This window comes from Erythrobacter ramosus, from assembly GCF_009828055.1.
In the GTDB taxonomy this organism is placed as follows: domain Bacteria; phylum Pseudomonadota; class Alphaproteobacteria; order Sphingomonadales; family Sphingomonadaceae; genus Erythrobacter; species Erythrobacter ramosus.
Genome location: NZ_WTYB01000004.1, coordinates 1 through 115343, shown reverse-complemented (window position 1 = coordinate 115343; position 115343 = coordinate 1). Strand labels below are relative to the sequence as shown.

At 64.5% G+C, this 115343-nt stretch carries 103 protein-coding genes (1 of these 103 running past the window's edge); 53 read left to right on the top strand and 50 right to left on the bottom strand.

What is annotated here, in order from left to right; genetic code table 11:
• The 5 genes from GRI59_RS14520 to GRI59_RS14500 form a co-directional block, all read right to left on the bottom strand.
• Positions 1-2194: the 5' portion of a VirB4 family type IV secretion/conjugal transfer ATPase gene (locus tag GRI59_RS14520; RefSeq protein ID WP_160761963.1), read on the bottom strand. 248 nt of this gene lie to the left of the window's left edge; 2194 of the gene's 2442 nt are visible here — the first part of the coding sequence; the start codon lies at positions 2192-2194; the stop codon falls past the left edge of the window.
• A gap of 12 nt (positions 2195-2206) precedes the next feature.
• Complete coding sequence (locus GRI59_RS14515; protein WP_160761962.1) at positions 2207-2491, bottom strand: VirB3 family type IV secretion system protein; 285 nt, start codon at positions 2489-2491, stop codon at positions 2207-2209.
• Positions 2492-2497: 6 nt separating this feature from the next.
• Positions 2498-2809: a TrbC/VirB2 family type IV secretion system protein gene (locus GRI59_RS14510; protein ID WP_183363748.1), complete on the bottom strand. Its 312-nt coding sequence runs from the start codon at positions 2807-2809 to the stop codon at positions 2498-2500.
• A 38-nt stretch (positions 2810-2847) separates the two neighbouring features.
• Entirely contained in the window at positions 2848-3486 is a 639-nt protein-coding gene (locus tag GRI59_RS14505) for a lytic transglycosylase domain-containing protein (RefSeq protein WP_237440865.1), read from the bottom strand.
• Between the two features lie 195 nt (positions 3487-3681).
• Positions 3682-4080: a tetratricopeptide repeat protein gene (locus tag GRI59_RS14500; protein ID WP_160761960.1), complete on the bottom strand. Its 399-nt coding sequence runs from the start codon at positions 4078-4080 to the stop codon at positions 3682-3684.
• A 320-nt stretch (positions 4081-4400) separates the two neighbouring features.
• Between GRI59_RS14500 and GRI59_RS14495 the strand changes: the two genes are divergently transcribed.
• Both GRI59_RS14495 and GRI59_RS14490 read left to right on the top strand, forming a co-directional pair.
• Positions 4401-5966: a hypothetical protein gene (locus tag GRI59_RS14495; protein WP_160761959.1), complete on the top strand. Its 1566-nt coding sequence runs from the start codon at positions 4401-4403 to the stop codon at positions 5964-5966.
• A 98-nt stretch (positions 5967-6064) separates the two neighbouring features.
• Positions 6065-8785 carry a TonB-dependent receptor domain-containing protein gene (locus GRI59_RS14490; protein WP_160761958.1) on the top strand — a complete coding sequence of 907 codons (2721 nt, stop codon included), beginning with the start codon at positions 6065-6067 and terminating at the stop codon, positions 8783-8785.
• A 77-nt stretch (positions 8786-8862) separates the two neighbouring features.
• Here the strand turns inward: GRI59_RS14490 and GRI59_RS14485 are convergent, their stop codons facing one another.
• The 4 genes from GRI59_RS14485 to GRI59_RS14470 all read right to left on the bottom strand — a co-directional run bounded on the left by GRI59_RS14485 (position 8863) and on the right by GRI59_RS14470 (position 12830).
• The gene (locus GRI59_RS14485) at positions 8863-9537 is read right to left on the bottom strand and encodes a response regulator transcription factor (protein ID WP_160761957.1); all 675 of its coding nucleotides are present in this window, start codon (positions 9535-9537) and stop codon (positions 8863-8865) included.
• Between the two features lie 91 nt (positions 9538-9628).
• Positions 9629-10654: an aldo/keto reductase gene (locus GRI59_RS14480; RefSeq protein WP_160761956.1), complete on the bottom strand. Its 1026-nt coding sequence runs from the start codon at positions 10652-10654 to the stop codon at positions 9629-9631.
• A gap of 279 nt (positions 10655-10933) precedes the next feature.
• Positions 10934-11674, bottom strand: a complete 741-nt coding sequence (locus GRI59_RS14475) for an SDR family NAD(P)-dependent oxidoreductase (protein WP_160761955.1) — start codon at positions 11672-11674, stop codon at positions 10934-10936.
• 13 nt (positions 11675-11687) lie between these two features.
• Positions 11688-12830, bottom strand: coding sequence for an acyl-CoA dehydrogenase family protein (locus tag GRI59_RS14470; RefSeq protein ID WP_160761954.1), 1143 nt, complete (start codon positions 12828-12830; stop codon positions 11688-11690).
• A gap of 134 nt (positions 12831-12964) precedes the next feature.
• Between GRI59_RS14470 and GRI59_RS14465 the strand changes: the two genes are divergently transcribed.
• Entirely contained in the window at positions 12965-13351 is a 387-nt protein-coding gene (locus tag GRI59_RS14465; protein ID WP_160761953.1) for a hypothetical protein, read from the top strand.
• A gap of 229 nt (positions 13352-13580) precedes the next feature.
• Here the strand turns inward: GRI59_RS14465 and GRI59_RS14460 are convergent, their stop codons facing one another.
• The 3 genes from GRI59_RS14460 to GRI59_RS14450 form a co-directional block, all read right to left on the bottom strand.
• Positions 13581-14396 carry a ferredoxin--NADP reductase gene (locus GRI59_RS14460; RefSeq protein ID WP_160761952.1) on the bottom strand — a complete coding sequence of 272 codons (816 nt, stop codon included), beginning with the start codon at positions 14394-14396 and terminating at the stop codon, positions 13581-13583.
• Between the two features lie 157 nt (positions 14397-14553).
• Positions 14554-15597: a Fe(3+) ABC transporter substrate-binding protein gene (locus GRI59_RS14455; protein ID WP_160761951.1), complete on the bottom strand. Its 1044-nt coding sequence runs from the start codon at positions 15595-15597 to the stop codon at positions 14554-14556.
• Between the two features lie 64 nt (positions 15598-15661).
• Complete coding sequence (locus tag GRI59_RS14450) at positions 15662-16681, bottom strand: ABC transporter ATP-binding protein (protein ID WP_202391037.1); 1020 nt, start codon at positions 16679-16681, stop codon at positions 15662-15664.
• A gap of 101 nt (positions 16682-16782) precedes the next feature.
• On the opposite strand from GRI59_RS14450, the gene GRI59_RS14445 reads away from it, so the two are divergent.
• The 6 genes from GRI59_RS14445 (at position 16783) to GRI59_RS14420 (ending at position 23384) form a co-directional block, all read left to right on the top strand.
• Entirely contained in the window at positions 16783-18381 is a 1599-nt protein-coding gene (locus GRI59_RS14445; RefSeq protein WP_337190287.1) for an ABC transporter permease, read from the top strand.
• 67 nt (positions 18382-18448) lie between these two features.
• The gene (gene bchI, locus GRI59_RS14440) at positions 18449-19450 is read left to right on the top strand and encodes a magnesium chelatase ATPase subunit I (RefSeq protein ID WP_160761949.1); all 1002 of its coding nucleotides are present in this window, start codon (positions 18449-18451) and stop codon (positions 19448-19450) included.
• The gene (locus GRI59_RS14435) at positions 19447-21135 is read left to right on the top strand and encodes a magnesium chelatase subunit D (protein ID WP_160761948.1); all 1689 of its coding nucleotides are present in this window, start codon (positions 19447-19449) and stop codon (positions 21133-21135) included. Before bchI ends, GRI59_RS14435 begins: the two co-directional genes overlap by 4 nt.
• Positions 21132-22022: an alpha/beta fold hydrolase BchO gene (gene bchO / locus GRI59_RS14430; protein WP_160761947.1), complete on the top strand. Its 891-nt coding sequence runs from the start codon at positions 21132-21134 to the stop codon at positions 22020-22022. Before GRI59_RS14435 ends, bchO begins: the two co-directional genes overlap by 4 nt.
• Positions 22015-22182 carry a hypothetical protein gene (locus GRI59_RS14425; RefSeq protein WP_160761946.1) on the top strand — a complete coding sequence of 56 codons (168 nt, stop codon included), beginning with the start codon at positions 22015-22017 and terminating at the stop codon, positions 22180-22182. The genes bchO and GRI59_RS14425 overlap by 8 nt, the downstream gene beginning before the upstream one ends.
• Positions 22183-22439: 257 nt before the next feature.
• Positions 22440-23384, top strand: coding sequence for a phosphatase PAP2 family protein (locus tag GRI59_RS14420; RefSeq protein ID WP_160761945.1), 945 nt, complete (start codon positions 22440-22442; stop codon positions 23382-23384).
• A gap of 14 nt (positions 23385-23398) precedes the next feature.
• On the opposite strand, the gene GRI59_RS14415 is transcribed toward GRI59_RS14420, so the two are convergent.
• Together GRI59_RS14415 and crtD are read right to left on the bottom strand one after the other, a co-directional pair.
• Positions 23399-24214, bottom strand: coding sequence for a hydroxyneurosporene dehydrogenase (locus GRI59_RS14415; protein WP_160761944.1), 816 nt, complete (start codon positions 24212-24214; stop codon positions 23399-23401).
• A gap of 23 nt (positions 24215-24237) precedes the next feature.
• Positions 24238-25800 (bottom strand): 1-hydroxycarotenoid 3,4-desaturase CrtD, encoded by a 1563-nt coding sequence (gene crtD, locus GRI59_RS14410; RefSeq protein WP_160761943.1) that lies wholly within the window; start codon positions 25798-25800, stop codon positions 24238-24240.
• A gap of 94 nt (positions 25801-25894) precedes the next feature.
• Between crtD and GRI59_RS14405 the strand changes: the two genes are divergently transcribed.
• The 9 genes from GRI59_RS14405 (at position 25895) to pufM (ending at position 34600) form a co-directional block, all read left to right on the top strand.
• A complete protein-coding gene (locus tag GRI59_RS14405; protein ID WP_160761942.1) occupies positions 25895-27019 on the top strand; it encodes a methyltransferase in 1125 nt (374 codons plus the stop codon).
• A gap of 124 nt (positions 27020-27143) precedes the next feature.
• Positions 27144-28091 (top strand): chlorophyll synthesis pathway protein BchC, encoded by a 948-nt coding sequence (bchC, locus tag GRI59_RS14400; protein WP_160761941.1) that lies wholly within the window; start codon positions 27144-27146, stop codon positions 28089-28091.
• A complete protein-coding gene (locus GRI59_RS14395; RefSeq protein ID WP_202391036.1) occupies positions 28085-29095 on the top strand; it encodes a chlorophyllide a reductase iron protein subunit X in 1011 nt (336 codons plus the stop codon). The genes bchC and GRI59_RS14395 overlap by 7 nt, the downstream gene beginning before the upstream one ends.
• A 4-nt stretch (positions 29096-29099) precedes the next feature.
• Entirely contained in the window at positions 29100-30650 is a 1551-nt protein-coding gene (gene bchY, locus GRI59_RS14390; protein ID WP_160761939.1) for a chlorophyllide a reductase subunit Y, read from the top strand.
• Positions 30647-32107: a chlorophyllide a reductase subunit Z gene (gene bchZ / locus GRI59_RS14385; RefSeq protein ID WP_160761938.1), complete on the top strand. Its 1461-nt coding sequence runs from the start codon at positions 30647-30649 to the stop codon at positions 32105-32107. Before bchY ends, bchZ begins: the two co-directional genes overlap by 4 nt.
• Before the next feature lie 171 nt (positions 32108-32278).
• Positions 32279-32419: a light-harvesting antenna LH1, beta subunit gene (pufB, locus tag GRI59_RS14380; RefSeq protein WP_160761937.1), complete on the top strand. Its 141-nt coding sequence runs from the start codon at positions 32279-32281 to the stop codon at positions 32417-32419.
• 76 nt (positions 32420-32495) lie between these two features.
• The gene (gene pufA, locus GRI59_RS14375; protein WP_160761936.1) at positions 32496-32690 is read left to right on the top strand and encodes a light-harvesting antenna LH1, alpha subunit; all 195 of its coding nucleotides are present in this window, start codon (positions 32496-32498) and stop codon (positions 32688-32690) included.
• A gap of 99 nt (positions 32691-32789) precedes the next feature.
• Positions 32790-33614, top strand: a complete 825-nt coding sequence (pufL, locus tag GRI59_RS14370; RefSeq protein WP_160761935.1) for a photosynthetic reaction center subunit L — start codon at positions 32790-32792, stop codon at positions 33612-33614.
• A gap of 14 nt (positions 33615-33628) precedes the next feature.
• On the top strand, positions 33629-34600 hold the full coding sequence (pufM, locus tag GRI59_RS14365) for a photosynthetic reaction center subunit M (RefSeq protein WP_160761934.1): 972 nt from the start codon (positions 33629-33631) through the stop codon (positions 34598-34600).
• A gap of 160 nt (positions 34601-34760) precedes the next feature.
• Here the strand turns inward: pufM and GRI59_RS14360 are convergent, their stop codons facing one another.
• From GRI59_RS14360 to GRI59_RS14330, 7 genes are all read right to left on the bottom strand, one after another.
• On the bottom strand, positions 34761-35042 hold the full coding sequence (locus GRI59_RS14360; protein WP_160761933.1) for a hypothetical protein: 282 nt from the start codon (positions 35040-35042) through the stop codon (positions 34761-34763).
• Positions 35043-35073: 31 nt separating this feature from the next.
• Positions 35074-35547 carry a TspO/MBR family protein gene (locus GRI59_RS14355; protein WP_337190286.1) on the bottom strand — a complete coding sequence of 158 codons (474 nt, stop codon included), beginning with the start codon at positions 35545-35547 and terminating at the stop codon, positions 35074-35076.
• Positions 35548-35611: 64 nt separating this feature from the next.
• The gene (locus GRI59_RS14350) at positions 35612-36805 is read right to left on the bottom strand and encodes a geranylgeranyl diphosphate reductase (protein WP_160761932.1); all 1194 of its coding nucleotides are present in this window, start codon (positions 36803-36805) and stop codon (positions 35612-35614) included.
• Positions 36802-38160 (bottom strand): BCD family MFS transporter, encoded by a 1359-nt coding sequence (locus GRI59_RS14345; protein ID WP_160761931.1) that lies wholly within the window; start codon positions 38158-38160, stop codon positions 36802-36804. The genes GRI59_RS14350 and GRI59_RS14345 overlap by 4 nt, the downstream gene beginning before the upstream one ends.
• Positions 38160-39098, bottom strand: a complete 939-nt coding sequence (chlG, locus tag GRI59_RS14340) for a chlorophyll synthase ChlG (RefSeq protein WP_160761930.1) — start codon at positions 39096-39098, stop codon at positions 38160-38162. The genes GRI59_RS14345 and chlG overlap by 1 nt, the downstream gene beginning before the upstream one ends.
• Positions 39099-39380: 282 nt before the next feature.
• On the bottom strand, positions 39381-40802 hold the full coding sequence (gene ppsR / locus GRI59_RS14335) for a transcriptional regulator PpsR (RefSeq protein WP_160761929.1): 1422 nt from the start codon (positions 40800-40802) through the stop codon (positions 39381-39383).
• Positions 40803-40814: 12 nt separating this feature from the next.
• Positions 40815-41711 carry a cobalamin B12-binding domain-containing protein gene (locus GRI59_RS14330; protein ID WP_237440864.1) on the bottom strand — a complete coding sequence of 299 codons (897 nt, stop codon included), beginning with the start codon at positions 41709-41711 and terminating at the stop codon, positions 40815-40817.
• 241 nt (positions 41712-41952) lie between these two features.
• Between GRI59_RS14330 and bchF the strand changes: the two genes are divergently transcribed.
• From bchF to hemA, 14 genes are all read left to right on the top strand, one after another.
• Positions 41953-42501 (top strand): 2-vinyl bacteriochlorophyllide hydratase, encoded by a 549-nt coding sequence (gene bchF, locus GRI59_RS14325; protein ID WP_160761928.1) that lies wholly within the window; start codon positions 41953-41955, stop codon positions 42499-42501.
• Positions 42498-43811 (top strand): ferredoxin:protochlorophyllide reductase (ATP-dependent) subunit N, encoded by a 1314-nt coding sequence (locus GRI59_RS14320; protein WP_202391035.1) that lies wholly within the window; start codon positions 42498-42500, stop codon positions 43809-43811. Before bchF ends, GRI59_RS14320 begins: the two co-directional genes overlap by 4 nt.
• A 3-nt stretch (positions 43812-43814) precedes the next feature.
• A complete protein-coding gene (gene bchB, locus GRI59_RS14315) occupies positions 43815-45386 on the top strand; it encodes a ferredoxin:protochlorophyllide reductase (ATP-dependent) subunit B (RefSeq protein WP_160761927.1) in 1572 nt (523 codons plus the stop codon).
• Positions 45376-49017 carry a magnesium chelatase subunit H gene (locus GRI59_RS14310; protein WP_160761926.1) on the top strand — a complete coding sequence of 1214 codons (3642 nt, stop codon included), beginning with the start codon at positions 45376-45378 and terminating at the stop codon, positions 49015-49017. Before bchB ends, GRI59_RS14310 begins: the two co-directional genes overlap by 11 nt.
• Positions 49018-49036: 19 nt before the next feature.
• On the top strand, positions 49037-49933 hold the full coding sequence (gene bchL / locus GRI59_RS14305; protein WP_160761925.1) for a ferredoxin:protochlorophyllide reductase (ATP-dependent) iron-sulfur ATP-binding protein: 897 nt from the start codon (positions 49037-49039) through the stop codon (positions 49931-49933).
• A complete protein-coding gene (gene bchM / locus GRI59_RS14300; protein ID WP_160761924.1) occupies positions 49933-50637 on the top strand; it encodes a magnesium protoporphyrin IX methyltransferase in 705 nt (234 codons plus the stop codon). Before bchL ends, bchM begins: the two co-directional genes overlap by 1 nt.
• Positions 50634-52073 (top strand): BCD family MFS transporter, encoded by a 1440-nt coding sequence (locus GRI59_RS14295; RefSeq protein WP_160761923.1) that lies wholly within the window; start codon positions 50634-50636, stop codon positions 52071-52073. The genes bchM and GRI59_RS14295 overlap by 4 nt, the downstream gene beginning before the upstream one ends.
• A gap of 73 nt (positions 52074-52146) precedes the next feature.
• Complete coding sequence (puhA, locus tag GRI59_RS14290; protein ID WP_160761922.1) at positions 52147-52953, top strand: photosynthetic reaction center subunit H; 807 nt, start codon at positions 52147-52149, stop codon at positions 52951-52953.
• Positions 52944-53723: a photosynthetic complex putative assembly protein PuhB gene (puhB, locus tag GRI59_RS14285; protein ID WP_160761921.1), complete on the top strand. Its 780-nt coding sequence runs from the start codon at positions 52944-52946 to the stop codon at positions 53721-53723. Before puhA ends, puhB begins: the two co-directional genes overlap by 10 nt.
• Positions 53720-54208, top strand: coding sequence for a photosynthetic complex assembly protein PuhC (gene puhC, locus GRI59_RS14280; RefSeq protein ID WP_160761920.1), 489 nt, complete (start codon positions 53720-53722; stop codon positions 54206-54208). Before puhB ends, puhC begins: the two co-directional genes overlap by 4 nt.
• Positions 54205-54510 carry a hypothetical protein gene (locus GRI59_RS14275; RefSeq protein ID WP_160761919.1) on the top strand — a complete coding sequence of 102 codons (306 nt, stop codon included), beginning with the start codon at positions 54205-54207 and terminating at the stop codon, positions 54508-54510. Before puhC ends, GRI59_RS14275 begins: the two co-directional genes overlap by 4 nt.
• Entirely contained in the window at positions 54507-55568 is a 1062-nt protein-coding gene (gene acsF, locus GRI59_RS14270; protein ID WP_160761918.1) for a magnesium-protoporphyrin IX monomethyl ester (oxidative) cyclase, read from the top strand. The genes GRI59_RS14275 and acsF overlap by 4 nt, the downstream gene beginning before the upstream one ends.
• Entirely contained in the window at positions 55562-56356 is a 795-nt protein-coding gene (gene puhE / locus GRI59_RS14265; protein ID WP_160761917.1) for a putative photosynthetic complex assembly protein PuhE, read from the top strand. The genes acsF and puhE overlap by 7 nt, the downstream gene beginning before the upstream one ends.
• Before the next feature lie 31 nt (positions 56357-56387).
• Complete coding sequence (gene hemA / locus GRI59_RS14260; RefSeq protein WP_160762036.1) at positions 56388-57608, top strand: 5-aminolevulinate synthase; 1221 nt, start codon at positions 56388-56390, stop codon at positions 57606-57608.
• Between the two features lie 387 nt (positions 57609-57995).
• Here the strand turns inward: hemA and GRI59_RS14255 are convergent, their stop codons facing one another.
• The 5 genes from GRI59_RS14255 to GRI59_RS14235 form a co-directional block, all read right to left on the bottom strand.
• Positions 57996-59225 carry a pyridoxal phosphate-dependent decarboxylase family protein gene (locus tag GRI59_RS14255; protein WP_160761916.1) on the bottom strand — a complete coding sequence of 410 codons (1230 nt, stop codon included), beginning with the start codon at positions 59223-59225 and terminating at the stop codon, positions 57996-57998.
• Positions 59226-59404: 179 nt separating this feature from the next.
• The gene (locus GRI59_RS14250) at positions 59405-59932 is read right to left on the bottom strand and encodes a DUF2239 family protein (RefSeq protein ID WP_160761915.1); all 528 of its coding nucleotides are present in this window, start codon (positions 59930-59932) and stop codon (positions 59405-59407) included.
• Positions 59933-60099: 167 nt separating this feature from the next.
• Positions 60100-62172, bottom strand: coding sequence for a glycoside hydrolase family 97 protein (locus GRI59_RS14245; RefSeq protein ID WP_160761914.1), 2073 nt, complete (start codon positions 62170-62172; stop codon positions 60100-60102).
• 28 nt (positions 62173-62200) lie between these two features.
• Positions 62201-63568, bottom strand: coding sequence for an alpha-amylase family glycosyl hydrolase (locus GRI59_RS14240; protein ID WP_183363750.1), 1368 nt, complete (start codon positions 63566-63568; stop codon positions 62201-62203).
• Complete coding sequence (locus tag GRI59_RS14235; RefSeq protein ID WP_160761913.1) at positions 63565-65145, bottom strand: MFS transporter; 1581 nt, start codon at positions 65143-65145, stop codon at positions 63565-63567. Before GRI59_RS14235 ends, GRI59_RS14240 begins: the two co-directional genes overlap by 4 nt.
• A 312-nt stretch (positions 65146-65457) precedes the next feature.
• Here GRI59_RS14235 and GRI59_RS14230 point away from each other — a divergent pair, with 312 nt between their 5' ends.
• The 4 genes from GRI59_RS14230 to GRI59_RS14215 are packed head-to-tail and all read left to right on the top strand — an operon-like array spanning position 65458 to position 71542.
• Positions 65458-67296: an alpha-amylase family glycosyl hydrolase gene (locus GRI59_RS14230; protein ID WP_160761912.1), complete on the top strand. Its 1839-nt coding sequence runs from the start codon at positions 65458-65460 to the stop codon at positions 67294-67296.
• On the top strand, positions 67296-68978 hold the full coding sequence (locus GRI59_RS14225) for an alpha-amylase family glycosyl hydrolase (RefSeq protein ID WP_160761911.1): 1683 nt from the start codon (positions 67296-67298) through the stop codon (positions 68976-68978). Before GRI59_RS14230 ends, GRI59_RS14225 begins: the two co-directional genes overlap by 1 nt.
• Positions 68979-68984: 6 nt before the next feature.
• A complete protein-coding gene (locus tag GRI59_RS14220; RefSeq protein WP_160761910.1) occupies positions 68985-70016 on the top strand; it encodes a LacI family DNA-binding transcriptional regulator in 1032 nt (343 codons plus the stop codon).
• A complete protein-coding gene (locus GRI59_RS14215) occupies positions 70013-71542 on the top strand; it encodes a tryptophan halogenase family protein (RefSeq protein ID WP_160761909.1) in 1530 nt (509 codons plus the stop codon). Before GRI59_RS14220 ends, GRI59_RS14215 begins: the two co-directional genes overlap by 4 nt.
• Positions 71543-71704: 162 nt before the next feature.
• Here the strand turns inward: GRI59_RS14215 and GRI59_RS14210 are convergent, their stop codons facing one another.
• Positions 71705-74491 (bottom strand): TonB-dependent receptor, encoded by a 2787-nt coding sequence (locus GRI59_RS14210; RefSeq protein ID WP_160761908.1) that lies wholly within the window; start codon positions 74489-74491, stop codon positions 71705-71707.
• A gap of 337 nt (positions 74492-74828) precedes the next feature.
• On the opposite strand from GRI59_RS14210, the gene GRI59_RS14205 reads away from it, so the two are divergent.
• Both GRI59_RS14205 and GRI59_RS14200 read left to right on the top strand, forming a co-directional pair.
• Positions 74829-75599, top strand: coding sequence for a DUF6445 family protein (locus GRI59_RS14205; protein WP_337190285.1), 771 nt, complete (start codon positions 74829-74831; stop codon positions 75597-75599).
• A 20-nt stretch (positions 75600-75619) separates the two neighbouring features.
• Positions 75620-77146, top strand: a complete 1527-nt coding sequence (locus GRI59_RS14200) for a tryptophan halogenase family protein (protein WP_160761906.1) — start codon at positions 75620-75622, stop codon at positions 77144-77146.
• Positions 77147-77249: 103 nt separating this feature from the next.
• On the opposite strand, the gene GRI59_RS14195 is transcribed toward GRI59_RS14200, so the two are convergent.
• Positions 77250-77759 (bottom strand): c-type cytochrome, encoded by a 510-nt coding sequence (locus GRI59_RS14195; RefSeq protein ID WP_237440863.1) that lies wholly within the window; start codon positions 77757-77759, stop codon positions 77250-77252.
• A gap of 203 nt (positions 77760-77962) precedes the next feature.
• Between GRI59_RS14195 and GRI59_RS14190 the strand changes: the two genes are divergently transcribed.
• On the top strand, positions 77963-78775 hold the full coding sequence (locus GRI59_RS14190; protein ID WP_160761905.1) for a DUF1499 domain-containing protein: 813 nt from the start codon (positions 77963-77965) through the stop codon (positions 78773-78775).
• Here the strand turns inward: GRI59_RS14190 and GRI59_RS14185 are convergent.
• The 4 genes from GRI59_RS14185 to GRI59_RS14170 all read right to left on the bottom strand — a co-directional run bounded on the left by GRI59_RS14185 (position 78772) and on the right by GRI59_RS14170 (position 84087).
• Positions 78772-79377: a CDP-alcohol phosphatidyltransferase family protein gene (locus GRI59_RS14185; protein WP_160761904.1), complete on the bottom strand. Its 606-nt coding sequence runs from the start codon at positions 79375-79377 to the stop codon at positions 78772-78774. The two genes, GRI59_RS14190 and GRI59_RS14185, sit on opposite strands and share 4 nt — an antisense overlap.
• Positions 79378-79498: 121 nt before the next feature.
• A complete protein-coding gene (locus GRI59_RS14180; protein ID WP_160761903.1) occupies positions 79499-80770 on the bottom strand; it encodes a nucleoside transporter C-terminal domain-containing protein in 1272 nt (423 codons plus the stop codon).
• A gap of 6 nt (positions 80771-80776) precedes the next feature.
• Positions 80777-82918, bottom strand: coding sequence for an FAD-dependent oxidoreductase (locus GRI59_RS14175; RefSeq protein ID WP_160761902.1), 2142 nt, complete (start codon positions 82916-82918; stop codon positions 80777-80779).
• Between the two features lie 41 nt (positions 82919-82959).
• A complete protein-coding gene (locus GRI59_RS14170) occupies positions 82960-84087 on the bottom strand; it encodes an FAD-dependent oxidoreductase (RefSeq protein WP_160761901.1) in 1128 nt (375 codons plus the stop codon).
• A gap of 268 nt (positions 84088-84355) precedes the next feature.
• Here GRI59_RS14170 and GRI59_RS14165 point away from each other — a divergent pair, with 268 nt between their 5' ends.
• Genes GRI59_RS14165 through GRI59_RS14155 form a run of 3 tightly spaced genes read left to right on the top strand, consistent with a single transcriptional unit; the run spans position 84356 to position 88637 of the window.
• Positions 84356-86101: an ABC transporter transmembrane domain-containing protein gene (locus GRI59_RS14165; RefSeq protein WP_160761900.1), complete on the top strand. Its 1746-nt coding sequence runs from the start codon at positions 84356-84358 to the stop codon at positions 86099-86101.
• Positions 86102-86103: 2 nt separating this feature from the next.
• Entirely contained in the window at positions 86104-87135 is a 1032-nt protein-coding gene (locus GRI59_RS14160; protein ID WP_183363751.1) for an HlyD family secretion protein, read from the top strand.
• 2 nt (positions 87136-87137) lie between these two features.
• The gene (locus tag GRI59_RS14155) at positions 87138-88637 is read left to right on the top strand and encodes a TolC family protein (RefSeq protein ID WP_237440862.1); all 1500 of its coding nucleotides are present in this window, start codon (positions 87138-87140) and stop codon (positions 88635-88637) included.
• Between the two features lie 35 nt (positions 88638-88672).
• Here the strand turns inward: GRI59_RS14155 and GRI59_RS14150 are convergent, their stop codons facing one another.
• From GRI59_RS14150 to rpsU, 8 genes are all read right to left on the bottom strand, one after another.
• A complete protein-coding gene (locus GRI59_RS14150) occupies positions 88673-89128 on the bottom strand; it encodes a tRNA (cytidine(34)-2'-O)-methyltransferase (RefSeq protein ID WP_160761898.1) in 456 nt (151 codons plus the stop codon).
• Complete coding sequence (locus GRI59_RS14145) at positions 89125-89886, bottom strand: alpha/beta fold hydrolase (protein ID WP_160761897.1); 762 nt, start codon at positions 89884-89886, stop codon at positions 89125-89127. Before GRI59_RS14145 ends, GRI59_RS14150 begins: the two co-directional genes overlap by 4 nt.
• Positions 89887-89903: 17 nt before the next feature.
• Positions 89904-91400 (bottom strand): Asp-tRNA(Asn)/Glu-tRNA(Gln) amidotransferase subunit GatB, encoded by a 1497-nt coding sequence (gene gatB / locus GRI59_RS14140; protein WP_160761896.1) that lies wholly within the window; start codon positions 91398-91400, stop codon positions 89904-89906.
• A gap of 109 nt (positions 91401-91509) precedes the next feature.
• A complete protein-coding gene (locus tag GRI59_RS14135) occupies positions 91510-91665 on the bottom strand; it encodes a glutamyl-tRNA amidotransferase (RefSeq protein ID WP_337190284.1) in 156 nt (51 codons plus the stop codon).
• Positions 91662-93143 carry an Asp-tRNA(Asn)/Glu-tRNA(Gln) amidotransferase subunit GatA gene (gene gatA, locus GRI59_RS14130; RefSeq protein ID WP_160761894.1) on the bottom strand — a complete coding sequence of 494 codons (1482 nt, stop codon included), beginning with the start codon at positions 93141-93143 and terminating at the stop codon, positions 91662-91664. The genes GRI59_RS14135 and gatA overlap by 4 nt, the downstream gene beginning before the upstream one ends.
• 104 nt (positions 93144-93247) lie before the next feature.
• Positions 93248-93550, bottom strand: coding sequence for an Asp-tRNA(Asn)/Glu-tRNA(Gln) amidotransferase subunit GatC (gene gatC, locus GRI59_RS14125; protein ID WP_160761893.1), 303 nt, complete (start codon positions 93548-93550; stop codon positions 93248-93250).
• Between the two features lie 14 nt (positions 93551-93564).
• Entirely contained in the window at positions 93565-94179 is a 615-nt protein-coding gene (locus GRI59_RS14120; protein ID WP_160761892.1) for an FKBP-type peptidyl-prolyl cis-trans isomerase, read from the bottom strand.
• 137 nt (positions 94180-94316) lie between these two features.
• A complete protein-coding gene (gene rpsU / locus GRI59_RS14115; protein ID WP_067402220.1) occupies positions 94317-94523 on the bottom strand; it encodes a 30S ribosomal protein S21 in 207 nt (68 codons plus the stop codon).
• Between the two features lie 263 nt (positions 94524-94786).
• On the opposite strand from rpsU, the gene crcB reads away from it, so the two are divergent.
• Genes crcB through GRI59_RS14085 form a run of 6 tightly spaced genes read left to right on the top strand, consistent with a single transcriptional unit; the run spans position 94787 to position 98651 of the window.
• Positions 94787-95176, top strand: coding sequence for a fluoride efflux transporter CrcB (crcB, locus tag GRI59_RS14110; RefSeq protein ID WP_160762032.1), 390 nt, complete (start codon positions 94787-94789; stop codon positions 95174-95176).
• Positions 95173-96450 (top strand): RluA family pseudouridine synthase, encoded by a 1278-nt coding sequence (locus GRI59_RS14105; protein WP_160761891.1) that lies wholly within the window; start codon positions 95173-95175, stop codon positions 96448-96450. Before crcB ends, GRI59_RS14105 begins: the two co-directional genes overlap by 4 nt.
• Positions 96450-97049 (top strand): FMN-binding negative transcriptional regulator, encoded by a 600-nt coding sequence (locus GRI59_RS14100; RefSeq protein ID WP_160761890.1) that lies wholly within the window; start codon positions 96450-96452, stop codon positions 97047-97049. Before GRI59_RS14105 ends, GRI59_RS14100 begins: the two co-directional genes overlap by 1 nt.
• Complete coding sequence (locus GRI59_RS14095; protein WP_183363753.1) at positions 97046-97714, top strand: HAD-IA family hydrolase; 669 nt, start codon at positions 97046-97048, stop codon at positions 97712-97714. The genes GRI59_RS14100 and GRI59_RS14095 overlap by 4 nt, the downstream gene beginning before the upstream one ends.
• On the top strand, positions 97711-97950 hold the full coding sequence (locus GRI59_RS14090; protein ID WP_160761889.1) for a hypothetical protein: 240 nt from the start codon (positions 97711-97713) through the stop codon (positions 97948-97950). Before GRI59_RS14095 ends, GRI59_RS14090 begins: the two co-directional genes overlap by 4 nt.
• Positions 97950-98651 carry an ATP12 family chaperone protein gene (locus GRI59_RS14085; protein WP_160762030.1) on the top strand — a complete coding sequence of 234 codons (702 nt, stop codon included), beginning with the start codon at positions 97950-97952 and terminating at the stop codon, positions 98649-98651. Before GRI59_RS14090 ends, GRI59_RS14085 begins: the two co-directional genes overlap by 1 nt.
• A gap of 1 nt (position 98652) precedes the next feature.
• Here GRI59_RS14085 and GRI59_RS14080 read toward each other — a convergent pair whose 3' ends face one another.
• The 4 genes from GRI59_RS14080 to GRI59_RS14065 are packed head-to-tail and all read right to left on the bottom strand — an operon-like array spanning position 98653 to position 102198.
• Positions 98653-99258, bottom strand: coding sequence for an ABC-type transport auxiliary lipoprotein family protein (locus tag GRI59_RS14080; protein WP_337190283.1), 606 nt, complete (start codon positions 99256-99258; stop codon positions 98653-98655).
• 16 nt (positions 99259-99274) lie between these two features.
• Entirely contained in the window at positions 99275-100225 is a 951-nt protein-coding gene (locus GRI59_RS14075; protein WP_160761887.1) for an MlaD family protein, read from the bottom strand.
• A 50-nt stretch (positions 100226-100275) separates the two neighbouring features.
• Entirely contained in the window at positions 100276-101082 is an 807-nt protein-coding gene (locus tag GRI59_RS14070) for an ABC transporter ATP-binding protein (RefSeq protein WP_160761886.1), read from the bottom strand.
• Positions 101083-101085: 3 nt separating this feature from the next.
• Positions 101086-102198, bottom strand: coding sequence for an ABC transporter permease (locus GRI59_RS14065; protein ID WP_160761885.1), 1113 nt, complete (start codon positions 102196-102198; stop codon positions 101086-101088).
• 111 nt (positions 102199-102309) lie between these two features.
• Between GRI59_RS14065 and GRI59_RS14060 the strand changes: the two genes are divergently transcribed.
• Positions 102310-105207: a valine--tRNA ligase gene (locus GRI59_RS14060; RefSeq protein ID WP_160761884.1), complete on the top strand. Its 2898-nt coding sequence runs from the start codon at positions 102310-102312 to the stop codon at positions 105205-105207.
• Position 105208: 1 nt separating this feature from the next.
• Positions 105209-105943: a radical SAM protein gene (locus GRI59_RS14055; RefSeq protein ID WP_160761883.1), complete on the top strand. Its 735-nt coding sequence runs from the start codon at positions 105209-105211 to the stop codon at positions 105941-105943.
• Positions 105944-106060: 117 nt separating this feature from the next.
• On the opposite strand, the gene GRI59_RS14050 is transcribed toward GRI59_RS14055, so the two are convergent.
• The 6 genes from GRI59_RS14050 to GRI59_RS14025 all read right to left on the bottom strand — a co-directional run bounded on the left by GRI59_RS14050 (position 106061) and on the right by GRI59_RS14025 (position 112801).
• The gene (locus GRI59_RS14050; RefSeq protein WP_160761882.1) at positions 106061-107755 is read right to left on the bottom strand and encodes an ATP-binding protein; all 1695 of its coding nucleotides are present in this window, start codon (positions 107753-107755) and stop codon (positions 106061-106063) included.
• Positions 107756-107857: 102 nt separating this feature from the next.
• Positions 107858-108616: a TIGR02186 family protein gene (locus tag GRI59_RS14045; RefSeq protein ID WP_160762029.1), complete on the bottom strand. Its 759-nt coding sequence runs from the start codon at positions 108614-108616 to the stop codon at positions 107858-107860.
• A 16-nt stretch (positions 108617-108632) separates the two neighbouring features.
• A complete protein-coding gene (locus GRI59_RS14040) occupies positions 108633-109550 on the bottom strand; it encodes a sulfite exporter TauE/SafE family protein (protein ID WP_160761881.1) in 918 nt (305 codons plus the stop codon).
• A gap of 109 nt (positions 109551-109659) precedes the next feature.
• Positions 109660-110811 carry a hypothetical protein gene (locus tag GRI59_RS14035; protein ID WP_160761880.1) on the bottom strand — a complete coding sequence of 384 codons (1152 nt, stop codon included), beginning with the start codon at positions 110809-110811 and terminating at the stop codon, positions 109660-109662.
• Entirely contained in the window at positions 110808-112241 is a 1434-nt protein-coding gene (locus GRI59_RS14030; protein ID WP_160761879.1) for a glycosyl transferase family protein, read from the bottom strand. Before GRI59_RS14030 ends, GRI59_RS14035 begins: the two co-directional genes overlap by 4 nt.
• A 122-nt stretch (positions 112242-112363) precedes the next feature.
• A complete protein-coding gene (locus tag GRI59_RS14025) occupies positions 112364-112801 on the bottom strand; it encodes a VOC family protein (RefSeq protein ID WP_160761878.1) in 438 nt (145 codons plus the stop codon).
• Positions 112802-113037: 236 nt separating this feature from the next.
• On the opposite strand from GRI59_RS14025, the gene GRI59_RS14020 reads away from it, so the two are divergent.
• From GRI59_RS14020 to GRI59_RS14010, 3 genes are all read left to right on the top strand, one after another.
• The gene (locus tag GRI59_RS14020) at positions 113038-113745 is read left to right on the top strand and encodes an SIMPL domain-containing protein (RefSeq protein ID WP_237440869.1); all 708 of its coding nucleotides are present in this window, start codon (positions 113038-113040) and stop codon (positions 113743-113745) included.
• Between the two features lie 186 nt (positions 113746-113931).
• Positions 113932-114738 carry a metallophosphoesterase gene (locus GRI59_RS14015; RefSeq protein WP_183363755.1) on the top strand — a complete coding sequence of 269 codons (807 nt, stop codon included), beginning with the start codon at positions 113932-113934 and terminating at the stop codon, positions 114736-114738.
• Positions 114739-114792: 54 nt separating this feature from the next.
• Positions 114793-115343, top strand: a 551-nt coding sequence (locus tag GRI59_RS14010) for a nucleotide sugar dehydrogenase (RefSeq protein ID WP_160761876.1), incomplete at its 3' end; no start/stop codon positions are given.

The following is a 115343-nucleotide window of genomic DNA, read 5'->3' as shown; positions in this document are numbered from 1 at the left end:
GCAGCGAGCGGATCAGGGCGAATTCGTGATCGGTCAGGCCGAAGCCGTCACAGTAATCCTCAGGGCGAGCGCGCGAGTTCGGCATGAACACCATCGTCGCAGTCTGCTCGACCAGCGCGGTGGAAATCCGGCTGTCGAGCGCATCGCGCGCCGACTGCGTCGCAAACCCGACCAGCGCGTTGCGTTTGCGCAAGGTCTTGAGCCAATCACGGATGCGCGCGGCGAAGACCTCGTCGTCCAGCGCCTTCCAGCCTTCATCGATCAGGATCATGGTCGGCTGCCCGTCCAGCCGCTCATCGATGCGGTGGAACAGATACATCATCGTCGGCGTGCGCAGGCGCGGGTTTTCGAGCAGCGCGGTCATGTCGAAGCCGAGCACACGCTCGCTCAGGTCGAGCCGGTCCCGTTCATTATCGAACAGCCAAGCGTGCTCGCCGCCATCCCCGCTCGGCGAGCCGATCCAGGCCGCCAGCCGGTCGGCCAGATCGCCCGGCGTCGGGCGGCGGGCGCCAGCCAGCAATTCCTTGAAGTGGCGCAGTCGGCGCAGGCTCGGGTCATTGCCATAGGTCGCATCGACTGCGGCGCTGATGGTGGAGTCTTCCTCCGGCCCCTCGGCATTGAGCAGCACGGCGAGCCAATCCCGCAGGAAGGCGCGGTTGGCGGGGCTATCAGGGAGCGACAGCGGGTTGAACCCGGTGGGATCGCCCGGCGCAATGCGGCTGTACCGCCCGCCGATCCCGCGAATGAACAGCTCCGCCCCGCGATCCTTGTCGAACAGGATGGTGCGGGGGCGGAACTTCTGCGCCTGCGCGGCGAGGAAATTCATCACCACGGTCTTCCCCGAACCCGACGGGCCGATGACGCTGAAATTTCCCAGATCGCCGTGGTGGAAGTTGAAGAAGAACGGCGTGGCGCTGGTGGTTTCCAGCAGCGTCACCGCATCGCCCCAGTGGTTGCCGCTCGCCTGCCCCAGCGCAAAACCGTGGAAGCTGCCGAAGCCCGCCATATTGGCTGAGGAGATCAACGCGCGGCGGACGATGTATTCCTCGTTGCCGGGGAACTGCGCCCAGAAGGCGGGCTCGAGATTGGTGTCCTCGCGTACTGCGATCGCGCCGGTGTCGGCCAGCGCAGCGGCGCAGGACGCCATGGCGTCATCGAGGCGGGGGAGCGTCGTCTCGCGCACCAGCACAGTCAAGTGATGATCGCCAAAGCCCACCGCCCCATTGCCCAGCGCGTCACGCGCGGCCAGCATGTCGGCCCGTTCGGCAGCGGCCTCTTCGTCCACAGAGCGCGAGCGGCGCAAGGCAAGGTCGATGCGTTCCTTGGCAGTGGTGCGCTCGTTGGGGGCGTAGCTTTCGGTCACCACCATCTCGAACGGCAGGCGCAGGAGGTTGTCGAGCAGGCCGGGCGAGGTCGCCTCGGGGTAGTCCTTCAGCCCGAGGATCGCGGCGAAATCGGGGGCGGCGCTCCCGCGCAACTCCATCGCATCAAGCCCGAAGCTGGCGCGGCGATAGGGGAGCATGTGGCCGATGTCGGTTTCCGGCGAAGGCCGGCGCACCGGGCGCATCTCGCCATTGTAGAGCGCCGAGAGCAGCTCCAGCATTTCGGAGTTGGTGCCATCGCTGCTGCTCGGCGACTGGTAATCGCCCAGCACCGCCGCGCCGTAATTCTGGAGCGAGGCGACGAGGCCGGTGATCGCGGCCTTGAGGCTGCGGACGTCCTTGGGATCGGCCTCAGGCTCGTCCTGGCCCTGCCGGGAGAAGAACTTGGAGACGCGCTCCGGGAGACCGGTCTTGCCGCGCGCGGGGCGGCGGATCAGGGTGACGAACTGGTCATTGATGAACAGCGATCCGCCCGCCAGCCGCTGCTTCCAGCGCGCATCGATATGGCGCGACAGGGCGTCGGGAAATTCAGCCTCCAGCTCCACTTCCACCCGGCGGCGAATGACATGGTGATACATTACGAACCGCGCATCGAGCGTGCTCCGCAGCATCACCTCACGCGTGGCGGCGTGAGCGTTCAGGGCGTCAGAATCCTCGGTTTCGAATAGCAGGCCGGGCACCTGAATCGCGCTCATCACCGCGCCATCGCGCAGCAGCACGGTGTTCTCGTCGACGAGGCGCGCATAGGGCAGGCGGTCGCCGACGCGGGCTTCCTTCGCGCTCCACGCGGCGGCTCCGATCCATTTCACCATGAGATGGCGTCCTTAAGGCGCATAGGAATTGCATCCCCAGCGCTTGAAATTGGGCACGCGCGGGCACTTCGAAACCTTGGTGATCCACAGGTCGAAAACGCGCGGTTCGCGCAGCGAAGCGAAATAGCCGATGACGTGCATCACCATCGGCACCGGCAGAATCCACCAGCTTTTAAGGATCAGGAAGGCGATCGTCGTCACCATCAGGTTGATGATGAAAAAGTTCATCGTCACACCCGCAAACATCTGCGGCCGGGTGAGCGCGCGGTGCACCGGGTTGCGGATGAGCTCGCTCACGGACGCTTACCCCGCGGCCGACTGGATGCCGGCGACGATGGTGGTCGCGCCGAACAAGATGAACACGCCGATGATCACCGTCGCGCCGAAGCGCCAGTTCATCCGGCCGGTTAGCATCATGAAGCCGATTGCGGCCACCGCCATCACCGCAATTGTGGTCGCCACAGTGCCGAGCAACGTGCCTTGCAACCACAGCAGCGCATTGTTGATCGGGCCGGAGCCGGCCGGATCGGCAGTTTGCGCAAAGGCGACGCTCGGCGTGAGCACCAGTGCGAGGGCAGCAGCAAAACGGGCAGGAAGGCGGAACAGCGACATCATTTCTCGGTCATTCTTTCATATGGTTTGAACGCCGCCGGTCACTGGCCGGCGATGCGCGAATGGTTGGCGAGCCGCCCCATGATGGCGGCAACATATTGCTTTGTCTCACGGATATTGGGGATACCCCCGGCGCGTTCGACCCGGCCCGGCCCGGCGTTATAGGCCGCGAGCGCCTTTTCCAGATCGCCGTCAAACCGGTCGAGCTGTTCGCGCAGATACCGTGCCCCGCCTTCAAGATTGGCGAAGGGATCGCGCGGGTTCACTCCGAGATAGCGCGCGGTGCCCGGCATCAGCTGGGCGAGCCCCTGTGCGCCGACGGGCGAGACCGCGTTCTCGTTCCAGCGGCTCTCCTGCCAAACCAGCGCTTCAAGCAGGCTCGGCGACAGGTCGAACCGGGCGGCGAGTTCGAGGATCTTGGCGTGATAGCGGAGCGGAATCCCGGCGGCATGGCGCATAGGATCGGCGATGGCGTGTTCGGGGATCGACGGAGCCTCGGCAAAGTCGACGTCTGCTGCGCTGAGCGGCACGGAAGGCGCGGCCTCGGGATCGACCGCAGCAGGCGTGGCGAAAGATTGGCCCGCAAGCGGCCCTGCCACCCAGCGCGCGCCGTCAGCACCCAGTTCGAGCACGTCTGCCTGCGCCTGGGTGGCAAGCCCGAGTGCAGCAGTACCAATCATGACGCGGCAAGCCGCGGCGAGAATCATGTCTCGGCCCTCCAGAATGTCTCCCTTTGTCTATCCTAAATGACACGCAGGTGACAGTCTTGCGAAAGCCCCGCTGCCAGCCTCCGGTGCGGACAGCAAACCGGGCGAGCTGCTCCCCCGCAGCCCGCCCGTTTGCGGCCTCAGTGCGACCCGAGGGCCGCGTCGCAATCAGTCGCGAAGGGTCAACTGTTCGCCGCGCATCGCGGGCGCACGGAACTCGCCGCGCTCGAGCATCTTGATCGCCTTGCGGGCCAGGCGGCGCGAATCGGTGGCGGTGCCATCGGCGGTGTCGAGTTCGACCACCTCGTGACAGGCCAGCGCCGCTTCAAACGCGCCCCGTGCCTTCACATCGTCCCCCGCCAGCGCATAGGCGATACCAAGATTGATCAGCACAGCGGCGTCATGCGGATCGGCCGCGCTCGCTTTCTGGAGCGTCGCCAGCGCGTGTTCCGCACGGCCGGCGGCGAGCGGCTGCACCGCCAGTTCGGGATCCTTGAGATGAGCGGCAGGGGCCCCTGCCAGCGGGGTCGCAGCAAACAGCGCGAGTGCGAAAGCGGTAAAGGACATCGGCATGGCTCCTGTGTGGACGACGCAGAAGATGACTCACTTGCAGTGCCGATGCAACAAAACTGAAACATTGTAATTTATTTGTAATTTAAGCCACCATATCTCTGATTTTGCGTGTTTTTAATGTTACGATCTTGCGCGCCGTATCCAGCCGCCCTTCGCGCGGCTTTGTCATCTTTGTCTTTCTTCGGTCATAATCGCTCAACTGACACACGTCTGTCATGATGCAAGAATTCTGTCATGCCCGCCCCCTAGCGAGCCCCCAGCGCAACAAACTTCGCGCCTAACTCGATTCTCGGCTCAAGAGGGGACCGCTCGCTGTGAAAAACTTTCAACGCACTCTGATCATGGGTTGCAGCCTGGTCGCTCTGGCTGGTTGCGGCGCTGATGAAATCGTCTCGCCGGGCACCAGCGGCGACATCATCATCAACAACCCCGCCCCGACGCCCACCCCGACTCCGACGCCGACCCCGACTCAGGCGCTCGTCACACCGGCGGCTGGCTGCCCGACCATCACCACGGCTGGCGGCCTGACCGATGCTGGCACGCTGTCCGGCCCGACCGGCACCTACCGCGTCTGCCAGCTGCCTGCCCGCTTCACCAGTTCGGACACGCTCCGCTTCATCCGCGGCCTTGTCTATCAGATCCCCGGCCGCGTCGAAGTCGGCGCTGACCGCGGCTTTGCTAGCACCGGCACCACGGTCACGCTGACGGTTGAACCGGGCGTGGTCTTGTTCGGCCAGCAAGATTCCTACCTTGTCGTGAACCGCGGAAACGCAATCCAGTCGAACGGCACCGCTGATCGCCCGATTATCTGGACCAGCCGCGATAACATTCAGGGCCTCGCCAGCGACAATGATCAGCAGCAGTGGGGCGGCGTCGTGCTGCTCGGCCGCGCGCCGATTTCGGATTGCTCGACCGGCGTGTTCAACACCGCCGCCAACCCGACGGCCAACGCGACCTGCGAAGGCCGATTGGAAGGCGCAGCGGTTGCCACCCCGTTCGGCGGCGCTAACGCAGCCGACAGTTCGGGCTCATTCCGGTTCAACCAGATCCGCTTCTCGGGCTTCGAACTCGCGCCGAACAACGAGCTTCAGTCGCTCACCACCGGCGGCGCAGGCTCGGGCACGGTGATCGAGAACCTCGTCTCGTTCAACAGTTCGGATGACGGGGTCGAATTCTTCGGCGGCGGCTTCAACGCCCGCAACTTTGCGATCATCGGCGCGTCGGACGACTCGCTCGATGTCGACACCGGCGCGATCGTCAACCTCGACACCGTGATCGCGGTGCAGCGTTCGACCACGGGTGACCGCGCGATCGAACTCGACTCGCCCAACGTCGCTGACCGTACGCCGTCGAATGCGATCCCGCAGACCCGCTTCCAGGTGAACAACTTCACCTTCGTGATGCGTGACGGCGCGCCGCAGGTTGTCCAAGCGCGCGGCGGTGCGGCGCTCGGCCTCACCAACGGCGTTATCAATGCTGGCACCAACCACTGCTTCCAGATCGACGAGCCCACCACGCTCGCTGCGATCATCGGCGTGGATTCGGTGGTGGGCGATTGCCCGGCGACTGATCCGATCCGCGGCGGCGGCGGCAACACCAATGCCGATGTGGCGGCCCGCATCAATGCTGGCACGAACAACAACCTCGCCTTCGCGATCACGCTCACCAACGGCGTGGTCAACGGCACCGGCGAAACCGGGCGGACGGCCTTCAACGCCAACAGCCGTTTGACCTTCTTCCCGACCCGCACCTTCGTGGGCGCGATCCAGAACGGCGCGGCGCTGACCACCATCTTCGGCAACTGGACCTGCAACTCGTCGATCCAGAACTTCGGCAGCGCCACTGGCAACTGCACTTCGCTGCCGGTCTACCCGGCCTAAGCGGCGAAAATGACACGTTCGGGGGAGACGCAGCTTCATCGCCGCGCCTCCCCCATTTTCACATACAGACTGACCATTTCATGAGGGGGTCCTCACCTATGTCGACCGGCACGCGCCTGGCAGGGCTGCTGCTTCTCACCACGTCGCTCACCTTGCCGTCTGTTCTGCACGCGCAGGATGTGCCGCAAGAAGAGGAAGCGGCGCAGGACCCGCTCACCGAAGAGGTGGAGGGCGAGCCTCCGGCTGAGGATTTGCAAGAAACCGATATCTCGGTTCCGGGCGGCGGGATTATTGTCACCGGACGGCGCAACCGCGATCCGGCGCGTAACTCAGGCCAGGTGCTCAGCGTGCTGAGCGAGGCCGATATCGCCCGTACTGGCGAAGGCGACATCGCCGGCGCGCTGGCGCGGGTGAGCGGCCTGTCGCTGGTCGGCAATGGCCGCGTCTTTGTGCGCGGTCTGGGCGATCGTTACTCGCTCGCGCTGCTGAACGGCCTGCCGCTCCCCAGCCCCGAGCCTTTGAGCCGCGTCGTCCCGCTCGACATCTTCCCGACCAGCGTGATCGCGTCGAGCCTCGTGCAGAAGACCTATTCGGCCAACTTCCCGGGCGAGTTCGGCGGCGGTGTGATCAACCTCACCACCAAAGCGATCCCGACCGAGGACTTCCTCACCATCGGCTTTACGGGTAGCGGCGATACCGAGACGACCTTCCAGAACGGCCTGACCTATTTCGGCAGCCGCTGGGACACCTTCGGCTTCGACAACGGCAACCGCGATTTCCCGACCGCACTGCAAGGCCTGATCGCCAGCGGCACCCGCATCAACGATGCGCCAATCGACGTGCAGCGCCAGCTGGCCGGGCAGATCATGCCGCTCAATCTCGTCACGCTGCAAAAGAATGACGAGCTGCCGATCAACTTCAGCGCCAACATCACCGGCGGCGCGTCGTTCGAGGTGGGTGATGGCAACTACCTCGGCCTGATCGCGACCGCCGGGATCACCAACACCTGGCGCAATCGCAATGTTACCAGCCAGCAGTTCGGCGATGCCGAAGCGGGCCAGATCCTGTTCGATTCGCGCAACTTCATCACCGATAACAAGGTGCTGGTGAACGGCCTCATCGGCATCGGGCTTGACATCGGCGAGCACACCATCCGCTGGACCAACCTTTATATCCGCGACACCCTCAAGACCGCGCGGCTGGCGACCGGCACTGACAGCTTCACTGACGTTGCTCGCCCGTTCGACTTCCAGACCCAGCAGACCGGCTGGTTCGAACGCCAGCTGATGGATTCGCAGATCGTTGCCGAATTCAACTTCGACGCCTTCGAGCTCGATTTGCGCGGCGGCTATGCCCGCACGGACCGCGAGGCACCCTACAACGCCATCGTCCCTTACATCCGCACCAACATCCCCGGCGATCCGTTCGGTGACAAATTCGTGGTCGATGTCGGCGCGCAGGTCGGCGGGACCGAGCGAATTCAGGTCGGTTTCGAAGACCTCACCGAAGAACTGTGGTTCGGCGGTGCGGACGTGACCTTCGAAGTCTCCGACACCCTGTCGCTGACCGCGGGCTATGCCTATTCGGACACCACCCGCCGCTCGCTGTCCTTCATCATCCGCCCGCTGCTCGGCTCCTCGGCGGAACTCAACACCGCGCTGCGAGCCTTGGGCCTGCGCCGTCCGGGTGACATCATCAACGGGGCGGTGCTGGCGGAATTCCCCGATGGCACGCCGTTCTTCAACGTCACCGTGTCCGATCCGACGCCCTTCCCGGTGTTCAATGCGGCGCTGACGACCCATGCAGGCTACGGTCTGGCGCGCTTCCGCCCGACCGATCGTGTGAATATCGAGGCGGGCGTGCGTTATGAAGACGGGCTTCAGGTCGCGGCACCCGATCTCACCTTCGGCGGCGGCAATCTTGCCAATCCGACGCGGATCGCCAACGACTATTTCCTGCCGTCTGCCACAATCACCTGGGAAGCGATCGACGATCTCCAGCTGCGGCTCTCAGCCTCGCAGACCATCGCCCGCCCGCAGTTCCGCGAGTTGGTCGAACAGACCTATTTCGATCCCGAGAGCAACCGCCGTTTCCGCGGCAACCCGTTCCTGCAGGACAGCGAGCTGATCAACGTCGAAGCGCGCGCCGAATATTACATGGGCGGCCCGAAGAAGGTAAGCCTCGCCGGGTTCTACAAGAAGATCGACAACCCGATCGAGAACTTCCTGATCACCGCGCCGGGCATCATCGAGACGAGCTATGCCAATGCTCCCTCAGCCGAGCTTTACGGGGCCGAGCTCGATGCCTCATACGGCATTGATCTGGCCGATTGGGGCGGGTTCTTCGAAACCAAGCAGTTCCTGATCATTGCCAACTACACCTACACCCAGTCGACCATTTCGGTGGGCGCGACCGATCTGGCCCCGATCCCCGGCGCAACCGGCCAGCTGGCAAGCCAGCTGTTCGATGATGGCTCGCCGCTGGTCGGCCAGTCCGATCACGTCGCCAACCTGTCGCTCGGCATCGAGGACCTCGACAAGGTCCAGCAGTTCACCGTGTTGTTCAACTATGCGAGCGAACGTGTGACCCTGCGCGGTGGGGCACTGCCCGATGTGGTGGAAGACCCGGGCCTGACGGTCGACGTCGTGGCGCGGTCGGAGATCAAGCTGGGCGGTTTGCCGCTCGAATTGTCGCTGGAGGCACGCAACATCTTCGGGCGCGACAATTTCGAGTTCCAGGAAGTGAACGGCAACCGCGCCGAGCTGAACACCTTCGACGTGGGCACCAGCTTCGCCATCGGGGTGAAGGCGGAGTTCTGATGATCGGGTAGAGGCTTCGGCCTCTACCACACCCGTCACCCCGTGCTTCACACGGGGTGACGAGGCAATTTCCATCCTCACCCCAAATCGAACACATACCCCAGCGACCGCACCGTGCGCAGCGGGTTGCCGCCTCCGGCCGATTTGATCGCGCGCCGCAGCCGGCCGATCCAGACATCCACCGTCCGCTCGTCAATCGGCGGTTCGCGCTTGCCGAGGCCGCTGATCAGGTCCTCACGGGTCAGAACCCGATTTGGGTTTTCGGCGAGGAAGCGCAGCAGGCGAAACTCGTTGGGCCGCAGCACGATGGGCGTCTCGTCCCAGCGCGCCTGAAGCGCCGCCATGTCGATCGTCAGCGCGCCGAGTTCGAACCGCCGGGTGGCATTGCGCTCCGCCCCGCGCGATTGCAGTGCCAGCACCCGGTCTAGCACCGCGGTTCGCGTCAAAGGCCCGATCACATAATCATCCGCTCCGGCTCGCAGTGCGCGGCGGCGATCCTCGGCATCGTCTTCTTCCAGCACCATCGTCACATGCGCATCAGCCGTCCGCGAATCGGCGCGCAGGCGGCGGCACAGCTCCAGCCCGGCCAGTTCGGGCATGACCCAGTCGACAAAGGCCCACATCGGCCCCTCAACCAGCCGCCGCGGGCCTTCCGGGCCGAGCCGGTCGAAAGTGAAACGCCGCTGATCATGGACGAAATCCTCCAGGCTTTCGCCCAGTTCGCCTGTCAGGAAGATATTGACGACATCCATGTTCTGTCAGCCCCGGTTTGATACCGGAGTGGCGCAGGTGTGTGACGCGTTTGTGACTGGATTTCAGTTGTATGTAACAATCGCTCCGCAATCACCCGCCGAGCACAGAAACCTTGTCCATTGCGGGCATCGGCATCCCCATCCCGGTCGGGAACTTGGGCCGATAGGGCGCTTCGAGCGCCGCGATGTCCTCCGCCGACAGCACGATATCGAGCGCGGCTACCGCGTCGGCAATATGCTGCGGCTTGGTCGCGCCGATAATCGGGGCGGCGACTTGCGGCTTGGTGAAATGCCACGCCAATCCAAGGCTCGCCATCGGCAGGCCGCGCCGGGCGGCGAGATCGGCGAGCGCGTCGATCACCGCGCGATCCGCCGCATCCTCCGCCTTGTAGAGCGCCTTGCCGACCACGTCGGTCTCGCTGCGTACCGTGGTTTCACCGAAAGGCCGGGTCAGCCGCCCACGCGCGAGCGGGCTCCACGGGATCACGCCGACACCCTGATCGGCACACAGCGGCAACATCTCGCGCTCCTCCTCGCGGTAGAGCAGGTTGAGCTGGTTCTGCATGGAAATGAACCGCGTCCAGCCATTCGCCCGTGCCACCTCCTGCGCCTTGGCGAACTGCCACGCATACATCGAGGACGCGCCGATATAGCGCGCCTTGCCCGCCTTCACGATGTCGTGCAGCGCCTCCATCGTCTCCGCGATGGGGGTCACATCGTCCCAGCGGTGGATCTGGAACAGATCGACGTAATCCATTCCCAGGCGCGTCAGAGAGTCGTCGATCGCCGCGAAGAGCGCCTTGCGCGACAGCCCGCCGCAATTGGGCGCATTGCGCCACACCCCAAAGGCCTTGGTGGCGACCACGATCTCGTCACGCCGCGCCATTTCCTTGAGGAGCTTGCCGGTGATCTCCTCGGAGGTGCCGCCCGAATAGATATTGGCCGTGTCGAAGAAGTTGATCCCTGCCTCCAGCGCCTCGCGGAAGAACGGGCGTGCGGCATCTTCGCCCAGCAGCCAGTCGCCGTGCCAGCCTTTGGAGGTATCGCCATAGGACATGCAGCCAAGGCACAGGCGCGAGACGGTGAGGCCGGATTTGCCAAGGCGGGTGAATTGCATGGTTTACCTCTGAATGGCGAATTGTGAAATATTGTTGCCGTCAAAGTTGACGAAGTTGACAGGGTGTCAAGCGGCAGATTTTCTTTCAAAACATTGATTATATTGGTATATTAGGCCAGAAATCGAAGTTGACAGATTGGCATAACAGCCCCCCCCCTGCTTCCCGCTGTGACTTTGACCGTAGTGCAATCTCCACGACCCTGCACCCGGCCGCTGCGTGTAGGAAAGAGGCCATACCGAATTGCCCGTGCTGATAACGTCGCGGCCAGCTTTTGCGCATCAGCCCAGCGTCAGCCCCCCGTCCACCACCAGCGTTTGCCCGGTGATGTAGGCGCTCAAGGGCGAGGCGAGGAACAGCGCGGCGCCCGCCATGTCCTCGGGCGTGCCCATGCGGCGCAGCGGGATCGCCTTGAGGCTGGCTTCGAGGCGCTCGGGGTTGTCGGTGGTCACGCTCGTCAGCTTGGTCGGCACCAGCCCCGGCGCGATGCCGTTGACCCGGATGCCATCCCGCGCCCAGGCCTCGCCCAGCGTCTTGGTCAGGCTAGCCGCGCCCGCCTTGGAGGCGGCATAGGCGGGCGTGCCGATGGTCGATTTGAACGCGGCGACGCTGGAGATTATGATAATCGCGCCCTTGGCGGTAGCCAGCGCCGGGTGGAAGGCGCGTGCGGCGTCCATCACCGAGTTGAGATTGATATCGACCACCGCATCCCAGCCCGCGCGGGTGAACTCCTGCCGCCCGTAACGCACGGTGCCTTGGGAGAGGACGAGCACATGGACCGGGCCCAATTCTGCCGCCAGCCGGTCAGCCGCATCGCGATCCGTCAGATCGAGCTGGCGGTAATCGAGCCCCGTGAAATCAGCGTCCTCGGCTTCAAGGTAGTCGCCGAAATCGGGCCGCGTCCCGGTGACCGTGACGCTCGCGCCCCGCCCCCGGAACCCGTGGGCAATGCCGTTCCCGATCCCGCTCGACCCGCCGATGACGAGGACGCGCTTGCCGGTAAAGTCGAGGGGGTCGGTCATGTCAGATACTCCCTCAGATCGAGCGCGAGATCACTTCCTTCATGATCTCATTCGTCCCGCCAAAAATCCGCGTCACGCGCGCGTCGCGCCACAGGCGGGCGATGGCGTATTCGTTCATGTAGCCTGCACCGCCGTGGAGTTGCAGCGACGCGTCGCACAGTTCCCATTGCAGGTCGGTGTGCCACAGCTTGGCCGCGCTCGCCTCGGCCGTGGTGAGCTCGCCTGCGAGATGCTTCTTGATCGCCCAGTCGAGATGCGCCCAGCCCACCTGCAGCTTGGCCTTGAGGTCGGCGAGGGTGAACTTGGTGTTCTGGAATTCGAACACGGTCTTGCCGAAAGCCTTGCGGTCCTTGGTGAATGTCACCGCCTCGTCGAACGCCCGCTGCGCTGCCGCCTGCGCGCCGACCGCGATGCCGAGGCGTTCCTGCGGCAGCTCCTCCATCAAGTGCACAAACCCCATGCCCTCCGCGCCGAGGATATTGGTCATCGGCACGCGGCAATCGTTGAAGAACAGCTCAGAGGTATCGGCAGCGTGCTGGCCGATCTTGTCGAGATTGCGCCCGCGCTCGAAGCCGGGGGTGTCGGCGTCGACCAGCACGAGGCTGATGCCCTTCGATCCCAGCTCGGGATCGGTCTTGGCCACCACGATCACGCAATCGGCGTTCTGGCCATTGGTGATGTAGGTTTTCGAGCCGTTGATGACGAGGTGGTTGCCGTCCTTCTTGGCGGTGGTGCGAATGCCCTGAAGGTCGGAGCCCGCGCCCGGCTCGGTCATGGCGATCGCGGTGATGATGTCGCCGCTGACCATGCCGGGGAGGTACTTGGCGCGCTGTTCGTCGTTGCCGAGACGCTCGAAATAGTTCGCAGTGATGTCGTTCTGGAGCGTGAAGCCGGCGGATGATCCGAGGTAGCTCAGCTCCTCAGTCAGCACGCAGTTGAAGCCGAAATCGAGGCCGAGGCCGCCGTTTTCTTCCTTCACCGTCATGCACAGCATCCCGGCGTCACCCATTTTCTTCCACACATCGCGCGGGACGATGCCGTTGGCCTCGTGCTCCTCCATGTGCGGGGTCAGATGTTCGGCGAAGACCTTGCGCACGGTGTCGCGGAAGGCCTCGTGGTCTTCGTTATAGGCGGTGCGGTATGAGGTTGCGAGCATGGCGGGTTGTCTCTCCGGGCAATGGGTTTTGATTTGCCACGATTGAACAGCCCGCGCAGGCGGGGGTCAAGTGCGAAAGTGGGGAGAGGTCACGGCTTGCGGGATGAGGACAATGCGAACATCATGTTGAGCTGGTGATCTCATGGATCGCAGCACGAAAGGGACGCATGGAAACGCTTACAGCCGAGATGATCGAGGCGATTGCATTAGAGTTCCAATCGATGCCCGGAGACATCTTGAAATCCTATCGAGACCCGCCAGGACGCAAGCCTAATGAGCGCCTTCTTTGTCTGCGGGACTCGATTGCGTGCATCGACGATGAGACTTTGGAGGCGCTGATCAGGGATGTGGTCGATGCTGCCGTCTTCCAAATGGTCTATCTGATGGGGGCGAGCTTCAAGTCCGGCCTCGACCTTGCCGTCAATCGCGGAGATGAACGCGAAAGCCTCAAGGGTGCCGTCCTGCATGAGGACTACCGGGCGCACATCAATCCCGGCGGCCTACCAGTCAAAACAGCGTGAGCGGCTGTAGAACGTCCCTACCGTCATCCCAGCGCAAGCTGGGACCTAGGGCGGCGAGCGCTGCACCTAGAGGCTCTAGGCCCCAGCTTTCGCTGGGGTGACGGGGAGGTTGGTGGGTACGAAACACCACCCCCCCTTCCCGGGCTTGACCCGGGACCCCGCTTCTTCTTCGTAACAGGGCGCAAAACACAGCGGGGCCCCGGGTCAAGCCCGGGGAGGGGAGTAAGCCTTACCCCACAAACGCGCGTTCGATCACGAACTGACCCGGCTTGTTGTTCGCGCCTTCCTCGAACCCGCGGCGTTCCAGATCGGCGGCGTGGTCCTTGATCATCGCCATTGATCCGCACAGCATCACGCGGTCTTCTTCGGGCACGAAGCGCTGCGGCCCTTTGCTCTGTTCGAACAGCCGGCCATCGTCGATCAGCTGCTGGATGCGGCCCTGCGTGCGGAAGCTTTCGCGGGTCACGGTCGGCACATAGATCATCTTGGCGCGATCATCGTCTTCGAGCAGCGGATCGCCTTCGAGCTTCGATTCCAGCAGCTCGCGATAGGCCAGCTCGTTCACGTTGCGCACCGAGTGGACGACAATCACTTCCTCGAACATCTGGTAGACATCGGGATCGCGCACGAGGCTCATGAACGGCGCAAGGCCGGTGCCGGTCGACAGCATGAAGAGGCGCTTGCCCGGAAGCAGCGCGTCGGTCACCAGCGTGCCGGTCGGCTTCTTGCCGAGGTAGATCGGATCGCCGACCTTGATGTGCTGGAGCCGCGAGGTCAGCGGACCGTCCTGCACCTTGATCGAGAGGAACTCCAATTCCTCGTCATAGCTGGGCGAAGCGACCGAATAGGCGCGCAGCAGCGGCTTGCCGTTGTCACCCGGCAGGCCGATCATCACGAACTCGCCCGAGCGGAAGCGGAAGCTCGGCGGGCGGGTCATCTTGAGCGTGAACAGCCCATCGGTCCAGTGATGGACGTAGGTGATAGTCTCAACAGAGAGCGCCGCGCTTTCGGTGAACTGGTCGCGGTCGATGATGGGCTGGTTCAAAACGGGCCTCGGATGTCAGGTCAGCGCCGCCCCCACGGGCAGCCGGAATGCGGGCGCAAATGGACGAGTAGCGCCCGCCCTTCAAGACAGTTTAGTGTTAAGGGGTGAAAGCGGGCCTTGATCTGCCGCAATTCGCGCGCCCTTTGCCCGGCCCGCGTCAGTTCCAGCCAGCGCGGTCGAAGATTTTCACGGCTTCGGCCTGTCCCTTGCCGATATCGGCGACGCTCAGCGTATCTGCCTTGAACGCGCCGAGCGCCTCGACGGCAGAATTGGCCTTCAGCCCGATGCTGGCGGGGTATTCGTTGTTGCCGTCCGCGAAGTACCGCTGGGCACTCTCCGAGGTCAGGTATTCGAGGAACTTCACCGCGTTGTCGCGATTGGGTGCGGTCTTGACGAGGCCCGCGCCGCTGACGTTGACGTGGGTTCCGACCCCGCCCTGATCGGGGAAGATCACGCCGACCTTGTCAAAGATCGCCTTGGCCGCAGCATCGCCCCCGGCATAGCGAGCGAGGTAATAGGTGTTGACCACCGACACCCGGCACTGCCCGGCGGCGACCGCTTCGATCATCGCAGTGTCATTGCCTTGCGGGGCCTGCTTGAAATTGGCCACCACGCCCTTGGTCCACGCCTCAGCCTCAGCCGCGCCCTTGTGGGCGATGATGCTGGAGAGGAGCGAGATGTTGTAGATGTTCGAGGACGACCGCATGCAGATCGCGCCCTTCAGCGCCGGACTGGCGAGATCGGCATAATTGGCGAGGCCCTGCGGCACGCCTTCGGCCTTGTTGTAGATGATGATCCTCGCGCGGGTCGACAGGCCGAACCATAGTCCATCCGGGTGGCGCAGGTTGGCGGGCAGGCGCTCCTTCAGCACTGGCGAATCGACCGGTGCGAGAATCCCTGCTTCTTCCGCCCGCCACAGCCGCCCGGCATCGACCGTGATGAGCAGGTCGGCGGGGCTGAACTCGCCCTCGGCTCCGATCCGTTCGATCAGCGCATCGGCGTCGGCCTCGATCCGGTTGACCTTTATCCCGGTTTCACGGGTGAAATCCTCGTAGAGCGCCAGATCGGTGTCGTAGTGGCGCGAGGAATAGATGTTGACCTCACCCGTGATCGGCACCGCCGCGTCGCCAGCGTCATCAGCGCAGCCGGACAGCGCGCCAAGGCTGACAAATGCGCAGGCGGCAAGGACGAGGTTCTTCATGTGAGAGAGGCTTTCTGTGACTACTTGCGAATGACTTGCAATATAATCGTGGGCCGCGCAAGCCCTAACTGCGCGCAAAAGCCCGCACGCTGTTCGGGTCCGGCAGCACGCTATAGGTCTTGTCCGGATCGACCGGCAGCGCGGTCTCGACAGTGATCGCCGCCCCATCCGCACCCTGGAGCAACACCCGGTCGCGCGGCCCCATCGGATGCACATCACGCACGCTGCACCCGCGACCATCCGCCACCGGCACCAGCCCGTCGGCCTGCACCAGCAGGTCGAATGCGGGGGCATCGGGCAACGCGCCGATCAGGCTCTCCAGCGGCCACAACCCGAACGGCGTATCCAGCCCCTCGGCCCCGCGCGTGCCCGAGATAATCTGCGCGCCGCTGAAAATCGCCCCGACCGAAGCGGTGGCGGGCGCATGGTGAAGCTCCTGCGGGGTGCCAAACTGGATGATCCGTCCGCCCTCCATCACCGCGATCCGATCCGCAATATCGAGCGCTTCGGCCGGATCATGCGTCACCAGCACCACCGTCGCCCCCGCCTCGCGCAGCAGAATGCGGCATTCGCGGCGGAGCTTGCGGCGCAGCACGATGTCGACGCTGGCGAAGGGCTCGTCCATCAGCAGCACCCGCGGCTCGGGCGCCATGGCGCGGGCGAGCGCGGCGCGCTGTTGCTGCCCGCCCGAAAGCTCGTGGGGATAGCGTGCGCCCATCCCGGCAAGCCCGACCTTAGCGAGCCAGCTATCTGCTTCCCCGCGCCGCGCTTTGGGCAGGCCAAAGGCAACATTGGCGGCCAGCGTCATGTGCGGAAACAGCGCGCCGTCCTGAAACACCAGCCCCACGGGCCGCGCTTCGGGCGGCGGGCTGCGCTGCGCGTCGGCCAGCACCTCGTCCCCCAGCGTAACCTCGCCCTGCTGCACTCTCAGCAAGCCAGCCGCGAGGCCAAGCAGTGTTGACTTCCCGCAACCCGACGCGCCAAGCAGGCACGTGATTTCCCCCGCGGGCGCGGTAAAGCTGATATCCTCCAGCGCCCGCACCTCACCGTATGCATGGGCAATATGACGAAATTCGAGGCTCAATGGCTGATCCTGCCCTCACGGCGCGTGGGTTTTGGGGGAAACTCCCGGTGAGCCGCCTTAGGCAAATTGCAGGCCATGGCGCAAGCGGCGGCGGTTGGAGCGTGACCGCGCTGGTCATCGCCGCGCTGGCTGGACTGCCGATTGCCGCGATTGCCTGGGCCTCGCTCGCAGGAGGCGGAGAGGCGATTGCCGATCTCGCTGCGACCGTGCTGCCGACCTATGTCGCCAACACCGCGCTCTTGATGCTGGTCGCGGGCGGCATTGCAGCGGTGGTGGGAACGGGCTGCGCATGGCTGGTCGCCGCGACCCGCTTTCCGGCGCGCCGTGTGCTTAGCTGGGCGCTGGTGCTGCCGCTCGCCCTGCCCGCCTATCTGGCCGCCTATATCTATGCCGATCTGCTCGATTTTGCCGGGCCGCTGCAAAGCGCCCTGCGCGCAAGCATGGGCTGGGTAGCGGACGATTATGCCTTCCCCGACATCCGGTCGCTGGGCGGCGGGGCGTTCGTGCTGGGCTTTGTGCTCTATCCTTACGTCTATCTGCTGGCCCGCACCGCCTTTGCAACCCAGAGCATCACGCAATTCCGCGCCGCCCGCAGCCTTGGCGCTGCGCCTGCGCGGGCGTTCTGGCGCGTGGCGATGCCCGCCGCCCGTCCCGCCATCGCCGGGGGCCTCGCGCTGGTGCTGATGGAGGTGCTCGCCGATTTCGGCGTGGCCGAATATTTCGCGATCCCCACCTTCTCGACCGGGATCTTCCGCAGCTGGCTGGCAATGGGCGACAAGGCCGCCGCCTTGAAGCTCGCTGCGATCATGCTGGTCTTCGTCATCGCGCTGGTGGCGTGGGAGGCGCAGAGCCGGCGCGGACGCAGCGACAGCCGCGATGGCCTCGCCGCGCGGCGTGACGAAGAGCCGTTGGTGGCACTGACGCCGCTGGGCAAGGGACTAGCCTTCCTCGCCTGCGCCGCGCCGGTGCTGCTCGGCTTTGTGCTGCCCGCCGGATATCTCGCCACCCTTGCGCTGACCCCGATCGCGCAAGGTGCTGCGGGCGACCTTCCCACCTATATCCGTGGTAGCCTGTGGCTCGGCCTTGCTGCGGCAAGCCTGTGCCTTGTCGCCGCGCTTATGCTCGCCTTTGCCCGCGCGCGCTCGGCCTCGCGCATCACGGCGAGCGCGATCCGGCTGGCGACGCTGGGCTATGCGCTGCCGGGTGCTTTGCTGGCGGTCGGCCTGCTCGCTCCGCTCGGAGCTTTCGACCAAAGCCTCACCCGCTTCGCCCGCGACAGTTTCGGATGGAGCGGCGGCTTGTTGCTGACCGGCACCAGCGCGCTGCTGATCTATGCGCTGTCGGTGCGGTTCATGACGGTCGCCTATAACAGCGTCAGCGGCGGGCTGGCGCGCATTCCCCCCGGCCTTGATGCCGCTGCGAGGAGCCTTGGCGCTTCCCCGTCGCGCGTGCTTGCCCGGATCTACGCCCCGCTGCTCGCCCCGAGCCTGGCGGGAGCGGCGGCGCTGGTGTTCATCGACACCTTGCGCGAACTGCCCGCGACACTGATCCTGCGCCCATTCAACCTCGAAACGCTGGCGACCCGCACCTACCGCCTCGCGAGTGACGAACGGCTGGTGGAAGCCGCCATCCCGGCGCTGATCCTGCTCGCAGCGGGGCTGCTGCCGGTGCTTGTGTTGAATCGGCTGGGGAAGCGGTAGAAAACTGTCCAGCCAGCCTGTCACACGGCTTGTCCGACGCGCGACAACCGTTCACAAGACGCTCCACATGGCACGCTTCCCCTTCTCCGCAATCGTCGGTCAGGACGAGATGAAACTGGCCCTGCTCATTGCAGCGGTCGACCCCAGCATTGGCGGGGTGATGGTGTTCGGCGATCGCGGCACCGGCAAGAGCACCGCTGCGCGCGCGCTCGCCAGCCTGCTGCCGCCGATCATGGCTGCGGAAGGCTGCCCCTATGGTGCCTCCAAAGAGGATCAGGCGCGTTATCCGGGCGTCTGCGGCACGGGCAAGATGGTCAAGCGCGCGGTTCCCTTCGTCGATATGCCGCTCGGCGCGACCGAGGACCGGGTGATCGGCTCGCTCGACTTGGAACGCGCGCTGCGCTCGGGCGAGAAGGCGTTTGAACCCGGTCTGCTGGCCAAAGCCCATCGCGGGTTCCTGTATATCGACGAGATCAACCTGCTCGAAGACCACCTCGTCGATCTGCTGCTGGACGTCGCCGCTTCGGGCGAGAACGTGGTGGAGCGCGAAGGCCTGTCGGTGCGCCACCCGGCCAAGTTCGTGCTGATCGGCAGCGGCAACCCGGAAGAAGGCGAACTTAGGCCCCAGCTGCTCGACCGCTTCGGCCTTTCGGTGGAAGTGCGCAGCCCGAAGGATATTGAGGTCAGGATCGCGATCATGCGCCTCGTCGCCGAGAACGAGCGTGATCCCGAAAGCTTCGCAGCGCGTTGGGCGGGTGAGGACGAGGCGATCCTCAAGCGCGTCGCCAAGGGCAAGGCACGGCTCCCCAAGCTGGAAGCGGGCGATGATGTGCTGCGCGATGCCGCCAATCTGTGCCTTGCCGTGGGCGCGGATGGCCTGCGCGGCGAGCTCACCCTGATGCGCGCCGCCCGCGCGCTGGCGGCGCTAGAGGGCGCCAAGAGCGTCACTCGCAAGCATATGATCGCCATTGCCCCGCTGGCGCTGCGCCACCGACTGCGGCGCGATGTGCTGGACGAGACCGGCTCCACCGTGCGCATCACCCGGGCGATCGCCGAGCTGTTCGGATGACCCTCAACGACACCGCTGACCCGCTGGATGATGCGGTGCTGGCGGCGCGGCTGTTTGCTCTGGCTCCGGCCACTTTCAAAGGCATGGTCCTGCGCGGCAACAGCCCGGCGCGCGAGGCGCTGGTGGCGGCTTTGGGCGCTCGCGTTACGCTCAGGCGAATGCCGGGGCATATTGATGACGAGCGGCTGCTGGGCGGGATCGATCTCGCCGCGAGCCTCTCCGCCGGTCGCCCGATCCGGCAGACCGGGTTGATCGAGGAAGCACGCGGCGGCGTGCTGCTCGCCGGAATGGCCGAGCGGATGGATGGCAGCATCGCCGGACGGCTCGCGCAGTCTCTGGACGAAGGGCAGGCCGCGCTGGTGCTGCTCGACGATGCGACCGAGCCCGAGGAAGCGCCGCCGGCCAGCCTGACCGAACGGCTGGCCTTTGCTTGCGACCTGTCCACCTCGCGGCGCTGGCAGGGGGTGGCGCTGGCTCCGGCGGCTGGCACTTTGGCGCTGGTGGCTCCGCTTGGCGACGACGCCCTGCGCGCGCTCGCCGCGACTGCTGACGCGCTGGGAGTGGAGAGCGTGCGGGCGCTGATCTTTGCCGGAGAGGCGGCGCGTGGGCTTGCCGCGCTCGACGGGCGCGGCGCTGCGGAAAAGGCCGATCTGACCGGCGCAGTGCGGCTGGTGCTCGCCCCGCGCGCCACGCGCTTGCCACCGCAGGAACAGGACGCCCCGCCCGAAGACAAGCCGCCTCCCCCTGAGGGCGAGCGGGATGACCAGTCCGACGGCGAACAGCAGCAGCAGGAACTCGATCTCTCCGACATCCTGGTCGAAGCGGCCAAGGCAGCGATCCCGGCGGATCTGCTCGCACAACTCGCCCAAGGCAAAGCCCCGCGCCGCTCGTCCAGCAGCGGGACCGGGCAGAAACGCAAGGCCGCCACGCGCGGCAAGCCACTGGGCGCGCGTCCCGGAATGCCGCGCGGCGGGGCCAAGCTGGCGTTGATCGACTCGCTGCGAGCCGCTGTCCCATGGCAGGCCGTCAGGCGTCGGGAAGCGGGCGCCAATGACGCCTCGGCAATCCTGATGCGCAAGGAAGACCTGCGCATCCGCCGCTTCGAGGAACGCGCCGCCCGTGTCACGATCTTCGCGGTCGACGCCAGCGGCTCGGCGGCAGCAGCGCGGCTCGCCGAGGCCAAGGGCGCGGTCGAATTGATGCTGGGCCAAGCCTATGTTACCCGCTCCGAAGTCGCGCTGGTCGCATTCCGGGGAACGAGCGCCGAACTGATTCTGCCCCCCACCCGCTCGCTCACCCGGGCGCGGCGGACGCTGGCGGAATTGCCCGGCGGCGGGGGCACGCCGCTTGCGATGGGCCTTAACGCCGCCCGCGAAGTGGCCGAAGCCGTCATCGCGCGCGGGCGCAGTGCGGCGCTGGTGATCCTGACGGATGGCCGCGCCAATATCGCCGCCGACGGCGCGCCCGGCAGGCCCCAAGCCGCCGCCGATGCCGAGGCCGCCGCCAAGGCCATCTACGCGCGCGGGATCGACGCATTGGTGGTCGACATCTCCGCCCGCCCTGGCCCCGAAGGCGCGGCGCTGGCCGCTGCGCTGGGCGGGCGTTTCCTCGCTCTCCCCCGCGCCGACGCCCGCATGATCACGGCTGCGATCAACGCGGTTCAGCCCATCGGCAAGGCGGCATGAGCACGCTCGATTGGAACCGCGAAGGCCTGATCTGGCCGCACCGCGAGGCAAGTGACTTCGTGAGCCTTGGCGCCAAGCGCTGGCACGTGCAGCGCATGGGGAGCGGCCCGCCGCTGCTGCTGCTCCACGGCACCGGCGCTTCGGTGCATTCATGGCGCGGGCTGATGCCGCTGCTGGCACAGACCCACACCGTCATCGCCCCCGATCTGCCGCGCCATGCCTTCACGACCGGGCATGATGCCTATGCAATGAGCCTGCCGGCGATGGCGGGCGAGATTGCGGGGCTGATGAAGGTGCTCGATGTTGAGCCCACGGCCATCATCGGCCATTCGGCAGGCGCGGCGATTGCGCTGCAAATGGCGCTCGACCACGGCTACACCGGCCCGATCATTGGCCTCAATTCCGCGCTGCGGCCCTTCCCCGGCGCGCTTGCACAGATTTTCCCGGCGGTCGCCAAAGCGCTGTTCATCAACCCGCTGGTGCCGCGGTTGTTTGCCGGGAGCATTGACCTTGTCGGCGGCGCCAAGAAGTTCCTGTGGCGGTCGACCCACTCGCATATCGAGCCGGAGGGCCTCGCCTGTTACCGCACACTCCTGAAGCACCCCGCGCACGCGGGCGGCGCGCTGGCGATGATGGCGAACTGGGACTTGCCCGGCCTGCGTCTGCGGATGGGTGATGTCCGCAACCCGGTGCTGCTGATCCACGGGGCAAATGACCCCGCCATCCCGCTCGACTGGGCCAAGGACGCCCATAGCTGGCTGGCGAACGCGCGGCTGGACGTGCTTCCCAGTCTCGGCCATCTTGCCCATGAGGAAGCGCCCGAGAAAGCCGCTGCGCTGATCGCCGCCTTCCTCGCCGAGCAAAGTCAGGAGGCGCGCCATGGATAGCGGCACATTCGGCTGGATCGAGCTGGTGTTTTTCTACGGCATCGCGATCGGGTTCGGCGTCTGGCAATGGGTGAAGATGGACCGCATGCTGAAAAAGACCCGCGCCGAAAAGGCAGCGAAAGACGCGGCCGAGCGCGAGGGCGGACCGCCTGCCGCCTGACGCAACTTGCGTTCATTCAGGATCGCCGTGGGCGTGACCTTTGCACGCCTGAACGGATCGCGGCCTATCCCATGTGAATTTCCTTTGGCAGGCGGCATCTTTTCAGCCATGGGCGGCGCTCACCACCGCGCCTGCGGGCGCGTCTGAAACCTTGGAACACCGTTCTTCGACATCTTTACTGGAAAACGCTGTTTTTCATGGACGCTCAGACAGGAAGCCTTGCAAACGATCTGATCAACCCGGCGGCTTCGCGGCGCGTGAATCTGCTATCCGTGCCGGGCCTGCCTGAACTCGTTCTCGCGTTCTCGTTCCTGCTGGTCGCCACAGTGCTGGCCTGGCGCTTTGACCTGCCATTCGTGATTCCGGCGAGTGACGCGCTGGAATTCACCGGCATGAGTTACGGCGTGCCGCTGTCGCTGATCGCTGTGCTCGGCCTCTACCTGATCGTGACGAAGCAGGTCAGACGGCTGATCTATTATGGCCTCGCGGCAATCGCTTACGGTGTGATCCTGATTGCGCATTTCAATGTCAAACTGTGGATGAGCTTGATCAACCCCACCTTGTGGGACGACTTCTTCTGGAAGACCGATCAAGCCCTGCGGCCATTGGTTGACGCAGCCTTCGCCGTGCACCGCGGGGCCGACATGATCTTGCCGGTCGGCGAACATCTCTACCTTTTCGCGTTTCTGGCCATGTTCGCGGGCAGCATCATCGTTCATTCGGCGCAGTGCTTCATCGTTTTTCGCAAGGTCATCTTCACCGCCATGCTGGTGCACGTCCTCGGCGCGCTGAGTTATCTGGTGATGCCGGCTGTCGGCCCGTTCCTTTACGAACAAGGCATCAACGCGCTCGAAACCGCACGCCAGGTCCACATGTATGGCGGTTACCAAGCCCTCGTAGCGGGCGGGCGGCCGTGGATTGCAAGCGAGGGAAGCCAGTACATGTTCGCCGCCGTCGCGGCCATGCCCTCGCTTCATGTCGCCTCATCCGCAGTGTTCGTTTACTTCGCGTGGAAGCATGTGCGCTGGCTGGGGGTGGCCTACCTGCCGCTGTTCACCTTCATTATCTTCGAAGCCATAGCGACGCGCTGGCACTATTGGATTGATGTCGCCGCAGGGCTGGCGCTGACGGCATTGGCAATCGCCATCACCACGGCGCTGTTCCGCTCGTTAGAGGCCGAAGAGGCAGCGCGCCTGCGCTGACCAAGCCTTCCGGCTTAACGGGCCCTCCTCGGCATCCGATAGGGCAGCATGAACTGCACCAGCGGCGATGAAAACCGCCGCATGTCGAGGCTCTCCTGCACTGCCACCACCTCCTCACCCGCAAAGCGCGACGCGAGTTCGGAGCGGGCGTAGAAGGGCGTATCCTCCCACGTGCGGCGCACTTCGGCGACGCCGATATCGGAGCGAGTGCGGCGATCCACCCGCCACTTGCTCGGCGGCAATTGGGCGATGGGCGGGAGGTCGACTGGCTCAGGCACGCCATCGGCGCCGAAGCGCAAGGCGCTGGCAAACAGCGAACCGTCACCGCGCTCGCCTTCGTAGCAGACCAGCGCCCCTTCGTTCAGATGCGCGCGCGACCAGTGCCAAGTGTTGAAGCCTGTCTCCAGCGGCTCTGCGCCGCGGTTGTGATCGAGATAGGCCTTGCCGCTCCACGAGATGCCGGGCGAGCTCATCTCCACTTCAATCCGCGCGCGCGGGGCAAGGCAGTGCCAGATGTGGCTCTCGGCCCCGTCGAGCGCGAAGGCGGTGCGGTTGAGCGCCTCGGGGAACACCCGCACGCGTCCACGCACCGGGCGCTGCCACGGGACGAACAACCGGGTGTCACCTTCAACGATGTCGATCGTCAGCGCCTCGCCATCCCAGCGCACCGCGCTCGGCCCGATGACGAGATTGCTGGCGTCACGCTCCACCGCGCCGCGCCCACGCTCGGTCATCACCCAGCGATGCTGCGGGCCATAGAGCGCGACATTGAGCGAGGCGTGATCAAGCGGATCGCCTCGCCCGGAGCGCTTGTAATAGGGTGAAAACACGCTCCCGAGGAACGCGATGATCGTCAGCCCGTGCTGCCCGTCGTCACTGATCGCGTCGACATACCACCAGCTGTAGCCACCGGGCGGGATGTCCTCATCGAAGCGAGGTCCTTCGCGATGACCCGCGCTGCCAGCTGCCCGGACAAGGCTGCCATGGGCACCCCAGCTGCCGGGTGGGTCGCCCCGCCCGTGCAATAGAGACCGGGCAGACGGGTCCTGGGCCCCTGCCGCTGGAAAGAGGCCGCCCAGCCGTGCGACGCTCTGCCATAGAGGGCGCCGCCCGTTGCCGGGAACAGGCCCTCCCAGTCCTGAGGGGTCATGAGCTGATGCGGCATTTGCTCCTCCAGTTGCAGGCCGCAGCGTTTCAGCGTGGCCATCATGGCTTGCGTGCATCGGGCTCTCTCCTCGGGTGTATAGTCGTGGACGTCTCCGTTGGCGGGGGCGTTGACGATGATCTGGATGCGTTCGCGGCCCCGTGGAGGGGCTGCGTGTTCACTGGCGCCGCGGTCGGTGGCGCAGACATAGACGGTCGGCCCTGACGGCGTGCCGCCTTGGCCAATCTCACGGAACTCAGCCGCGTAATCGCGCGAGAAGAAGACATTGTGGTGAGTGAGGTCGAAGCCGCTGGTCTCGGCGTGGGCGTACCACACCAGCGCGGACAGCGAGCGCTTGGCCCCCGGGATCGCCGGCACCGCGCGCGTGGCGTCTTGCCCGAAGCGTCCGGTGGCAAGCGCGCCCGGGTCGCCGTTACAGATCACGATATCGGCGGGAATGACCTCGCCCGATGCGAGCCTGACGCCGCTGGTGCGCCCGTCCGCGGTGAGCACTTCGGCGACCGCCGCATTGGTCCGCACCCGCGCGCCTTGCTGCGTGGCAAGGCTTGCAATCGCCTTGGCCAGCGCATGGATTCCGCCCTCGATCAGCCACACCCCGCGCGCCTCGACATGCGCGATCAGCATCAGCGTGGCGGGCGCGGCGAAGGGGGATGATCCGCAATAAGTGGCGTAGCGCCCGAACAATTGCTGGAGGCGCGGGTCCTTGAAGTGAGCGCCCAGCGCATTCCACATCCCGTCGAACGGCCGCATCGCCAGCATATCGCCCAGCTTCCACGGCCCGATCCGCCACATCATCGGTAGCGGCGTCGAAGCCTTGTCGCCGCGCAGGAATGGGTCTTCAAGCACTGCGAAGATGCGCGCCGCCTCTTCTGTAAAGCTGCGATAGCCGCGCGCTGCCTCCGCTCCGGCGAAAGCACCCACGGCGTCTATGCTGCGGTTGCGGTCGGCATACAGATCGAGGTGGCCGCTATCGTCCCACGCATGGCGCGCGATCACTTCGGCGCGGTTGACGGTGACATGATCCTCGAGGGCTGTGCCGCAAGCGGCAAAGACCTCGTCGAACACTTCGCGATAGGTGAAGACGGTCGGCCCACCGTCAATTGCGGCCCCGTCAACTGCGACGCGGCGCGCCTTGCCGCCGACCCAGGCCTCTTTTTCCAGCACGGTCACATCGGCCCCGCGCGCAGCAAGCAAGGCGGCGCTGGTCAGCCCGCCTATCCCTGCCCCGATCACGACGACTCGCGCGTCCACCCGTCTCAGCTCCCGTCAACCCAGCGATTATCATTGACCTTACGCACGTCTCTGTCCAATTATTTAGACATATGGTCTGTGAAACACCCCGACAGTGAGCAAATGGACCACCTTCAAGGTCGGATATGTGACGCGTCGCAACCGCGTTTTTGCGTCCCCGAAATTCCAGCACTGGGCCGCGCGCCTGCCGATCATCAAGTGGATCGCCCGCTCGCGTGCTGATGCTGCTTTCGATCTGCTCGCTGGTTTCGCTTATTCGCAGGTCTTGCGCGCTTTTGTCGAAAGCGGGCTGTTCGATGTGTTGAAGGACGGCCCGCTCAGCGCTGCCGTGATCGCCGCGCGCATCGACCTGTCGGAAAGCGCGGCGCTGACCCTGCTGCGCGCTGGCCGCCCGTTGATGCTGTCCGAGGAACCTGCGCCCGACCAATGGATGCTCGGCGAACAAGGTGCTGTATTCGCGAGCAATCCCGGCGTTCAGGCGATGGTGCGCCATCACCGTTTGCTCTATACCGACCTTGCCGATCCGCTGGCCCTGCTACGCGCTGATCGGCGGGAGCCAACGGCGCTGTCGCGCTTCTGGACCTATGCCGGTGCGCTCCACGGAGCAAGCGAGCGCGGCACCGATACGGCGGAGTATTCGCAGCTGATGGCCGCATCGCAGCATTTCGTCGCCGACGAAGTGCTGGCCTCGGTCGGCTTCCGCGACGTCGAGCGGCTGCTTGATGTCGGCGGCGGGCACGGCGCGTTCCTGCGCCATATCGGCGCGGCCTGGCCGCATCTCAAGCTCGGCCTGTTCGACCTGCCCGAAGTGGCGGAGGCCGGCGCCAAGCTGCTCGGCGAGGCGCTCGGGGCGAGCCGCGTGACCGGGCATCCGGGGAATTTCTTCAAGGATTCCGTGCCCCAAGGCTACGACATGGTCTCGTTGATCCGCATCCTGCACGATCATGACGACGCGCCAGCGCAAGGCCTGCTGGCCAATATCCACGCCAGTCTTGCCCCCGGCGCGCAACTGCTGATTGCCGAGCCGATGGCGCAGATTCCCGGTGCAGAACCGATGGGGGAGGCGTTCTTCGGCCTCTACCTATGGGCGATGGGTTCAGGTCGGCCCCGCAGCCCTGCCGAAATCATCGCGATGCTGCAGGCAGCCGGGTTCGCATCGGCTCGGGTCGTCGCGACAGCACAACCGGTCAACGCAAGCATCATTATTGCCCGGGCCTGAGCATAAATTGTCCAAGTTGTTTGACAGTCGGATATGTAAGGCGTAGCAAACAGGTGAGAGAACGTGTTTTCGGACTTTCGAGTCGGCGTTCGCGCCGCAGAATCCGAAACGGGAGAGCGAAGCGATGAACACCCTGGCCGTCATTCTTGAAGCTCCGGAGCGCCTTGCGCTTCGGTCGCTCGAGATGAAGCCAGTGGAAGCCGCAGACGTTCTTATCGAAATTGCCTTCAGCGGAATCAGTACCGGCACCGAGAAGCTGCTGTGGAGCGGGCGGATGCCGCCCTTCCCCGGCCTCGGCTATCCGCTGGTGCCCGGATACGAATCGGTCGGCCGCATTGTCGATGCCGGACCCGAAGCCCGCGCGAGGATCGGCGACTGGGTGTTTGTCCCCGGCGCCAATTGCTACACCGATGCCCGCGGATTGTTTGGCGGGACGGCCAAGCGCGTGATTGTGCCTTCGGCGCGTGCGCTTCCCATTCCTGAACATCTTGGCGAATCCGGCGTACTTTGCGCACTGGCCGCTACGGCGCTCCACGCGATCAAGGGCGGCTTTGCCCGGCGCGAGGCGCTGCCTGACCTTATCATCGGCCACGGCGTGCTGGGCCGCCTGCTCGCTCGGCTGACACTGGCCTTGGGCGGTGCGGCGCCGACCGTGTGGGAGACCAACCCCGCCCGGCGCCTTGGCGCGGTCGGCTACAACGCCATCGACCCGACCACGGACGAGCGCCGCGATTATCACGCGATCTACGATGCCAGCGGCGACGCAGGCCTGATCGACGAGCTCGTCATGCGTCTGGCCAAGGGCGGCGAGATCGTGCTGGCGGGTTTCTATTCCGAGCGGGTGAGCTTCGCCTTCCCCGCTGCCTTCATGCGTGAAGCGCATTTCCGCGTCGCTGCCGAATGGCAGCCCGGTGACCTCGCCGAAACGCGGGCTTTGATTGAATGTGGGAGGCTCGATTTGAAGGGCCTCGTCACCAACAGGCGACCGGCAGGCGAGGCGCTCGACGCCTATCCGCAGGCCTTCACCGACCCCGATTGTCTAAAAATGGTTCTCGATTGGAGCGAATGCTGATGTCTGTGCTCGATACCCGAACCCTGGAAGATCAAGTGGCTGCCCTGCGCGAAGAAGCGGGCATTGAACCCGATCCGGTGCATACCTGTGACGTGAAGTCTGAAACCCAGGTCATCGCGATTTACGGCAAGGGCGGCAGCGGCAAGAGCTTTGCGCTCTCCAACCTCAGCTACATGATGGCCCAGCAGGGCAAGCGCGTGCTGCTGATCGGCTGCGATCCCAAATCGGATACCACCAGCCTGCTGTTCGGCGGCAAGTCCTGCCCGACGATCATCGAAACCTCTTCGAAGAAGAAGGCCGCTGGCGAAGAAGTCCGCATCGAAGATGTGTGCTTCCAGCGGGACGGCGTCTTCGCGATGGAGCTCGGTGGGCCTGAAGTGGGTCGCGGTTGCGGTGGTCGCGGGATCATCCACGGTTTCGAACTGCTCGAGAAGCTCGGCTTCCACGACTGGGGCTTCGATTACGTGCTGCTCGATTTTCTCGGCGACGTGGTGTGCGGCGGCTTCGGCCTGCCGATTGCCCGCGACATGTGCCAGAAGGTGATCGTGGTCGGATCGAACGACCTGCAATCGCTCTACGTGGCGAACAATGTCTGCCAGGCGGTGGAATACTTCCGCAAGATGGGCGGCAATGTCGGCGTGGCCGGCATGATCATCAACAAGGATGACGGCACGGGCGAAGCCCACGCCTTCGCCGAAGCGGTCGGCATCCCGGTGCTCACCGCGATCCCCGCGAACGAAGACATCCGCCGCAAGAGCGCCAATTACCAGATCATCGGCATCCCCGGCGGCGAATGGGCAAGCCTGTTCGAAGACCTCGCGATCAATGTCGCCGAAGCACCCCCGGTGCGCCCCACCCCGTTGTCGCAGGACGGCCTGCTTGGCCTGTTCAGCGCCGATGTAACGGGCGCTAACGTGGACCTCATCCCCGCCACCCAAGCCGACATGCGCGGCGGTGTCTACGAAACCCGTCCCACCCTCGAAGTGATCTACGACGAGGCCTGATGCGATGAGCGATGCCTTCCCCCCCAACGCCTCACGCGCCCCTGACCGGATCGAACTCGATGCCGGCGCGGTCGCCAGTGGCGGTGCCTGCTCGTCGAAAGAGACGATGCGCGAAGCGGCACGCTCAGCGGGCAAGAGCGAAGTGCTCGATCGTTACGCGGCCGACTATCCGGTCGACCCGCAAGCTGGTCCGCATGATCAACCGCAATCGATGTGTCCGGCGTTCGGGAGCCTCCGTGTTGGCCTGCGGATGCGCCGCACCGCGACCGTGCTGTCAGGCTCGGCCTGCTGTGTTTACGGCCTGACCTTCACCTCGCACTTCTACGGCGCGCGCCGGACTGTGGGTTATGTGCCGTTCTCCAGCGAAACGCTGGTTACCGGCAAGCTGTTCGAGGACATCAAGGAAGCGGTCGAAGGCCTCGCCGATCCTGAGAATTACGACGCGATTGTTGTCACCAACCTTTGCGTCCCCACCGCCAGCGGCGTGCCGCTGCGGCTGCTGGGCAAGGCGATCAACGGCGTCCGCATCATCGGTATCGACGTTCCCGGCTTCGGCATTCCGACCCACGCTGAGGCGAAGGACGTCCTCGCCGGCGCAATGCTCGCCTACGCCCGCGAAGAAGTGATGGCCGGACCGGTTGCCGCCCCGCGTGAACGAACCGATCTGCCCAGCGTCGCTTTACTGGGCGAGATGTTCCCGGCCGATCCGGTCGTCATCGGCCAAATGCTCGCACCGCTCGGCCTTGCGGCTGGCCCGGTTGTCCCGACCCGCGAATGGCGCGAGCTTTATGCCGCGCTCGATTGCGCAGTGGTCGCCGCAATCCACCCGTTCTACACCGCCAGCATCCGCGAATTCGAAGCTGCCGGACGCCCGATTATCGGTTCGGCCCCGGTCGGAGCAGATGGCACTGCCGCCTGGCTGCAATCCCTCGGCGATACGCTCGGCCTGCCGCAGGACAAGGTCGATGCGGTCAAGAACACCATGATCGCCGCTTGCCGCGGTGCCCTTTCCGCCATGCCGATCAAGGGCCGGATCACGGTTTCGGGCTATGAAGGTTCGGAACTGCTAGTTGCTCGCCTGCTGATCGAAAGCGGCGCCGAAGTGCCTTACGTGGGCACCGCAACACCGCGCACCAAGTGGTCGGATGCTGACCGCGAATGGCTCGAAGCGCGCGGCGCGCATGTGCAATTCCGCGCCAGTCTCGAGCAGGACATCGCAGCGGTCGATGAATATCGCCCCGATCTCGCGATTGGCACCACTCCGGTGGTGCAGCACGCCAAATCGCGCGCCATCCCTTCGCTCTATTTCACCAACCTGATCTCCGCCCGTCCGCTGATGGGTCCGGCAGGGGCAGGCAGCCTTGCCACGGTGATCAACGCCGCGATGGGCAACAAGGCGCGCTTCGATGCGATGCGCGATTTCTTCGAAGGCGTCGGCACCGAACACGCTGCGGGCGTATGGGAAGAGCTCCCGGTCGATCGGCCCAAGTTCCGCAAGAAGTACGCTGCCCTCAATGAAGCAGCACGCAAGGCGTCGGAGGCGATCGGCTCATGACCCTCATCCTCGACCATGACCGCGCTGGCGGATATTGGGGCGCGACCTACGTCTTCACCGCGGTGAAGGGCTTGCAGGTCATCATCGATGGCCCGGTCGGCTGTGAGAACCTGCCCGTCACCAGTGTCCTGCATTACACCGACGCTCTGCCGCCGCATGAGCTCCCCATCGTCGTCACCGGCTTGGGTGAGGAAGAACTGGGCAAGACCGGCACCGAAGGCGCCATGAAGCGGGCGTGGAAAGCGCTCGACACCGAACTGCCCTGCGTGGTCGTTACGGGTTCCATTGCCGAGATGATCGGCGGCGGCGTGACGCCCGAAGGCACCAATATCAAGCGCTTCCTGCCGCGCACCATCGATGAAGATCAGTGGCAATCGGCAGACCGTGCGCTGACTTGGCTGTGGACCGAATTCGGCCCCAAGAAGATGCCCGAAAAGCGCGTGCGCAAGGAAGGCGAAAAGCCCCGCGTCAACATCATCGGCCCCAGCTATGGCATGTTCAACATGCCGAGCGATCTGGCCGAGATTCGCCGCCTCATCGAAGGCATTGGTGCCGAAGTCGGAATGGCGTTCCCGCTGGGCAGCCACCTCGCCGACATCCGCGATCTTGCGACTTCCGACGCGAACGTTTGCATGTACCGCGAGTTCGGCCGCAACCTGTGCGAAACGCTCGAACGGCCCTATTTCCAGGCCCCGATCGGCCTCACTCAGACCACCAAGTTCCTGCGCGCGCTGGGCGCTGAGCTCGGACTTGATCCCGAACCCTTCATCGAGCGCGAGAAGCACACCACGATCAAGCCCTTGTGGGATCTGTGGCGTTCGGTGACGCAGGACTTCTTCGGCACGGCGAGCTTCGGCATCGTCGCCAATGACACCTATGCGCGCGGCATCCGCCAGTTCCTCGAAGGCGACATGGGCCTGCCCTGCACCATCGCGGCCTCACGCTGCGCCGGGGTGAAGACCGACAACCACGCCGTGCGCGAATCCTTGCACAGCAACCCGCCGCTGGTGATGTTCGGCAGCTACAACGAACGCATGTATCTGGCTGAAAAGTCCGGCAGCGGCTACGGACCGAGCACGCAGTTCATTCCCGCCAGCTTCCCCGGCGCTGCGATCCGCCGCCACACCGGCACGCCTTTCATGGGATATTCCGGCGCGACCTATCTGGTGCAGGAAGTGTGCAATGCGCTGTTTGACGCGCTGTTCCACATCCTGCCGCTCGGCACCGAGCTCGACAAGGTCGACCCGACGCCAACGCGCAATGAAGCGCAACTGGCTTGGGACGACGAAGCCAAGGCCAAGCTTGACCAGCTGGTTGAAGCACAGCCCGTCCTGGTTCGGATTTCCGCGGCCAAGCGGCTGCGCGATCTGGCCGAACGGACCGCGCGGCGCCGCGGGCACGCCACAGTTACAGCAGACTGCCTCGCCGAGGCACTGCTTGAAGGAGCGGGAGCATGACGATCATGCGCGCCCAATCCAAGCCTTTGTCGCTGACGCGGAGCCTTTCCGCGACGGCACAATCCCATGCTCCCTTCGAGGGGGCTCTCCAATCCACGTGGGGGATCACGCGGGGACGCCGAAGGGAGCTTTCGGGCTCTCAATCAAACCCAACTGAACGGAGAAAACCCGATGAACGAACGTATCGGAACTCACCTGACGCCTGAAGAGGCTCAGGAAATCCACAAGGGCTTCATGGGCACCTTCACCCTTTACGTGGTGATCGCGCTCGTGGCTCATGCCCTGATGTGGGCCTACAAGCCCTGGCTCTAATTCCATCATGATTGCGCACTGCCTGCAATCGGCAGGCCGTGCAGATATCTGATCGGTACATGAAAGGAATTTTCCCATGTGGAGAGTTTGGTTCTACTTTGACATCCGTCGCGCCCTCGTCGCGCTCCATGTTGGTCTCGCCGTGTTGGCGTTCACCATCCACTTCATCCTGCTCAGCACGGATCGCTATAACTGGCTCGAGCGCGCTCCCGGCGCACCCGCACCGGCTCAGGCAGCTATCGAATCGTCGGAAGCTCCGGCGGCGGGATAGTTCCTGCTTGAAATGTGAGGGGGCAGGTTCGCCTGCCTGCCTCCTAACACTTTTTGGCAAACCTATAGCACCCGCCTCGCTGGCGGGGAGGATGGACCTATGGCGCTCCTTAGTTTCGAGCGGAAATACCGCGTCCGCGGTGGCACATTAATCGGCGGCGACCTTTTCGACTTCTGGGTCGGGCCGTTTTATGTCGGATTCTTTGGAGTGACGACGGCGATCAGCGCCCTTCTGGGCACAATGCTGATCTTCGCCGCCGCTACACAGGGTCCGACCCTCAACCCCTGGCTTATTTCGATCAATCCGCCACCCGTCGAATATGGCCTGAGCCTCGCGCCGATGGCGCAAGGCGGATACTGGCAGATCATCACCTGCTGCGCCGTCGTTGCCTTCGTTTCGTGGGTGCTGCGGCAGGCGGAAATCTCCCGTAAGCTCGGCATGAGTTACCACGTGCCGATCGCCTTCAGTGTGGCTGTGTTCGCCTATGTCTCACTAAACGTCATCCGTCCCCTGTGGATGGGCGCGTGGGGCAACGGCTTCCCTTACGGGATCTGGACGCACCTCGAGTGGGTCTCGAACGTCGGATATGCCTTCGGCAACTTCCACTACAACCCTGTGCACATGCTCGCGATCTCGTTCTTCTTCACGAACGCGCTCGCACTGGCTCTGCATGGCGGTCTGGTGCTGTCGGCGGTCAATCCTTCGGGAGGCACCGACGTCAAGTCGCCTGAATATGAAGATACCTATTTCCGGGACTTCATCGGGTACTCGGTCGGCACGCTCGGCATCCACCGGGTGGGACTCTTCCTGGCGCTGAGCGCCGGGTTCTGGAGCGCCATCTGCATCGTCATCTCCGGCACTCTGTATGTCGGCAGCTGGATCGAATTCTGGGATTTCTGGAAGAAGATTCCGATCTGGTCGTAAGGAGCACCTGAACCATGGCGACTTATCAAAACATATTTACACAGGTCCAGGTGCAAGGACCGCCCGAAATGGGCGTCCCGCACCTCGACGGCAGCGAAGGGCGCATTGCCCTGGTCGGCCACAACTACTGGATGGGCAAGCTGGGCCAGGCCCAGATCGGCCCGGTCTATCTCGGCTTTCTGGGCACGATCGCTCTGGCCTTCGGGACAGCTGCTTTCCTGATCATCGGGCTGAACTTCTGGGCGCAGGCCGGCTGGAGCCCGCAGACCTTCATGCGTGAGCTGTTCTGGCTTTCGCTGAACCCCCCGGGGCCTGAATATGGCTTCAGCCCGTTCGTGCCCCTGAACGAGGGTGGCTGGTTCATTTTGACCGGCGCGTTCCTGACCATTTCGGTCTTGTGCTGGTGGGCCCGCACCTACATGCGGGCCAAGGCGCTGGGCATGGGGATGCACATTCCCTGGGCTTTCGCTTCAGCCATCTGGCTGTTCTTGGTGCTGGGATTCATTCGCCCGATGCTGCTGGGTGATTGGTCGCAGGCGGTGCCTTACGGCATCTTCAGCCACCTTGACTGGACCAACAACTTCTCGCTGGTCTACGGCAACCTGTTCTACAATCCGTTCCACGCGCTCTCGATTGTCTTCCTGTATGGGTCGGCAGTGCTGTTCGCGATGCACGGTGCGACGATCCTGGCACTTGGCCGCTACGGCGGTGAGCGCGAGATCGAACAGATTACCGATCGCGGCACGGCAGCTGAACGCGGTGCATTGTTCTGGCGCTGGGTGATGGGCTTCAATGCCACGTTCGAATCGATCCACCGCTGGGCTTGGTGGTTTGCAGTTCTGGTTACGCTTACGGGCGGGATCGGCATTCTGCTGACCGGCACTGTGGTGGATAACTGGTACCTGTGGGCGCAAGAGCATTACTACGCTCCGGATACGATCAACTACGATCCGTCGGGCGCAGCACAGGCTTCGCAGGGCGGATAACCAGGGAACCGGGCCCTCACCGGCCCGGCCTCCTAACCCCCAAGGGGGCAAAGCACACAACCCGGTCTGGCCCGATGGCCCGGCCGGGTTTTTTGCTGTCTGGGATGCCGGCGAGAGGCGCGGGCGGGAGGAGCCGCGGCGCTCTCCGGCGGAGGCACAACTAGGGCTTTGGAGGCGCAGCGATGCGGCTGCGTAGATCCAGCAGGTGCAGCGGCAAGGATGCGGCCAGCGGCAGCGCGATCCACCACCAGTCCGCGCCTACCAGCGCCGCGCGCAGGCCCAGAACGATCAGCGCCGCAGGGCCGAGCAGTCCGGCAATCGCCCGCCAGCTCCAGCGTTTGCGATCACGCAGCCATACGGCCTCGATCGCCAGCACGCCGAGGATCACGTCAGCCGCATGGCCGTTGTCGAACAGGATTTCGATGAGGCCTCCGCCTGCCATGCTGTCGCCTTCCCCGCCCGCGCCCTCGGCCTCAGCCGAACGGAGCGTTCAGCTGCACCACCGACCAGTTGAGCGCACCCGCGAAGGTGACCCAGCCAAGATACGGCACCAGCAGCAGCGCGGCCGTTTTGGAGAAGCGCCCACAGTAGACGATGATCACAAGGATCGAGAGCCACAGCAACGTGACCTCATAAAACGCCCAGTCGGGCCGCTGGAGGCGGAAGAAGATCAGGCTCCAGCTGATGTTGAGAAAGCCGTTCAGGGCGAAAAGCCCCAACACCCACTCCGCCGCCGCTGATGTCGGCGCGGCGCGCCAGGCGGTGATCCCGGCGACCGTGATCAAGGCGTAGATCACCGTCCAGCCCATCGGGAAGACCAGATCGGGCGGGTTCCAGTCGGGCTTGGCCAGCGCCTGATACCACGGGCCAAGATCGGTAACAGTCGCGCCAAGGGCGGCAACACACAGCGCCGCACCCGTCGCAACGGTCACGGGTATGATCATCATTCGGTTCATTGCACGAGCTTAGAGTCGCACCCGCCAACCTGCAACGGAAAGCGCCGCGATACTGTCAGGTCGCAGGGCGAAGGCCGAGCAGGTGGGCGGTGTCTTTCAGGAAAATCTTGATGTGCGCCATCGGTTTGGCGCGCACCAGCTTCTTGTGCATGTAAGCCTGCCAGGTCAGTTCCTGCACATCCTTGTCATCGCACATGGTCACGAACCGCTCGCGGCGCTTGTCGGACGAATACCAGAAATACTGCATCATCCCGAGCACCCAGAACACCTTGCCGTGCTCCTTCATGAAGGCCTTGCGCGCGGAACGCAGGTGCTTGGCCTCGCCGGTCTTGAGGAAGGCCGCAGCCGCCTCACCCACCAGTCGCCCGCCGACCATCGCGTAATAGATGCCCTCGCCCGAAGCAGGCGCAACGACGCCCGCGGCATCGCCGGCTACGATCACGTCCGCGCCGTTGTCCCAGCGCTTCAGTGGCTTGAGCGGGATCGGCGCGCCTTCGCGGCGCAAAGTCTCGCAGCGGTCCAGCCCCAGATCATCGCGCATCGTGGCAATCGCGCCGCGCAGGCTGAAGCCCTTGTTGGCGCTGCCCACCCCGATGCTGGCGGTGTCGCCATGCGGGAACACCCAGGCGTAGAAATCGGGCGAGAGGCGGCCCTGGTAATAGACATCGCAGCGCGAGGCATCGAACTGGTCGGTATTGCGCGGCGGGGATTTGATGATTTCGTGATAGGCGAAAACGCACGGGATGCGCTCGGCGCCCGGCAGGCATTGCTTGGCCACTGCGGAGCGCGCGCCGTCCGCGCCAATCACCACGCGGGCGCGCACGCTTTCGATCGGAGCACCGCGGCTCCGGCGGAAGGTGACAATGGGATGCGCGTTGTTGTCGCGCTCAATCTTCTCGAAGGTGGCGGTCAGGCGCTCGGCGCCGGAGTGGCGCGCACGTTCACGCAAGGCTTCGTCGAATTCCTCACGGTCGACCATGCCGACATAGCCGATCTCGCCCACCGGCATATCGACAGCACGCCCCGAAGGCGCAATCATCCGGGCGGAGCGCGCTTTGGCGACCAGCAGGCTTTGCGGAATGTCGAAATCAGCCAGCAGCCGCGGCGGGATCGCGCCGCCGCAGGGCTTGATCCGGCCGCCGCGCTCGATCAGCAGCACCGAATGACCGGCAAGCGCGAGATCGGTCGCCGCAGTCGCGCCGGAAGGACCGCCGCCGATGATGACTGCGTCATAGATTGTCTGGTTCATGCGAAGACCTCCCTCTTTTGCTTGATCATGGCGGCGCGCATTGCAGCCCCGCCTGTGGCCTTCACTGCCAGTAGGGCAGCAAGCACGAAGGCTGCCGCTTCCACGGCAAAAACAACTTGAAACGCCGCGCCGTCATTCTCGAGCGTCCGGCGCGCGGCATCGAGGCCCAGCGCGCCAATTAGCCCGCCCAGCCCGAAGGCAATCGCTTGGCTTGCGCCCCACACGCCCATGCGCACGCCTTCGCGGGTGTTCTCGCCCGCGCCGGCCAGGCCCATCATCGATCCGATTGCGGCAACCGCGAAGACGCCATTGCCGAAGCCCAGCACGAAGAGGTTGATCCCCAAAGGCCACGGCGGCCCGTTGACCGCCGCCAGCCCGAGCGCGCCCAGCCCCAGCCCTGAAGCAAGGCAACCACATACCACCCACGGACGCAGACCCTCTGCCCGCTTGCCCGAAAAGGCACTGCCGCCGATCCCGGCGATGATCATGCCGATCAGGATGCCGCCTTGGTGGAACTGGCCCACGGTCTTGGTCGATTCCCCCGGCGACAGGCCGAAAATCAGACCCGCGAAGGGTTCGAGGATCAGGTCCTGCATTGAGAACGCGATCATCGAGACGAAGATGAATATGGTAAAGCGCCGCGCCGCGGCCTCGTGCCAGATCTCGGCAAGGGCAGCGCGGAAATCGGGTGCGGGCGCGTCTTCGGCACTATCGCGGAACTGGCCCGCTTGCCGCTCCAGCCGGAAGGTCGCCAGCACGGTCACGGCAATCGTCACCGCCGCAAGCCCGCCCGCCACTTCGAGCAGTCGCTCGGGCGAATAGGGCTTGAGCAATTCGCCCACTGTGATCGCCGAGGCAACAATGCCGCCCACCATCATGATCCACGTGACAGCAGCGGCTGCCGCGCGCCGTTCCGGCGCGACGCCGGAAGCCAGTAGTGCGAGCGCCGAAGTCCCGCCTGCGCCCACGCCGACGCCAATCAGCGCATAGGCGAACACGGCCAGCGCGAAGGCGGCGGGGAAAGTGCTCGCCATCATCAGGGTCGCTTGCGTCGCCAGTAGCGCGCCAGCAGCCAGCACCACCAGCCCGCCAATGATCCACGGCACGCGGCTGCGTCCCTTGTCGGAACCGTGCCCCCAAAGCGGTCGGCCCAGCTGCACCGCATAGTGCCATGCGACCAGTCCGGCGGGGATTGCCGCTGCCAGTTGGAACTCGACAATCATCAACCGGTTGAGCACCGCCGTGGTCAGCATCACCAGCGCGCCGATCGAGGCCTGCACCAGGCCAATCCGCACGATCCCGAACCAGCCGAACCCGGCCTTGGTTGTCATCGGTGCGGCGAGCGAGGCGTGCATCAAATATAGCCCCCAAGGCCCAGCGCCGCTGCCAGCATCCCCAGCACATAGAGTGTCACGCCCACGCCGTTATACCACGGCGCATGTTTCGCCGGATCGCGGATCAGCTTGGGCATCGCGGCGATCTGCGCGGCAAGCACGCCGGTCACAATCAGAGCGGAAAGGTTGTAGCCCCATACGGCCAGCAGCGCGATCACCGCGACCTGCGCGGCGGCCATAGTGACGCAGGCGAGCCTTGCAGCAGGGCCGACTCCCATCACCACGGGAAGCGAGGTCAGGCCCGTCTGGCGGTCACCCTCAACCGCCTTGAAGTCATTCAGCACCATGATCCCGTGCGCGCCAATCGAATAGAGCACCAGCACGGTGATGACGTGGGCCGAAGGCATCGCGCCGAGCATGACGGCGGCGCCAGTGAACCAGCTCAGACCTTCATAGGTCAGCCCGCACACCAGTGGGCCAAGCCAGCCATTGGCCTTGAAGCGCAGCGGCGGCGCGGAATAGGCCCAAGCAAAAGCAAGGCCCACCAGCCCGGCAATGAACACCAGCGGACCGAGCAGCCAGCCGATGCCGGCCGAAATCAGCGTCGCGATAATCGCAATATACAGGCCCCAGCGCCCCGGAATGCGCCCCGACGGGATCGGGCGGTGCGGTTCGTTGATGGCGTCGACGTGGCGGTCGAACCAGTCGTTGACCGCCTGGCTGGTTCCGCACACCAACGGCCCTGCCAGTAACACGCCGCCAGCCACGAACCACCAGCGGCCCTCTAGCCCGGCACCGGACGACACCGCGCCGCACATGAAGGCCCACATCGGCGGAAACCAGGTGATGGGTTTGAGCAGTTCGAGCACATCGCGCGGCCGCGGCGCCGATCGCGGGCGCAGGCCTGAACCTGGCGCCGAGTTGGGCACTGTGCGAGTCGAGGGTACCGAGTGCTCCATAATCGAAGGCTATGCCTGACAGTCATAGGCGTCAAATTATTTTGACACTTATGTCCCGCGATCGTCCGATTTTTTTGTTCATTTGGGTGAATACGTCCAGCCTATGTCCAATTAGGACGTGTCAGGCGGTGTGTCAGGTTGGATGACATGGGCGATTTTGCCGGCTCGAATGGCCCTCCGCCAGCCCCGGTTTGGGCTGGTCCTGACCCGATCTGGAGTCAGGCCGATACGGCGATTGTGCAGGGCATGGTGGCGAGGCATTAAGCCCAACCGGGCCTGCCGTTACTCGCCGTCGCCAGCCAGATTGCCAAGCCCATAACGGTGCAGCTTGGAGTAGAGGCTCTGGCGCGAAAGGCCGAGAATTTCTGCTGCCGATGCGCGATTATCGGAGGTGTAGGAAAGCGCCGCCTCGATACACAATCTCTCAATGAGATCAGTGCTTTCGCGCACGATGTCCTTCAACGACATCCGCCCGACCAGCTCGGTCAGCTGCTCGACGGAGCGCGGCATATCCTGCGCACCGGGCGGCAAATCGCGCAAGCGGCGTCCAACCGGGCGGATCACGAAGGCATAATAGCCATCCTCGCCCGAGGTGCGAACCGCCGACAATTCAACCGCTTCGCCTTCAATATCATGGCCAACCCGCAGGATCGTCGCGACATTGCGCGCGGCTCCATGCTGGTCGATCTGGCCTTCGATCAGATCGAGGTCAATCCCGGGCCGACCGATCGATTCCGACAGGTGCCGCCCGCGCAATTGATCGACGCTAGCGGCTTGCAAAAGCTCGACAAAAGCAGCGTTGGCGGTGACAATTTCAAGGTTGCTGTCCGCCACCACAAAAGCGTCAGGCATCTGGTCGACCAGCGCCAGAACCGGGGAGGAATCCGGCGCCGGACGATCGCTCGCCGGCACCAGCCGCACCAGCAGAAACTGGCCGCGATCCTGGGTGAACCCATTGACCGTCGCCATCACTTCGCGCGCCCCGCGGGCGATGCGGATGCGGGCCGGACTGACCGTGTCCGAAACCAGCGCCGCGCCAACCAGTGACTGGACCGCATCATACGAGTTTTTATCGATAAAAGTCAGCAGCTTCTTACCGGGCAAACCACCGATGCGCGTGCCGACCAGCGTATGCGCTGCCGGGTTCGCCTCGCGGATCCGCAGCGTACCGGCCTCGACAATCATCACCGGCTCGGTCGAGCGTTCGAACAGCATCCGGTAGCGCGATTCCAGCTGGCGCATCCTGAGGTAATCGCGTTCGAGCGATTGTTGGACCTGAAGCAACCGCTGCTGCAACTTGCCCGCTTCACGCAGATCGCGGCCAAAGGCGATGCGGTGTTCGCCGCCATTGACGCTGAGCACAGCATAGCGGATCGGCACATCACCATCGCGCGACGGGTGATTGACCTGCCGCCAATGCTGCACTTCTCCGCGCCGGGCGGCGGCCAGCATCTCCATGATTTTCGGGCGACTTTCATCCGTCACCGTCTCGATCCAATTGGTCCCCACCCATCCTGAAAAGGCCGGAAACTCGCGCGGATCAAACGCCGCATCAAGGATCGTTCCCGTATCGTCCAGGACCAGCGTCACGTCACCCGCGACCATCGCCAGCTTCATCGCCGCGTCGGCATCAAGGGTGTTGAACAGCTCGGCAGCTTTCCCAAACGGGTGCTTGCCTTCAATGCTGTGTTTGCGGGTGAGCATGACTGATCGAACCTACAACAGGTTCAGATGGCGGGTGGCAGCGGTCTTCAGTAACGAATTCGCCAGTTCGAGCGCGGCCAGCGCGTCCGCTCCTGTACCATCGGCACCAACTTCTATCGCAACTCCGGGGTTTTCGTTGATCATTCGTCCGCCCACAAGCACGATGATGTGAGGATTGGCCGATACGTTGCGCACCGCCTTGATAAGGTTACCGAGCGCGGCGCTAGGACAATCGCGGGCGAGGGTCAATCCGATGAGGTCGAAGGGTTGGCGTGCGAGGCGATCAAGCAATTCGCGCCGCTCAGGCTTGACCAGCGCCTCGCTGCGCCAGCCGCCGCGGGCGAAGACTTCTTCGATCATCAGTGTGCCGAAGTTGTGGTTATCCCCCGGCATCGGCGAGAACAAAGCGGTGTATGGAAGGTTCATCCCACCCATCACGGCGGGCGAGCGTGCTGCGACTTCGCGCATCACTTCCTGAAGTCGCCATAAGCCCATTGTAACATCAAGGAAATCGCATTCATCCGATTCCCACATCTCACCCAGCTTGCGGGCGGCCGGCGCGAGTAGATCGAGGCAGATCGTCTCGACACTGGCGCCTTTGGTGATGAAGGCATCGACCTCTTCGAGGAGGCTCGCCGCTTCCAGCCGCAACGGCAAAACGGCGAAGCGCGAGGCTTCGTCCGCAGAAATGGTTCGGGATCGTTTCGATCGGGCCTGAACGTCAGAGCTGGTGTGGGCCATCAACAGGCGAGGAATGATCTCACCCTCGATGATCGCATTGACGGAATCGGGCTGATCGGGGTTGGCAGCAGAACCGCGTCGTCGCACCGCTTCAAGCGGCGCCGAGATGACCCCCCGCAGGACCGCCGATCCTGCACCAAACATGCTCGAAGCCTTGGACTCTCCCATTCGTCAGACCCTCCCAGGTCTTGCGGACGAACCTTCCGCAGGAGGTGTACCGATCCAACAGTGATCGGCAGCAGCCCTGATCCCCAAGGGCCAGCGACTCTAAATACGCTTTTTCCCGGCATGGCGCAAATGACCTTACTGGGGAATCTGTAATCGTCAACAAAACTAAACGTCCAATCTAGTTGACACTCAAGTTGGAAAGGGTAATCTCCGAGTCTGAGAGAAAAGGCTAACGCATCACATGACTCGGACGGATCAAGCATCCCCGGTCGAACCCGGAACCACGGTGAAGGGGGCGGGCCACGAGAGGGGCAATACCGGCGCACTTTACACCGCCGAAGAACGGCAGCGCCGCGACCAATCCGTCTGGACCATTGTTCAGGGCGTCTTGGCCCCGGTGCAGTTTCTGGTGTTTCTCGTTAGCCTCGGCCTTGTGATCCGCACGCTCACCACTGGTGAGGGCGCATGGGCCGCTGATGTCTCGATCGTGATCAAGACGCTGGTGCTCTACACCATCATGATCACCGGCTCGATCTGGGAGAAGGTGGTGTTCGGCAAATGGCTGTTTGCCCCCGCGTTTTTCTGGGAAGACGTGTTCTCGATGCTCGTGCTGGCGCTGCATACCCTTTATCTGGTGCTGCTGCTGGGCGAGATCGGAACGCTGGAGCAACGCATGCTGGTCGCGCTGGCTGGTTATGCCGCTTACGTGATCAACGCCGGCCAGTTCATCTGGAAGCTGCGGATGGCGCGCATTCAGGGCACACTTTCAAACACGGCGGTGGCAGCATGAGCGCGCTCGACATCCTTGATGGCTGTGCGGCCGAGCTCGCCCGCGACACTGGCCCCGCAATTGCTCCTGCGCGCCCCGTTCTGCGTGAGCGCGGCCAGCGTGAAGTGTTCTGCGGTCTCACCGGCATAATCTGGCTGCACCGCAAGATGCAGGACGCCTTCTTCCTCGTTGTCGGCTCGCGCACCTGCGCCCACCTGCTGCAATCAGCGGCGGGCGTGATGATCTTTGCCGAGCCCCGCTTTGCGACCGCGATCATGGAAGAACGCGATCTGGCCGGCATGGTCGATGCGCAGGACGAGCTTGACCGGGTGGTCAACCGCCTGCTCGAACGCCGCCCCGATATCCGCACGCTGTTCCTGGTCGGCTCTTGCCCGTCAGAAGTGATCAAGCTCGATCTCGCCAAGGCCGCCCAGCGCCTCGGCGCGGTGCATATGCCGCGCGTCCGCATTCTGAATTACTCGGGCAGCGGGATCGAAACGACCTTTACGCAAGGCGAAGATGCCTGCCTGTCAGCGCTGGTGCCGGTGATGCCTGCCCTTGCCGCCGATGCGCCCAAGGAGCTGCTGATCGTCGGCAGCCTCCCCGACATTGTCGAAGATCAGTTCCTGCGGCTGTTTGCCGAAATGGGCATCGCCAAGGTCGGCTGTCTACCCGCCCGCAACGCCCGCGATCTGCCGAGCGTTGGCCCGGGCACCCGCTACCTGCTGGCCCAGCCCTTCCTGGGTGAAACCGCGATGGCGCTCGAAGGACGCGGCGCACAGCGGATCGAAGCGCTGTTCCCGTTCGGTGTCGACGGCACGAGCGATTGGCTCCGCGCTGCTGGCGAGGCGTTCGGCATCGACCGCGACCTGACCGAGCAAGTCATCGCGCCCGGCCGCGCCCGCGCTGCCCGCGCGCTCGCCAATCTGCGCCCGCAGCTTGAAGGTAAGCGCATCACCTTCCTGCCCGACTCGCAGCTTGAAGTACCGCTCGCGCGCTTCTTGCAGGACGAGCTTGGCATGGAGCTGGTCGAAGTCGGCACGCCCTATCTGCACCGCGCGCATCTCGCCCGCGAGCTGGACCGGTTCGGCCCCAACGTGCGCCTCAGCGAAGGCCAGCATCTCGACCGCCAGCTTGATCGTGTGCGCGCCGACCGCCCTGACATCACCGTGTGCGGACTTGGCCTTGCCAACCCGCTCGAAGGCGAAGGGCTCACCACCAAGTGGGCGATCGAACTCGTCTTCTCGCCGATCCATGGCTTTGACCAAGCCGCCGATCTTGCCGAACTCTTTGCCCGGCCGCTGCGGCGCCGGGATATGCTGGAGATCTAGGCGATGCAACTGGCAGTCTGGACATATGAAGGCCCCCCGCACGTCGGCGCAATGCGCGTGGCGACCGCGATGGAGAAACTCCACTACGTGCTGCACGCACCGCAGGGCGATACCTATGCGGACCTGCTGTTCACGATGATCGAGCGGCGCGGCAAGCGCCCGCCGGTCACCTACACCACCTTCGAAGCCCGCGATCTGGGCAAGGATACCGCGCAAATCTTCCAAGATGCCGCGCGCGAAGCGGTGGCCCGGTTCAAGCCGCAAGCGATCATCGTCGGCGCGTCCTGCACCGCAGAGCTGATCCAGGACGATCCGGCCGGCCTGTCCGAGGCGATGGGCTTGCCCTGCCCGGTCATCCCGCTTGAACTGCCGAGCTATCAGCGAAAAGAAAACTGGGGCGCGGCGGAGACCTTCTACCAGATCGTCCGCACCCTCGCCGACAAGTCGGTGGTGCGTGAGCCGCGTGAAGGTCGTCCGGCCCGCGTCAACATCCTCGGCCCCACCGCCTTGGGCTTCCGCCACCGCGACGATCTCGTCGAGATCCGCAAGATTCTTGCCCTGCTGGGTGTCGAGGTCAATCTCGTCGCTCCGCTGGGTGCCACCCCGGAGGACATCACCCGGATCGGCCAAGCCGATTTCAACATCGTCCTCTATCCCGAAATCGCAGATGAGGCCGCCCGCTGGCTCGAAAAGACTTTCGATCAGCCCGCAGTGCGGACCGTCCCTATCGGCGTGGGAGCCACCCGCTCCTTCATTGCCGACGTCGCCGAGCTGGCAGGTGCAGATCCCACGCCTGCCCTCGGCGACACCTCTTCCCGGATGCCCTGGTGGTCACGGTCGGTTGATTCGACCTACCTGACCTCCAAGCGCGTCTTCATCTTCGGCGACGCGACCCACGCGGTCGCCGCCGCCCGCATCGCTCGCGAGGAACTGGGCTTCGAAGTCTGCGGCCTCGGCTGCTACAGCCGTGAATTCGCCCGCGAAGTCCGCGCCGAAGCGGCTCGCTGCGGGATCGAACCACTGATCACCGATGACCACCTCGCGGTCGAAGACGCCATTGCCGCTGCCGCGCCCGAACTGGTGCTGGGCACGCAGATGGAGCGGCACATTGCCAAACGGCTGGGCATCCCCTGCGCCGTTATCAGCGCGCCAGTCCACGTGCAGGATTTCCCCGCACGCCACTCGCCGCAGATGGGCTTTGAAGGCGCCAATGTGATCTTCGACACCTGGGTCCACCCGCTGGTGATGGGGCTGGAAGAGCACCTGCTCACCATGTTCCGCGAGGATTTCGAGTTCTCCGACGAGGCAGGCGCATCGCACCACGCGGCACATAGCCCACGCAAGGCGTCAGTTCAGGCCGTTTCGGAAGCACCGGTGGAAGACATTCCCGCACCGGCAATGGCGGATGATGACGGCACGCTCTGGACCGTAGAGGCCGAGCGCGAGCTGAAAAAAATCCCGTTCTTCGTGCGCGGCAAGGCTCGCCGCAACACCGAGAACTTCGCCGCAGCCGAGGGTCGCAGGCAAATCGACCTCGAAACCCTCTATGACGCAAAGGCGCATTATGCACGGTAATGTCGCCTCCGCTTCCACGCTGGACCCCCGCGCGCCCGTCCGGGTCGTGATCGTCACTCTCGACAATCACCTCAAAGGCGCAGTTGACCGGGCAGAGGAAGCACTGGCGGCAGAGGGTATCGATCTCAGCCTGCTTGCAGCATCCGAATGGGGTAGCGACGCCGGCGAGCTTGAACATTGCAAGGCGGCCATCGCCGAAGCCGACATTGTCATCGCGACGATGCTGTTCCTCGACGATCACATCCGCGCAATCCTGCCGAGCCTCGAAGCGCGGCGCGAAGATTGCGATGCGATGGTCTGCCTGATGTCAGCGGGCGAAGTCGTCCGGCTGACCAAGATGGGCGCTTACCGGATGGATGCGCCGGCCAAGGGCCCGCTCGCGCTGCTGAAGAAGCTGCGCGGCAATGCTGGCAAGCCCGGCGGCAATTCGGGCGCGGGGCAGATGAAGATGCTGCGCCGCCTGCCCAAGCTGCTGCGCTTCATTCCCGGCACCGCGCAAGACGTGCGCGCCTATTTCCTGACGCTGCAATACTGGTTGGCCGGTTCGGACGAGAACGTCGTCGCCATGGTCCGCGCACTGATTGATCGCTATGCAGCAGGTGAGCGGCTCTATCGCCGCGGGATCACCAAGGCCGAAGCCCCGCTCGAATATCCCGAGACCGGAGTCTATCACCCGCGCACCCAGCAGCGCATCTCCGAAAGCCTGCGCCTCCTCCCGCTTGAGGAGGGCCAGCACGGCACGGTCGGCCTGATCCTGCTGCGCTCCTACCTGCTCGGCCGTGACTGCGCGCATTATGACGGGGCGATTGCCGCCTTCGAAGCCGCTGGTCTCAAGGTCGTTCCGGTGTTCGCCAGCGGGCTTGATGCGCGCCCGGCGATTGAAGCTTTCTTCATCGGCCCGGATGGCCAGCCCACGGTGGACGCCGTGGTCAACCTCACCGGATTCAGTCTCGTCGGCGGCCCCGCCTATTCCGACGCGCAAGCCGCGCGCGATGTGCTGGGCAAGCTGGACTTGCCCTACCTCGCCGCCCACGCGATCGAGTTCCAGACGATTGAAGATTGGGCGCACCGGCCGCAAGGCCTGCTGCCGCTCGAATCGACGATGATGGTCGCCATGCCGGAGCTTGACGGTTCGACCGTGCCAAGCGTGTTCGGCGGCCGTGCCGGCAATTCGGACAAGGGCTGCACCGGCTGCGATCGCAATTGCGCCCGTCCCGCTTCGCACAAGGCCCGCCCGATGCAGGCCTGCCCGGAACGCGCCGAGGCGCTGGCCGCGCGCACTGTCAAACTGATCCAGCTGCGCAAGAGCGAGCGTGCAGCCCGCAAGCTCGCCATCGTGGTGTTCAATTTCCCGCCCAATGCCGGAGCCACCGGAACCGCCGCCTTCATGGCGGTACACGAATCGCTCTACGCTACGCTCCAGCGCCTCAGCGCCGATGGCTATGCGGTCGACGTCCCCGAAAGCGTCGATGCGATGCGGGACGCGCTGCTGAAGGGCAATACCGATCGCTATGGCACCGACGCCAACGTCGCCCACCGCATCCCGGCCGATGAACACGTGCGGCGCGAAAAGCACCTCGCCGAAATCGAGGCAGCATGGGGCCCCGCCCCCGGCAAGCAGCTGTCCGATGGCGGCAACATCCTCATTCAGGGCGCGCATTTCGGCAATGTGTTCGTCGGCGTGCAACCGGGCTTCGGCTACGAAGGCGATCCGATGCGGTTGCTGTTCGAAGGCACCTTCAGCCCCACCCACGCCTTCAGCGCCTTCTATCGCTGGATCCGCGAAGATTTCGGCGCCCATGCAATCCTGCATTTCGGCACGCACGGCGCGCTCGAATTCATGCCGGGGAAGCAGGCCGGGATGTCAGGCAAGTGCTGGCCGGACCGCCTGATCGGCGACACGCCCAATTTCTACCTCTACGCCGCCAACAACCCTTCCGAAGGGATGCTGGCCAAGCGCCGCTCTGGCGCGACTCTGGTGAGCTATCTCACCCCGCCGCTCGCGCAGGCCGGATTGTACAAGGGCCTGGTCGAACTCAAGGCCACCGTCGAGCGCTGGCGCACCACGATTGACGATGCCGATCATGCCGCTGAGCGTGCTGACCTTGCACAACTGGTCGCCGATCAGTGCGAAGCGCTCGACATCACTTATGCCGATATCGGCGAGCTGCCTGCGCGGCTTTATGAGATGGAAGCGGCGCTGATCCCCCATGGCCTGCATATCCTCGGCCGCAACCCGCAAGGGATTGAGCGCGAAGATATGCTCGATGCGATGATGGAAGCCGGGAGCCTTGATGGCCCGACACCCGAACGCGCGGTGCTGGCGGCCAAGCTCGATTCCTCGGATGAACTGGGCGCGCTGATCCACGCGCTGGATGGCGGCTATGTCCAGCCCGCCCCCGGCGGCGATGTGGTGGTGAACCCCGACGTGCTGCCCACGGGCCGCAATATCCACGGCTTCGATCCGTTCCTGATGCCGTCGGCCTACGCCTGCCGGTTGGGAAGTGAACAGGCCGAACAGCTGATCGCCCGCCATGTAAACGGCGGCGAGCCCTTCCCGGAAAGCATCGCGATGGTGCTGTGGGGCACCGACAACATGAAGTCCGAAGGCGTCCAGATCGCGCAAGCGATGACGCTGATGGGCGCCCGCCCCCGGCGTGACTCCTATGGTCGTCTGGCCGGCGCGGAATTGATCCCGCTCGCCGATCTGGGCCGTCCGCGGATCGATGTGGTAATGACGCTTTCGGGTATCTTCCGCGATCTGCTGCCGATGCAGACCCGGATGCTCGCCGAAGCCGCGCTGCTCGCCAGCCAGGCCGAGGACGAGACCCTTGAGGCCAACTTCGTCCGCAAGCACACGCTGGCGCAGATGGAAAAGCACGGCTGCGATCTCGAGACCGCCGCCTTGCGCGTCTTCTCCAATGCAGAGGGCGCTTATGGCGCCAACGTCAACCAGATGATCGAAGGCGGTGTCTGGGCCGATCCCGATGAACTCGCCAATGCCTTCGAGATCAACAAGGGCTTTGCCTACGGGGTCTCGGGCAAGCCGGTGCAGCAGCGCGAATTGCTGCAAAGCGCTTTGAGCACGGTCGATTTCACCTACCAGAACCTCGAAAGCGTCGAACTCGGCATCAATGATGTCGATCAATATGTCGACGGGCTTGGCGGCGTGACCCGCTCGGTCGCGCGGGCCAAGGGGGCGGAAACGCCGGTCTATATCCTCGATGCGACGCGCGGCAGCACCAAGGTACGCACGCTGGGCGAGCAGATCGACCTCGAAACCCGCACCCGCACGCTGAACCCCAAGTGGTTCGAAGGCCTGCTGGAACATGGTTACGAAGGCGTTCGCCAGATTGAAGGCCATGTGACCAGCACGCTGGGCTGGTCGGCTACAACCGGTCAGGTCGCCCCGTGGGTGTACCAGAAGATTTCCGAGACCTTCGTGCTGGATGCCGACATGCGGCGGCGGATGTCGGCGCTCAACCCCAAGAGCGCGGGCCGCGTGGCGAACCGGCTGCTGGAAGCCTGTGACCGCAACCTGTGGGCGCCGGATGAAGCCACTCTCGCCGCTTTGCGCGAAGCCAATGACGAGCTGGAGGACCGCCTTGAAGGCGTGTTCCCGGCAGAATGAATTCAAGGGATAGATCATCATGAACCTGCACAGCCCCTCATCCTCCTTCAGCCCGCCCGATGGCGACGGCTCGGTCCAGGTCCAGCTGGACCCAGCTGACAAGATCAAGGGTGCCAAGGTCTTTGCCGTCTATGGCAAGGGCGGGATCGGCAAATCGACCACATCGTCCAACCTCTCGGCAGCCTTCTCGAAACTCGGCCACCGCGTGCTCCAGATCGGCTGCGATCCCAAGCATGACAGCACCTTCACGCTGACCAAGAAGCTGATGCCGACGGTGATCGACGTTCTGGAAACGGTCGAATTCCACGCGGAAGAACTGCGGCCCGAAGACTACATGTTTGAAGGCTATAACGGCGTGATGTGTGTCGAGGCTGGCGGGCCTCCGGCAGGCACGGGCTGCGGCGGTTATGTGGTCGGCCAGACGGTGAAGCTGCTGAAGCAGCACCACCTGCTCGAAGAAACCGACGTCGTGATCTTCGATGTGCTGGGCGATGTGGTTTGCGGCGGCTTTGCGGCCCCCCTGCAACATGCCGAGCGCGCGCTGGTGGTGGCGGCGAATGATTTCGACAGCATCTTCGCAATGAACCGGATCGTGGCGGCGATCGCGGCCAAATCGAAGAACTACGATGTGCGGCTTGCCGGCGTCGTCGCCAACCGCAGCAAGGATACCGACGAGATTGACCGGTTCTGCGAAAAGGTCGGGATGCCCCGCCTCGCGCACTTCCGCGATGTCGACGCAATCCGCCGCTCGCGCCTGAAGAAGTGCACGCTGTTCGAAATGGGCGACGATCCCGAAGTGATCGCGGCGCAGGACGAATATCTGCGCCTCGCCGCAATGCTGTGGGCCGGTGTCGATCCGTCCAAGGCTCAGCCGATGAAGGACCGCGACATCTTCGACTTCCTGGGGTTTGAATAATGGCGACCCGGCACTCATCCGAATATGATCACCGGCGCGAGGCGCTGGCGACCTATTTCGACAGCACCGCGCGTCAGGCGTGGATCGACCTTACCTCCGATGCGAAGGTGAGCGGCATCCGCGCGACTGTGCGCGCCGGACGCGATGCGATGCGTGCCAACCTTTTGGACTGGTTGCCGACCGACCTGCGCCGCACCAAGGTGCTCGATGCGGGATGCGGCACCGGTTCATTGGCGGTTGCGGCGGCGTGCCGCGGCGCCGAAGTCACCGGGATCGATGTCGCCGCTGGCCTCGTCGAAGTCGCCCGCGAACGCACGCCTTCGTTCATCGGCCATGGCCGCATCCACTGGCGCTCGGGCGACATGCTTGATCCGCAACTGGGCACCTTTGCCCATGTGGTCGCGATGGACTCGCTCATCCATTACCAGCCCGAAGATCTGGTCGATGCCCTGACGCAGCTGGCGCAGCGCACCACCGGATCGATCCTGTTCACCTTCGCCCCGCGCACCCGCCTGCTGAGCGCGATGCACGAAGTCGGCAAGTTCTTCCCCAAGTCAGACCGCTCGCCCGCCATCGTCCCGACCGCCGAGGATGATCTGCGCGAGCGGCTTTCCCGCCTGCAAGGCTGGAGCATCGGCCGCACCCAGCGCATCAGCAGCGGGTTCTACACCTCGCAAGCGCTGGAACTGGTGCGCCACGGATGACCCTTCCCGTCCACCCTCCCAAACCGCATTGGACGGCGCTGGTTTTCCAGCTGCTGCCGTTTGCGGATGCGGCGAGTGTGGACCTGCCGCTGCCGCGCCTTCTGCGCCTCGCGCTGTTTCAGGTGAGCGTCGGCATGGCGATGGTGCTGCTCAACGGCACCTTGAACCGGGTCATGGTGGTCGAGCTTGGCACGCCCACTTGGCTGGTTGCGCTGCTCATCGCGGTGCCGTTGTTTGCCGCGCCGTTCCGCGCGCTGATCGGCCATAAGTCCGACACGCACCGTTCGGTGCTCGGCTGGCGGCGGGTGCCCTATATCTGGTTCGGCACACTGATGCAGTTCGGCGGGCTGGCGATCATGCCGTTCGCACTGCTACTGCTGGGGATCCCTGAGCGGTTCGAGATCGGCCTCGCCGCCGCGACCGCCGCCTTCCTGCTGACCGGCACCGGCTTCCACGTCACTCAGACCGCTGGCCTCGCGCTGGCGACTGACCTTGCGCCGGAAGACAAGCGCCCGCGCGCGGTCGCGCTGCTTTACGTGATGCTGCTGGTCGGCATGATGTTTTCCGCCTTCGTGATCGGCGGCGTACTGTCCGATTATTCCGCGACCAAGCTGGTGCAAGTGATCCAGGGCTGTGCGCTGCTGACGGTCATTCTCAACGTGATCGCCTTGTGGAAGCAGGAAGCGCGCAACCCGGCCGTCACCGCGCCCGAGCGCGAGACGGCGACGTTCAAGGAAATCTGGCAGGCCTTCATCACCGATGGCCGCAACGCCCGCTTGCTGACTGCGATTGGCATCGGCGCAGCGGGCTTTGCCATGCAGGACGCGCTGCTTGAGCCCTATGGCGGCGAAATCCTCGGCCTTTCGGTTGGTGCGACTACTGGACTTACGGGCGCCTGGGCGCTTGGCTCGCTGTTCGGGTTCATGCTTTCGGGCCGGGCGCTGGCACGCGGCTGGGATCCGCTCCGGCTCGCCGGGGCCGGGCTGGTGGTCGGGATCAACGCCTTTCTGCTGGTGCTGTTCGCTGGCCCCTTCGGCGCGCCGCTGATGCTGTATGCCGGTGCGCTGACCATCGGGGTCGGCCTCGGGTTGTTCTCGGTCGGCACCCTGATGGAAGCGATGAGCCTGGCCAAACATCAGACTGCCGGCCTTGCGCTGGGCGCATGGGGCGCGGTGCAGGCGACCTGCGCCGGATTGGGCATCGCCATAGGGGGCCTGATGCGCGACGGGATCGCAGCGCTGCTGCAAAGCGGCGATCAGACCGCCAGCATCGCCATGCGCGCCACCGGATATGGCTCTGTCTACATCCTCGAGATCGCTCTTCTGCTTATCGGCCTTGCCGCAATCGGCCCGCTGGTCAGCCACCAACGCCGCCTGCCGGACGACGCCGAAGACCCACTCGCCCAGCCCTTTGGGCTTGTTGAGTTTCCGACATGATTACCTGTGCCCGCCCGTCCCGATCCTTGGCCGGCTCCGCCCCAGCCGGATTGCTCCATGAGAGGAATATGAAATGAACGCTGCCTATATCGTCGGCACCTTCGATGTTGCCGAACTCACCTTCCTGCTGTTTTTCGGATTCTTCATCGCGCTGGTGTTCTACCTGAACCGCGAAAGCCGCCGTGAGGGCTACCCGCTCGAAGATGAGGGCACCGGCAAGATTCACCCCGGCAGCCTGTTCGATGCGGGCAAGAAGACCTTCCAACTGCCGAATGGCCGCGGCACCTATGTGCCGGAAGACGTCGCCCGCGATGACATCAACGTCCCCGGCGTGCCGGCCTTCCGCTCCGCTGGAGCGCCGCTGGTGCCGACTGGCGATCCGATGATCGATGGCATGGGCCCGGCCGCCTTTGCCAACCGCTCCAAGTATCCCGACCTCACCTTCGATGGTCGTCCGCGCATCGTTCCGATCGCTGCCAGCCACGAGATCATCGTCTCGCCGCAGGATCCGCAGCTGGTTGGCTGGCCGGTGGTTGCTGCAGACGGCGTGACCGTGGGCAAGGTCAGCGATATCTGGGTCGATCAGGCCGAACACCTGATCCGTTACCTCGAAGTCGAAACCACCACCGGCAAGAAGGTCCTGGCGCCCATGATGGTTGCCACGGTCCACGGCAACGGCCTGATCGACGCGCTGCTGCCGATCATCGAGGACAAGCCCAAGTTCGTCGAGATCGACGCCATCACCGCCGCGCAGTTCGAGAACGCACCGACGCTCGAAACCGCTGGCATCATCACCCGCTACGAAGAAGACCGCGTCCAGGCCTATTTCGGCGGCGGTTACATGTATGCGACTCCGGAAAGGTCTGAAGCATGGATCTGAACCAAACCGCAGGTGCAGCAGCGACGGAAACGTCGCTGCTCACTGGCCTCGATCACGCTTCGCTCGAGAATGATGGGCCCAAGGCTTTCGGCGACCGGATCGGCACGCCGGCACCTGAGGAAAAGGTTTTGTGGAAGGGCCGTCCCACGGTCGGCCTGCTGGCCCGCTCGGCGTTCCATGCCCACAAGGCCGGGACCTACATGGCCGCGCTTTCGGTGATTGCATTGCTGACCGGCAACTCGACAGCGGCGCTGGTCGCCGCCGGGCTAGGGGTGGTGCTGGTCGGCTTGCTGTATATGCTCGCCTGGGCGAGCGCGCGCACGACGCTCTACATCCTGACCGACGCGCGGATGATCATGCGCATCGGCATGGCGATCGAGACGCGGATCAACCTTCCGCTCAAGCAGATCACGGCCGCCAACTTCCGCGCACGCGGTAAGGGTCACGGCGACATTGCTTTTGAACTGACTGGTGAGCGACTGCTCAGCACGCTGCTGCTGTGGCCACATGTGCGCCCGTTCCACTATGCGATGCCCCAGCCGATGCTGCGCGCTGTGCCTGAAGCGGCCCACGTGGCGCAGATGATCGCCGAGGCCCGCGCACAATATGGCGCGATCGAACGGAATTTGACCGAGATCAAGGAAGCCGCCCCCGCCAGCGTTCAACATACAGGTCAGCACGCAGCTCAGGGCGCAGGTGCGGCTGTGGCCGGACGTCTCGCTCCGGTCATGGGCCGGGCCGGACAGAGTCTTGAGGGAGCGCCAGCATGATCGTTCGCGAATATGAAAAGGACGAAGTCACCGTTCACAAGGCGCCGCTGGTGCTAATGGGCGGGATGGTTGCCATAGCGCTGGCATTGACGTCGGCTGTCACCCTCGGCTTCTTCGAGCGTCAGTCAGTTCCCGCTGAGGCGCGGGCTGCAGCCGGGGTTAAGGCCGCGGACGAGGTCACGCTGCGCTTCTTCGATGAGGAAGACGGCACCGTGCGCGTCGAGGACGGGGCGACGGCTCAGGTGCTCGGCAGCTTCGGCCAGGGCGAAGGCGGCTTCATCCGCGCCACCGTGCGCAGCTTGGTCCATCAGCGCCGCATCCGCGGCGAAGGACCGGCAGTGCCCTTCACCCTCACCAAATGGGACAATGATACGCTCACACTGGCCGATCCGGTCACGGGGTTCAGTGTCGAGGTCAGCTCCTTCGGGCCTGACAACCGCGCGGTTTATGCCAACATGTTCACAGTCAAGGCCGCGGCGCAGTGACGGCATTCTCCTTCCTCACGGCGAGCTCGTTCGAAACGCCCTGCACGATCACGGTAGAGCAGAGCCCCGAGCATTTCCACGCTCATGTCGAACTGGCCGATGAGGTCATTATCCAGCCGGGCGACAAGGTCCGCGTCCACGGCGCGCCGATCCAAATCCCGTTTGGCACGCGCCAGGTGTTCGAACGCCGCGCGACTGTCACCCGCGCCAGCCCGCTGATGCGCGGACTGACCAAAGTCGCCGCCTATTTTGATCTGGCGGAACTCTACGAAGTCAGTTTCAATGCCGGGAGGATCAAATGAACGCCTACAAGCCGATGACCAGCGAAGAAGCGATGGCGATCGCGACGCAGGACACGATGCTGACCCCGCGTTTCTACACCACCGATTATGACGCGCTTGATGCCATCGACATCAGCCGCGTGCGGCGCGAATGGGACCAGTTGATCGCCGACATGGTGGGTGATCCCAACAAGCTGCACTTCAAGCACTCGGACCGCTTCAAGGGCGTGATCGAGGGTCTCGAGCCCGCGCTGCGCAAGGAGTTCACCGATTTCCTCGTCAGTTCGATGACGAGCGAGTTTTCGGGCTGCGTGCTCTATGCCGAGATCGCCAAGCGCACCAAAAACCCGGATGTGAAGCAGCTGTTCCGCCTGCTCGCCCGCGATGAAAGCCGGCATGCCGGTTTCATCAACGAAAGCCTGAAGGATGCCGGCATCGGCGTCGATCTGGGCTATCTGACGAAGACCAAGAAATACACGTATTTCAAGCCGAAGTTCATCTTCTACGCGGTCTATCTGTCGGAGAAGATCGGCTACGCGCGCTACATCACCATCTTCCGCCATCTGGCTCAGAACCCGCAATACAAGTTCCACCCGATCTTCGACTGGTTCGAGGAATGGTGCAACGACGAGTTCCGCCATGGTGAGGCTTTTGCCATGCTGCTGCGCGCCGATCCTAAGCTTCTGGAAGGCGCCAACAAGCTGTGGGTCCGCTTCTTCCTGCTGTCGGTCTACGCCACGATGTATGTGCGCGATCACAACCGTCCGCTGTTCCACGCCGCGCTCGGGGTCGACCCGACCGAGTATGGCTACAAGGTGTTCGAGATCTGCAACCAGATCAGCCGCCAGGTCTTCCCAGTGGAACTGGACATTGATGCGCCTGCCTTCCGCACCCAGATGGAAAAGCTGCGTCTCGCTGCCGGGCGCATCGAAGAAGGCAAGGCGCGCGGTGGGATCGGCGGTCTGCTGCAGCGCGCTTCCGGCATGGCCGGCGCTGGCCTCGCCTTTGCCAAGATGTATCTGCAAAAGCCCAAGTCCAACGCTCTGCCCGCTTCGATCAGGCTCCAGCCCGCGTGGTAAGCTGGAGCGGCCATGTTTTGCCGTTCATCGTGACGGTGGCGATCTGGTTTGTCGCAACCGGGCTGATTGCCTGGGCGGACAACCGTGAGCGCGCGACCTTCTCGACCAGCCTGCTGATCGGCAGCATTGCCGGGATCGCCGGTCTGGTGGTGATCCTCGTCGCATCGCTCTCGGCCGAGGTGTGGGCGGTGTACCTGGCCTTTATCGGCGCGCTGATGGTTTGGGGCTGGCATGAACTCTCGTTCCTGACGGGCGCATCGGCCGGGCCGCGCCGAGGGCTGGCCGATCTATCGCTGACCGGCGTCGCCCGCTTCCGGCAGGCCGCCGCGACCGTGATGCATCACGAGGTCGCTCTGGCGCTCACCGCGTTGCTGCTGATCTCGCTGTCGTGGAGCGTGCCCAACCAGATCGGGGCAACCGTGTTCGTGCTCATGTTCGCGATGCGGCTCATCTCGAAGATCAACCTGTTTGTCGGCGTGCCCAATTCCACTTCAGAAATGCTGCCCGAGCAGCTCGCTTACCTGAAGACCTATTTCGGCCCGAACCGTATGACGGTGCTGCTGGTGCTGTCGGTCGCCGGGATAGGCGGGGTGACCGCATGGTTCGCCAGCCTCGCGCTCGCAGCGCCGGTGGGCAGCGCCGAGATGGTGGGCGCGAGCCTGCTGACCACTCTGAGCTTGCTCGGCGTGCTCGAACACCTTTTCCTCGCCCTGCCATTCCGCGACGGAATGCTGTGGGGCTGGGCTTTGCCGCAGCGGAAGGCTGCGGCGCAGATCCATTCAGATTGAAAGCAAGACAATGACGACAGAGGGAACCCCGATGGACTTCGAAGCCTATTTCGCCGGCGAGCTGGACACTGTGCGCGCCGACGGCCGCTACCGGGTGTTCACCGATATCAAGCGCCACCGCGGCCGCTTCCCGCACGCGACGCGCTTTGTCGAAGGCGAAACCCAGGCGGTGACCGTGTGGTGTTCGAACGACTATCTCGGCATGGGCCAGCATCCCGACGTGCTCGAAGCGATGCATGACTGCCTCGACGAATGCGGCGCAGGTGCGGGCGGCACACGCAACATTTCGGGCACCAATCACCACCACGTGCTGCTTGAGGCTGAGCTGGCTGACCTGCACAACAAGGAAGCGGCCCTGCTGTTCACCAGCGGCTATGTTTCCAACTGGGCGGGCCTTGGCACGCTGGCGTCGAAGATCCCCGGCTGCGTCGTGTTCTCGGACGCGCTCAACCACGCCTCGATGATTGAAGGCATCCGCCACAGCCGCGCGCCTTACAAGGTGTGGCGCCACAATGACGCGGCACACCTCGACGAACTCCTGTCGATGTACGGCCCCGACGTTCCGAAGCTGGTCGCGTTCGAGAGCGTCTATTCGATGGACGGCGACATTGCCCCCATCGCCGACATCCTCGACGTCTGCGAAAAGCATGGCGCGATGAGCTATATCGATGAAGTCCACGCCGTCGGCCTCTATGGCCCGCGCGGTGGCGGGATTGCCGAGCGCGAAGGGCTGATGGACCGCATCACCGTGATCGAAGGGACGCTGGGCAAGGCGTTCGGCGTGATGGGCGGCTACATCGCCGCATCCGCGAATCTCGTCGATTTCGTGCGCAGCTTTGCCAGCGGCTTCATCTTCTCGACCGCCCTGCCCCCTGCCATCGCAGCGGGCGCAGCGGCCAGCATCCGCCACCTCAAGAACAGCAGCGCCGAGCGCGAGCTTCAGCAGAAGCGCGTCGCGCAGGTCCGCCGCGCGCTCGACATCATGGGCATCCCGCACTTGGACAACCCCAGCCACATCATCCCGGTGATGGTGGGCGACGCCAAGAAGTGCAAGATGATCAGCGACTGGCTGATGGACAACCACGGCATCTACGTGCAGCCGATCAACTACCCGACCGTGCCCGTGGGGACCGAACGCCTGCGCGTGACCCCCTCGCCCGTGCACACCGATGGCGACATCGACCGGCTGATCAAGGCCCTGTCCGAGATCTGGTCGCATTGCGAACTCGCCCGGATGGAACAGGCCGCCTGAGGCCGCGCCCCCGGTCATGCACGTAGCTGTTGGAGACACATGAGACACTGTCCAGGGGAGGAAACCCCCCGTCCCGCCGCGCCTGTCTGACGGGCACGGAATGGGACGGCTGCATGGGTCATGCGGCGGGTCTTGTCAGCCCACAGCCGAGTAGGAAAATGATTTAGCTTTCATCAGCTCTCCCTTGGACGGGAGTGGAGGGTGGATGCCTTAGGCGAGGCGTCCGCCCTCCTTTGCGTCTGGAAGCGCGGGGATCAGCCAAGGATGTAAAGTCGCTGCGTCACGGCAGATTGCGGCAGTGATGGGGAAAATCCCCGCATGGCCGTTTCCGGGACTCGGCCAGCGCGGCCGAAATGGCAGATGCTAGGTGGATAGGCGAATGGCGGCTTATCGGATGCCCAAGCCACGCAGCGCCACTTCCATGGCGGTCGCGAAGGCGTCCAACTCGAAGTTCGGGTTAGCCGCGACATTGCGCAGCCAGCGTTCGCCGCCCAGGTTGGTGACCGAACATGATCCCGGCGGCATTGCGGCAAACAGTGGTTCGGTGAGGTCCGTTCTCTTCGGACGCCAGACCACCACTCCGGTCTGCGGCATAGCCAGAAGTTCGAGCTGGTCGTGGGACAGTATAAGGGATGCAAGCTCGCTCGCCGCCGCCATCAGGGCGTCGATACGGGTGGCCGTCCCCTGCCGTCCCCACGCGAGCAGGGTGGCAAGGAGCGGAACGGCGGTCGCGCCGTGGGAGCCCAGAACCCCGACATTTGGCGCGGCAAGGTAGGCACCGCCGAAGGAAATCGCATCGTGCGCTCTGGCTGCATCGCGAAAGAGCACGAAGGCGGACTCCTTGGGCTGAAACAGCCATTTGTGCGCCGACACCGCTACCGAATCCGCCCCCTCGATGCCGGAGAGCACGTGCGCGTGCGCTTGGCTGAGCCGCAAGGGCCCAGCCCATGCCGCATCGACATGGGTCCAAGCGGCGCGTCCGCACAGTGACAAATCGTCGACCGCGCCCGTGCTGGTCGTGCCTGCGGTCAGCACCAGAGCCGTGTGCCGCAGGTCCTCAGGCACCGCCTTCGGCACAAGCGCGCCCGATGGCCCGCAGGGGAGTGGACGCGCGGCGAGGCCGAGAATGTGGGCCGCCTTGCCTACGGACAAATGGGCGGACTCTCCATAGACCACCTCTTTGACCCCCGCACATTCCCGCGCCGCCCACAGCGCAGTGAGATTGGCGATTGTCGATCCGGGCACCATGTGCCCGCCGCTCATTCCGAAGAATGGCGTGAGCCAGTCGATTACCCTGTGTTCGATCTCACGCGCCGTCGGGGCGGTTGCCGGATGAAGCAGGTTCTGGTTGACCGATGCGTTCCATAAGGTCGTCGCCCAGGTGATCCACGGTGTGGGCGGATCCATATGGGCAAATGCGGTCGCATCGCCCAGCGCGCTGGCCTTGCCGAGAACTGCGGGCGCAAGAAAATCCAACGTGGCTTGCCCGCCGAGCCCCAACTCCGGCATTTCGGCAGGCATGGAAGGCGCGCCCTCACCGCCCTCGCTTTTCCCGCCCATGAGTTCAAGCGCCCGGCTAAGGGCTTCGCGATCAAAGGCGAAATCGGGGTCGGCCATGGAGACTTATTAGCGCGGCGGGCACATTCCGCCATTTGAATCCTTGTGGTCAGCAATCCGACCGCCTTGGGATCGATTTGAGAATTTCGCTCCTGGCGAAAACACCGCCAAAGCCGCCATGCCGCTTTCTCCCGAGAAATCCGCCCTAGGGCTTGCGCAACGGCAAGAGGCGACACGCACTATCCTGCCTCTTGATCGCTCGTGTTCAGGCCGAGCAGGCTGTCGATGTAGAGCCGCACGTCTTGGGGCCAGTGCGCAATTGCAGATGCAAAACTGGTGCTATCAGAACGATAAAGCGCGCGCAGCGCTTCCTCGTAGCCCTTCATATCGCCGCACAGGCCCTGCATGAACCGATAGGCCGCGTCTTGGCGATCACGAACAGTGCGCCCCTGCGAGCGTGCAGCATCCACGAGGCGTCGAAGCGCAGCAGAAGCGCCGCCACTTTGTTGAGAGAGCCAATCCCAGTGTCGCGGAAGCAGCGTCACCTCTCGCGCTTGAACGCCCAGTTTCGGGCGCCCAACAGGCTGGGGCGTAATCCCTGCCATTGTTCCCTGATAATCGAGGTCCGTGACCCGCCCGGTCTCGTCATCGAAGACGAGGATGGAATCCTTGTGCTCCGATAGGTCCGACAGGATCTGCCTTTGGACGTCATCGCGCGTGCCAGAGGCGACTCGCTCATGCGCAAGAAAAGCCGTGTAATTTGTCATCGTGGGTTGCCTCCTGAGAGGCGGGATTATACCCGGATGAAAATAGAGTCAATTATACCCGGGTAATAATCGCCTCGTGCCCGTTTGGCGTCCGATTTGGAGTCGTTTGCCGAACGTCCGCTTTGTCCGAAACGAGGCGAAAGCCGCCGATCCGGTTGCGGCGTCCCTCACTTCACCGGAATGAACCGCACCGCGACCCCGCCCGATGCCGCCAGCCGCACAGCGAAGATGTCCCCGCCGGTCACCACCTTTTCCTCGATCACGATGTCATAGGGGTTGTAGTCCCAATGCGCGTGCGGGCCGTCGCGGTAGATCTGCGCGCGGTATTTGCGGCCCTTTTCGAGGAAGGACAGCGCCAGCGACAGGTCGCGCGACTTCTCGTCGGTCACCGCCCCGAGGAACCATTCCTTTGACTTGCGCCCCTGCCGAGCAAAGGCGACATATTGGCCAACCTCACCGGCCAGCGCGATCGACTCCTCCCAATCGGCCTCCACATCCTTGATGAACTGGAAGGCTTCGGGCCGGGCCTCGTAATTCTCGGGCAGGTCAGCGGCCATCTGGAGCGGCGAGTAGATCGTCACATAAGTCGCAAGCTGCTTGGCCAGCGTCGTTTGCGGGCGGTTCTTCGGGTCTCCCCGCGCCATATCCGCACGCACCGGCGCGCGTTCATTGGGGCGCAGGTCGAAGATGCCGGGAGTGTAATCGAACGGCCCCGCCAGCAGCGCGGAAAAGGCCAGCATCGGCTCGTGCGAAGGCGGGTTGGGCGGCGAGCCCCAGGCGTTGAACTCCATGCCGCGCGCGCCTTCGCGGCTCATCCAGTTGGGATAGGTGCGGCGCAGGCCCGTGTCCTTGACCGGCTCGTGCGTGTCCATCGCGATCTCGCGCTCGGCTGCGGCCTTGATCACTGTCATGTGGTGGTCGATCATCCGCTGGCTATCGTAATATTCGTAGTGGCGGATGCCCTTATCATCGACCCACACGGCATCGCCCGCGTCCGAGACATAGCCGGTCTTCACATAGCGCGAGCCGATCTTGCGGACGAGATCGAGGCCAGCTTCGAGCTGCTTTTCGTAGTTGGTAAGATTGGCCGAAGTTTCGTGATGGACGATGATGCTGACGCCCTTGGCGGCGGCATATTTGCTCAGGGCTTCGATGTCGTAATCGGGATAGGCCTCGGTGAAGCTGAACAGATCGCCATTGTTGAACCAGTCGCCGTCCCAGCCCTTGTTCCAACCTTCGACCAGCACGCCGGCAAAGCCATGCTTGGCGGCGAAGTCGATATAGCGCTTCGTCTCGGCGGTGGTGGCGCCGTGGTACTTGTCGCTCGCCCAAGTGCGGTCATTGATGTGCATAGCCCACCAGATGCCGACATATTTGCCGGGCTTGGCATAGGAGACGTCGCCCAGTGTGTTGGGCTCGTTGAGGTTGAGAATGATGTCGGAATTGATCAGCCCCACCGCCTCGCGCGCGATCTGGATGGTGCGCCATGGGGACTTGAACGGCGCCTTGGTCTTCACCTTTGGCCCACCCGACCAGTTCCTCAGGTTCGCCTGGAAATTGCCCGGTCGCAGCTGATCCAGCGACATCGAGGAGTAATCGACCAACGCCGCCTCGTGGATCGCAAAGTGGATGCCGGTGGTGGTGCGGAAGGTGGACGGGGTGTGCGCATCATCAACCTCGCCTGCGGGGGCGACGCGATAGATATATTCGTTGCGGTTGTATTCGTCGGACGGCGTGTACCACATCGTCGTTTTGTCGCCGACGCCGAACTGGGTCAGCTCTTCGACGATGGCGATATCGCCTTCCAGCGCGGCCTGTTCGGGCAATTCATAGCGGAAGCCTATCCCGGTATCGAAGGCGCGGAACCGGACGGTCATCTGACGGTCCGGGCCATCAGCGGGCTTGAAGGTCACCGCGAGTTCGTTGTGCTGGTCGCGCACCAGACGGCGCTCGCCCCACGGCTGTTCCCACGTGGTGTCGCTGCTGGCGCGGGTCGATCCGGCAATGGCGAGACCGCGCTCAAACCCGTGGTGTTCGGCGAACAGCATCCCGAGCTTTGACGGGGCGATGACCTGCTCGCCTTCGAAGCTGACCGCATAGGTCGCCTGCCCGCCATCATCCTTGACCGTAACGGCGATCTTTCCGTCGGGCGAGGTCAGTTCCAGCGTCTCGGCATAGGCAGGCGCGGCGGCCCATGCGACTACCGCCGCCGCGATCAACCGGGTCCAAAGCTTCGTCATGCGTCCTCTCCCGCGCCTATCGGGGCGCTCATTTGGTCTCTGTGAAAATCCGGTAGCCCCACGGAGCAAGCGCGAGCGTCTCGCCGCCCGCGAAGGCCATCGCCTCGCCGCTCAGCGCATCGGCATAGCGGCCATGATGGCGCGCGTGCTGGAAGGTCACCTGCTGCGGCCGGGGGCTGAGGTTGAACACCGCAAACACCCGCTCGCCCTCCGCCCCGCGCGTGAAGGCAAAGACATCCGCCGTCGCATCGGTCGGCACCTCGACAAGCGCCGCGCCGAAGCGGCCGTTGTGGAGCGCGGAGTTAGCCGTCTTGAGCGCGATCAGCTTGGCCAGCAGCGCGGCGTGCTTGCCTTCGCGCCAGACGATCGGATCGCGCTCGAAGAACTTGAGCTGGCGGTCATTATCCGCCTCCTGCCCGTTATAGATCAGCGGCAAGCCGGGGCCGGTGAAGGACAGCGCGATTCCCGCCTCGTAAGCCGGGCCGTAGATTTCGGCCGCCACCCCGTCCCAAGAATTCTGGTCGTGGTTATCGGTATAGACCATGCGCATCGCGGCATGGGGCCATGTTTCGGACTGCCCGGCGTAATAGCCGCGCATCGCCCCAGCCCCGCTGCCGTCCTTCACAAGGCGCTGCATCGCCTCCTTCCAGCCCCAGCCATAGGTGGCGTCAAAGGCGCGAGCGTGGAGATCGCGCTGCTCCCATTCGGCGAGCATGAAGACCGGTTTGACCTTGTCGAGTTCGGCGCGCGCGGTCTCCCAGAAATCGGTCGGGACATATCCGGCTACGTCGGCGCGATACCCGTCGATGCCGAATTCGCGCACCCAGTAGACGAGGCTCTCGGTCATGTATTGTCGCAAACCGGGCTGTCTGTAATCGAAGTCCGCCACGTCAGACCAGTCGGTTCCCGCAGGCGACATCAGCGCGCCTTCGGGCGTGCGGGTGTACCAATCCGGGTGGCTCACAGTCAGCGGATTGTCATAGGCAGAATGGTTGGCGACCCAGTCGAGGATCACCTTCAGCCCCAGCCGGTGCGCCTCGTCCACGAAGGCGCGGAACTCTGCCTCCGTGCCGAACTCGGGATTGACGCCGCGGTAATCGTGCACCGCGTAGGGGCTGCCGAGGCTGCCCTTGCGGTTCGCCTCGCCAATCGGGTGGATCGGCATCAGCCAGATGATGTCGACCCCCATCGCGGCCAGCCGGGGTAGCTGCTTCTGCGCCGCTGCGAAGGTGCCCTCTGGCGTGAACTGCCGGGTGTTGAGTTGATACAGTACCGCGTCGCGCGTCCACTCGGCGTTCTGTACCTCAACCACATCACGCGGGGTGTAATCGGGTTGGGCCAGCGCCGGGGTAGCGACCAGCGCGCCCGCCAGCAAGGCAAAGGCCAGCCGCATCATGCTTCTCCGGCCTGCAAAGCCGGAACGCCCCGCGCCTCGCCATCGATGACGAACAGTGTTGCCGCCGCCGCCAGCACGAAGCTCGCCGCCGCAATCGCCATCGCGTAGATCGGTTCACCCCCGAACAGGTTGGTGAGGAGAAAGCCGAGCAGCGTCGAGGCAAGCAGCTGCGGCACGACGATGAAGATGTTGAACACCCCCATGTAAATGCCCATTTTTTCCGCCGGGACGCAGCCTGCGAGGATCGCATAGGGCAGCGCCACGATCGAGGCCCAGGCGATGCCGATGCCGATCTGCGGCACCCACAGCAGCGCCGGATCGCGCACCAGCAGCACCGCCGCAAAGCCCGCCGCGCCCATCAGCAGGTTGATCGCGTGCAAGCGGCAGCGGTCGATCTTCGCGGCGACCATCACAAACCCGAGCGCCGCGGCAGCGGCCAAGCCGTTGCGCACCGATCCCATCAGGCTCCACCAATCGGCACCGTCCTGATAGGCCGCGCTTGCCGCGTCGGCCGCGCCGAAGTGATATTCGGTCACGCCCGGCGTGCCATAGATCCACAACGCAAACATCCCGAACCAGCTGAAGAACTGCACCACGGCCAGCTGGCGCATGGTCTTGGGCATGGCGAACAGATCGCTCACCACTTCCATGAAGCCGCTGTCATTGCGCCCCTGCCCGCGCAAGGATGCAGCGACGAGCTGGATCACGCCGAAGCCTGCCAGCAGGGCGGCGAGGACATAGATGTCCTTGGCCACTTCAATGTCGCCGAGGAACGCAGGGCGGCTCTCCCCCCGCGCAAAGGCCACCAGTACAGCGAGGCCGAGACCGGCGATGATCCAGACGATCCCGCCATTGGAAAACTGCCGCGCCGTGCGCTCCACATCGGCATGGGTTGCGCCCGCAGCAGGCCCGCGCGCGGCTTCGAACCGGGCGAGTTCTTGCGGGGAATACTCCTTGGTCGAAAACACCGTCCACGCGACCGCCGCCACCAGTGCCGCTCCGCCGATATAGAACGACCAGCGCACCGTTTCCGGGATCTCGCCCACAGGCGCGATGTTGCTGAGGCCGAGCCAGTTGGTCATCACCCACGGCAGCGCGCCCGCCATCACCGCGCCCGTACCGATGAAGAAGCTCTGCATCGCATAGCCCATCGTCCGCTGCCGGTCGGGCAGGTTGTCGCCGACAAACGCGCGGAACGGCTCCATCGTGATGTTGAGCGAGGCGTCCATGACCCACAGCATCCCGGCCGCGATCCACAGCACCGGAGCATTGGGCATGACAAACAGCGCAAGGGTCGCCAGCAGCGCGCCTACGAGGAAATAGGGACGGCGCCGGCCGAAGCGGGGGCTCCAGGTTTTGTCCGACAGATGCCCGATGATCGGCTGCACGATCAGCCCGGTCATCGGCGCGGCAATCCACAGGATCGCCAGTTCGCCAACATCCGCGCCGAGGGTCTGAAAAATGCGGCTGACATTACCGTTCTGAAGCTCGAACCCGATCTGGATTCCGAGGAAGCCGAAGCTCATGTTCCAGATTTGGCCTGCGTTCAGCGCAGGCTTTTGGCCGGCTTGCGTCATGATCGTATCATCCCTCTCCCCCGCGCCACCATCTGCCCGGAGGTGACGCGGCTCCCGGCATCGCGTAGGCTCCCGGATCTGTCGCCGGGTGACGCATTGCACGATGCCGGGCCATAGTCTGGACGCCTTGCAAAAATTTGCAAGAAACTTTCCGAAAATCTCAGGAAAATTTGCCTTTCGTTTAGCGCGAAAGCCTGTTTATCATTGCATTTTCGTTGTTTGTCCCATGATCCGTAACCCGTGCCCACTTTTCACAAAGATTTGCAAAATCTCTTCTGAAGTGTCAGAAACGCCGCCGGAGGGAGTTGGGTCATGACGCGAATCTTCGTGAGCTTAGCGGCTGTGCTGTGCGCGAGCACCGCCCTGGCAGGAGGGCCGGCTGCGGCCGAAACAACGGGCCTCGCCCCCATTTCCGAGCGCCAGCTTGAAGACGAGATCATCTATTTCGTCCTGCCCGACCGGTTCGAAAACGGTGACACATCGAATGATCGCGGCGGGATCAAGGGCGGCGTCTTCGATCACGGATTCGACCCCACTCACAAAGGCTTCTACCACGGCGGCGACCTCAAGGGGCTGACCGCCAAGCTCGATTACATTCAGGGCATGGGCGTCACCGCGATCTGGTTCGCGCCGGTGTTCAAGAACAAGCCGGTGCAGGGCAAGCCGGGCGAGGAAAGCTCGGGCTATCACGGCTACTGGGTGACCAATTTCACAAGCGTCGATCCGCATTTCGGCACCAATGCCGAGTTCAAGGCCTTCGTCGATGAAGCCCATGCGCGCGGGATGAAGGTCTACATGGACATCATCATCAACCACACCGCCGATGTGATCGACTATGCCGAGGGGACGGCCAATGGCTACGCTTATCGCAGCAAAGGCGACTATCCCTACGGCCGCAAAGGCGGCCCGAACGGCGCGCCGATCAACCAAGGCTTTGCGGGTGACGAAAACGCCGATCCCGCCAATTGGGCCAAGCTCACCGACCCCGCCTTCGCCTATACCCCCGTGGTGCCCGAGGCAGAAAAGACCGTGAAAGTGCCCGCGTGGCTCAATGACGTGACGCTTTACCACAACCGCGGCAATTCGCACTGGGTGGGGGAAAGCAGCGTCTATGGCGACTTTTCGGGCCTCGATGATCTGGCGACCGAAAATCCGCGCGTCGTTCAAGGCATGATCGCAATCTTCGGCCAGTGGATCGATGATTACGGGATCGACGGCTACCGCATCGACACCGCCAAGCACGTGAACCCGGAGTTCTGGCAGGCCTTCGTCCCCCCCATTCTGGAGCGGGCCAAGGCCAAGGGGATCGACCACTTCCACATCTTCGGTGAGATCGCTTACGAAGAACCCACCGCCACGCTCGCCGCGCAGGTGATGGCGGAAAGCCAGCTGCCCTACGCACTCGACATGGGCTTCGCGAAGGCCGTGCAATTGGTTGCGAGCGGCAAGGCCGGGCCGCGGCTGATGGCCGAATTCCTCCAGCAGGACGCGATCTATCCGGGCGGCGCGAAAACCGCGCTGGGCCTGCCGACCTTCCTCGGCAATCACGACTTCGGGCGCTTTTCGATGTTCGTGCGCGATATGAGCGGGTCGGATGATGCCGAAACGCTGCTGGCGCGGGTTAAGCTTGGCCATGCGATGATGTTCCTGCTGCGCGGCGTGCCGACGGTCTATTACGGCGACGAGCAGGGTTTCATCTCGGACGGCAATGACCAGCTGGCGCGCGAGGATATGTTCCCCAGCAAGGTCGCGGTCTATAACGACAACAGGCTGATCGGTACCACTGCCACCACGGAACAGAGCAACTTCGACACCGCCCATCCCCTGTACCGCCTGATCGCCGATCTGTCGGCGGCGCGCACCGCCAGCCCGGCGCTGCGGCGCGGCCTTTCCGAGGTGCGCGCTTTCGCGGAAACCGCCCCCGGCCTGCTCGCGGTCGAACGGCATGATCCCGAAACCGGACAGCGGGTGCTTGCGGTGTTCAATACGAGCGCATCGGCGCTTTCGCACAATGTCGAGGTGAGCTACCGGGCGAGCGGTGTCGCGCTCCTGGTCGGTAATTGTCCGACCACCCTCACCGCGCCGGGGACGGTGCGGATCACGCTGCCCGCGTTCGGCTTTGCCGCCTGCATTCTGGAGACTGACGACTAATGGCATCCGCCCAGTCCTGCGCTGGCCCGCAAGCCGCAGCCGAAACCGCCGCCAGCGACACCGATCGCTTGGGGGCCTGGTGGCGCGGCGCTGTCATCTACCAGATCTATCCGCGCAGCTTCCGAGACACCAATGGCGACGGGATCGGCGATCTTGCCGGGATTGCCGAAGGTCTGGACTACATCGCCGACCTCGGCGTTGACGGCATCTGGATCTCGCCGTTCTTCACCTCGCCAATGAAAGATTTCGGCTATGACGTGGCTGATTATTGCGGGATCGACCCCAGCTTCGGCAGCTTCGCCGATTTCGACCGGATCATCGCCAAGGCGCACGCGCTGGGCCTCAAGGTCATCATCGATCAGGTCTATTCGCACACGTCTGACGAGCACGCGTGGTTCCAGAAAAGTCGCGCCGATCGCATCAATCCGAAGGCCGACTGGTATGTCTGGGCCGACCCCAAGCCCGATGGCTCGCCGCCGTCGAACTGGCAGTCGGTGTTCGGCGGTTCGGCGTGGCAGTGGGATGGGCCGAGGAAGCAGTATTACCTGCACAACTTCCTCACCAGCCAACCTGACCTCAACGTCCATAATGTCGAAGTGCAGGATGCGCTGCTGGATGTTGCGCGGTTCTGGCTAGGCCGAGGCGTGGACGGCTTCCGATTGGATGCGCTCAACTTCTCGATGCATGACCCGGACCTGCGCGACAATCCGCCTAGCGGCGTGCCGATGGAGCTGGTGACCCGCCCGTTCGACATGCAAGTCAAGCAGTACAACCAATCGCACCCCGACATCGTCGCCTTCCTTGAACGGATCCGCGCCGCGATTGACGAGTTTCCCGGCCGCTTCACCGTCGCCGAAGTCGGCGGGCCGGAGCCGCTCGCCGAAATGAAGGCCTTCACCGAAGGCGGCAAGCGGCTGGATTCGGCCTATAACTTCGACTTCCTCTACGCCCCGCGCCTGACCGCGCCGCTGGTGCGCGCCAGCCTGTCGCAATGGGGCGGGGAGTCGGGCGAAGGCTGGCCCTCGTGGGCGTTTTCAAACCACGATGCGCCGCGCGCCGTAACCCGTTGGACGCTGGACGGTGACATGGCGCGCGCCGCGCGGCTCAACCTCCTGCTGCTGCTTAGCCTGCGCGGCAATCCGATCATCTATCAGGGCGAGGAACTGGGCCTGCCGCAGGGCGAGGTCGCGTTCGAAGACCTGCAAGACCCCGAGGCCATCGCCAATTGGCCGCACACCTTGGGCCGCGATGGTGCGCGCACCCCGATGCCGTGGGCGGCCAATGCCCCGCAAGCGGGGTTCTCGAACGCCAACCGCACCTGGCTCAAGCTTGACCCGGTCCACACCGGCTTTGCCGTCGACAGTCAGGCGTCAGACCCCGCCTCGACCCTCGGTTACGCGCGCCAGCTACTGCGCCTGCGGCGGACTTCTCCCGCGCTGGTGCATGGCGATATTGCGCTGATCGACAGCCCGGATGACATCCTCGCCTTCCTGCGCCGGGACGAAAGCGGGGCGGTGCTCTGCGTCTTCAACCTCGGCGAAGCGCCTGCCCGGTGGAGCCCTCCGGCGGAACTTAGCGTCCTCAGCGTGATCGCTACCCAAAACACGGTCGACACGGCCGCCGCCTTGCCGCACGATCTTGCTCCCGGCACCGGCTATTGGGCCGTCGTGGCGGGCAGCTGAGGACGAATGACCGATACACTCTCCCCCGCATCCCGGCGCAGCGCGACGCTTGAGGATATCGCGCGCGAGGCAGGGGTCTCGATCTCGACCGTCAGCCGCGCGCTGAACGATAGTCCCTCGGTCAAACGCCGGACCAAGCAACAGATCTGGCAGATAGCCCGCGCGCATGATTACGAATTTCGCGCCTCGATGCCGAGCGGGCCGATAGGTGCGGATGCCACCATCGCCGTCGTCGTCCCTGCCCCGCAGGCGCGCGACAGCCGGGTGTCCGACCCGTTCTTCCTCGAACTGCTGGCCGGGATCGCCGAAGCCGCGCGGGAACGGAACGCGGACCTGATCATCAGCCACCTCAGCCCGCGCGCCGGCCTTGATCTCGATTACGCGATGAGCACCAGCCGTGCGACCGGGGTGATCTTCATCGGACAAAGCTCGCTGCACCACGAATTCAACGCGCTCGCCGCGCGCGACAATCGCTTCGTGGTGTGGGGCGCGGAGTTTCCCGACGCGCAATATTGCGTGATCGGATCGGACAATGTCGCTGGCGGCAGGCGGGCGACCGCGCACCTGGCGCGGCTTGGCCGCCGCCGCATCCTGTTCCTGGGCGATACCGAAGCGCCCGAGGCTGAACAGCGGTTCCGCGGGTACAAGCAGGCGCTCGATCAGGCGGGCATCGCGCTGAATGACGTGCTGATCGTCCCTGCTCATTTCGAAGTCCACTCGGCCGAAGCGGCCGTGCGTAGCGCGATTGCGCGCGGGCTCAAGTTCGATGCGGTGTTCGCCGTTAGTGACCTGATCGCCATCGGCGCGATCCGGGCGCTGACGCGTTCGGGTATGCGGGTGCCGGAGGACGTTTCGGTGGTGGGCTATGACAACATCCCCGCGGCGCGTCTCGTCACCCCGCAGCTCACCACGATCGATCAGGACGCCAACCTAGCGGGCCGGATGCTGGTGTCAAAGCTGATCGACAAGGGTGACGGCCCGGCGATTTCGCAGCGGCTCGAAACCAGCCTGCTGATCCGCGAAAGCTGCGGGGGATGAGCCAGCCCGCCCCGCTCAAGAGCATCGTGATTGTCGGCGGCGGCAGCGCGGGCTGGATGACGGCGGCGGCGCTTTCCCATGCGGTCGGACGATCCTGCGCCATCACGCTGATCGAGAGCGAGGCCATCGGCACCGTCGGCGTGGGCGAGGCGACCATTCCGCCGATCCGCAACTTCAACCAGCGCCTCGGCATCGACGAGGCGACCTTCGTGCGCGAAACGCAGGGGTCATACAAACTCGGGATCGAATTCGTCGACTGGGGGCGCAAAGGGCATTCCTACTTCCACCCCTTCGGCCAGTATGGCGCCGAATTCGACAACGTGCCCTTCTATCACCACTGGATGCGCGAAAGCCTTGAGGGCCGGATCGACGGCCCGATTGACGATTTCTCGATGTGCTGGGCGATGGCGAAGGCGGGCAAGTTCACCCACCCCTCCCCCGACCGGCGAATGATCCAGTCGACCTTTGATTACGCCTATCACTTCGATGCCGGGCTCTACGCCGCCTACCTGCGCCGCTTTGCCGAAAGTCGGGGCGTGGTGCGCAAGGAAGGCAAGGTCGTTGACGTTTCGTTGCGCAGTCATGACGGGTTCGTTGATAGCGTGTTGCTCGATGATGGCACGCGCATCGCGGGCGAATTTTTCATCGATTGCAGCGGCTTTCGGGGTCTGCTGATCGAAGAGGCGCTAGAGGCAGGCTACGACAACTGGCAGCACTGGCTCCCCTGCGACCGTGCTGTGGCCGTGCCCAGTGAACGGGGGGGCGAAAAGGGCGAGTTCACCCCCTACACCCGCTCCACCGCACGTGAGGCCGGGTGGCAGTGGCGCATCCCGCTCCAGCACCGCACCGGCAATGGCTATGTCCATTGCAGCGAGTTCATTTCTGAGGACGAGGCCAGCGCCACGCTGCTGGCGAACCTCGACGGCAAGGCACTGGCCGACCCGCGCCCCTTGCGCTTCGTCACTGGCAAGCGCCGCGAATTCTGGAAGCGCAATTGCGTTGCCATCGGGCTGTCGGCGGGCTTCATGGAGCCGCTGGAATCGACCAGCCTGCATCTCATCCAATACGGCATCCTGCGGCTCATCGCCCTTCTGCCGGATAGCGCCATGTCACCGCTGTTGGCGCACGAGTACAATGCGCAGACGGCCCGCGAATACGAACTGATCCGCGACTTCCTGATCCTCCATTACAAGGCGAGCGAGCGGCAGGATTCCGAGCTGTGGCGCTATTGCGCCGCCATGCCGATCCCCGACAGCCTGCAATACAAGATCGACCATTTCCGCGCCCACGGGATGCTGGTGGCAGAGAGCCACGAGCTGTTTGCCAATCCCAGCTGGATCGCGGTCTATCTGGGTCAGGGGATCGTGCCAAACCGGGCACCCGCCCTCGCCGCGATGCGCGAAGGCGTGCCGGTGGCCGAGCGGCTCGCGCAGATTCGCGCGGCAATGAGCGAGGCAGTGGCGGCCATGCCCTCCCACAGCGAATTCGTCGCCCGGCATTGCGCCGCCGCACCCCTCGCCGCCTGACCTACCCATCGCAAATGTTCCGCGTGGAACAGTGATCGAGCGCCCAACCTAGCGCCGCGCAGGGCCCTGCCCAGTCCCACCGGGCGCTCCTCTAAAGCGAAAGGGCCCGCCGTTTCCGGCGAGCCCCCCCTGCAACCCTGGTAAGGCCCGAGGGCCTTCGCGTCAGAAGCTCTTGCGGATCGTGAACTGGAACGTCCGTCCGTAGATTTCGTGCCGGCTCGGGAAGGAGGTGCCGAGGCTGGCGCCGCCCGCATTGAACAGTTCGTTCTGCGTCCTGAACGGCTGATCTGTCAGGTTGAACACTTCGGCCAGGACCTGCACCCCGTTGAGGACACTGCCTTCCTTCTCGAAGGTATAGCCAAGCTGGGCATCGAGGATCGTTTCGCTGAGAGCTTCGGCCCCTTCGAGACCGCCCGCAAAGTTCGGCACTTCCGACAGGAAGCCACCACGGTAACGCGCGGCGAGCTTGGCACGGAAGCCGTACTTTTCGTAGAAGATGTCGCTCGACCAGGTGAGATCCGAATAGCCGGGGATGCGGATCGGGTTCTGACCCGGCGGATCGATCTTGGCGTCGGAATAGGTGACCGAGTAGAACCCGCCAAAGCCGTCGAGCGCATCAATGAAGTCGCCGAAGTTGACGCGCACCGTCCCTTCGATCCCGGTGATGTTGCCATCGGAGAAGTTAACCGGGCCATCGAACGCGCCGGTGGCAAGTTGGGGCGCATTCGTGAGGATGGAACCGAAACCGGCATTTTCGATCTGCTGGGTGAGATCAAGAATGGTCGGCTGATTGATCACCCAGTCCGACAAGTCCTTGTGGAAGGCCGCGATGATGATCGCAGTTCCCGGCGAGAAGTACTTTTCGAACGAGATGTCGAACGATGTCGAACGATACGGCTGCAAGGTCGGGTTGCCGCCACTGAGGTTGAAGCACACCAGCGCCGGCGGATTGAAGCCGATTACCGTATCAGGGATCTGGTCGGCGTTGGTATCAGAGCAGCTCAGCGGGTTAACGTTGATGTTTTGGTTCGCCGCCAGCTGATCCAACCGCGCGCGGGTGATCGACTTGGCATAGGCGACGCGGATGAAGGTATCCTCCATCACTTCAAAGCTGAGGTTCGCGCTCGGCAGCCAGTTGTCGTAGTTCGCGCTGACTTCGTTGACGCGGCCGCCGCTGATCGTGCCAGTCGAAGACTGCGAGGTATCGACATAGCGCAGGCCGATATTGCCGCGCACCGGCACCGAGCCGACCTCACCGTCAATATTGGCCTGAATGTAGAAATTGTGCACCTGCTCGTCCACCAGCCATTCGGTATCGTCGGTCGCCGCCTGAAGCGTATAGGCGCCGTTGGTCAGCAGGCTCGCCGGATTATAGGCGATGATGTCCTGTCCAATGCCCTTGGTATTGGTCGAGCCAATGATGGTGTCCGAGGGGATCGCCCGTGAGCTGTTCACGAAGCCCGCGCCGGGCCGCAGGAAGATGCCGTTGTTGTCGAAGTCCTTCGAACGGTCGGTGTAGAGCCAGCCCGCGACAATGCGATCAATGAAGCCCCCGTCGAACTCCCAATAGGCCTCGGCGCGCAGTTGGTGCAACTCGTCGTTGGTTTCCGGAACGCGCAGGAAGCCAACCTGGCCCCACCCGCCCGGATCGGTGAGCAGCACGTTGGCCGGGTTGGTGTAATCGATCAGCCCGTCGATGGTGTATTCACCGTTCGGGTTGAAGTTGAACGTCAGCGTGTCAGCCGGGCCCGAGCCGTTCCGACCCGTACCGGCGTAGGATTCATAGTTCACGTCGTCGCGATCAAGCGTAGAGTAACCGTAGTCGAGGACGAAGCCGAGATTGTCAGTCGCCTTCCACTCCATGTTGCCGCCTATGGCAAAGATCGACGAATCTGCGCCCTGGGTGTCGGTGCGCAGGATCGGGAAGACGTTGCGATAGGTCGCCGATTCCGCAAACGGGCCGGACCCGGTCACGGCGCCGACCTGCGCCCCGCCATTGGTGCTCCACGAAGCGATGGGAGTTTCGGTTCCGCGGAAGATGCCCGAATCGTCGGTCGCGGTGTAGAAACTGTCGATGGTCAGCGAGAAGGTGTCGGTCGGCTCAAATTGCAGACTGCCTGCCACCGACGTGCGCTTGAACTCGCGGCTCTGCACACCCTGACGCGGGTTGTCGCGCGGGAAGATGACGCCGGCGGGAGTGCGGGCAATCTGGCCGTTATTGGTCTTCAGCTCGCGCTGGATGATCTGGGTCGGGATCGACTGCACCGTCGCGCCGATCGACCAGCCGATGGTGCCATCAGCGTTTTGATCAATATAGCTGCCGAAGAAGCGGTAACCGTCAGCCCCGAAATCCGGATTCAGCGAGCCGTTGTCGTTGATCGTGTAGGTGCCCGAGAGGGTCATCTGGCGCTTCTTCGAATCGAGCGGCTTGACCGTGCGCAGGTCAACGGCGCCCGCGATCCCGATCGAGGCCAGTTGCGCATCACCGGTTTTGTACACCACGCCCGAACCGATCAGTTCGGAGGGAAACTGGTCAAATTCGATCCCGCGATTGTTGCCAGCCGACACCACTTCGCGGCCGTTGAGCAGCGCGAGGGAGAAATCAGGGCCGAGACCGCGGATCGAGACTTGCTGCGAACGGCCACGGACGCGCTGAGCGGTCACACCCGGCAGGCGGGCAAGCGAGTCGGCGATTGACAGATCGGGCAGCAGGCCAAGATCTTCGGACGAGATCACTTCGACGATCGAGGTCGCGTTGCGCTTGGCATCAAGCGAGGACTGGATCGATCCACGAATGCCGGTGACGACGATGTCTTCGCCTTCATCCTCGACGGCAGCCGGTTCTTCAACCTCCTGCGCCATAACCGGCGTGCCGGTGACGGCCAGTGCCAGGAATGTTGCGGCCCCGCACAGCAGGCGCGCGCTTGCATTGATCCCATTCGCTTTCATCAGAAATCCCCTCCCGCAAGCGCCCCTCAACGTGCGCTTTTGCAGTTTTTTTCATAGCCCAACATGAACCTCAGGTAAATCGACAAAAAGCAGATGCACGGGAGCAACCGAAATTTTGTGCATAAATTCAATATATCAATATTTTAGATCGCTTTTGGTAACGTTCACAAAGGTTTTGGAGCACGGCTGCGGGCCGAAATGTTGCTTGATTGACACAGTTTTGGTCGATGCCGCAGCGCAGCATTGGCACGGACCCGATCACTCAGTGGTTGGATCGCGCTAGACGCCGCGGGTAGCCCACTATTTTCTCGCTATTTCATTGGTCTAGGCTTTCCATATGGACTGTCTGCCGGAGTTTGATAGGCTCGCCCGCATGGCCACACTGCCCACTTCTTCCCAGCAATCACCCCCCCAAGGATGGGGCATTTCCCTCGCTCACACGCAGACAGGGGTGTTTTCGGCGTGCAATCATATGCTTGCTAGCATCAACGGATTCCTCGAAACGCCTGAACAGGTCATTTTGCAGGCATGTTTGCAAAATTTTGCAAAGATCACGCCGCAATATCCCGGAGTGCGGGCGCCGCTTGATCCGGCGATCTGCCGCGTCTGGCTCACCAAGCTGACACCGCTGCTGGATCAGTGGTTTGGCCCATATGGCCGTCCGTGGGAGATGCAGGCGTGGTATTCGCTGGTGACCACCCCGCCCGCCGAGCTCGCGCCGATCCAGTGCCTCCCCCATGTCGACGGCACCGATCCGACGCAGATCGCGATGATGCTCTATCTCCACCGCACGGGTCACGGCGGCACGGCGTTCTTCCGCCATCGGGCAACCGGGCTCGAGTCGCTGACCGCCAATGACTACCCGCGCTATGCTGCCGCGGTGCGGGCCGATGTCGCGCGCACCGGACTGCCGCCGGCCGCCTACCCCACCCATGGCGCCCCGCATTTCGAGCGGGTTCACGCGGTCCCCGGCGCGTTCAACAGTGCGGTATTCTATCGCGGCAACATTCTGCACAGCGGGGTGATCGACAATGCCGCGCCACTGAGCGCTGACCCTGCCGAGGGCCGGCTGACGATCAATGCCTTCTTCCGCCCGGCGGCGGGATAAGGCGCAACAGGGACGGGATAATGCAACCAGAGGTCAGAAAACTCGTGATCGTCGGCGGTGGGACGGCGGGCTGGATCACCGCCGCCGCCTTCAGCCGCCTGCTGGGCCAACGCCTCACCATCGAACTGGTCGAGAGCGAGGCGATCGGCACGGTCGGCGTGGGTGAGGCGACGATCCCGCAGATCATCCGGCTGAACACCATTCTCGGCATCGACGAGCATGAATTCCTGCGGGCGACTTCGGGCACCTTCAAACTCGGGATCGAATTCGTCGACTGGGGCAAGAAGGGTAGCCGCTATCTCCACACCTTCGGCGAAACGGGTATGAGCCTCAGCAATGTTGCCTTCCATCACTATTGGCGGCGCAGCGTGAGCGGCGAGGCGGCGCCCGATCCCAAGGGGCTGTGGGACTATTCGCTGCACCAGCAGGCGGCAGAGCAATCGCGCTTTGGCAAGCTCGACCGAGTCGGCAATACCGCGATGACCGGGCTCGCCTATGCCTATCATTTCGACGCCAGCCGCTATGCCCTGTTCCTGCGCGCTTATAGCGAAAAGCGCGGGGTGACGCGGACCGAGGGGATCGTTGAAGCCGTTGAACGCGATGGCGAATCCGGTGACCTCACCGCCATCACCCTGAAGAATGGAAAGCGCGTCGCAGGCGATTTCTTCATCGATTGCACCGGCTTCCGCTCGCTCCTGCTGGGCGGGACGCTGGGGGTGGGTTACGAGGACTGGTCGCGCTGGTTGCCATGTGACCGTGCGCTAGCAGTCCCGAGCGAGCGGCTGCCGACGCTGGTGCCCTACACCCGCGCCACGGCGAAGGATGCAGGCTGGCAGTGGCGCATCCCCTTGCAGCACCGCACCGGCAACGGGCACGTCTATTCGAGCGGGTTCACCAGTGATGACGCGGCGGCCGATGTGTTGCTCCAGGGGCTGGACACCAAGGCGCTTGGTGATCCTCGTCCGATCCGGTTCACCACCGGGCGGCGCGAGACCTTCTGGGCGCATAATTGCGCGGCAATCGGGCTGTCGAGCGGATTTCTCGAACCGCTCGAATCGACCTCGATCCACCTGATCCAGTCGCATGTGAGCCGCCTGATCCAGCTGTTTCCGCGGGCCGGCAACCCGGCGGCGATGCGGGACGAATACAACCGCCGCTGCACCGCCGAGTTTGCGCAGATCCGCGATTTCCTGATCCTGCACTACCACCGCACGGACCGCGAGGATTCGGAATTCTGGCGCTACTGCAAGCATATGGACGTGCCCGACAGCCTCACCCACAAGATGGAGCTGTTTGCCGCATCGGGCCGTGTCGGGCGTGATCACGATGATCTGTTCCGCGATGCGAGCTGGGTGCAAGTGATGCTGGGTCAGGGCATCATGCCAGCCGATTACGATCCGATGGCCGATCAGATCGCGCCCGCACAATTGACCGAATTCCTAGCCAACCTGCGGACCCTGATCGCCCGCGGCATCGCCAGCCTGCCGACTCACGAGGATTACCTGCGACAGCATTGCCCCGCCGACGCAAGCCTGCTGGCCGCCTGAGGCTTACCCCGCAGCGCGAGAGCCTTGCCCCACCGAACCGCCCACGAAAAAGGGCGGCGCAGTTTCCCGCGCCGCCCCATCATTCTCGCCCGGAGGCGATGAATTACTTCGACTGGGCTTCCAGATAGGCGACCAGGTTAGCGCGCTTCTGCGCATCCTTGACGCCCGGGAAGGCCATCTTGGTGCCCGGCACGTAGGCCTTGGGATCTTCGAGGTATTCGAACAGAACTTCCGGCGTCCAGGTGATGCCGCTGTTCTTGTTGGCGTCCGAGTAGCTGAAGCCAGCGACCGAGCCCGACTTGCGGCCAACGATCTTGTGCAGCGACGGGCCGACGCGGTTCACACCTTCGTCGAACACGTGGCAGGTGCGGCAAGCCGCAAACACCTTTTCGCCGGCAGCGGCGTCAGTGGTGAAGCTGGCATATTCGACCTTGGCACCGTCAGCGGCAGCAGCCGCCGGAGTTTCTGCCGCCGCCGGGGTTTCGACGGCCATGGCTTCTTCGGTAGCCGCCGGGGCCGGAGCATTGGCGTCGCCGCCAGCACCGCCACCGCAAGCCGAAAGGGTAACGAGGCTCGCCAGCGCGGCCGCGCCCATCAGGAAATTACGCTTCATGGTTATCTGTCCTCTGAACAACTTGTTCCTCCCGCATCCCAGCGGGCTTTAAACCAGATTTTCGGGCATGGAAAGCGGGACTTCACGTGTCGCCAAGGCCCTCTCCCCAGATACCGTTACCCAGCAACGCGTATACCCGCAAAGGGTTTCAGGCCTGTGCCACAAAGATTGCCATGCTCGCGCCCGGCGTTATGACTGCGGGCATGACAAATTTGCCCAAGCACACCAAGCTCGTTCTCGCCCTTTTGGCGTTCATCCCGCTCTATTTCGCGATTGCCGCGCTGGGCACCAAATTCGGAATCTGGAGCTGGCAGATCGGGTTGATGACGCTGACATTCTTCGGCGGCATGATCGTGCTGGGGGTAACCGCGCTGGCCGCGCTGGTTTCGCTGATTCTGTCCGCCCGCGCCAAACCGCGCCGCAACGGCCCGCTGGCCGCAGCGATTCTCGGCCTGCTGGCACCGGGCGCTGCGCTGGTGATGTTCATGAGCGCTGGCGGCAAGGCCGAACAGAACCCAATCCACGACATCGCCACCGATACCGGCAACCCGCCCGTCTTCTCGGCCGAGACCATGGCCGCGCGAGCTAAGGCGAAAGCGAACCCGGTTAGCGATTATCAAACCCCGCTGGGTCAGCTTGAGCTCTACAAGGAGCGAGTCTCGCCCGAGCTTGCGGTGAAATCGCACGCGCAGATCATCACTGACCGCAAGGATCGCCCGGCACCGCTGCCACTGGGCGGCGCGGGCAAGGCCGAAGGCGTCGCCGCCGTGGCCGCGGCGATGGGCGCGATGGGCCTTACCGATATTCGCCCCGATCCGGCCGCCGGCATCGTCGAGGGCGTGGCCGAGACCTTCTGGTTCGGCTTCAAGGATGATGTCGTCGCCCGCGTGGGTGACAGCCAGATCGACTTCCGCTCGGTCAGCCGTGTGGGTGTCAGCGATCTCGGCGCCAACGCTGCGCGCATCGCCGAACTGCGGTCGCGCACCGAAGCGCTGTTGGGTGCGGCGAGCCGCTAATCGCGGAAGGCGCTGACCGCCATCGCGCTGCGCTGGACCACGGTGAGAACGCATAGGCAGGCATAGGCATAGGCAAACACGCCGAACCACGCGGGCACTGCGCACATGGCGATGAAGACCGCGATGGTCTCGGCCCCTTCGGCAAGGCCGGTGGAGTAGAAGAAGCTCTTCTTGCCATGCGCCTCGGTGGTCGCCCCGCGCTTGGCGGCGATCACGGCGAAGGCGAGGAAGCTCACCCCGGTCAGCACAAAACTCGCCACCAGCACCAAAGCGGGGAGGGTGTTGGCTGGGCTGAGAAGGCCGAAGCCGACGGGAACGCTGACATAGAAAGCAAAGTCGGCGACAATATCGAAATAACCACCAAGGTCGGTCGGCCCCCGCACCCGCGCCACCGCGCCGTCCAGCCCGTCAGCAATGCGGTTGGCGAGGATCAGCGAGAGGCCCCAGCCGACATGGCCCAGCGCAATGGCCGTCGCGCCTGCCAGCCCGAGTAAAAGGCCGGTGAAGGTCAGCGCGTTGGCCGTCACCCCCACCCCCGCCAGCAGACGGGCCAGCCGGCTCAGCGGCGGGTCGATCAGGGGGCGGAGTTTGGCGTCGAACACTAAAGCTCTCCCCGTCCCGGGCTTGACCCGTGACCCAGCTTCCTGTTGCGACAAGCGTAGGGCGGAAGAACAGCGGGGCCCCGGGTCAAGCCCGGGACGGGTGTGAAGGGATCAGCCCCCCTCACCATGTCACCAGCCCGATCCACGCCCCCGTCATCGCGCTGGCGAGGTTACCGGAAATCCAGCTTTTCATCCCCAGCCCCGCAGCCTCTGCGCGGCGTTCAGGGCAGAGCGTGCCAATGGTCGAAACCAGCAGACCGACGCTGGCGAGGTTTGCCACGCCGCACAGCGCATAGGTGACGATCAGCTGGCTCCTCGGCCCCAGCGTCCCGTCCGGCAGCGCGGCGAGTTCGAGATAGGCGACATATTCGTTGAGCACCGCCTTGGTGCCCATCAATCCGCCCGCTGCCTGCGCCTCGCTCCACGGCACGCCGAGCAACCACATGAAGGGCGCCAGCGCCCAGCCAAGCAGCCGCTTGAGGCTGAGCGGATCGCCATCCACCAGCGGCAGCAGCGCCAGCACCATATCGACCAGCGCCACCAGCGCGAACACCGTGATGATCACCGCGATCACGCTGAGGAACAGCTGCATCCCGTCCATCGTGCCTTTGACGATGGCATCGATGCTCGATTCGTAACGCAGACCCGGGTCTTCCTTTTCCACCTCGGTCGCAACATCGTCAGGCGTCCCCGGCACCATCAGCCGCGCGATCAGCAGCGCGGCGGGAAGCGAAATCAGCGAGGCGGAGATCATGTGGCCGACCGCATCCGGCACGGTTTCGCGCAAAGTGGTGGCATAAAGGATCAGGATCGCACCGCTGATGGTCGCCATCGTCAACGTCATGATCTGGAACAGCTCGGTCCGGCTGATGCGCGCGAAATAAGCGCGGGTGACAAGCGGCGCTTCGACCACGCCGAGAAACACGCTCGCCCCGCCCGACAGGCCGACGACGCCGGAGACGCCCAAGCTGCGGCGCAGCAAGAAGCTGAGGCCGTTCACCATCCAGCGCAGCACGCCCCAGTGCCACAGCAGCGCCGCCAAGGCGGAGAAGACGATCACCAGCGGCAGGATCTGGAAGGCGATCACGAGCGGCGGCTGCGCGCCCTCTTTCAGCGCAAACGGCAGCTCCGCCCCGCCAAGATAGCCGAACATATAGGACGAGCCTTTGAGCGTCGCCGCCTCGACTGCGCTCACCGCATTATTGACGAGGCCTACCGCCTGCCAGACGATCGGCACCCGCACGATCAGCACCGCCAGCACACCCTGAAGCGCCAGCGCGCCTGCGATCCAGCGCCAGCCGGGGTGGGCCTTGCGGTTCTCGCTGATGGCCCATGCGATGCCGATCAGCACCGCAATGCCGATGATCCCGCGCAGCTGGTCGAACAACTCCACGCCGCGTTAGCCCCGCATCCAGGTGTGATAGCGTTCCACCCATTTGAGCAGGCCTTCCGGCTTGTGCGCCTTCTTCCAGTTGCCGGCGGCAAACTTGTTGGCTTCGACCATGGTGGGATAGGCGTGGATCGTGCCGAGGATCTTGTTGAGCCCGATCCCGTGCTTCATCGCCAGCACGTATTCCGCCAGCAATTCGCCCGCATGGGCGCCAACGATGGTCGCGCCCAGCACCGTGTCCTTGCCGCCCGCCGGGGTCAGCACCTTGACGAAACCCTTGGTCTCGCTTTCGGCAATCGCGCGGTCGAGATCGTCGAGGTCGTAGCGGGTGACTTCGACGGCGATGCCCTGCTCGGCCGCCTCGCGTTCGTTGAGGCCCACGCGGGCGAATTCGGGATCGAGGAAGGTGACGGCGGGGATCACGCGGTAATCGGCCTTGAACTTGCGCAGGCTCCCGAACAGCGCGTTGACGCTGGCGTACCAGGCCTGATGGCTGGCGGTATGGGTGAACTGGTAGGGGCCCGCCACGTCGCCTGCCGCGAAGATATTGGGGAATTTGGTGGCGAGGAATTCGTCGGTGACCACGGTCTTGGCCGTATCGACGCCGATATCCTCCAGCCCGAAACCGGTGAGCCGCGCCTTGCGCCCCACTGCCACGAGCAGCACGTCGAACGGCACGCGCACTTCCTGCCCGCCTTGTTCGGCGATCAGCGTGCGGTCTTCGATCCGCACCGCCTTGTGGCCGGTGAGCACGCGCACGCCGTCCGCCTCCAGCACGCTGCGCGCAAGGTCGGATACATCCGCATCCTCACGCCCCAGCAATGCGTCGGCCATTTCGACCTGCGTCACCTTGGAACCCAATCGCGCCAGCGCCTGTGCCAACTCACACCCGATCGGCCCGCCGCCCAGCACCGCAACCCGCGCCGGGGCCGTGTCCATCTGCGCAAAGGCGTCCCACATCGTCTCGCTGGTGAGGTATCCGCTGCCCTCGATGCCGGGGATCGGCGGTACCACCGGCTCCGCACCGCTGGCGATGACGATGCTGCGAGTGGTGAGGCGCTGCGTGCCGCCATCATTGCGGGCGATCTCGACCGTCCAGGGGTCGATGATCTTGGCATAGCCCTTCACCACATCGACGCCGAGACCTTCGTAGCGTTCGACCGAATCATGCGGTTCGATCGCCTTCACCGCGTCCAGCACCCGTGCGATCACAGCGCGGAACGGCACTTGGGGGTCAGTCGGGGTGAGGCCGTACTTGTCCGCCCCGCGCATCATCGCCGCCACCTTGGCGCTCTTGATCAGGGCCTTTGAGGGCACGCAGCCGGTGTTGAGGCAATCGCCGCCCATTTCGTTTGCCTCGACCAGCGTGACCTTGGCCTTGACCGTCGCCGCGATCAGTGCCGACACTAGCCCTGCCGAGCCTGCGCCGATCACCACCAGATTGCGGTCGAACTTGGACGGGCGCTTGAACCCGGCATAGACCTTGCGGCGCTTGATCAGTCCGATCACCAGCTTTGCCAGCCACGGCGCGATGCCCAGCAGCACGAAGCTGCCCAGCACGCCCGGTGAGGCAATGCCCGACAGGCTCTCAATCCGCGCCAGCTGCGTGCCTGCATTCACATAAACCACAGTGCCCAGCAGCATCCCGATCTGGCTCACCCAGATATAGGTTAGCGTGCGGATGCGGGTGAGGCCCATCACCAGATTGACCACGAAGAAGGGGAAGGCCGGGATCATGCGCAAGCTGAAGAGGTAGAACGCCCCGTCGCGCTCCATCCCGGCGTTGATCGCCTTCAGCCGCTCACCGAACCGCGCCTCGATAGTGTCGCGCAGCACATAGCGCGATGAAAGGAAGGCCAGGGTGGCTCCCAGCGTCGAGGCGAAGGAAACAAGGATCGTCCCTGTCACCACCCCGAACAGCGCGCCCGCTGCCAGCGTCATGATCGCCGCACCGGGCAGCGAGGCCGCCGTCACCGCGACATAGGCGGCGAAGAACCCGGCGATGACCATCACCGGGTTATCGGCATAGAAGGCCTCCCACTGGGTGACCAACTGCTTGATCCCCTCAAGCGTCAGAAATTGCCCGAGATCGAAGACAAGATAAGCCGCGATGACGGCGGCCAGCACGGCGAGGATGGCAAGTTTTTTCACATGATCTCCTGCCTGCACATTCGCGCAGGCTGCTGCGAGGGTTACGCCATCTGCGCAATGCGGGCGTATTGCGCAATCCAGCGCTTGTCGATCCAGTGCTTGAGCGTCAGCACCCAGCGGCCCTCGGCGGCGAGTGGGCCATAGCTGGCAATCGCGCTGCCGTCGCCGGTGTTCATCAGGTAGAGATTGTTCCAGCGCGGGCGATAGATGCGGCGTGGAGCCTCGCCCGCCAGCACAGCGCGCAGGTTGGCGGCGAGCACTGGGCCGGCAAACACGGCATGGACGCCGGAATGGACGAGCGGCCGGTCAGTGCGCGCGGCGACATCTCCGGCGGCGAAGATATGGGGGTGCGAGGTGGAGCGCTGGTATGCGTCCACCGCGAGGAAGCCCGCCGCGTCGGCGGCGATGCCGCTTGCCCGCACCCATTGCGGCGCGGCGCTGCCAGTCGCGGCTATGATGCAATCGGCGGGTTCCAGCGATTGCCCGCCTGCCATGATCGCACCGCCTGCAAAGCGCGCATCGGCGGCCAGCACCGTAATCCCCTGCCGCGCCAGCGCTCGGGCGGCGCGGGCTTGCACGGCGGGCGCGAAGCCGGGGAGCAACCCGCCCGGCCCCGCCGCCAGCGTGACGTCTGGGCGCACGGTGGCTCCGGCGCGATTGCGGAGTGCAAAAGCCAGCTCCACGCCCCCTGCCCCGCCGCCCACCACCACGATCCGCGTCAAGGGCCCAAGCGCGGCGAGGCGATCGACGAAAGCGCCGATGGGGCGGACATCGATCAGGCGCGGATCATCGCCCAGCAGCCTGGCCGCCTGCCCTTCCCCGCCGGTATCGAACGAGGCGACGTCAAAGCGGATCGCCTCACCCGCTGCGGTGCGCACCACCCGCGCCTCCGGGTCGAGGCCATTGCAGCGATCCAGCACCAGCTCCACGCCTGCGCGCGCCGCCAGCGCGGCCAGATCGACCAGCCCGTCATCTCGCGCATGCTGCCCCGCGATCCAGCCGGGCACCATGCCCGAATAGCGCAAGTGCCGCTCCGGCGTCAGCAACACCGCCCGCACGCCCGCTGGCACGCCGCGCTTCACCCAGTCCGCCAGCACCGCGACATGCGCATGGCCGCCGCCGAGCAACATCACGGTTTGTGTACCGAACGAGGCAGTCTGCGGTATCATCACCCTCGCCTCATCGGCCTTGGTTCAGCTATCCGCAAGCTTCGGACGCTAACGGGGCTGCTACACGACATTGCTTCGCAATAGCCTTCAATACTTCATATCTTCAAGAAGTTGCAGCACTCTTTTTGTCGCTGGAACCGTCGACGTGTTGAATGATTAATCGCTTGCGGCGCGGTAATGTTGCAATAGATGCACTCACGTTCGGTCGCGTGTTGTCCAAGTCGGACAACCCCGTCCTTGAACGCAGGTTTCGGATTGAAAGGCTGCCATGGCAGGAGAAGGCCAAAGTTACGGCTCGCAGATTTCGCTGGTAAAATTCTTCAGGATTTTCTTCGATATCCTGAAGCCTGAAGCGAATTTCTACTGGCTTGCGGCCGTCTACGGGATCGGCATCAGCTTGCTCAGCCTGGCAACGCCGATTTCGGTGCAGATGCTGATCAACACCATCGCCAACACCGCGCTCACTGCGCCGTTGGTGGTGCTATCGCTCACCCTGTTCGGCCTGCTGTTTATTTCCAGCATGCTTTACGCGCTGCGCGTCCACCTGATGGAGCTGTTTGCGCGGCGTTTTTACGCGCGCATGGTGGCGGAGATGTCGCTGATTTCGGTCTATGCCCAGAACCCGTTTTTCGGCGACCAGAAAAAAAGCGCGCTGTTCAACCGCTATTTTGACGTAATCTATGTCCAGACTGCGATCCCGATCCTGTTCATCGGGGGCTTCACCACGCTGCTCCAGATTGCGGTCGGATTTGTGCTGGTCTCGCTCTACCATCCCTATTTCCTCGGCTTCACGCTGGTGATGATCACGCTGATCTGGGTGGTGTGGCTCAGCTGGGGCAGCCGCGCGCTGCGCACCGGGGTCGATCTCAGCCATGCCAAGCATGCGACCGCCGCCTGGCTTCAGACCATCGGCGGCTCCAACGGCTTCTTCAAGTCGCAGCGCCGGATCGACTACGCGCTCGACAAGACCGACGATCACACCCGCATCTACATCAACGAACGCAAGCGGCATTTCCGCCATCTGTTCTCGCAGACCATCGCCTTCCTGCTGATGTATGCCGCGGCAAGCGCGGCGCTGCTCGGCCTTGGCGGGTGGCTGGTGATCCAGAACCAGCTCACCCTCGGCCAGCTGGTCGCGGCCGAACTGGTGCTGTCAGCGGCGTTCTTCGGCGTGGCGCAGCTGGGCAGCTATCTTGGCTATTTCTACGACCTGTTCGCCGCCGTTGAGGAAATCTCGCAGTTCTACGATGTCGAACAGGAACAGCCCAAGGGTGCCGATCCGCTCGACGGGCCGGATCACACCATCGTGATGAAGGGCGTGCGCGGCCGCGCGCGGGATGAGGACGCGCAGTTCGATCTGGAAATCCCCAGCGGCGCGATGATCATGGCCGCAGCCAGCCAGCACGGGGTGCAGCGATTGTTCACCAACCTGCTCAAGTTGCACATCCTGCCGCAGGGCGGGATCGCGACGCTGGGCGGGATCGACATGAAAGCGATTGAGGCACACCACCTGCGCAAGAACGTGCAGGTGCTCGACCGGCCGAGCATCGTCGAGATGACGATCCGCGAATATCTCGCCCTGTCCTGCCCAGAAACCGCGCCGCAGCGGATGATCTCCGCGCTGGAGACGGTGGGGTTGGCGGACACCATCGCCAAGCTGGAAAAGGGCCTCGACACCCCGCTTGCATCGACCGGCTATCCGCTCTCGGCGGTGGAACTTCAGCAGTTGAAGCTCACCAACGCACTTCTCGAACAGCCGCGCATTCTGGTGCTCAGCCGCCTGTTCGACCTGCTCGATCCCGAACCCATCGAACGCGCAGTGACCGAACTGCGCGCGCAGGCCTATTCGACCGTGATCTATTTCTCGAACCGCCGCATCGATCTCGGCTTCGACCGTTTCCTGTACCTTGAAGCACACCGGCAGCGCAGCTTTGCCAGCTTCGAAGATTTCCACGAGGCGATCCGCCAACCTGCCCCGCCGTCGGGCGCGCCATTCAGCAAGGGAGGGGCTTGACCATGGCGATACCCAAGCAAGACATGGCGCACTTCACCACCCTCGCGTCGATCAAGACGCCGCGCGTGATGCGGGCGGTGTTTTTCATGCTGCTGGCGGCAATCGTCATCGCGGTCGCTTTCCTGATCTACGTGCCCTGGGTGCAGACCACCTCGGGCCGCGGGGTGGTGACGACGCTCAGCCCCAACGAACGCAAGCAGGATATCAACGCGCTGGTGCCGGGCCGGATCGAGGAATGGTACGTGCGCGACGGCAGTTCGGTGAAGAAAGGCGATCCGATCGTCCGCATCGCCGATATCGATCCGCAGCTGATTGACCGTTTGCAGGCCGAACGTGGGCAGATGGAGCTGCAATTGCAGGCCGCCCAATCCGCGCTCGCCACAGCGCAGATTGACGAGCGCCGGTCACGCGAATTGTTTGAAGCCGGGCTTGCCGCTCGCCGCGATTACGAATTGGCGCAGATCAAGGTTGCCGACATGCAGGGCCGCGTGGCCGCAGCGCAGGCTGATCTCAACCGCGCCGACACCAACATCGCGCGCCAGTCCGAACAGATCGTGCGCGCGCCGCGTGACGGCTTCATCCAGAGCCTCAATGCCGGCGACGCCGCCACCTATATCAACGCTGGCGACGTGCTCGCGACCTTCGTGCCCGATGGGGCCGAGCGCGTGATCGAGATTTTCATCGACGGGCGCGATGTCGCGCTGGTGCGGCCGGGCGACAAGACCCGCATCCAGTTCGAAGGCTGGCCCGCGGTACAGTTTTCCGGCTGGCCTTCGGTCGCGGTCGGGACCTTTGGCGGGCGGGTGATTTCGGTCGACCAATCCGCCCAGATCAATGGCCGCTTCCGCGTGCTGATCGCCGAGGACCGGAGCGAGCTTCACCGCTGGCCGGAAGAACGCTACGTCCGCTTCGGGGCTGTGGTGCAGGCCTGGGTGCTGCTCGAAACCGTGCCGGTGGGCTACGAAATCTGGCGTCAGCTCAACAATTTCCCGCCTGAACTGCCGGTGGCGGAAAGCACCGGGTCGGCGAACTGAGGATGAAGCGCAGGACGGCCTTGATGCGGCTGGGCACGGTGCTCGGCCCCGCCGCTATCGGTGCAGCGTTGCTGGCGCTCGCCCCGGTGGGAGCCGCGGCGCAGGACATTGCCCCCGTCGGCGATCCGCTCGACGTAGCGCTGACCACCGGCCCGCTGCTGCCGGACGAGGTGCTCCGCTCCTCGGCGCTCACTTTCCCCTCGATCCTCGAGTCCTTCGAACGGGAAGCGGCGGCGCGTTCCGACCAACTCAGCGCCGATGGTGCTTTCGATCTGATGCTGAAGGGCGAATACTACGACCGCCTCACCGGCTTCTATTCGGGCGGCTTCGGCAAGGTCGAGGCCCGCCAGCCGCTGCGGCCTTACGGGGCGGAGGTGTTCGGTTCGTACCGCGTTTCCAACGGCACCTTCCCGACTTACGAGAACTACGACTACACCAACCAACTTGGCGAGGTGAAGGTCGGCGCGCTGTTCTCGTTGCTGCGCAACCGCGACATCGACAGCCGCCGTTTCGCGATCGAGGACACCCGCCTCGCCGCCAGTCAGGCACGGCTTGATGTCATGCTGGTGCAGTTGAACGTCCAGCACGAAGCCCTGCGCGCCTATTGGCGCTGGGTCGGCGCGGGTGAGGAAATCCGGGTGTTCGAGGAACTGCTCGAAATCGCCGAAGCCCGCCAGATCGGCCTCACCCGCGAAGTCAATGAAGGCGCCCGCGCGCGCATCGCGCTCACCGAAAACGAACAGAACCTGCTGCGCCGCCGCTCACTGCTTGAGGAGGCCAAGCGCAACTTCCTGACCGCCGCCAACAGCCTCGGATTCTATCTGCGTGGCAGCGACGGGCGGATGGTGATCCCCACCCGCGAAATGCTGCCCGACCTGTCCCGCATGAAGGCGATTGCGCCGGTCGAACAGCTGGTGGCGACACCACTGAGCGACGTGATCCAGAGCCGCCCTGAACTCCAGACCTTCAAGCTGGCGCTGGAACGCGCGAACAACCGCGTGGCGCTGCGCCGCAATGATCTTGAGCCCTCGCTCAACGCCAGTGTCGAACTGTCGCGTGATTTCGGCCAGATCGGGCCAGGCGGGCCGGGCTTCGATTCGACCGATACGGTGGTGGGCCTGACTTTCAGCGTCCCCCTGCAACGCCGCACAGCGCGCGGCGCGGTGCAGCGTGCCGAAGCCGAACTGCGCGAGACCGAACTGCGCCAGCGCCGCATTGCCGATCAGATCACCACCGAGGTCGGCAACATCCTCGTCAATCTGAACACCGCACTGAAGCAGGCTGATCTCGCCGATGCCGAGGTCAAGCAGGCCAACCAGATGGTGCAGGCCGAACGCACCCGGTTCCGGCTGGGCGCGGGCGATTTCTTCTTCGTCAATCAGCGCGAGGAAACCGCCGCCAACGCGCAAATCAACGCGATCCGCGCAGAACTCGCCGGGCGATTGGCCGAGGCGAGCTACAACGCGGCGACGATGAACCTTGGCGCGCTGGGGCTGGAGTAGGCGTTTCGGCGTGGATTGCTGCGCTACCGGCGCGCCTAGAGCTTGCCGCGCAGCGCCTGATAGGCCGCGGCTGTCACCGTGTTGGCAAGGTTCAGTGACCGGATCACGTCCGAGCGCATCGGCAGCTTGACTAGGCGGTCGGCGTGGCGGTCGATGATTGCCTTGGGGATGCCTGTGGTCTCCTTGCCGAATACCAGCATCGCATCGTCCGGGTAGTCGGGCTCGAAGAAGCTCTTCGCGCCGAATTCCTCGAACAGGAATAGCTGCTCGGCGCGCGGGGTGCGGGCTTCGAGGAACGCGTCCCAGCTGGCGTATTCGGTGAGGTTGACATGCTTCCAGTAATCCAGCCCCGCACGCTTCACGCGGCTGTCCGAAATGTCGAAGCCCAGCGGGTGGATCAGGATCAGCTCCATCCCCAGCGCCACGCAGGTGCGCCCAACCGAGCCGGTGTTGCCGGGGATTTCGGGCTGGATAAGGACGATGGCGGTCATGGGCACGCCTCTGCTTCGAGATAGGCGCCCAAGGTCGAGAAATGCGAGCAACCGGGCTGCATCAGCAAGGCTGGCGTGCTAGGCAGGTGCGCGGCGAGTGCCTCGGCCATCGCAGGCGGGGTCCAGTCATCCTCGCTCCCCTGCCAGATCGTGACCGGCTGGTGGACTTTGGCAAGCGCGCCCGACCAATTGGCGACATAGGCGCGGATTTCGGCGGAATAGGCGGCGCGTCGAGACAGCAGGCTGGTTTGCAGCGATTGCGCAAGTCCCGCGATGAATCGCGGATCGGCGGCCAGCGCGCGGTCAGCTCCGCGCGCCTTCGCCATCAGCGCTGCGGCCATCTTTGCGGGAGCGATCCGGGCGACCTGCGCCTGCATGAACGTGAGCGCGGCGAACGGCATCCGCCCCGCCAGCGCTGCGCGGAACACCGGCGCGCCTGCCATGTCATCCAGAAAATCCCCCAACTGGAGCGGCGCGGCGGGCGAGACGAGGTCGATCCGTTCGACCCTCGCGCCCAGATGCGGCGCCACCTGCAAGGCCGCCGGCGCGCCCAGCGAGAAACCGACGAGGCGCAGCGGCTCATCGGGATATTGCGCGGCGATCCTTGCGGCAAGTGACGGGAAGTACCCCTCACCCGGCGTTGCGGAGCGGTCGAAGACATGGAAATGCCCGGCCTGCGCGGCGATCTCCGGGCCGAAGCTCGCAAGCTCCGCCGCCGATCCGGGCAACCCGTGGAAATAGAGCGTGGCGGGCCGCAAGGCCTTGGCTCCAGGGTCTAGCCCAGCTTGTCCTTGAGCAGCTGGTTCACCACGCCCGGATTGGCCTTGCCCTGCATCGCCTTCATCGTCTGACCGACGAAGAAGCCGAACAGCGCTACCTTGCCGCCGCGATACTGTTCGACCTTATCGGCGTTCGCAGCAATGATCGCGTCGACCGCGGCTTCGATGGCGCCGCTGTCAGAGACCTGCTTCAGCCCTTCGGCCTCCGCGATTTCAGCGGGATCGCGGCCGGTCTTGAGGACGATTTCAAAGATTTCCTTGGCCTGCCCGCCGCTGATTTCACCCTTGTCGGCCATCGCGAGGATGCTCGCCTGCGCGGCGGCCGTGGCGTTGGCGAGGTCGGCGTCGTCGCCCAACGCCTTGATCACGCCGGGCGCGACCGAGAGCGACCAGTTGGCAACCTGTGTGGCGACCTTGGCTTCATCCTTGGCCGTAACCTTGGCGGTTTCGGCCAGCAGCGTTTCAAAGCGGGCGAAAGTCTCGACTTCGGCGGTCAATTCCCGCGCGTTGTAGGGGGTGAGGCCCAGCACCTCGACATACCGCTTGCGTTTGGCATCCGGCAACTCGGGAAGCGAGGCGCGGCATTCGGCGAGGAAATCTTCCGCCAGCACCAGCGGCAAAAGGTCAGGATCAGGGAAGTAGCGATAGTCGTGCGCGTCTTCCTTCGAACGCATTGTGCGCGTCGTCCCGGTGCCGGGATCGAACAGGCGGGTTTCCTGCACGATCTTTCCGCCGCTTTCGAGCACATCGACCTGACGCATCGCCTCATGCTCGATCGCCTGCATCACGAAGCGCACCGAGTTCACGTTCTTGGTTTCCGTGCGGGTGCCGAGTTCGTCGCCGACCTTGCGGACGCTGACGTTCACGTCGGCGCGCATCGAGCCTTCTTCCATGTTGCCATCGCACGAGCCGACATAGCGCAGGATCGCGCGCAGCTTGCGCAGATAAGCGCCTGCTTCGGCGGGCGAGGCCATATCGGGGCGGCTGACGATTTCCATCAGCGCCACGCCAGAGCGGTTCAAATCGACATAAGACATGGTCGGGTGCTGATCGTGCATCAGCTTGCCCGCGTCCTGCTCGACGTGGATGCGCTCGATCCCGATCACCTTGTCTTCGGGAATGCCGGCCTTCTCGTCCGCCTCGATCAGGAGTGAACCTTCGCCGACAATCGGATGATAAAGCTGGCTGATCTGGTAGCCCTGCGGCAAGTCGGCGTAGAAGTAGTTCTTGCGGTCAAACCGGCTCCACGCGTTGATCTGCGCGTCAATCGCCATGCCGGTGCGGACCGCCTGCCGGATGCACTCGGCGTTGGGCACGGGCAGCATCCCCGGCATCGCGGCATCGACAAGGCTGACCTGCGAATTCGGCTCAGCGCCAAACGCCGTGGCCGAGCCCGAGAACAGCTTCGACTGCGACGTCACCTGCGCGTGGACTTCAAGGCCGATCACGACCTCCCATTCACCCGTGGCACCCTGAATGCGGTAGTTGCTCATTGTTCCAACCTCGTCGTTCCGGCGAAGGCCGGAATCCAGTCCCGGCGGCCGCGGAGTGTTGCTCTGGGTCCCGGCCTGCGCCGGGATGACGATTGGAGGGCCGTCACCCTTACTTCTCTTCGTCCTCGATCACCTTGCCATCTGGCCCGAAGCGCATTTCGCCGTGATCGACGTGTTTTCTCACCCAATTGGCGACCATGAAGGTCACAGGCACCGCAGCGGCGATTGCCAGTCCGGCAATCCACAGCGGCAGATCGGCGGTCACCACCACTTCTCCGGCTTAGCGGTGAATCCGGCCCGTTGCTGGATGGCGAGGCCTGCATTGAGCACGCCCTGCTCGTCGAACGGGCGGCCGATCAACTGGAGGCCCAGCGGCAAGCCGTCGGCGTTGATCGTGGCGGGCACGCTCATCGCGGGGAGGCCAGCCAGCGACGCAGGCACGGCGAACACATCGTTGAGATACATCGTCAGCGGGTCTTCATTCATCGAACCCAGCGGGAAGCTAGCCGTCGGCGTGGTCGGCGCGAAGATCACATCGCACTCCTGGAAGGCGCGTTCGAAGTCGCGGGCGACCAATGCGCGGACCTTCTGCGCCTGCGTGTAATAGGCGTCGTAGAAGCCCGCCGAGAGCACATAGGTGCCGATCAGGATGCGGCGCTTGACCTCGTCCCCGAACCCGGCGGCGCGGGTGGCGGCGTACATGTCCTGTAGGCCCGAGCCATCGGGCAGATCGCGCAAGCCGTAACGCACGCCGTCATAGCGCGCGAGGTTGCTCGACGCTTCGGCAGGCGCGACGATGTAATAGGCGGGCAGCGCGTATTTCGTGTGCGGCAGCGAGACGTCGACGATCTCGGCGCCCGCGTCCTTGAGCCACGCCTTGCCCTGCTCCCACGAATCGAGGATCGCCTGATCGGTGCCCTCCATCCGGTATTCGCGCGGGATGCCGACCTTCTTGCCGCGCAGGTCGGCGTTGAGCGCCGCTTCCCAATCGGGCACATCCATTTGGAGGCTGGTCGAATCCTTCGGATCGAACCCCGCCATCGCGCCGAGCATGATCGCGCAATCCTCGACCGAGCGCGCCATCGGCCCGGCCTGATCGAGCGAGGAGGCGAAAGCGACGATGCCCCAGCGCGAACATCGGCCATAAGTCGGCTTGATCCCGCAAATGCCGGTGAAGGCCGCAGGCTGGCGGATTGAGCCGCCGGTGTCGGTGCCGGTCGCGGCAGGCGCGATGCGCGCGGCGACCGCCGAGGATGAGCCGCCCGAGGAGCCACCCGGGCTCATCGGCTGGTTGCTGCCGGACTTGCGCCACGGCGAGCTGACATTGCCGAAATAAGACGTCTCGTTGGAACTCCCCATCGCGAACTGGTCGAGATTGAGCTTGCCCAGCATCCCCGCGCCCGCGTCCCACAGCTTCTGGCTGACGGTCGATTCGTAGCGGGGGGTGAAGCCTTCAAGAATGTGGCTGGCCGCGGTGGTCTGCACGCCGTTGGTGGCGAACAGGTCCTTCATGCCAATCGGCACGCCCGCCATTGCGCCCAGCTGCCCGCCGGCAGCGCGCGCGGCGTCCACCTTGTCGGCGGCAGCGAGCGCGTGGTCGGGCGTGGTGACGATGAAGGCGTTGAGGCTCGCAGCCGCAGCCACGGCAGCGTTGAAGCTTTCCGCGACTTCGCGCGCGGTGAAATCCCCGGCGCGCACGCCGTCACGGATGTCTTTTACGCCGAGTTGAGTCAGGTCAGTCATACTGCTCGTGAGTCCCCGCGAAGGCGGGGACCTCGTGCCGCCCGCGCATCGCCAAATTGATGGAGGCCCCCGCCTGCGCGGGGGCGCACACTAGTAGACAAAAATTATTCGATCACCTTGGGCACGCCGAAGAACCCGTGCTCGGCGGCGGGCGCATTGGCGAGGATATCGCCCTGCCTGCCTCCGCCGGTCAGCGGATCGGCGTCGATCACGTCAGCGCGCAGGCGCAGCGTGTTGGGGATCACCGCCGCCATCGGCTCGATCCCGGTGACATCGACCTCGCCCAATTGTTCGACCCATTGGAGGATGCCGTTCAACTCCGGCACCATCTGTTCCAGCGCGGCGTCATCCATGCGGATGCGTGCCAGCGAGGCGATCTTGGCAACGGTTGCCTTGTCGACCGACATTGCGCGTCCGCCCCTTACTGGCCCGGAGCCACCGGAGGCGCACCCTCAGGCGCGCCGCCCGGCGCTGCGCCACCGGGAGCACCGCCCGGAGCAGCGCCCATCTGCTGCTGCATCGTCTGCTGGAGGATCTGGAGATTGCGGTCAAAGCTCGCGCGGCTCATGATGTCCATCACTTCGATCTCGAACTCAAGATCGGCGTTGGGCGGGATCGGCGTGCCCGGAGGCGGCGCCGCACCGTATGCGAGATCGGCGGGGATGAAGAGCGTGTACTTGCCGCCCTTCTGCATCTGCTGAAGCCCCTGGAAGAAGCCCGGAATGGTCGCGCCTTCTTCAACCGGGAAGGGATTGCCTTCCGGGAACAGGCCCTGAACCGGCAGCGGAATGTTCTGCGATTCGTCGAACACCGTGCCATCGGCGGCGAGCTTGCCCTTGTACTTCACGAACACGACATCGCCCTTGGCCGCAGTCTTCCCCGTGCCTGCGACTTCGACATCAAGGTCGAGCCCGCGCGGAACCGCTGACCAGGCAAGCCCGCCACCGACCGCGATCGCAAGCGCGACCCCGATCCACAGCTTGGTGAGCGAGCCCTTGGCCACAGGCTTGATCGGAACGCGGGTAATCTCGGTCATGGGTACGGTCCTGATGGGCGGCGCATCTGCGCCACGTTATGACGGCAAAAGGGCGCGGGAATAAGCCGCGCCCTGATGACTGATCGGAAAGGGGGATTCAAGCGCTTCTGCGAGGCAGAGTGCGCTTGGCGACGGGATTATTTGCTCCCGTCACGCTCCATCCGCTTGCGCTCCATCTTGCGGGCGCGGCGCACAGCAGCAGCCTTTTCACGGGCGCGCTTTTCGCTGGGCTTTTCGAAGTGGCGACGCAGTTTCATTTCGCGATAAACGCCTTCGCGCTGCAGCTTCTTCTTGAGCGCGCGCAGGGCCTGATCGACATTGTTATCGCGAACCATGATTTGCATAAACGACGACTACCTCAATTTTCCAAACGCCAGAGCCCGCCCGAATCACGCGGGGATACGCGGTGAATTGCCTGTGAAACACCAATGATACACGGGCGATTCCCTTTCAGGACCGCCCACTAAACCGCGCCCCGATAGTCCAACATCGTCCCAAAGGCAACCCGCCAGCGTGCTCGTCCCGGCGCAATCGTTCTTCAGCTGCGCTAGGCAGATCGCGCGGCGCTCGCTATGGCCGCGCGATGTCCGGTGAAATCTCCCCTCTCATGGCCAGCCTCAACGTCGCTGTCGGCGGCGCTGCGGGCTCTGTGCTGCGCTATCATGCCGGCCGCGCTGTCACGCATCTGGCCGGGCCGGAAAACGCCTTTCCGTGGGGGACACTCGGCGTCAACATTGTCGGCAGCCTGCTGATGGGCGTGCTGGTGGGCTGGCTCGCGCGCGGCAGTGCAGAGGCCCAGACGGCGGAGAACATGCGGCTGCTGATCGGCGTCGGCCTGCTCGGCGGGTTCACCACCTTCAGCGCTTTCAGCGCCGAGCTCGTCACCCTGCTGCATCGCGGGCAGGCGCTGCTGGCGGTGGGCTATGCCGCAGCCTCGCTGATCGCCGGGATGGCAGCGGTCATCATCGGCCTTGTCGCCGCGCAGAGTGCATCATGACCGAAACCCCGACCGATAACGTGCGCCAGTTTACCGTCAGCGAGGATGACCACGGCATCCGGCTCGACCGCTGGTTCAAACGCAACCTGCCGCTGATCGGCTTTGCAACCGTGTCGCGCTGGGCGCGCACCGGGCAGATCCGCGTGGATGGCAAGCGCGCCAAGCCGGAGGATCGGCTGGAGCAGGGCCAAGTTTTGCGCGTGCCGCCCGGCGGCGAAGAGGCGCCCGCCGCCAAGAAGGCCGCGCCGCGCGTGCGCACCCTCAGCCCCGAACAGATCGCCGAGGCCAAGGGCATGGTGATCCGCGAAACGGCGAGCGCGATCGTGCTCAACAAGCCCCCCGGCCTTGCCACCCAAGGCGGCAGCAAGACGACCAAGCATGTCGACGGGCTGCTCGATGCCTTCGTGGAGACCGAAAAGACCCCGCGCCCGCGGCTGGTCCACCGGCTCGACAAGGACACCTCGGGTGTGCTGCTGATCGCCCGTACGCCGGGGGCTGCTGCGAGTTTCTCCAAGCGGTTCGCGAGCCGTTCGGCCCGCAAGGTCTATTGGGCGCTGGTGGTCGGCAAACCGCAATTGTCCGAAGGCGTGATCGACGCTCCGCTCGCCAAGCAGCCGGGGACCGGCGGCGAGAAGATGCATATCGACGAGGAAAACGGCGCGGCGGCCAAGACCCGTTACCGGGTGGTCGACAGCGCCGGGCAGCGCGCGTCATGGGTGGAGCTGGAGCCGCTCACCGGCCGCACCCACCAGCTGCGCGTCCACATGGCCGCGATCGGCCACCCGATTGTGGGCGACGGCAAGTATGGCGGGCCCGATAGCTTCCTCACCGGTGCGGTCAGCCGCAAGATGCACCTGCACGCGCGCCGGTTGATCATTTCCGAGCCCAAGGTGGGCGAGGGAACCGGCGGCAAGCTGGATGTGACCGCCGAACTCCCCCCGCACTTTGCCATGAGCATGGAAGTGCTGGGCTTCGATCAGGGCCTGTCCGACGCGTCGCCCATGGGTGACGAGGCGCCCGAACGGACGGGTGAGGAAAAGAAGCAGGCCGCCCGCCGCCATTTCAAGCAGGCGAGGAAGGAAGCCCGTGCGCCGCGCCGTGCACGCGGCGATGCCGCGGCCAAACCCAAGGCGAAGAAGCCTGCGGCCAAATCCTCTGGCAAGCCCGCCGGAAAGCCCACCGCCAAGTCCGGAACCAGCAAAGCCCCCGCCAACCGGGCGAGACCGACTCCCAAACCCGCTCCCAAAGGCGGCGGCAAGCGGACGGGCCGCTGATGCATCCCAATCCGCTTTACCGCAGCGATGACAGTGCAACTGATGCAGTGCTAGTCGGCCAGATCGGCTTCGGCATGGTCTTCGCCGCAACGCCCGATGGGCCGCGCGTGGCGCATACCCCGCTGCTGATGACGGAAGGGGGAGCGGTGCAGTTCCACCTCGCCCGCAGCAACGCCCTCGCCCGGCATCTTGATGGCACCACCGCGCTGATCGTCGTCAACGGCCCGGACGCCTATGTCTCCCCCCGCTGGTATGATGATCGCAACACCGTGCCGACCTGGGATTACGTCGCGCTGGAACTGGAAGGCCCGGTGCGGCGGATGGACGACGATGGGCTCGAAGCCTTCCTCCATGCCGCTATCACCAAGCACGAAACGCGGCTGGGCGGTGAACCTTGGCGGGCGGACGAATCCTCCGAGAAAATGTGGGCAGGCCTGTTCCGCGGGATCGTCGGCTTCGAGCTGACCGTCGCGGCACGGCGGCCGACATACAAGCTGTCGCAGAACAAGCTGCCCGAAACCCGCGCGCGGATCGCTGACGGGCTGACCGAGGCGGGCTCGCCCGCGCTCGCCGAGTGGGTGCGGAGCGTGGCCAGATGAGCGGCGTGCGGCTCGCCGTGTTCGATTGCGACGGGACGCTGGTCGATGGGCAGGCGGATGTCTGCTGGGCGATGGAGCGCGCCTTTGCCCGCGCTGGGCTGCCAGCCCCCGAGGTGTCCGCCGTGCGCCGCGCCGTCGGGCTAAGCCTGCCGCAGGCCGTGCGCACGCTGTCGCCCGATCTTACCGAAGATCAAAACCGCGCCGTCACCGAATTCTACCGCTCCAGCTTCCGCGCGCGGCGTGAGGAAGGCTTGCTCGACGAGCCGCTGTATGATGGCATCGCCGAGCTGCTGCGAGCGCTGCACAGCGCGGGCTGGAGCCTTGCGGTCGCCACCGGCAAGTCCGACCGTGGGCTCGCCGCCTGCCTGGCCACCCATGGGATCGCCGACCTGTTCGTCTCGCTCCAGACCGCCGACCGCCACCCCTCCAAGCCGCATCCCGCCATGCTGGAAGCCGCGCTGTTCGAAGCCGGCGCAAGCCGCGACCAGGCCGTGATGATCGGCGACACCAGCTTCGACATGCTGATGGCGCGCAGCATCGGGGTCGCAGGGATTGGCGTCGGTTGGGGCTATCACGCCGCGCCCGAATTGCTGGCGAGCGGCGCGGCGCGTGTGGTCGGCACCGCCGAGGCGCTGGCCGCTGCGCTTGAGGAGGCCTTGCCATGAGCCGATCCGACCGCGACCTCGCCGAGGCACGGGCGCGCAATGGCTTCATCATCATCAATCTCGTGCGATTCAGCGGAGTTGCGCTGGTGATGCTCGGCTTTGCCATCGTGCGCGGGGTCATTGACCTGCCTTATGCGGTGGGAGCGATTATCGCGGTGGCGGGCTTTTTCGAGGTGTTCTTCCTGCCGCGCTTCATCGCGCGCCGCTGGAACGCCGGAGACAGGACACCAAAATGATCCGCCGGTTCTACAAGGACGTAACGCTCGGAGCGCAGCCGGGTGGCTATCAGGTGCTGCTTGACGGGCGCGGGGTGAAGACCGTGGGCGGTGCGGCGCAGATCGTCCCGACCGAAGCGCTGGGTGAGGCGCTGGCGGCAGAATGGCGGCGGCAGGGCGACAAAATCGACCCCACCAGCCTGCCGCTGCGCGACATGGCAGACTATGCGATCGACGTCGTCACCCCGGATCCGGCAGCGATTGCGGATGGCCTCATCGCCTACGCCGAGACCGATACGCTCTGCTACCGCGCCGATCCCGACGAGCCGCTCCACGCGCACCAGCAGGCGGTGTGGGAGCCGCTGCTTACCGCGTTTGAAGCCGCGCACGGCATCACGCTGGTGCGGGTCAGCGGTGTGCTCCACCGCCCGCAGCCGGAGGCGACCCTGGCGGTGCTGCGTCAGCGGCTAGCGGCGCTCGATCACTTTGTGCTGGCGGGGGTTGAGACGATGACCACGCTTGCCGCCTCGCTGGTCACGGCACTTTGCGCGCTTGATGCCGGGCATGAGGACGAACCGCGCGCTTTGTGGGAAGCGGTATGTCTTGAGGAAGAATGGCAGGCCGACCTGTGGGGCCGCGATTGGGAGGCCGAAGAACGCCGCGCCCGGCGCGAGGCCGATTTCCTGCGCGCTTATAGCTTTGCGCGCCTCGCGCAGATCTGAGTCAGCCCGCCGCGACCCAATCAGCCACTTCCGCCGCCACCCGATTGGCCGCGACATTCAGCGCGGCGCCGACCGCCTTCGCCTCAGCCACAACCCCGGTCTCGCGCGCTTCAAAGCGGCGGGTCGTCACCTTACCCTCCCGGTCAATCCTCACCGCATCAAACCGCACCACTGCCGATGACGAGACGGCATCATAGCCCATCTCGTTCAAGGTGCCGCGCAGGCTGACCGTGGCGAGCGTTGCGGTGGCATCGCCATCGACCACCATCGCCTGCCCGCGCGCGCGGATCGTCTCGCCCACCAGCCGCCGGAACAGCCGGGCGGGCTTTTCGACCCAGAATGCTTCTTGCAGATAGGCCAGTTCGGTATCTGTGACCGCCACCGGCACGCGCAGCACATCGAGCTTGGCGGGCGTATCAATGCCCAGCACCGCGATCACCGGCCGTTCGGTGCCGCTGACGCCGGGGCCTGCGGGCGCGCGCGTTTCGGGGCTCAGGGTCAGCAGGCTGGCGGGCGGCTCTCCGCCGAGGCTGATGCAGCCACCCAGCGCGAGCAGCAGCGGAGCCAGCAGCAGCGGGCGGGCAAGCGACAAGGTCCGGTCAGTCACGCGCATCGCATCATCCTCATTTCGGCTTATAATCGGGCAGCGACGTGCCGCCCACCAATGCGCCCGCGCCTTCGCTTTCGAGCTTTTCGGTAACCGATCGCAGCGCGCGACTGGTGGCACGCAGGTCTTCCAGCGTCGCTTCAGCGCTCGGCAGTGTCGTGGTGCGCAATTGGCGCGCGGCCGGGCGGGTGTCTTCCAGCGTCGCCGACAAGGATGCCAGCGCAGCATTGGCCGATTTCAGCGTCCCGCGCAGTTCCTCGGCCAGCGGCGATCCTTCCTTGTCGAGCAGCGCACTGGACGACACGGCGACCTTTTCCACCGCATCCAGCGTCTGGTTCAATTCCACCATGGTATTGCGGAATTCCTTGAGGTTGGCGGTCAGTTCCGGGCTCGCATCAGCCAGCCCGTCGGTCAGGCGGTTGGTGTTCTTGAGGATGCCGGCCAGCTCCTGCTGGTTTTCCGGGCCGAGGATCAGGTTCAATTGCTCGGTCAAGGTCGCCAGCCGTTCCAGCAGCAGCGGCGCATTCGCCACGATCTCGCCAAAGCCGCCGCGCCCCGGGGGGATCACCGGGCGGCCTTCAGGGCAGGCGGTGGTCTCACAGGTGATCGGCGGATTGTCCTTGCGCGCCCCGTCCAGCAGGATGGTCGACACACCGGTAAAGCTCGCCTGAATGGTCGCCTGCGTGCCGACGAGGATCGGCACATCCTCCCCCACCTTGATCCGCACGCGCACGAATTCGGGATTGTCCTTGGCCAGCGCGATTTCGGTCACCTGCCCCACCGGCACCCCGGCAAAGCTGACCTGGCTGCCCTTGGCGAGTCCGGAGACCGACTGGCCGTAGAAGATGTCGAATTCGTCTTGCTTGCCTTCGCCCAGCCGCGCGATCCAGACGATGAAGGCGGCCAGGGCCGCCAGCAGCACCAGCGTTACCGCACCGACCCACAGATGATTGGCTCTGGTTTCCATGTGCGTTTCCTATGACGCGCGGGCGGCGCGCTTGTCCATTACTATCCGGCTCATTCCTGGCTCCTGAGGTGCGCGTCATGAGCAGCGCGGCCGCGCGGGCCGCCGAAATATTCCTCGATCCACGGATGCTTCGTCGCGATCAGTTCGGGGATGGTGCCGACGGCGATGATCTTCTTTTCGGCAATCACCGCCACCCGGTCGCATATCTCGTAAAGCGTATCGAGATCATGGGTTATAAGAAACACGGTAAGGCCCAGAGTTTCCTTTAGTTCGCGGGTCAACCGGTCAAACTTGGCCGCCCCGATCGGGTCGAGCCCGGCGGTCGGCTCGTCCAGAAACAGCAATTCAGGATCGAGCGCCAAAGCGCGAGCGAGGCCTGCGCGCTTCTTCATGCCGCCCGAAAGCTCGGACGGGAACTTGGCTACCGCATCTTCGGGCAGGCCGGTGAGGATCACCTTGTAGCGCGCGATCTCGGTCCGCAGCGCTTGATCGAGATCGGGATAGTACTTCCTGAGCGGCACTTCGACATTTTCGCCCACGGTCAGCGTCGAAAACAGCGCCCCGCCCTGGAACAATACGCCCCACCGGCGGCGCACGCCGATGCCCTGTTCCAGATCAAGCTCGGTGATGGTGCGCCCAAGAACATCGATCCGCCCTTCGCTGGGCCGCTGCAAGCCGATGATCGAGCGCATCAGCACCGATTTGCCGGTGCCCGAGCCGCCAACCACGCCAAGGATTTCGCCGCGCCGCACTTTGAGATCGAGCCCTTCGTGGACTGTCACATCACCGAAGCGGTTGACCAGCCCTTCGATCACGATCGGGAAGTTCGCGTCTTCCTGATGAATGTCGCCCGCCATCGCTCAGCCCCACCCGATTTCGGTAAAGAACACCGCGAAAAACGCATCGAGCACGATCACCGCAAAGATCGCCGAGACCACAGCCATAGTCGTGCGGCGGCCCACTTCCTCGGAATCGCCGCGCACCTGCATCCCGTGATAACAGCCCGCCAGCGCCACGATCAGCCCGAACACCGGAGCCTTGATCAGCCCGACCCACAGGTCATGCGTCGGCACCACTTCCTGAATGCGCAGCAGGAAGGTGACGAACGGAATGCCGAGTGTCAGGTCGCCCACTACGGCGCCGCCGATGATCGCCATCAGCGAGGCATAGAAGCCCAACAGCAGCATCATGAAGGTCGCCGCCAGAATGCGCGGGATCACCAGCACCTCGATCGGAGAGACGCCGATGGTGCGCATCGCGTCGATCTCCTCGGTCAGTTTCATCGTCCCGATCTGCGCCGCAAAGGCGCTGCCGGATCGGCCCGCGACCATGATCGCGGTCATCAGCACGCCGAGTTCGCGCAAGGTGATGCGGCCGACAAGGTTCACCGTCAGCGATTCCGCGCCGAATTGTTCAAGCTGGACCGAGCCCTGCTGCGCGATAACAATCCCGATCAGGAAGCTCATAAGCCCGATGATCGGCAGCGCGGTCACGCCGACCAGCTCCATCTGGTGCACCAGCGCCTTGATCGGAAAGCGGGCCGGGTGCCGGATCAGGCTCGCCCCGCCGAGCAGGATCTGGCCAAAAAAGCCGACCACGCCGTAAATGCCGCGGCGCGCGCCATACACCTTTTCGCCCAGCGCCATCGGCACGCGTTCCCACACGGGCAGACGGCGCGCGCGCGTACCACCCCCCGCGTCGATCCCGCGCATGGCGGCGAGCAGCCGCTCGGCCGCCTCACTCGCGCCGGTGATGTCGCAGTTGTGTTCGCGTGCAAGCCGGCACACCACCCAGGCGCCGACCGTATCGATCTCTTCGACGGCAGCCAGATCAATGCTGGAGAGCGGGCCGGTGATGCGCTTGAGTTCGGGCTCGATCGGGCCAATGTTGGCCAGCGTCAACCGCCCTGACAGCACCAGCCGGGCGGTATCCGCGCCTGCTTCCTCCAGCGTATATTGCGCGGCGTCCTGCATCGGATTGAAGCTATGGGGAGATTTTTCGCCCCCGGCAAGGCTCTCGCGGCGAACCGCAAGTGGCTTCCATCATTGCATCGCAACATAGGTGCTGGCATGGCGCGGGGCATCATGAGCGACACTGTGCAACCCACTCTACCCACCACGTTCGACCCCGCCGAAATCGAGGCGCGCTGGTATGCCCATTGGGAAGCGAACGGCCTGTTCCGGCCCGAGCGGCCCGATGCCGAGGCCTTCACCATCGTCAACCCGCCGCCGAACGTGACCGGCTCGCTGCATATCGGCCATGCGCTCGACAACACCTTGCAGGATGTGGTGATCCGCTACGAGCGGCTGCGCGGCAAGGATGCGCTGTGGGTGGTCGGCACCGACCACGCCGGGATCGCGACGCAGATGGTGGTCGAACGCCAGCTGGAAGCGCAGCAGGACAAGCGCACCAATTACAGCCGCGAGGATTTCGTGGCGAAGGTGTGGGAATGGAAGGCCGAAAGCGGCGGCACCATCACCAACCAGCTGCGGCGCCTCGGCTGCTCGATGGACTGGAGCCGCGAGCAGTTCACGATGGACCCGCACTTCACCAAGGCGGTGATCAAGACTTTCGTCGATCTGTATAACGATGGCCTCATCTACCGCGACAAGCGGCTGGTGAACTGGGACCCCAAGCTGAAGACCGCGATTTCCGACCTTGAGGTTGAAACGCAGACGATTGCGGGCAGCTTCTGGCACCTGCGCTATCCGCTCGCGGACGGCGTCACCCTGCCCGATGGGCGCGACTATCTCGAAGTCGCCACCACCCGGCCCGAGACGATGCTCGCCGATATGGCCGTGGCGGTGAACCCGGCGGACGAACGCTACGCCAGCGTCGTCGGCAAGCACGTGATCCTGCCGCTGACCGGCCGCCGCATTCCGGTGATCGCCGACGAACACGCCGATCCGGAGCTGGGGTCAGGCTGCGTGAAGATCACGCCGGGGCATGACTTTAACGACTTCGAAGTTGGCAAGCGCGCCGGGTTTGCGCCTGCCGAGATGCTCAACATGCTCGATGCCGAAGCGAACGTCTGCCAGACGGCGGATGGCTTGGTGCCTGAGGAGTTCCTCGGCCTCCACCGCTTCAAGCGTGACGGTGTTGACGGCGCGCGCGAGTTGGTCGTGGCGCGGATGAAGGAACAGGGCTACCTCATCCCGCACATCACCAAGTCCAAGGACGGCGAAGACGTCGAGCACGACGCCGAACCCCGCCAGATCGCAACGCCCTTTGGCGACCGCGGCGGCGTGGTGATCGAGCCGTGGCTGACTGACCAGTGGTATGTGAACGCGGCGGAGCTCGCCAAGAAGCCCATCGAAGCGGTGCGCTCGGGCGATATCGGCATCGTGCCGAAGTCGTGGGAGAAGACCTTCTTCAACTGGATGGAGAACATCCAGCCATGGTGCGTCTCGCGCCAGCTGTGGTGGGGGCACCGGATTCCGGCGTGGTTTGGCGCCACGGTTGAGAATCTGATAGCCTTTGACTCGGGTGATGAAGCAACAACTGCTGCGACGGCCCGCGACAGCAAGATTTTTGTCGCAGCAACGCGCGAGCAGGCGATTGAGCAAGCTCGCGAGTATTACCCAGAAGATTATGATATCGTTTTCGACCTCCCCGACGGGGAAATTGACGGTGGGTTTGTCGCCCGATCTAACGATGCACGATCGACTGTCTTTATAAGGCAAGATCCTGACGTGCTCGACACATGGTTCTCCTCCGCGCTGTGGCCCTTCGCCACGCTCGGCTGGCCGGACGCCAACGCGCCGCTGCTGAACAAGCACTTCTCCAACAGCCTCCTCATCTCCGGTTTCGATATCCTGTTCTTCTGGGATGCGCGGATGATGATGATGGGCTTTTACAACATGGGCCAGAAGCCCTGGGACACGCTGTATCTCCACGGCCTCGTGCGCGCGGCGGACGGCGCGAAGATGTCAAAGTCCAAGGGAAATGTGGTCGATCCGCTCGGCCTCATCGACCAGTACGGCGCGGATGCGCTGCGCTTCTTCATGGCGGCGATGGAAAGCCAGGGCCGCGACATCAAGATGGATGAGAAGCGGGTCGAGGGATACCGCAACTTCGCCACCAAGCTGTGGAACGCGGCGCGGTTCTGCCAGTCGAACGGCATCGGCGCCTCGGCCAGCGTGAAGGCCCCGGCAGCCCGCCTCGCCGCCAACCAGTGGATCATCGGCGAGGTCGCCGCCTGCGTGACCGAAATTGAGCGCGCTATGGCCGACCTGCGTTTCGATGCTGCCGCCAACGCGATCTACCAGTTCACGTGGAGCAAGTTCTGCGACTGGTATCTGGAGCTGATCAAGCCGGTCTTCGCCGGGGACGCGGACAGTCCGCCTGCCGTGGAAACCCGCGCGGTCGCTGGCTGGGCGCTCGACCAGATCCTCGTGATGCTCCACCCCTTCATGCCCTTCATCACCGAAGAGCTGTGGCACAAGCTGGGTGAGCGGCCCTGCGAGCTGATCCTCGCGCAATGGCCCGCGCCCGAAGCGGAAGTCTCGAAAGAGGCGACCGACGCGATTGACTGGGTGATCGACCTTACGACCAACACCCGCAGCGCGAAGAACGAACTCGGCATCGCGCCCGGCGCGAAGCTGGCGGCGTTCCTTGCCGCGCCCTCGGACGTGGCAACGCGCACCATCGAGCGCAGCAGCGCGGCGATTGAGCGCCTCGCCCGCCTGACCCCGGTGACCATTGGCGAGGCCCCCGCTGGCCCCGCCATGCAGGTGACCGCCGGGAGCGATGTGTTCATCATCCCGCTCGAAGGGATCATCGACATCGCGGCGGAAAAGGCGCGGCTCGAAAAGGCACTGGCGACCTCGCAGAAGGAAGCCAAGAGCCTTGACGGCCGCCTCTCCAACCCCGCCTTCGCCGAAAAGGCCAAGCCCGAAGCGGTCGAGAAGGCCCGCGCCGATCTCGCGCACCATCAAGGCGAGGTCGAGCGGCTGACGGCAGCGCTGGCGCGGCTGGGGTGAGGTGAACCTCACCCTCGCCACGGACGACACCGGCGGGCCGGAGATCTTCGCCAGCCTGCAAGGTGAAGGGCCGAGCATGGGGCTGCCGGTCGCCTTCGTGCGACTCAGCCGCTGCAACCTAGCCTGCACCTGGTGCGACACGGCCTATACGTGGCGGTTCGAGGGCGATAACCGGCCACATCGCGACGGGATCGCGTTCGAACGCAAGGCCAATCAGGTGACGCTCTCGCCGGCGGACACGGCGGAGCGGATCGCCGCGCTGGGGCAGCAGCGCCTCGTCATCACCGGAGGCGAGCCGCTGCTTCAGGCGGGCGCGCTGGCTGAGATGCTGGCGCTGCTGCCCGACATCAGCGTCGAGATCGAAACCAACGGCACCGTCGCCCCGCCCGCGCGGCTGGATGTGCGGGTCGATCAATATAATGTCAGCCCGAAACTGGCGCATAGCGGCAACCCGGCCGACCTTGCGCTGATCCCTGAGCGACTGGAGGCTTGGGCGAGCGACCCGCGCGCTTTCCTAAAGTTCGTGATCGCGGCGCCTGAGGATGTCGAAGAGGTTCTGGCGCTTCAGCAGCGTTATCGCTTCAAGCCCGGTCAAGTGTTCCTGATGGCCGAAGGCACCGACAGCGCGACCTTGCGCGCTCGGCAGGTGTGGTTGTCAGACCTGTGCCTCAAGCACGGCTTCCGCATGAGCGACCGGATGCATATCCACTTGTACGGGGATACCAGAGGCACCTAACCCCTCGTCATTGCGAGGAGCCGAAGGCGACGTGGCAATCCATGGACGAAGGATGCCGCTCTGGGCGAGATCAGTTCATGGATTGCTTCGCTTCGCTCGCAATGACGAAGCGAGACATCAACCCTGGCTTCTCCAGCGCATCACCACGCGCTCGACCAGTTCTTCTTCGCCGCCGTCCTTGCTCCACAGTTCGACGAAGCTGGGGTCTTCAGAAGCCGGGCGCTTGTGTTCCTCGAGATTGTCGAACGTCACGCGGATCGGGATCGCCACGCCTTCGCCGCAGATGATGCATTCGCGGTTACGCAGCGCCGGGATCGAATCGAGGAACCCGCGCGCACCTTCGGGCATAGCGGCGCGCACGAAGGCCTGGTCGCGGTCGTTGTTGAGACGCATCGAGATGATCGTGCCGCACTGCGACAGCACGCCTTCTGCCAGGTCGGACGGGCGCTGGGTGATCAGGCCCAGACTGATGCCGTATTTACGGCCTTCCTTGGCGATCCGGCTGAGGATCTTGCCGACGGATGATCCATCGGCATTCTTCTCATTGGGGACATAGCGGTGCGCTTCTTCGCACACCAGCAGCACGGGACGGGTCTTTTCGTCGCGGCTCCAGATCGCAAAGTCGAACACAAGGCGCGACAGCACCGCCACCACGGTCGAGGTGATGTCGGACGGCACGCCCGACACGTCGATGATTGAGATCGGGCGGCCGTGACCGGGCATACGGAAGATCTTGCCGATGAATTCGACCATCGTGTCGCCCACCAGCATCCCTGAGAACATGAACTGGTAACGCGGATCGGCCTTGATCTCGTCAAGCTTGCCCTTGATCCGCATAAAGGGCGCGGACGAGGTCGCCTTGTCGAGCTTGCCCATCTCGTCCTGCAAGATGTTGCCGAAATCGCTGAGCAGATAGGGGATCGGCGAATCCACCGTGATCTTGCCCATCGTCTGCGCCAGCCGGTTCTTGGACCGCGCAGCCAGCAGGCACTTGGCGAGAATATCGGCATCGACCTGGCGTTCGTTGCCACTGCTCGACAGCAGAACCTCGCAATGCTCTTCGAAGTTCATCAGCCAGTAGGGCATTTGCAGATTCGAAACGTCGAGGATCTGCCCGGTGGTGCGGAACGCAGCGGCATATTCGCCGTGCGGGTCGATCATCACGATGTGACCTTTGGGCGCGGCTTCGCAGATGCGGTGCAGGATCAGCGCGGCGCTGGTCGATTTGCCGGTCCCGGTCGAACCGAGCAGCGCAAAGTGCTTGCCCAGCATCGCGTCGATATAGAGGCCTGCGCGGATATCCTTGGTCGGGAAGACCTTGCCGATGGTGATGCTGGCGCGGCCATCGCTGGCGTAGATCTGTTCGAGATCGCGGGTGGTGGCGGGATAGATCATCGCGCCGGGGATCGGGTAGCGGGTCACACCGCGCTTGAAGCCGTTGATGCGGCCGGTCAGCTTTTCCTCGCTGCCTTCGCCCAGAAAATCGATATGGGCGATGATCCCGCCATCGGTGCGGCGGTCCTTGCGCTGGTCGCGGACGTTGGCGAGCAGCCAGGAATCGCCGACGCGGATCTTGATCTGGCTGCCGACCTGTCCGGCCAGCGCGATCGACGGATCGGCGTCCTTCATGCATTCGTTGAGCCGCTGAAGATCAAGCGCGATCTGCGAGCCCGAGCCCGAAATCTCGAGCACCACGCCGATTGGCAGACGCGCATTGTCCTGGCTGTTGGCGTGGGCCGATGCCACCTCTTCCGTGCCCGCCGGATTGGGGCCGGTGAAGCGCTCGAAATCTTGCCTGCCGTGATCGGTCATCCGCGCCTTCCCTTGTCGCTCCCGTTGGAACAGGCAGGAAATAAAGGGGACGAGGTTAAAATCGCGTCAACATTGCGATGGCCCGGCGCAGCGCAGGCCGCATCAGGCGCGGGCGAACAACCGTCCAGCCAGCCAGCCCATCCCCAGCGAAAGCGCAATCGCGCCAAGGCCATAGAGGAACGACCAGCGTTGGGCCGCTGACACGACCTGACCTTCCAGCCCGGCCTTGACCACTTCGATCCGCGCCGTCGCGCTCGCCAGCACCCGGCCGCGGGCGATGGCGAAAGTTTCGGCGGTATAGCGTCCGGTGGTGACGTTGGAAGGCAGGTCGATGCGCGCCTGATAGAGCACCTTTTCCGCTATGCTGACCCCGCGCGGGTTCTCCTGATACAGCCCCTGCCGCCGCCGCAATTCGACCAGACCTTGCGCAAAGCGGGCCTGTTCTTCCGGGTCGATCTGGCCGGACGGCGATAGCTGGATGAAATCCGTGCCAAGCTCGTAAATCGCCGCTGTGCGTTCATCGACAATCTCGCCTACCGGGCGGGAGGAGGCGACTGCGAAGAAGGCGGGGGCAGAACGGAAGTCGCTCGACCCGGCGTTGGCCCAGATACCAACGATGCGTTCCTTCTCGCGGATGCGGACAGGCTCGGTCGGGCCTTTGAGGACGACGACAATGTCGTAATCGCCTGCCCGCCCTGTGGCCGACGGATCGATCACCGCGCCGTAGAGTAGCAGCCGCGCACCTGTGAAGCCTTGCCGCACTTCGATCCGCGACTGGCTGACGGCAGGCACCAGAATGGGTTCTTGCTGTGCTGACAGCGTCGCCCAGGCGACCGCCAGCAGGATCAACCGCCCTGCCATACTCACGGCGAAGCCCTCACAGCGGAACCACAGTGTAGATTTCGTCAGGCTGCACACCGAGCCCGTAGAGCATCCTGAGTGCAATCAGCAGCACCAGCGCCGCGAGCGCGAGGCGCAGGTATTCGGGCTTGGCCTTGAGTGCGATCTGCGTGCCGAACTGCGCGCCCAGCACCGATCCCAGCAGCAGCAGCGCCGCCAGCACCAGATCGACCGCCTTGGTCGTCAGCGCGTGGGTCATGGTCGTCACCATCGTCACGAACAGAATCTGGAAGAGCGAGGTGCCGACCACGACATTGCCGCTCATGCCGAGAATATAGAGCATCGCCGGCACCAGCAGGAACCCGCCGCCCACGCCCATCAGCATGGTGAGGATGCCGACCAGCATCCCAAGGATCGCCGGGGCCAGCGGCGAGATGTACAGCCCCGAGGCATAGAACCGCCAGCGATAGGGCAGGCTGGCGACCAGCGGGTGGTGGCGGCGCTTCTTCACTTGCACGCCCGCCTTGCCGAGCAGTCCGGGACGCAGCGAACTCACCGCCTCACGCATCATCAGCATCCCGATCGAGCCGAGCATCAACACATAGAGGATCGAGATCACGACATCGATCTGCCCGAGCGATTGCAGCACCCGGAACAGACCCGCCCCGATCAGCGCGCCGACAATCCCGCCGCCGACCATCACCCCGCCCATACGGTAGTCGACGCCCTTGCGGCGCGAATGGGCGAGCACGCCCGACACGCTCGCGCCGGTCACCTGGGTCGCCGCCGAAGCCGCCGCCACCGTCGGCGGTATGCCATAAAAGATCAGCAAAGGCGTCGTCAGAAAGCCGCCGCCGACCCCGAACAGGCCCGACAGGATCCCGGTCAGCCCGCCGAGCAGCACGATATAGAGGCCGTTGACCGAGAGATTCGCAATGGGCAGGTAAACGTCCATGCGCGAGAGGGTAGACCACCGGCGAAGGCGATGAAAGTCAGAGGGAGCGCGTTCCTGTTGGTGAGACGGCTGTTTTGCATGTTTCGGCTGCTTGATCGGCCAGCAGAGGTCAGAACCGGGTCGATAAGGTCGCGGCCAGCCCGGAATCTGGCCCGGCATCGCCCGCCACCCGCTCACGCCAGTCGACCGAAAACCGCGCAGGCACCTCGCCCAGCATCACGTCCAGCCGCACGGTCGGGCCGATGTCGATCCGCTGCGCGTCCTTCTGCGCGCCGCCCCATGTCGCCACGCCAAGGCTGAGGCGCACGGCATTGTCGGTCAGCCCGGCCACCTTGCGCAGTTCGCCGGTCACGCTCGCTTGCCCGTCGGCAAAGCCGGTGGGCTCTGGGCCGCCGACCCAGCCCGCCTGCCCATAGGCCTCCAGCCGCGCGCCATAGGGGAGCGGCACCGGCGCAATTTCGCTGACGAGATAGGCGGCCGGGCGCAACGTGTCGCTGAACGCCCCGTCGGTATAGCGCACCTCGCCCGCCAGCCGCAGCGGGACGCGCACAAACGGGCGGGCCGAAGCGCCCAACGCGAGCTCGCTTTCACCCCTGCGCACCAGCGCGCGATAGGCGCGGGCATAGAGCCGGGGGTCACGCGGCGACGCGGGGGCGAGGCGATATTGCAGCACTGCGCCCGCTTGGCTCGCGCCATAGATCGGCACCCGCCCTTGCGAAATAGGCGCGGCGTTCGAGCCCTGCCGCCAGAAGGCCCAGGCATCGACCGACCAGCGCCCGGCCGGGGCAGGGGCGAGCGCGGCGGGAATTATCGGCAGGGACGGAGCGGCAGCGGGCCATTCGCTATCGCCGGTCTGGAGCCCGGCTTCAATTCCGGCAATCACGGCGCTGTCCCCTGTCAGATCGCGCGGTGCGGCATGCCACGGCAATTGAAGTGCCACCGCAATCTCGGCTTCCGCTCCGCCGCTCCCGGATGCGCCAGCGCGCCAGCCCAATGCGTCTGAGGTGATCGGCAGCGCGCCTGCTCCGGGCCGCTCTGGCGCAAGCGGCGGGAGCGGCGAGGTTTGCGCTGCGACGAACTTCGCGGTCGGCGGCTTTGCTGTGAGCAGCGGCAAATCGAGGCCGGGGACGAGGGGCAGGAACGGATTCTCCCACCACACCGCCCTCGCCGCGCTCCACCCGCTTACCAGCACCACCAACATGACCAGCGGTCCGCCCCTAAAGCGCACTTCGGCGCGCGCCGTGTTGCTCTGCGCCGTCATGATGGCACCGCCGGAGCGGCAACCAGTGAGGCCGGGTGGGCATCATGCTCGGTCTTGTCCCACACCGCCGCGCGCCCGCGAAGCGTGCGGGCATAGGCAAACACCGCGCGCCGTCCGGCGATGATGGCGATGACGTTGGCCAGCGGCAGGCGCAGCACCGCCCGCAGCCCCTCGCCCATGCCATATTCGCGGGCGGTGAAAGCGAACCGCATCGCGATTCGCCACAGGAACGCTGCGGCATTGGCGATCAACACCGCCTTGAGCAGCGGGGTCAGCGGTGCTGGCTCGGCGACGCCGGTCACGACGATCACCCCCATCGCTCCGGTCAGCAGCACCAGCGCATAGCCCACCAGCATCACCAGCGCCGTCAGCGGCCCGCGCCGGTCTCGCGCGCGCATCCAGAATTCGCTCGCCCCGCCCGCCCAGCCGACCCGGTCCCAGCCTTGCAGCGCAATGCCGAGCACCCAGCGGCTCTTCTGCCGCACGACGGTATCGAAGCGGTGCGGGAAAAACGCGCGGGTCGCGATCAGCCGCCCGTCCGCGCCCCGCGCCCGGATGAAGCGGCAGCGGCCGCCCGCCGCAGCAATGGCAAGGCCAAGCTCGTAATCCTCGGTCAGCGAGTCGCTGGCAAAGGGCAGACCCCCACCGCCCCCAGCAGTGTGACGCTCAACCAAGCTGTCGAGTGCGCGGCGCGAGACGGCGCAGCCCACGCCTGCGCCCGGAATGCCCGCGCCCAAGGCATCGCGCACCACCAGCGCCTTGCCATGGGCTTCGGCGAATTCCTCGCAGTAGTGGCTGCCGATATGCCGCGCGAGCCAGCCGCGGTGATGCGGCACCAGCGGCTCGACCGGCAATTGCACGAAGTCCGCGCCCTCTGCGATCGCTTCGTCCAGCAGGCCCAGCGCGCCCGGATCGACCATGTCTTCGGCATCGTGGAACACGACTCCGGCAAAGCGCTGCCCGGCGCGATCTTCATCAATCAGGAGCGCGGCATAAAGGCGGTTGAGGCAATCGGCCTTGGTGGTCGGCCCGTCACGCTCGACGATGACCAGTCGCAGCCGCGGGTCTCCGTGCGCCGTGGCCATTGCGGCCGCCAGCGTTGCCGGATCATTGCGGTAGCACCCGACATAGAGGCGCAAGCTCGGCTGCGGCCAGGTATCAAGCAGGTGGCGGACAGTCTGGCCGATAACAGCGGCTTCCTGCCACGCGGGGATCAGCACGGCGACCGGCCGGGACAGAGGGCGATGCTGGAGCGCAAGCCTGCTGCGTTTCTGGGTCACGCCCCGACCCGTCAGGCGGAGCCATAGCCACACGGCATCAACCGCAAGATCGTCCAGCGCACCGATCAGGAAAAACACCCCGGCGAACAGCAATAATTCTCGCTGTAGCAGTGCCAACCACTGCCACAGACCAGGCTCAGTTATGGACAAGGCGACCCCCTCCCCAATCAGAGGAGTAAACTACCTTGCTCAACCGCGCCGTGCAAGCGGGGCCGAAAAATTTCTTTTGTTTATTGGGGGTTTATCTCCCGACCCTCGCCAAGGTCGGGTGCTTACCAGCTGCCGGTATTCGCCATGCTGACCCAGGGTTCGGCCGGCGCGAGATGGCCGTCCTGAAGCAATTCGACCGAGATGCCATCGGGCGATTTGACGAAGGCCATGTGCCCATCGCGCGGGGGACGATGGATGATGTGGCCTGCTTCGGCGAGGCGCTGGCAAGTCTCGTAGATATTGTCGACGCGGTAGGCGAGGTGGCCGAAGTTGCGGCCGCCACTGTAGTCTTCGCCGCCGCTGCCGTCTTCGGGGGGCCAGTTATAGGTCAGTTCGACCTCGGCAACGCCAGCCTGTCCCGACGCGGCGAGGAAGATCAAGGTGAAGCGCCCGGCCTCAACATCGAAACGGCGCACTTCCTCCAGCCCGATCAGCTTGAAGAAATCGACCGTCGAATCCGGATCAGTGACGCGGATCATGCTGTGAAGATATTTGACCATAAATTACCCTTCAAAATGCCAACCCTCGGTCGCGCTGGCGACCGCAAGGCCGACCGGCCGTCCGCAGCGATGCGGCCGTCAGGCCGTGTAAGCGAGGATTTCGCGCGCCAGATGGCGTGCGAACCATTCAAACTCCATTCATCGACACTGATGCACAATTCGTCGCATCAACTCATCTTGGGGAACATGGTATGGACGATCACGAAGTGCAACCGGCAAACGCGGCCAGCGGTGTCATGCGTGAGCCTGCGACCGCGCGCTGGTTCGGCACGGCGGCGATCCTTGCGGTCGGCATGATCGCAGGCGGATACCTGCTCGGTGATGGACTGTTGCGCGCCAAGGATGCCGAGCGCGCCGTGACCGTGCGCGGGCTGGCGGAACGCAATGTCACCGCCGACCTTGCGACCTGGACGATCTCCTACTCGGCCTCCTCCACCAGCTTGGCCGAAGCGCAGGCCAAGGTGCGCGCCGACACGCAATCGATCGAGGCGTTCTTCAAGGAGCTGGGCTTTCCCGCCGATGCGCTGCAACCGACCGGCGCGAACGTGACCAGCTTCACCAATGAGGGCATTACGACCTTCACCGTGCGCCAGCGGCTTGCCCTGCGCACCGAAGACATCACCCGCGCGCAGAAGGCCGTGGCGCGGCAGTTTGACCTTGTCGGGCGCGGCGTGTTTCTCGAGGAAGGCTCGGGCATGGCCTACACCTTCACCAAGCTGAACGATATCAAGCCCGAAATGGTGGCCGAAGCGACCAAGGACGCGCGCGCTTCTGCCCAGCAATTCGCCGAGGATTCCAACTCAGGCGTCGGCAAGATCAAGGACGCCACGCAAGGCTATTTCGAGATCGAGGCGCGTGACGGCGAGGCCGGCGGCTGGGGTTCAGCCGACAGCCCGTACAAGAAGGTGCGGGTCGTCACGACCGTCAGCTTCACGCTCGACTAGCCAAGCCACCAACGGCCTGCGCGCGCCGCTGGGCGACGAATTCGCACCGTCCGTCGCGCAGGTCGGTGGGTGTGTTGCGCGGTCACGTTGCGGGGCTTATGCGCACGCACCTGCTACGGCGGCGGCCTTGGTGCCGCCCGCCGCATTGCCCTATAGGGCTGGCAAAACCGGAACAATGCATCAGTCATGCTTCAGCGATTGCGCGATTTTTTCAGGCCCCCCTCTCCGCCCAAGCTGCCGGCGGTGCCGCATGGCGCGCGTTATTATGCGATTGGCGACATTCATGGGCGGCTTGATCTCTACGACGCTCTGATTGCCGCCATCGAGGCCGAGATTGTCGCCGCCCCCAGGCTGGACCACCGCATCATCGTGCTCGGCGATCTGATCGACCGCGGGCCGGACAGCGCAGGCGTAGTGGCCCGCACCCACGCTTGGCAGCAGGTTCGCAATGTCCGGGTGCTGGCGGGCAACCACGAAGAGATGTTCCTTACCGCTTTCGAAAAGCCCGAAGCCCTGCGCCACTTCCTCAAGCATGGCGGGCGCGAAACGATTCTGAGCTACGGCCTATCGAGCAAGCAGCTCTCGACGCTGGAGCTGGAGGAGATTTTCGAACGCCTTCCCAAGCTCGTACCGCAGGCAACCCGCGACTACATCGCCGGATTCGAAACAATGGTTCGCGCGGGCGACTATGTCTTCGTTCACGCGGGTATCGATCCAGAGCGGCCGCTGAGCGAACAGAAGCGCAGCGATCTCCTCTGGATCCGTGAGCGTTTTCTCAGCCACGAAGGCCCGCTTGAGAAGGTGGTGGTGCATGGCCACACCATTTTCGACCACGTGATGGATTGCGGCAATCGCATCGGCATTGACACTGGCGCTTTTCGCTCGGGTGTGCTTACAGCGCTCGTGCTTGAGGGCGATCAACGGCGGATTTTGCAGGCCCGTACAACCGATGGGGGCGCCGCAGAGGTCTTCCATGGCGACCGGCCTCGCTAACCTCGCGGATCGAAGCGCGGGCGGTTTTCGGATTTCGCTTAGAGGCTGGTGCTCATGAAAATTGCGATGGTAGGGTCAGGCTATGTCGGGCTCGTATCAGGGGCGTGCTTTGCCGATTTCGGGCACGACGTGGTCTGCATCGACAAGGATCAGAGCAAGATCGACCGGCTCCACGCCGGGATCATGCCGATCTACGAACCGGGCCTTGATGCGCTGGTCGATAGCAATGTGAAGGCCGGACGCCTGAGCTTCACCACCGATCTGGGTGAAGGGATCGCGGGCGCGGCGGCGATCTTCATCGCGGTCGGCACGCCCAGCCGCCGGGGCGATGGCCATGCCGATCTCACCTTCGTTTACGAAGTCGCGCGCGAAGTTGGCGAAAAGCTGGCCAATGATGCGGTGATCGTCACCAAGTCGACCGTGCCGGTGGGCACCGGTGACGAGGTCGAGCGGATCATCCGCGTGACGGGCACCGCTCACAAGGTCTCGGTCGTCTCCAACCCCGAATTCCTGCGCGAAGGCGCAGCGATCGGCGATTTCAAGCGGCCTGACCGGATCGTAATCGGGGCGGAGGACGACTTCGGCCGCGAGGTGATGCGTGAGGT

Bases quoted from the DNA above. Each gene is read 5' to 3' on its own strand.
- GRI59_RS14510 (WP_183363748.1), bottom strand. From the start codon at position 2,809: ATGATGTCGCTGTTCCGCCTTCCTGCCCGTTTTGCTGCTGCCCTCGCA.
- GRI59_RS14505 (WP_237440865.1), bottom strand. From the start codon at position 3,486: ATGATTGGTACTGCTGCACTCGGGCTTGCCACCCAGGCGCAGGCAGAC.
- GRI59_RS14500 (WP_160761960.1), bottom strand. From the start codon at position 4,080: ATGTCCTTTACCGCTTTCGCACTCGCGCTGTTTGCTGCGACCCCGCTG.
- GRI59_RS14490 (WP_160761958.1), top strand. From the start codon at position 6,065: ATGTCGACCGGCACGCGCCTGGCAGGGCTGCTGCTTCTCACCACGTCG.
- GRI59_RS14485 (WP_160761957.1), bottom strand. From the start codon at position 9,537: ATGGATGTCGTCAATATCTTCCTGACAGGCGAACTGGGCGAAAGCCTG.
- GRI59_RS14480 (WP_160761956.1), bottom strand. From the start codon at position 10,654: ATGCAATTCACCCGCCTTGGCAAATCCGGCCTCACCGTCTCGCGCCTG.
- GRI59_RS14475 (WP_160761955.1), bottom strand. From the start codon at position 11,674: ATGACCGACCCCCTCGACTTTACCGGCAAGCGCGTCCTCGTCATCGGC.
- GRI59_RS14470 (WP_160761954.1), bottom strand. From the start codon at position 12,830: ATGCTCGCAACCTCATACCGCACCGCCTATAACGAAGACCACGAGGCC.
- GRI59_RS14455 (WP_160761951.1), bottom strand. From the start codon at position 15,597: ATGAAGAACCTCGTCCTTGCCGCCTGCGCATTTGTCAGCCTTGGCGCG.
- bchI (WP_160761949.1), top strand. From the start codon at position 18,449: ATGGCACGCTTCCCCTTCTCCGCAATCGTCGGTCAGGACGAGATGAAA.
- GRI59_RS14435 (WP_160761948.1), top strand. From the start codon at position 19,447: ATGACCCTCAACGACACCGCTGACCCGCTGGATGATGCGGTGCTGGCG.
- bchO (WP_160761947.1), top strand. From the start codon at position 21,132: ATGAGCACGCTCGATTGGAACCGCGAAGGCCTGATCTGGCCGCACCGC.
- GRI59_RS14425 (WP_160761946.1), top strand. From the start codon at position 22,015: ATGGATAGCGGCACATTCGGCTGGATCGAGCTGGTGTTTTTCTACGGC.
- bchC (WP_160761941.1), top strand. From the start codon at position 27,144: ATGAACACCCTGGCCGTCATTCTTGAAGCTCCGGAGCGCCTTGCGCTT.
- GRI59_RS14395 (WP_202391036.1), top strand. From the start codon at position 28,085: ATGCTGATGTCTGTGCTCGATACCCGAACCCTGGAAGATCAAGTGGCT.
- bchY (WP_160761939.1), top strand. From the start codon at position 29,100: ATGAGCGATGCCTTCCCCCCCAACGCCTCACGCGCCCCTGACCGGATC.
- bchZ (WP_160761938.1), top strand. From the start codon at position 30,647: ATGACCCTCATCCTCGACCATGACCGCGCTGGCGGATATTGGGGCGCG.
- pufB (WP_160761937.1), top strand. From the start codon at position 32,279: ATGAACGAACGTATCGGAACTCACCTGACGCCTGAAGAGGCTCAGGAA.
- pufA (WP_160761936.1), top strand. From the start codon at position 32,496: ATGTGGAGAGTTTGGTTCTACTTTGACATCCGTCGCGCCCTCGTCGCG.
- pufL (WP_160761935.1), top strand. From the start codon at position 32,790: ATGGCGCTCCTTAGTTTCGAGCGGAAATACCGCGTCCGCGGTGGCACA.
- pufM (WP_160761934.1), top strand. From the start codon at position 33,629: ATGGCGACTTATCAAAACATATTTACACAGGTCCAGGTGCAAGGACCG.
- GRI59_RS14360 (WP_160761933.1), bottom strand. From the start codon at position 35,042: ATGGCAGGCGGAGGCCTCATCGAAATCCTGTTCGACAACGGCCATGCG.
- GRI59_RS14355 (WP_337190286.1), bottom strand. From the start codon at position 35,547: ATGATGATCATACCCGTGACCGTTGCGACGGGTGCGGCGCTGTGTGTT.
- GRI59_RS14350 (WP_160761932.1), bottom strand. From the start codon at position 36,805: ATGAACCAGACAATCTATGACGCAGTCATCATCGGCGGCGGTCCTTCC.
- GRI59_RS14345 (WP_160761931.1), bottom strand. From the start codon at position 38,160: ATGCACGCCTCGCTCGCCGCACCGATGACAACCAAGGCCGGGTTCGGC.
- chlG (WP_160761930.1), bottom strand. From the start codon at position 39,098: ATGGAGCACTCGGTACCCTCGACTCGCACAGTGCCCAACTCGGCGCCA.
- ppsR (WP_160761929.1), bottom strand. From the start codon at position 40,802: ATGCTCACCCGCAAACACAGCATTGAAGGCAAGCACCCGTTTGGGAAA.
- GRI59_RS14330 (WP_237440864.1), bottom strand. From the start codon at position 41,711: ATGGGAGAGTCCAAGGCTTCGAGCATGTTTGGTGCAGGATCGGCGGTC.
- bchF (WP_160761928.1), top strand. From the start codon at position 41,953: ATGACTCGGACGGATCAAGCATCCCCGGTCGAACCCGGAACCACGGTG.
- GRI59_RS14320 (WP_202391035.1), top strand. From the start codon at position 42,498: ATGAGCGCGCTCGACATCCTTGATGGCTGTGCGGCCGAGCTCGCCCGC.
- bchB (WP_160761927.1), top strand. From the start codon at position 43,815: ATGCAACTGGCAGTCTGGACATATGAAGGCCCCCCGCACGTCGGCGCA.
- GRI59_RS14310 (WP_160761926.1), top strand. From the start codon at position 45,376: ATGCACGGTAATGTCGCCTCCGCTTCCACGCTGGACCCCCGCGCGCCC.
- bchL (WP_160761925.1), top strand. From the start codon at position 49,037: ATGAACCTGCACAGCCCCTCATCCTCCTTCAGCCCGCCCGATGGCGAC.
- bchM (WP_160761924.1), top strand. From the start codon at position 49,933: ATGGCGACCCGGCACTCATCCGAATATGATCACCGGCGCGAGGCGCTG.
- GRI59_RS14295 (WP_160761923.1), top strand. From the start codon at position 50,634: ATGACCCTTCCCGTCCACCCTCCCAAACCGCATTGGACGGCGCTGGTT.
- puhA (WP_160761922.1), top strand. From the start codon at position 52,147: ATGAACGCTGCCTATATCGTCGGCACCTTCGATGTTGCCGAACTCACC.
- puhB (WP_160761921.1), top strand. From the start codon at position 52,944: ATGGATCTGAACCAAACCGCAGGTGCAGCAGCGACGGAAACGTCGCTG.
- puhC (WP_160761920.1), top strand. From the start codon at position 53,720: ATGATCGTTCGCGAATATGAAAAGGACGAAGTCACCGTTCACAAGGCG.
- acsF (WP_160761918.1), top strand. From the start codon at position 54,507: ATGAACGCCTACAAGCCGATGACCAGCGAAGAAGCGATGGCGATCGCG.
- hemA (WP_160762036.1), top strand. From the start codon at position 56,388: ATGGACTTCGAAGCCTATTTCGCCGGCGAGCTGGACACTGTGCGCGCC.
- GRI59_RS14255 (WP_160761916.1), bottom strand. From the start codon at position 59,225: ATGGCCGACCCCGATTTCGCCTTTGATCGCGAAGCCCTTAGCCGGGCG.
- GRI59_RS14250 (WP_160761915.1), bottom strand. From the start codon at position 59,932: ATGACAAATTACACGGCTTTTCTTGCGCATGAGCGAGTCGCCTCTGGC.
- GRI59_RS14245 (WP_160761914.1), bottom strand. From the start codon at position 62,172: ATGACGAAGCTTTGGACCCGGTTGATCGCGGCGGCGGTAGTCGCATGG.
- GRI59_RS14240 (WP_183363750.1), bottom strand. From the start codon at position 63,568: ATGATGCGGCTGGCCTTTGCCTTGCTGGCGGGCGCGCTGGTCGCTACC.
- GRI59_RS14235 (WP_160761913.1), bottom strand. From the start codon at position 65,145: ATGACGCAAGCCGGCCAAAAGCCTGCGCTGAACGCAGGCCAAATCTGG.
- GRI59_RS14230 (WP_160761912.1), top strand. From the start codon at position 65,458: ATGACGCGAATCTTCGTGAGCTTAGCGGCTGTGCTGTGCGCGAGCACC.
- GRI59_RS14225 (WP_160761911.1), top strand. From the start codon at position 67,296: ATGGCATCCGCCCAGTCCTGCGCTGGCCCGCAAGCCGCAGCCGAAACC.
- GRI59_RS14220 (WP_160761910.1), top strand. From the start codon at position 68,985: ATGACCGATACACTCTCCCCCGCATCCCGGCGCAGCGCGACGCTTGAG.
- GRI59_RS14215 (WP_160761909.1), top strand. From the start codon at position 70,013: ATGAGCCAGCCCGCCCCGCTCAAGAGCATCGTGATTGTCGGCGGCGGC.
- GRI59_RS14210 (WP_160761908.1), bottom strand. From the start codon at position 74,491: ATGAAAGCGAATGGGATCAATGCAAGCGCGCGCCTGCTGTGCGGGGCC.
- GRI59_RS14205 (WP_337190285.1), top strand. From the start codon at position 74,829: ATGGACTGTCTGCCGGAGTTTGATAGGCTCGCCCGCATGGCCACACTG.
- GRI59_RS14200 (WP_160761906.1), top strand. From the start codon at position 75,620: ATGCAACCAGAGGTCAGAAAACTCGTGATCGTCGGCGGTGGGACGGCG.
- GRI59_RS14195 (WP_237440863.1), bottom strand. From the start codon at position 77,759: ATGAAGCGTAATTTCCTGATGGGCGCGGCCGCGCTGGCGAGCCTCGTT.
- GRI59_RS14190 (WP_160761905.1), top strand. From the start codon at position 77,963: ATGACAAATTTGCCCAAGCACACCAAGCTCGTTCTCGCCCTTTTGGCG.
- GRI59_RS14170 (WP_160761901.1), bottom strand. From the start codon at position 84,087: ATGATACCGCAGACTGCCTCGTTCGGTACACAAACCGTGATGTTGCTC.
- GRI59_RS14165 (WP_160761900.1), top strand. From the start codon at position 84,356: ATGGCAGGAGAAGGCCAAAGTTACGGCTCGCAGATTTCGCTGGTAAAA.
- GRI59_RS14160 (WP_183363751.1), top strand. From the start codon at position 86,104: ATGGCGATACCCAAGCAAGACATGGCGCACTTCACCACCCTCGCGTCG.
- GRI59_RS14155 (WP_237440862.1), top strand. From the start codon at position 87,138: ATGAAGCGCAGGACGGCCTTGATGCGGCTGGGCACGGTGCTCGGCCCC.
- GRI59_RS14150 (WP_160761898.1), bottom strand. From the start codon at position 89,128: ATGACCGCCATCGTCCTTATCCAGCCCGAAATCCCCGGCAACACCGGC.
- gatB (WP_160761896.1), bottom strand. From the start codon at position 91,400: ATGAGCAACTACCGCATTCAGGGTGCCACGGGTGAATGGGAGGTCGTG.
- gatA (WP_160761894.1), bottom strand. From the start codon at position 93,143: ATGACTGACCTGACTCAACTCGGCGTAAAAGACATCCGTGACGGCGTG.
- gatC (WP_160761893.1), bottom strand. From the start codon at position 93,550: ATGTCGGTCGACAAGGCAACCGTTGCCAAGATCGCCTCGCTGGCACGC.
- GRI59_RS14120 (WP_160761892.1), bottom strand. From the start codon at position 94,179: ATGACCGAGATTACCCGCGTTCCGATCAAGCCTGTGGCCAAGGGCTCG.
- rpsU (WP_067402220.1), bottom strand. From the start codon at position 94,523: ATGCAAATCATGGTTCGCGATAACAATGTCGATCAGGCCCTGCGCGCG.
- crcB (WP_160762032.1), top strand. From the start codon at position 94,787: ATGGCCAGCCTCAACGTCGCTGTCGGCGGCGCTGCGGGCTCTGTGCTG.
- GRI59_RS14105 (WP_160761891.1), top strand. From the start codon at position 95,173: ATGACCGAAACCCCGACCGATAACGTGCGCCAGTTTACCGTCAGCGAG.
- GRI59_RS14100 (WP_160761890.1), top strand. From the start codon at position 96,450: ATGCATCCCAATCCGCTTTACCGCAGCGATGACAGTGCAACTGATGCA.
- GRI59_RS14095 (WP_183363753.1), top strand. From the start codon at position 97,046: ATGAGCGGCGTGCGGCTCGCCGTGTTCGATTGCGACGGGACGCTGGTC.
- GRI59_RS14090 (WP_160761889.1), top strand. From the start codon at position 97,711: ATGAGCCGATCCGACCGCGACCTCGCCGAGGCACGGGCGCGCAATGGC.
- GRI59_RS14075 (WP_160761887.1), bottom strand. From the start codon at position 100,225: ATGGAAACCAGAGCCAATCATCTGTGGGTCGGTGCGGTAACGCTGGTG.
- GRI59_RS14070 (WP_160761886.1), bottom strand. From the start codon at position 101,082: ATGGCGGGCGACATTCATCAGGAAGACGCGAACTTCCCGATCGTGATC.
- GRI59_RS14065 (WP_160761885.1), bottom strand. From the start codon at position 102,198: ATGCAGGACGCCGCGCAATATACGCTGGAGGAAGCAGGCGCGGATACC.
- GRI59_RS14060 (WP_160761884.1), top strand. From the start codon at position 102,310: ATGAGCGACACTGTGCAACCCACTCTACCCACCACGTTCGACCCCGCC.
- GRI59_RS14050 (WP_160761882.1), bottom strand. From the start codon at position 107,755: ATGACCGATCACGGCAGGCAAGATTTCGAGCGCTTCACCGGCCCCAAT.
- GRI59_RS14045 (WP_160762029.1), bottom strand. From the start codon at position 108,616: ATGGCAGGGCGGTTGATCCTGCTGGCGGTCGCCTGGGCGACGCTGTCA.
- GRI59_RS14040 (WP_160761881.1), bottom strand. From the start codon at position 109,550: ATGGACGTTTACCTGCCCATTGCGAATCTCTCGGTCAACGGCCTCTAT.
- GRI59_RS14035 (WP_160761880.1), bottom strand. From the start codon at position 110,811: ATGACGGCGCAGAGCAACACGGCGCGCGCCGAAGTGCGCTTTAGGGGC.
- GRI59_RS14025 (WP_160761878.1), bottom strand. From the start codon at position 112,801: ATGGTCAAATATCTTCACAGCATGATCCGCGTCACTGATCCGGATTCG.
- GRI59_RS14020 (WP_237440869.1), top strand. From the start codon at position 113,038: ATGCGTGAGCCTGCGACCGCGCGCTGGTTCGGCACGGCGGCGATCCTT.
- GRI59_RS14015 (WP_183363755.1), top strand. From the start codon at position 113,932: ATGCTTCAGCGATTGCGCGATTTTTTCAGGCCCCCCTCTCCGCCCAAG.